The organism is Agrobacterium sp. ST15.16.055 (genome assembly GCF_027956555.1).
GTDB classification, from domain to species: Bacteria; Pseudomonadota; Alphaproteobacteria; order Rhizobiales; family Rhizobiaceae; genus Agrobacterium; species Agrobacterium salinitolerans.
In genome coordinates, this window is record NZ_JAQKGN010000002.1 from 451,468 (window position 1) to 566,404 (window position 114,937).

The following is a 114,937-nucleotide window of genomic DNA, read 5'->3' on the forward strand; positions in this document are numbered from 1 at the left end:
GTGACCCGCGCTCCGGCCCTGCGGCGTCTCTCAGCCGGGCAACCGATGCTTGCCGTTATCACCAGCACCCATGAAAAGGCCCCCACGAAAGACCGTGGGGGCCAATGACTGACAGGCATCTGGATATCGATCAATGTTCCTTGTTGGCGTAGACCGATTTCTTGGTGAGATAGATCAGCGCCGTAAAGATGAACAGGAACACCATGACCATGAAGCCGGTGCGCTTGCGCTCTTCCAGATGCGGTTCTGCGGTCCACATCAGGAACGCCGCCACATCCTTGGAATATTGATCCACGGTCTGCGGCGCGCCGTCGTCGTACGTCACCTGATCGGCGCTGATTGGCGGCGCCATCTTCAAGGAGGTGGCGCCGACGAAATAAGGGTTAAAGTGGGTGCCTTCAGGCACGGTGTAGTCCGAACCATCCGTGTTTTTAATGCCGGCCGGCGCGTCCTGATAACCAGTCAGCAGCGCGTGGATGTAGTCCGGCCCGCCTTCCTGATAACCGCCGATGATCGGGATCATGTCGATGATAAATTGCGGGAAACCGCGCTCTACGCCGCGCGCCTTGGCGAGCAGCGACATGTCCGGCGGGGCCGCCCCGCCATTTGCAGCGGCTGCCGCCTCATGGTTCGGGAAAGGCGAAGGGAAATGATCGGAAGGTACGGCCTTGCGATTATACATTTCACCATCGGCGTTCGGCCCGTCCTGCACTTCGTACTCAGCCGCGAAAGCCTTCACCTGGTCGTCCGAATAGCCGAGGTCACCCAGTGTGCGGAAGGAAACCAGGTTCATGGAATGGCAGGCGGAGCAGACTTCCTTGTAGACCTTCAGACCGCGCTGCAGCTGGCCCTTGTCATATTTCCCGAAGGGACCGGCAAAAGACCAGTTCTGTTCCTCGGGCTTAATGATCGGGAAGTGGTTGCCGGCGATAGCATGCGTGGCCTGTGCGGCGAGATCATGGCTCTCTTCCGCCGCCGAAACGACGGTGACGGAACAGCCGATGGCGGCGAAAAGCGCGATGCTTGTTACAAGCTTCTTCATTGTCGTCATCCTTCCTTCGCGCTCAGACTTCGGCAGCCGCAGATGCGGCACCCGTCTTGGCGGCGTTCTTTTCGAGAACGGCCTCGGTAATCGAATTCGGAATACGCCGGGGCGTTTCGACCAGACCGAGGATCGGCATGATGACGAGGAAGAAACCGAAGTAATAAAGCGTGCCGAGCTGAGAATAGCCGACATAATTGCCTTTCAGATCGCCGGTGAGAAGACCAATCAGGCCCGTTCCTTCCGCCGGGCGCGAACCCAGCCAGCCGAGCATGATGGCATTCACCACGAAGACCCAGAAGAACATCTTGTACCAGGGACGATAAACGGCGGAGCGAACCTTCGACGTATCGAGCCAGGGCAGGAAGAACAGCACGACGATCGCGCCGAACATCACGAGAACGCCCCCAAGCTTGGAATCGATGACCCAGATGTTGAAGGTGATGGCGCGCAGCATGGCGTAGAACGGCAGGAAGTACCATTCCGGAACGATATGCGCCGGCGTCTTCAGCGGATCTGCCATGATGTAGTTGTCGGGGTGGCCGAGGAAGTTCGGCATATAGAAGACGAACCAGGCATAACCGATCAGGAACACGGAAACGCCGAGCGCATCCTTCAGCGTCGCATAGGGCGTGAAGGGAACCGTGTCGGTCTTGCTCTTGACTTCAACGCCGGTCGGGTTGGTCTGACCGGTGACGTGCAGAGCCCAGATGTGCAGGATAACGACGCCTGCGATCATGAAGGGCAGCAGATAATGAAGCGCGAAGAAGCGGTTCAGCGTCGGCTGGTCAACGGCAAAGCCGCCGAGCAGGAACTGCTGGATCCATTCACCGATGGCGGGGAATGCCGTGAAGAAGCCGGTGATGACGGTCGCGCCCCAGAAGGACATCTGGCCCCAGGGCAGAACGTAGCCCATGAAACCCGTCGCCATCATCAGCAGGAAGATCACGCAACCGAGAATCCAGAGGATTTCGCGCGGCGCCTTGTAGGAGCCGTAATAAAGGCCACGGGCAATGTGCAGGTAAACCGCGATGAAGAAGAACGACGCACCGTTGGCATGCATGTAGCGCAGCAGCCAGCCATGGTTGACGTCACGCATGATCTTTTCGACGGAATTGAACGCGACCGTCGTTTCGGCCGCGTAATGCATGGCCAGCACGACGCCGGTGAGGATCTGCACGATGAGCATGACGGAAAGCATCGCGCCGAACGTATAGGCGTAGTTCAGGTTACGCGGGACAGGGTAGGCAACGAAGCTGTCATAGATCATGCGCGGCAAGGGAAGCCGCGAATCGATCCACCTCTCGATGCCGGTGGACGGCTGATAACTGGAATGACCACTCATGAATATCTGTCCCCTTATCCGATCTTGATCACGGTATCGGATGTGAATGCAAATGTCGGGATGGCGAGGTTCTGCGGCGCCGGACCCTTACGTATGCGGCCCGCCGTATCGTAGTGCGAGCCATGGCAGGGACAGAACCATCCGCCGAAATCGCCGGCCTGGCCAAGCGGAACGCAACCGAGATGGGTACAGGAACCGACCATGACGATCCAGTTTTCCTTGCCCTGGCCGGCGGAGCGGTCGATATCCGTCGCCTGCGCGTCAGCGGCGATGTTGGCGTTGCGCGCCACGGGATCCTTCAGATCGCCGAGAGCGACGGCCTTGGCTTCCTCGATTTCCTTCTCCGTGCGGTTGCGGATGAAAATCGGCTTGCCGCGCCACTTCACGGTGAGCGACATGCCCGGCTCGACGGCCGCGACATCCACTTCGATCGAGGCAAGCGCCAGTGTCGATGCATCGGGACGCATCTGGTCAATAAAAGGCCATGCTACTGCGGCGGCACCAACGGCGCCCGCCATTCCCGTCACTAGATAAAGAAAATCGCGACGGGTCGGTTCACCCGAAGCGTCGTGATTGGTTACGTGCTCGCTCACCGCTACACCATCCTCTGCGCTGTTTTTGCCGTAAATCGCATGAGTCCTCCCGCTAAGATTTGATCCAGGACAAACTCCGTCCCACCGTCCTGGACACAACTGCGGCATCAAGAAACCGCGTCACTCTGTGTGATCGCAAAATATTGACCGACTTGGCAAGAGCAAAGCACACAAAGCTGCCGTAATTCTGCCGGAGGGGGCCAATTTGGCTCTCATTTTTTCGCCGTACTCGGCAGGCGGGCAACATTGTGCGCATCCGTGCACCATGTTAGGAGACTTCAAGGGAGAGCACGGAAAGCAGGGATTCGGATGACGGCGAAGCTCTCTTGCATGGTCTCCACGGCAGTGGCTGCCGTTCTTTTCGTCGCCAGCCTGCGCTACCTCACCGATTTCTGGCTTCTCGCCTTCGTCACCAGCTTTCAGCTCCATATCGCCATCGTCTGCATCCTGCTGTCATGCCTCGTCTTCTGGCTGACGCGCGATGCGGTTTCGGCGCTCCTCGTGGTTTGGTCGCTTGCGCTCGCCATCCACGCCATTGCCATGCTCCTGGAATTTCCCACATCCGCCGCCCCCGCGCCGGGCGCCAAACCTTTCCGGCTGCTGTCCTTCAACGTGCTGATGGACAATGCCGCCAATGCCGATGCAATTGCCGACAAAATTCTCGAATCGGGCGCGGATGCGGTCTATCTCTTCGAAGCGGCGGCGCTTGAATCGGCCCTGCCGCGACTGCAGCAAACCTATCCGCACAGGCTTGGCTGTTACGCCGGCACGCCCGGATGCGATCTGGTCATCCTGTCAAAAAGACCATTGCTGGAAGGCCGTTTCCACAGCCTCAGCGATCTTCGGCGGGATCGGTTCGCCATAGCCCATATCGATCTTGACGGCACGGAACTGACGCTCGCCGCCGGGCATATCACCAAGCCCTATTTCGACGATTATCATCGCGACGAACTCGACGAAGTGAGCGAAATTCTCTTTCGTGTCACCGGGCCGCTCATTCTGGCCGGAGATTTCAATTCGGCCAGCATCGCGCCTGACATGCGCGCTTTCCTCGCCGCCAACGATCTGAAGAAGGCGACCTTCGAACCCGCCACGTGGCCGACGGAGGCCGGTCGCTTCGGCATCGCCATCGACCACATCTTCGCCCGCGAACCGGCGACGCTGATGAAAACCACCCGCCTGCCCGACAGCCTCGGCTCCAATCACTTTGGACTGATGGCGGATTTCATGATCGGGAAATAGCCGAAGGCCCTATTGCGCCGCTTCGTCCGCGGCAAGAAAACCGCCCGACTGCCGCGCCCAGAGTTCCGAATAAAGACCGCCCTGCATGACCAGATCGGAATGGCTGCCCTCCTCCACGATGCGCCCCTGATCCATCACGATCAGCCGGTCGAGAGCAGCAATCGTCGACAGGCGGTGGGCAATGGCCAGCACCGTCTTGCCCTGCATCAGCTCATCCAGATTGCTCTGGATCGCCGCCTCCACCTCCGAATCGAGCGCCGACGTCGCCTCATCGAGCACGAGGATCGGTGCGTCCTTCAGCATCACGCGGGCGATTGCGATGCGCTGGCGCTGGCCGCCGGACAATTTCACGCCGCGTTCGCCCACATGTGCATCGAACCCCTTGCGACCGCGCTGATCCTCAAGCCTGGCAATGAAATCATCCGCCTTGGCGCGCCGCGTCGCCTCCTGCAATTGTGCTTCGGTGGCGTCGGTGCGGCCGAACAGGATGTTGTCGCGAATGGAGCGATGCAGCAGCGACGTATCCTGCGTGACCATGCCGATATGGGCGCGCAGCGATTCCTGCGTCACCCTGGCGATATCCTGCCCGTCGATCAGGATACGGCCTTTTTCGACATCGTAAAAACGCAAAAGCAGATTGACGAGGGTGGATTTTCCCGCCCCGGAGCGTCCGACGATGCCCACCTTCTCGCCCGCCCGGATATCGAGATTGAGATGGTCGATGACGCCGTTCGCGCGCCCGTAGTGGAAACTGACATTTTCGAAACGGATGCCCGGCTTCTTCACCTCCAGCACCGTCGCCTCCGGGGCGTCGACGAGACCGATCGGCTGCGAAATCAACTCGGCGGCATTCTGCACCGTGCCGAAATTGCGCATGATGCCGTTGAACTGCGTCATCAACCGGCCGAGCAGGAAGTTGAGGCGCAGCACCAGCGCCAGCGTGAAGGCGACCGCGCCGGAACTGATCTTGCCGGACAGCCACAGATCGGTGCAGAGCGCGGCCATGGATGTGATCATCACGCCCGACAGAAGCGCCATGGAGGCGCGCACGCCAGTGATGAACCGCGTAAACGTCATGGTCGCGGTCTGGAAGATATCGAAGCCCTGACGCATGTAGCGATCATTGGCGTCGTCGCGCCCGAACAGCCGCAGCGTCTGGATATTGCTATAGGCATCCACCATGCGGCCGGAGAGCATCGAGGCGGCTTCCGCCGTCTCCTTTGAATGATAGCGGATGCGCGGCACGAAATAGCGCGCCAGCAGCGAGAAGATCCCCACCCAGACGACGACCACCACGGCCAGCCGCCAGTCCAGCCCGCCGATCAGGAACAGCATGGAAACCGAATAGATACCGACGAACCACACGCTTTCCATCAGCGATGTAACGAGATCGCCCGCCGCCTGCCCGCCGGACCAGACCTTGGTCACGATGCGGCCGGAAAAATCGTTCTGGAAGAAGGTCAGCGATTGCCGCGCCACATGCATGTAGGATTGCCAGCGCACCAGATTGTAAAAACCGGGAGTAATGATCTGCTGATCCACCAGCGCGGTCACCATGGTGACGACAAAACGCACGATGCCGATCAGCACCAGCATGCCCACCAGTTCGCCGCCATGGGCCGCAAGCAGCCCCGCCCAGCCCTCTTCCGGCTTTACCGTCGAGAGAATATCAACGAGCCGCCCGACGAACCAGAACAGCGCCGCCTCGATGGCCGCCGTCAAACCGCCGAGCACCAGCATCGCGAAAAACGGCGCCTTGGCCTGCGAGATATAAAACCAGATGAAGGCGAACGTGCTCTCAGGCGGACGCACATCGTCCTTGCGGGCGAAGGGCTTTATCCAGTTCTCGAAAAACTCGAAGATGCGGGTAATAACCATGGTTCGGATATAGGCGGATTCCCGGAACGGGAACAGCCGCGAAGGCTTCGGGAAGAGATTATATTTCGGTAACATTCGAGGAATGAAAAAGGGCGAGGAATGTTCCTCGCCCTTTCGCTTTTGCTTACTCCGCGGCCACTTCCGCCTCGTGGTCGGCGATAAAGCCGCCGGACTGGCGACGCCACAGGTCGGCATAAATGCCGCCCATCGCCGCCAGCTCCGCGTGGCTGCCCGCTTCCACGATCCGGCCCTTGTCGAGGATGATGAGCCGGTCCATTTCCGTCAGCGTCGAAAGGCGGTGGGCAATCGCGATCACCGTCTTGCCTTCCATCAGCGCGAACAGGTTCTCCTGGATCGCCGCCTCGACTTCCGAATCGAGCGCCGAAGTCGCCTCATCAAGCACCAGGATAGGCGCGTTCTTCAGGAAGACGCGGGCAATCGCAATACGCTGGCGCTGGCCGCCGGACAGCTTGACACCACGTTCGCCCACCTGGGCATCGAGACCCTGTCGGCCATGCATGTCGACAAGCGTTTCGACGAAGTCCCAGGCATTCGCCCGCTTCGCCGCCGCGATCACCTGCTCGTCCGTGGCCTCGGGATGGCCATAGGCAATGTTGTCGCGGATCGAACGGTGCAGCAGGGAGGTATCCTGTGTCACCACGCCGATCAGCTCGCGCAGGCTGTCCTGCGAGACCTTGGAGATGTCCTGCCCGTCGATGGTGATCCGGCCGCCTTCGAGATCATAAAAGCGCAGCAACAGGTTCATCAGCGTGGTCTTGCCCGCACCCGAGCGCCCGACCAGACCGACCTTTTCGCCCGGTTTGATATCCAGCGTCAGCCCGTCGATCACGCCCTTGTTCTTGCCATAGTGGAAGCGGACGTTGTCATAACGGATGGCGCCCTGCGGTGCGGCAAGCTCAGGCGCCTTCGGGACATCGACAATATCATGAGGCTTCGTCATCATCGACATGCCGTCATAGACAGTGCCGATATTTTCGAATAGCGACGTGACTTCCCACATGATCCACTGCGACATGCCGTTGACGCGCATGGCAAGGCTGATCGCAATGGCGACCGAACCAGCCGTGACCGAACCCTGCATCCAGAAATAAAGACCGAGCGCCGCCGTGGAAAACAGCACCACGGCATTGTTGAGGTCGATCAGGATGTTGAAGCCGGAAATCTTGCGCATCTGGCGGTGAACGGTTCCAAGAAACACGTTCATGCCCTCACGCGCATATCTTTCCTCGCGGCCGGCATGGGAAAACAGCTTGATCGTCGAGATATTGGTGTAACTGTCGACGATCCGGCCCGTCATCATCGAGCGCGCATCGGCCTGTTCCTGCGCCAGCCGGCCGAGTTTCGGCACGAAATAGGTAAGTATACCCATATAGATACCGAGCCAGACCAGCAGCGGAATGACCAGCCGCCAGTCCGCCGCAGCCACCATGAACAGCATCGAAACCACGAAGCTGATGGCATAAACGAACACGTCGATCACCTTCAGCGCCACTTCGCGGATCGCCAGCGCCGTCTGCATCACCTTGGTCGAAACCCGGCCGGCAAACTCGTTGGCAAAAAAGTTCATGGAGTGGCGCAGCAGGAAACGGTGCATTTTCCAGCGCGCAATCATGCCGAAATTGCCGGCAAGCGTCTGGTGCATCGTCATGGTGTGGACAGCACCCATCAGCGGCAGCACGATAAGCACCAGCCCTGCCATGCCGATCAGATGCCAGCCCTCATCGGCAAAAAAAGTCTCGCGATTGGCCGTGGACAACCAGTCGACGATGTTGCCGAGGAATTTGTAGAGCATGGCTTCCGCGATGGCGATGCCCATGGACATCAGGCCGAGCAGCAGCAACCACGGCCAGGCGGGCTTCACATAGTGCCACAGGAACGGCAAAAGCTTCTGTGGCGCCACTGACGGCGCCGAAGCGGGAAAAGGATCGAGGCGTTTTTCAAACCAGCCAAACATAGGCCAAGCTCCGGCAATCAATCGCTCCATCGTCACAGGGTGAGCAGACACAAATATGGCTCACGACGGAACGGAAAAGTCTTTGAACATGGCCGCAACAGCCACATGGTGAATCAAAAAAGGGGAACGCGGCAGCGCCGCGGGATACCACCTAAGCCAGCAGGCGAACCACTGGGGCCGGGAGGCGAATGCGAATGTCATTTGGCATGAGAACCTCCTTTGGCTGGTGTTGAAGACGCCGATCTTTTATCGCAAAAGAAGACGAAACACCAGCCGCCTGCCTCAAAAAAGTGCAACCGTATATCGGCACGGATTTGCCCGTTCGATTTTCCCGGCAGTGCGATCTGGATTTGCCCGCAAAACATGGATCAGGAGACCATGCAGACAATCAGGATCGCCCTCTACCAGCCCGATATTCCAGGCAATACCGGCACCATCCTGCGGCTGGCCGCCTGTCTTGGCCTTGGCGTCGACATCATCGAGCCGGCGGGTTTCGATATTTCCGACCGCAATCTCAAACGGGCAGGAATGGATTACATCGCGGCGGCGGCGCTGACGCGCCATGTCAGCTGGGACCGTTTCGAGGAATGGCGGGCAACCACCGGCCGCCGCCTCGTTCTCGCCTCCACCAAGGCCGCCTTGCCCTATACGGATATCACCTATCGCGCCAACGATATCCTGCTGTTTGGCCGGGAAAGTGCCGGTGTGCCTGATCATGTGCATGACAAGGCGGATGAGCGAATCATCATCCCGATGATGGCCGGACAGCGCTCCATCAACGTCGCCATGTCGGCGGCGATGGTCGCCGGCGAGGCTTTGCGCCAGGTGGCATGGTCCTGACCCGCCATCTTTACAGCCAATTTTTCAGGCAAATATGAAAATTGAACGTTTTTACCGCGGAACTGTCGCAACCCGGCCTGTACCGAAGGCGTTCACGCTCCTATACTGATTAGCCGGACAACAAAAATCGTGCTCGCCGGAACCATCTGCCGGCGGGTGTGAGGAGACGTCGCATGCAATCCACCATTGTCATCGTCAACCTTCTCGGCGCCGTCGCGTTGCTGCTCTTCGGCCTTGCCCAGGTGAAGGACGGCGTAACCCGCGCTTTCGGCATGAAACTGCGAAGCGTGCTGGCCACAGGCACCCAGAACGGTCCGCGCTCCTTCTGTTCCGGCTTCTTCGCCACCGTCGCCCTGCAAAGCTCGACCGCGACGGCACTGACAGTCGCTTCTTTCGCGGAACGGGATCTCATCAAGCCACGCATGGCACAGGTCGTGCTGCTTGGCGCCAATGTCGGCACCGCCGTTACCGCATGGATCGTCGCCGCCGGCGTCGAGTGGCTTTCGCCGCTGCTGATCCTTGCCGGCATTATCCTGAAAAAAGGCAGTTCCAATGCCAGACAGGGCGGCGGAACCGCCGTCATCGGTATCGGCCTGATGCTTCTGTCGCTGCATCTCTTAAGCGGCGCCACCGAACCCATGCGCGCCTCTCCGGCGCTCGGCGTCTTCATCGGCCTGCTGGATGGCGCATGGCCAGTCGCGCTGATCTTTTCCGCCGTGCTCGCCTTCGTCTCCTCCTCCAGCCTCGCCGTCGTGGTGCTGATCCTGTCACTGGCCGCCACCGGCACCCTGTCCACGGGACTCATCATCGTTCTCATCCTCGGCGCCAATCTCGGCGGTGCCATTCCGCCCGTCATCGCCACGCTGTCCGGCCCGGCATCTGCGCGGCGCATCACCATCGGCAATCTTGTCGTTCGCACCATCGGCTGCCTGGTTGCCATGCCGCTCGCCTCCTATGGCGCAACGTATCTACAGCAATTGCCGCTTTCGCCCGCCAAATTGCCCGTCGACGCCCACCTGATCTTCAATGTCATCCTCGCGGCGCTGGCCTGGCCCTTCTCCGGCCTGATTTCCGACCTGATGACAAAGCTGGTGCCGGGTGATCCGAAAGCCGAAGACGGGCCGAATTTCCTCGACCAGCAGGCGCTGGATATGCCGGTCGTTGCGCTTGCCAACGCCACCCGCGAGGTCTTAAGCGTCGGCGACAGCATCGAGCGGATGCTGATCCGCGCCGAAAACGCCTTCAAGCACAATGATCTGGCACCGCTTCAGGAAGTGTCCCTGCTCGAAAAGAAGGTCGACCGCCGCCAGCAGGAGGTGAAGGTCTATCTCTCGCAACTGGGCCGCAAAGGGTTGACCGACGAGGAAGCGCGTCGTTCGATCGCCATCATCGATTATGCCATCAACCTCGAACATATCGGCGATATCATCGAAAAGGGCATCTGCGAGCAGATCCGCAAGAAGGTGCTGAACAGCTTCAAATTTTCCGATGACGGTTATGAGGAGCTGAAGACCCTGTTCGACATGACCATCGAGAACCTGCGCGCCGCCCAGAGCATTCTGGTAACCGGCGATTTCGAGCTCGCCCGCCGGCTGATGGAAAGCAAGGTGGATATACGCCGCCTCGAAAAACAATCCTCCAACCGCCATCTGGAGCGGCTGCGCGACGGGCTGGCGGAAAGCATGCAGACCAGTTCGCTGCATCTGGACATGCTGCGGGATTTGAAGCGCATCAACGCCCATATCGTGACGGTGGCGCATCCCATTCTCGATGAAAGCGGCGTGCTGATCGAAAGCCGCCTGCGTTACGCGGAGCCACGCGCCTAGAGCATTTCCAGGAAAAGTGGCCCCGGTTTTCCGTCCGGAAATGCGACAAACAAAAAAATTAGAGCGTTTTCGCGATTCGAAGAAAAGCGAAGACGCTCCAAAATTCAATCGGCAGAGGGCAGACGCCGCATGGTGAATTCGATGCGGTCGCCTTCCAGCTGCCGCCAGCTTTCCACTTCCGTCCAATAGGCCGCTTTGGGAAAGCTGTCGAACCATTCGCGCGCCTTGGCGCGGGCTTCCTCGCGGCCAAGACAGAAGGTCTGGCGCACGAACATGCCGTCGCGCTTTTGTTCACCGCCGGCGCTTTCACGTTCCCTGCGATGATTGGTGATCCTGCGCTTCAGCCCGTCGAGCGGCGGCGGTCCGGTAAATTTCGTCATGATATTCACCTCTGGCACCTACATCGATAAAGATAGTGCCCGCATGTGAACTTGGCGAGTCGAATTTGTGCGCGGGGCCTGCACCTGCTAGACGCGACAGGGAATCGACGTCACCAAAGGAGAATACGCATGGAACGGCCAATCTTGCCGAAGGGCTTGCCCGACGACATCGAGGACAAGAAGGCCCTTGCCCAAGCCTGGTTCCAGCATCTTCGCGACACCATCGTCGCCTCCTTCGAGACCCTCGAAAGCGACCTGACGGGCCCTCTTTCCGATCAGGAGCCCGGCCGTTTCGTGCAGAAGGACTGGCTGCGTGACAATGGCGAGGGCGGCGGCGGGAAGATGTCGATGATGGAAGGTCGCGTCTTCGAAAAGGTCGGCGTCCACACCTCCACCGTCTATGGCGAATTCTCGCCGGAATTCCGCAAGCAGATACCGGGTGCGGAAGAAGACCCGCAGTTCTGGGCGTCGGGTATTTCGCTCATCGCCCATCCGGTCAACCCTCATGTGCCGGCAGTGCACATGAACACCCGCATGGTCGTCACCACCAGCCACTGGTTCGGCGGCGGCGCGGATCTGACGCCGGTGCTGGGACGCAGACGGACGCAGGAAGACCCGGACAGCCAGCTTTTCCACCGCGCCTTCGAAATTACCTGCAACCGCCATCCGGTCGCCGATTATCCGCGCTACAAGACGTGGTGCGACGAGTATTTTTTCCTGAAGCACCGCAACGAAGCCCGCGGCATCGGCGGCATCTTTTTCGACTGGCTGCACCCACAGGAGGAAAATGGCGGCTGGGACGCCAATTTCGCCTTCGTGCAGGATGTCGGCCGCGCCTTCAATCTGGTCTATCCGAAAATCGTCCGCGCCAATTTCAACCAGAACTGGACGGAAGCGGACCGCGACGAGCAGCTTATCCGTCGTGGCCGTTACGTGGAATTCAACCTGCTTTACGATCGCGGCACGATCTTTGGCCTCAAGACCGGAGGCAACGTCGAATCGATCCTGTCCTCCCTGCCGCCGGTGGTGCGCTGGCCCTAAAGAACCTCACATAAATTTGACGCTTATCAGCCATTTCGTCGCAAATAGCGCAAATTAGGACTTATGGAAAAATCAAGGCAATGATAGTCTCCTCCTCGCAGACGTACTGGAGGAGCTATCGTCATGATTACTTCGAACAGCATGCCTATCTCTGCTTCCCCCGAGGGAGCACAGCAATCCATCGATACCCCGGAATTGATCGACCGCCTGGCAGCGGAAATGCGCGCCACGGGTGATCGCGAACTGCCGCATTCCTTTTATGTCGAACAGGTAAAACGCTCCCTTGCCGGACAAAAGACGGCGCGGCGGGCGGACAATGACGAAATGCCTCGTACAAAAATTCCGGCAGCCGGCACATCCTCTGTTTTCCAGTGCTGGGCGATGCCCGAATAGGGGCTTGAATAAGGTCGAGGGACGCCGCTGTGGAACATAAGCGGTGAACTTTCGTTTTTTGTTGGAGGGACAGCAGGCAAGTGGATTGCTGTCCCTCAATCAAAACAGGGAGGCAAGACCATGAGACTGTTTGAATGTGGAACGCTCGTGCCCGGCTGCGCCTGGCACACCCGCGCAGACGACGATGCCGAAGTCGTGCGCCGAACCGTTGAACATATGCGCTCGGCCCATGGCGAAACCGTCATCCGCGAAAATATGATCGAAAACATCAAGGCGCGCATCCGCGACGAAGCGAATGCGGCGTAAGCCGAAACGCCGCCACTATTGCGGCTTCAATTCTCCAGCATATCTTTCAGCCGGGCGGTCAACGCTGCCCGGTCCAGCGAGAAATTGACGTCGATCCACTTTTCCTCGAGGCTTTTCAGCACTTCGCCCACCTTCGGGCCGGCCTCGACGCCAGCGGCCATCACATCCGCGCCGCTCAGAGGAAAGCCCGGTTTGTGGAATTTTTCCGCCCGCGCCAGCAATGTCGAAAGCCGCGCCACTTTCCGCATGGCAGTGTCGCCAGCCGAAAGATCGGCGCGGGCCGAAGCAAGCGCCAGTTTCAGCCGCGTCTTCACGCCCTCCACACCCTGGCGATATAGCAGCCGGTCGAGCGCCGTCTCCTTCAACTCAGGGTCAGCCGCCGGAGCCGAGGCCCAGTGGTTAAGATAAGCCGCTTCGGCTTTCGACAGCCGGAGGCGCGCGGCAAGGGCAGCCAGCCTGTCCCTGTCCGGCGGCACGATGGCGGCAAGCCGCAGCATCGGGTCCACCGCCCAGCCGAGAGTTTGCTCCGTCGCCACCAGTCCATGAATGGCGTCGATGCCCCATTTTTCCGTTTCGGGAAGAATTTCCGCCAGAACGCCCGATTGCCGCATCCACAAAAGGGCGCGCGAAGGATCGCGGGCGGAAAGCAGCTTTTTCAATTCGCTCCACACCCGCTCGGCCGAAAGGGTGCCCAGCTTGTCCTTGGCCCGCGCGCTTGCCCGCAAGCCGTCCGCATCCGGGCGGCCGGAACCGTAATGGGCAAAAAAGCGGAAAAACCGGAGAATCCGCAGATAATCTTCCGAAATCCGCATCGCCGCATCGCCGATGAAACGCACCGTGCCGGTCTCGATATCGGGAAGACCATCGACAAGATCGATGATCTCGCCCTTTTCATCGGCATAGAGGGCATTGATGGTGAGGTCACGCCGCTCGGCGTCGGTCTGCCAGTCGGTGCCGAAGGCCACCTGTGCGTGGCGGCCATTGGTTTCGACATCGCGGCGCAGCGTCGTTACCTCGAAACCTTCGTCATCGATTACCAGCGTTACAGTGCCGTGCTCGATGCCGGTCGGCACCGCCTTGATGCCCACAGCCTTCGCCCGCTCCACCACCACGTCCGGAGTGAGCGTCGTCGCCATGTCGACATCGACGACCGGCAGGTCCATCAGCGCATTGCGCACCGCGCCGCCGACGATCCGCACCTCGCCGCCATCGGCATTCAGAAGCGTAAAGATGCGCTTCAGCGCCGGTTTTTGAAACCAGTCCCGCCCGGCAAGGCTGCTCATGAATAAAACCTCTCGTAAATCGTCCTGACGATGCCCGCCGTAATGCCCCAAATGTAGCGTTCGCCATAGGGCATTTCGTAGAAAAACCGCTCCTTCCCCTGAAAGATGCGGCTGCCGCGCCCGTGATTGGCCGGGTCCATCAGGAAGGACAACGGCACCTCGAAAACCTCGTCCACTTCAGTGGGATTAAGCGTCAAATCAAAGCCGGGGCGAACGACCGATAGCACCGGCTTGATGCGAAATCCCGTCCCGGAAATGTAGTCCGGCAGACGCCCGACCGTCTCCACGAAAGACCGCGAAAGGCCGATTTCTTCTTCCGTCTCCCGCAACGCTGCCTCTTCCGGCGTGCGGTCCTCGGCATCAATGCCGCCGCCGGGAAAGGAAATCTGGCCGGAATGTTTGCGCAGGGTTGCCGTACGCTGAGTGAAGATCACCCGCGCATCGTTGCCATCGTCGATGACAGGTATCAGCACGGCGGCATCCTTCAGCCGGATGCCGTTGCCAGAAAGCACCACGCCCGGATTGAGCACATGGTCGCCATTTTCCCGCTCGGCCACGCCCTCGCCTTCCTGCAGCACCCGGCGGCGGAAATCGCTGGCGGTAAAACCTTTGAATGTCGTCATTGTCATTGCGAAAGCCGTTCTAGTTCCTTGGCGGGCATCACGGGAAAGATCACCCCGCCCGAGCGCAGGGCAAATATCTCAACGCCATCCACGTCGATCACCTCGCCAAGGGCGACGAGATCATACATCACGGCCCGCGAGACGAGCGCTTCCAGCCTACCGCGCACCAGAAGATAGGGCTTCAATTCCCGGTTCTCACCGAAAACCTCGAACCGCAGCGGGTGCTCCGGCCCCGCCTCCACCACGTCGCCGACATTGGTGCGGAAGGTCAGCAGCGGCTCGCCATCATCCTCACCCGCCGTCACCTTCATTTCCACGGCGACGAAAGGCGCGTCCACCACGCGGATGCCAACTTTTTCCACAGGAGTTACGAGATAGGTCTTCCCGTCCTCATCCTTGCGCAGAACGGTGGAAAACAGCCGCACCAAGGGCGCTCTGCCAATCGGCGTGCCGAGATAGAACCAGGTGCCGTCGGCGCGGATTTCCATGTCCAGATCACCACAATAAGGTGGATTCCAGCGTTCCACCGGCGCCGGCCCGCGCTTCGCATCGCCGGTCTGTTCCGCGGCGCGGGAAATCATCGCCGCAAGCCCGGCCGCATCGCCTGCCGAATTTATCGTCTCCGCTGCCATATTCGAGTCTCGCTTTGCCGATAAGGAAATACTAAGTCACGACATAGTCATTCGAATGGCGCTTGTCAGCGGCCAAGAGAGCAATAAGCTGTAAGCGGGGCGATATAGGCCCGGTGGCGAAGGTATGAGGAGAGCGACATGGGCGTGATGAATACCGGCGAAACCCTTGATGAAAAGGCCATCGTCGCTGCGGCCGAAAAGGCGCTTTCCGACATTGCGGCCATCCGCACGGAAGTCTCCAAGGTCATTTTCGGCCAGGAAAAAGTGGTGCAGAACACGCTTCTTGCCATCCTCTCGGGCGGCCACGCGCTGCTCGTCGGCGTTCCCGGCCTCGCCAAGACCAAGCTCGTCACCACGCTCGGCACCGTAATCGGCCTCGATGCCAATCGCATCCAGTTCACACCGGACCTGATGCCGTCAGATATTCTCGGCTCCGAAGTCATGGATCAGGACGAGAACGGTCGCCGTTCCTTCCGCTTCATCAAGGGTCCGATTTTCGGCCAGTTGCTGATGGCCGACGAAATCAACCGCGCCAGCCCGCGCACGCAGTCCGCCCTTTTGCAGGCCATGCAGGAATATCACATCACCATGGCCGGCCAGACCTACGAGCTGCCGAAGCCGTTCCACGTTCTGGCCACACAGAACCCGCTGGAACAGGAAGGCACCTATCCGCTGCCCGAAGCCCAGCTCGACCGCTTCCTGCTTCAGGTCGATGTCGGTTATCCCGAACTTGCCGCCGAGCGACAGATCCTTCTCGACACGACAGGCGCCGCCTCGGGCGAAGCGCGCGGCGTGATCGATGCCGGGCGTCTGATGGAAATCCAGTCCCTGATCCGCCAGATGCCGGTCAGCGACAAGGTGGTGGATGCGATCCTTTCGCTCGTCCGCTCCGCCCGCCCCGGCCATGGCAACAAATTGACCGACAAGCACGTTGCCTGGGGACCGGGTCCGCGCGCCGGCCAGTCGCTGATGCTGACGGCCCGCGCCCGTGCTCTTTACGAAGGCCGGCTCGCTCCGTCGCTGGACGATGTCCATGCGCTGGCCGAACCGGTGCTGGAACACCGCATGGCGCTGACCTTTGCGGCCCGCGCCGAAGGCATGTCGGTGCGCGATGTCATCGCAGCGCTTGTGGAGCAGGCGAAGAACTGAACGCATCCCAGGCCTAAATTTTCGCGAAAGGACGGCATGTGGCATCCATCGGCCAGATCGTAGACAAGACGCCGGGTAGTGAAGTTCTGGCGCGTGCACGACAGCGCGCCGCCCTGGTGCCGGACTGCATGGTCGAGGCAAAGCGCATCGCCAACACCGTTATCGCCGGCTGGCACGGCCGCCGCAAGCGCGGCATCGGCGAAAATTTCTGGCAGTTCCGCCCCTATGCCGAAGGTGAGAGCCTGTCACGCATCGACTGGCGGCGCTCGGCCCGCGACGACCACACCTATGTGCGAGACCGGGAATGGGAAGCGGCCCACACCATCTGGCTTTGGGCCGACATGTCGCCGTCTATGATGTTCAAATCCACCCTTGGCTCTGTTTCAAAGGAAAGCCGGGCGCTGGTGCTGATGCTGGCGCTTGCGGAAATCCTCGCGCGCTCGGGTGAGCGCATCGGTTGCCCCGGCATCATGGAGCCTGTGTCGGCCAGAAACGCCGCCGAACGACTGGCCACCGCCATCATGCACGCGCCGCTGACCACTGGCATGCCGGAAACGGGCATGATCCGCGGCGCGAGCGACATCGTGCTGATCGGTGATTTTCTCGATGATGCACAGACCGTGATGGAGCGCATTTCGCCGCTCGCGCGGCGCGGCCTGCGCGGTCATGTGGTGGAAATTGCCGATCCGGCCGAAGAGACTTTTCCCTATTCCGGCCGCACCGAATTCACCGATCCGGAAACCGGTGAAAAACTGGTGTCGGGCCGTGCCGAAACCATTCGCGAGGATTACACCCGCGCCTATCTCGCAAGGCGTGAGGCTCTGTCCTCCTCGTTGCGCCGTCTCGGCTGGAACTTCGTGTTCCACCGCACCGACCATCTCGCCTCCGAGGCGCTCGTCGCCGTTCACATGTATCTTTCCGGCGCGCCGGCACAGGGCGGCGGGCAAGGCGGTGGCCGTCGATGAGCGCATTGCCTTTCGTCTTCACCAGTCCCTATATCCTCTTCGGCCTGCTGGCGCTGCCCGCCATCTGGTGGCTGCTGCGACTAACGCCGCCGCGCCCCAAGGCGGAAGTGTTTCCGCCGCTGAAGATATTGGCGACGGTGCTGAAACGCGAGGAAACGCCCTCGAAAAGCCCATGGTGGCTGACCCTCCTGCGCATGGCGCTCGCCGCCGCCGTGATTTTCGCGCTCGCCGATCCGGTGGTGAACCCGCGCAACAACAGCATTGCCGGCAGTGGCCCGCTGGTGCTGGTGGTTGACAATAGCTGGGCCTCCGCGCCAGACTGGGAAAGACGCGTTGCAACCGCTGAGGCCCTGATCGGCGATGCGGAACGGGCCGACCGCCCCGTCTCCATCAGCTTCACCGCCGATGCAGAACATGACGCTGTACCGGGAACGGCAGGCGTTGCACTGGAAAAGCTCGCCGCAGCAAAGCCGAAGCCGCTCGTGCCGGACCGCGTGCGCACGGCAGAAGCCATCACAGAGGCGCTGAACGGCACGCCCCCCGGCACGCTCGCTTATATCGCCGATGGCGTTCAAACCGCGCAGGATGAAAGCGCACTGAGGACGCTCGCCAGCCTCTCACCCGCCGAATTCCGCATTGTGAAAGGCGACGGCAAGGCGATCAACGCCATTACCGGCGCCAGCAACAATGCCGATGCCATGAGCGTCACACTGTCACGGCTCGACACGGCCGAAGCCGCCCGGCTGACCGTCAATGCGCAGGACAGCCAGGGCCGTATCCTCGCCAACGGCATCGCAAACTTCGCGCCCGGCGCGGCCGAAACCACGGCGACGGTGGAAGCGCCCTTCGAACTGCGAAACGATTTCGCCCGTCTCTCCCTCGAAGGTGTTTCGACGGCAGGCGCGGTGCATCTTCTCGACGACGGCTTCCGCCGGCGTCGCGTGGCGCTGCTGGCCGGCGAAACCGGCAATGATTTCCAGCCGCTGCTACAACCGCTTTATTATATCAGCCGTGCACTTCAGCCCTTCGTTGATCTCATTCCGCAGCGGCAGGCCGATCTCGCGCAGGCGATCCCGGAAATCCTGCAATCCAATCCTTCGGTCATCGTCATGGCCGATATCGGCCGCCTGCCGCAGGAAACCTATGAGCCGATGCAAAAATGGCTTGCGGGCGGCGGCACGCTCATCCGTTTTGCCGGACCGCGCCTTGCCGCAGCCCCGGCCGACGATCCGCTGGTGCCTGTAACACTCAGACAGGGCGAACGCGCGCTTGGTGGCGCGCTCTCCTGGGCCGAGCCGCAGCCGCTGGCCGATTTCCCGAATTTCGGCGCTTTCGCCGGCATGCCGAAGGCCGATGGCGTCCTCGTCAAACGCCAGGTTCTGGCCGAGCCGACACCCGATCTGGCTGAACGCACATGGGCTAGCCTTGCAGACGGCACGCCGCTCGTCACCACCCGCAATGTCGAGGCAGGCCGCATCGTGCTCTTCCATGTCAGCGCCGAAGCGAATTGGTCTGACCTGCCGATCTCAGGCCATTTCGTCGATATGCTGCGCCGTATCGTGCAATTGTCGAAGGCGGGCGGCGCTTCTGCCAACGCAAACGCCCCGGCCGCTGCCCTGCCCCCCTTCCGGCTGCTGACGGCCGAAGGCGCGCTTTCCGCCGAAATCGGCACTGCCCGGCCGCTGGAAATGCGCGCCGGCCAACCGCCCCGCTCCGGTTTCGACAATCCCCCCGGCCTCTATGGCACAGAGGATGGTTTCGTGGCTCTCAATCTTCTGCCGGCTGGCGCCACGCTTCGCCCGCTCGATACCTCGGTCGCCGGTGTCAACACCACCAGCGAAGCACTGATCGGCGAAACGGCGAAATCGCTGCGCCCGGCCTTGTTCATCGCTGCCTTCCTGATGCTGATTGCCGACAGTCTCATCGTGCTCTTCATGAACGGCGCCTTCGCACGCCTGCCGAAAGCCCGCAGCGCGACCGCCGCCACCGTGCTTCTGGCGCTCGGCGCCTTTGCCGCCATGTCTCCAACGGACGCCCGCGCCGACGACCCCAAACCCGGTGACGAGCAGATTTTCGAGCGGCTGGACACGACGCATCTCGCCTATGTCCGCACAGGTGAAGACGATGTCGACCGCATTTCCGAGCAGGGTCTCCAAGGTCTCAGCGAATTCCTGACCTGGCGCACGACGCTGGAACCCGGCCAGCCTGTCGGACTCGATATTTCCAAGGATGAATTGTCCTTTTATCCCATCATCTACTGGCCGGTTTCGGCCTCCGCCCCGATGCCGTCTAGCGCCGCTATATCGCGCATCGATGCGTATATGCGTGCCGGTGGCACCGTTCTGTTCGATACGCGCGACCAGTTTTCTTCGCTCGACACCGGCGCGACCAGCCCTAACGGCGAACGCCTGCAGGCGATCCTTGCCAATATCGACATTCCGCCGCTGGAACCTGTGCCGGAAGACCATGTTCTGACGCGCTCCTTCTACCTGCTCACCAATTTCCCCGGCCGTTACAACGGCTCACCGCTATGGGTGGAATCGCGACAGGGAGCGGCGAAGACCACCTCCGGTCTCTCCTCCTCCGGCGATGGCGTGACGCCGATCATGATAACGGGCAATGATTTCGCCGGTGCCTGGGCCGTCGACGCGCAGGGCGCTCCGGTTCTGCCCACTGTGCCGCCAGACGAATTGCAGCGCGAACACGCTTTCCGCTCCGGCGTCAACATCATGATGTATATGCTGACCGGCAACTACAAGGCCGATCAGGTCCATGTTCCGGCACTTCTCGAACGGTTGGGGCAGTGACATGACATTGACCTTCGCCCCGTTCCTGCCGTGGATCGTGATTGCCGTTCTGGCTGTCGCCGCCCTTGTCCTCTCCTTCATCGGCCTGTGGCGCGGTGTCCGCGGCGCATGGCTGCGCGGGCTGGCGCTCGCCGCTTTGCTTGCCGCCATCGCCAATCCGCTTTTGACGCAGGAGGAGCGCGAACCGCTTTCCACCATCGTTCCCGTCATCGTCGACCGCTCGCAGAGTCAGGATGTGCAGGACCGGCCGCAAATGACCGACACCGCCCTGAATGCGCTGCAAGACCGGCTGTCCCGCTTCCCGCGCATCGAGCCGCGCATCGTGGAAGTGCGTGACAATGGTGAGAGCGATTCACCCTCGACGCAGCTTTTCTCGGCCCTTTCCTCCGCCGTTTCGGATGTCTCGCCATCCCGCGTCGGCGGCGCGATCTTCCTCAGCGACGGCCAGATTCACGATATCCCGAATGCCCTGCCCAATGCCGAACAGGTGCTGGGCTTCCGCGCCCCCGTCCACGGACTGATCACCGGCAAGGCCGATGAATTCGACCGCCGTATCGAGATCGTCCGCGCCCCGCGCTTCGGCATCGTCAACGAGGAACAACAGCTGACCTTGCGCATCTTCGATGACGGTCGCCCCGCCGGCGGCGGTGCTGCGGAAGTGACGGTGAAGATGAACGGTGAGGAAATCGCGACGCTTCAGGCGACACCCGGCCAGCCGACACCATTCAGTTTCAAGGTTCCGCGCGGCGGCAACAATGTCATGGAATTTTCCGTCGCCGAGCTTCCCGGTGAAGTGACGGCTGCCAATAACCGCGCCGTTCACCTGATCGAAGGCATTCGCCAGAACCTGCGCGTGCTGCTCGTCTCCGGCGAACCCCACGCCGGGGAACGGGCGTGGCGTAACCTCCTGAAATCCGATGCCTCGGTCGATCTGGTGCATTTCACCATTTTGCGCCCGCCGGAAAAGCAGGACGGCACCCCAATCAACGAACTCTCGCTGATCGCCTTCCCCACCCGCGAGCTGTTCGTCGAAAAAATCGAGGATTTCGATCTCATCATTTTCGACCGTTACCAGCATCGCGGTGTGCTGCCGATCCTCTATTACGATTACATCGCCCAATATGTCGAAAAGGGCGGCGCGCTGCTGATCGCCGCCGGTCCGGAACATGCCGGGCAGGATTCGATCGCAATGACACCGCTCGCCTCCGTGCTGCCGGCGCAGCCGACCGGGCAGGTGCATCAGGCCGCTTTCTACCCGCGCCTTTCGGAAGCGGGCAAAAAACACCCTGTCACCCGTGGGCTGGATGGATCTGGCGCCGAGCCGCCGCAATGGGGCCGCTGGTTCCGCACCATCAGCGTCGACCCGCCGCAGGGCCAGACGGTGATGCTGGGCGACGGGCAGGACCCGCTTCTGGTGCTGAACCGCCAGGGCGAAGGCCGTGTTGCCATGCTGCTGTCGGATCAGGGCTGGCTCTGGGCGCGTGGTTATGAAGGCGGCGGCCCGCATGTGGCGCTTTACCGCCGTATCGCCCACTGGCTGATGAAGGAGCCCGAGCTTGAGGAAGAGGCTCTGACGGCGCGTGCCAATGGCCGTACCCTGCAGATCACCCGCCAGACTATCGGCGACGATCCCGGTCAGGCAAGCGTGCGTTTCCCTTCGGGCAAGACGGAGAACATGGCCTTCACCAGCACCGAGCCCGGTCTTTACAAAATCGAGCGCCGCATGGATGAAACCGGCCTGTTCGAGATCAAGAACGGCGATTTCACCACTCTCGTTCATGTCGGCGCGGTGGATGCGCCGGAATTCAAGGCGATGATCTCGACGACCGAAACGCTGAAACCGCTGGCCGATGCCACCAGGGGCAGCGTGCACCGGGTGGCCGATAGTTCCGGCCGCATCGCTCTTCCCGATATATTGCCGGTGCGCGGAGATATCAGGGTTGCCGATGAGGATCGCATGCTGATACGCATGACCGACGAGACGGTGCTGAAAGGCGTCAACACCCTGCCGCTCTTTGCCGGTTTTGCCGGGCTTGGCGCGTTGCTGCTTGCCTTTTCCGCGCTTTGGTGGCGTGAGGGCCGGTAAGGGCGTTTCCAGCGCAGAGCTTAAGACGATTCACGTCTCGGAACGGAAAACGGGAAACGGCTGCCGCCCGGCGGCCCGGGAAGATGAACATGAATTTCGTTTTGAGCGATGTTGCGGATGCAGAGGCTGAAAAGGCCATTCGCGATCCGCTGGTGGCCTATAATCTCGCCCGTTTCGGTGAAAGCGACAAACGTGAACTCAACATCACCATCCGCGACGACGAAAACATCGTCACCGGCGGCCTGGTGGGCCACACCGCTCGCGGCTGGCTTTACGTCCAGCTTCTTTTCGTGCCGGAAACCATGCGCGGTCAGGGCATAGGCCCGAAGCTGCTTGCCATGGCGGAGGCGGAAGCCAGAAAACGCGGCTGCATGGGCGCCTATATCGATACGATGAACCCGGATGCCCTGAGAACCTACGAACGCTACGGTTTTATCAGGATCGGCTCGCTCGGCCCCCTCTCCAGCGGCCATTCGATCACCTGGCTGGAGAAGCGCTTCTAGAGCATCCGCTAAGCGCCTCTAAGCGGCGATCCCCGATACCCCACCGTCGACCGTTCGGCCCATGGCCTCGCGGATTTGCTGGCGAAGCCACACGGCTCCGGCATCCGCGTCAGTCTGCAATGTCCAGACCATGGCGACGGGCGGGAAACTGAGCGTCACCGGCACGGGGCTTATTTCCAGCCCCAGCATTGGCGCGTAACGAAGGGCGATGCGTGAGGACACGGTCGCCAGCACCGCTGAGGATCGCGCCGTCGCCAGAACCGAAAGGAAATCCGGAGCAGCCGCAACGACATCGATTTCCAAGCCGCTCAGTTCCAGTGCATCCTTGATGCAGCCATGCAGGCTGTCCGTCTGCGATATGACCGCATGTTTGGCCTCGATATAGGCGTCCAGTCCCACGGGATTGGGCAGATCGAGCAAAGCCGGGTTGAAGCAGCACAGCACGCTGGAGGAATAAAGCGGTTCACAACGGTGGCGCTGCTCCTTCGAATAGGTGCATCCAACAGCCATGTCGATCACGCCCGTATCCAGCATCGCCGTGATCTCCTGCTCCTGCCCGCTGCGGGCCAGAATGCGGATGCCGGGCGCGATTTCGCGCAGCCGCGCCGTCAGATCCGGCAAAAGCAACAGCTCCACCTCGCTAGACATGCCCAGCCGGAACGTGCGGCGCTCGGTGGCCGGATCGAACACATCCGCCGTCAAAACCGCCGCCTGCGCCTGCCGGAGCGCCTGCCGCACCGGGCCAGCCAGATGGAGCGCTCGCGCCGTCGGCTTCATCTCCTGCCCCACGCGGATAAAAAGCTCGTCCTGAAACAGCGTCCGCAGGGTGGAGAGATTATGGCTCATCGCCGGCTGCTGGATTTTCAGCCGCCGCGCGGCGCGCGTAACGTTCATCTCCTCCATCATCGCATCGAAAGCGATGAGAAGATTGAGGTCGAAGGAACGGAGATTGAAATGATCGATAGTTTGCATAAGTCACATCGATTTGATTGCTGACCTGTCTACACTTAGCTGGAGTGCGGAAAGTTTCAAGACATTCCTTCAACCCAGGAGTCCCCCAATGCCGTCACGTCGCTCACTTCTAAAAGGCGCCGCCAGCGCCATCTTCGCCGCGCCTTTTGTTGCACCCGCCGTCGCATTCGCCAAGGCGCCCCTTGCCGCCACACAGGCCCCCGGCTTTCATCGGCTGATGGTCGGCAAGGCGGAAGTCACCGCCCTCTCGGACGGAGTCATCGCGCTGCCACTCGCCAAGATTTACACCAACACCACACCGGAACACGCCTCGAAGGTCTTACAGGACGCCTTCCTGCCGGAAGAGACGCCCACCTCAGTCAATGCATTTCTCGTCAACACAGGAGACAGGCTGGTGCTGATCGACGCCGGCACCGGCGCCTATCTCGGCCCGTCCCTCGGAAGGCTCGTCGCCAATATTGAGGCCTCCGGTTATAAAAGCGCTGAAATAGATGACGTTGTCCTCACCCATATCCATACCGACCACTCCGGCGGGCTATCGGCCGATGGCAAACGTGTCTTTGCCAATGCGACCCTGCACGTCAACGAGCGCGAAGCCGCCTTCTGGCTCGATGCGGCAAAGGCCAAGGCGGCCCCCGAAGCGCTGAAGAAGGGTTATGCCGAAGCGAAGGAGAGCATCCAGCCCTATATCGATGCCGGCAAATTCGAGACATTCGGCGATAATGCCGCGCCGGTTGCCGGTCTCGGCTCTGTCCTTTACGCCGGCCACACGCCCGGCCACAGCGCTATTGTTCTCGAAAGCGACGGCCAGAAAATCGTCTTCTGGGGCGATATCACCCATGGCGATATCCTCCAGTTCGATGAGCCGGATGTGGCGATCGAATTCGACGTCGACCATAAGGCCGCCGTCGTGGCGCGTGATCTGGCGTTCCGGCAGGCGGTGGAAGGCAGATATCTGGTGGCTGGCGCACATATAGCCTTCCCCGGTATCGGCCATGTGCGCACCGACAGCACCAATTACGATTGGCTGCCGGTCAATTATACGGCGCTCTAAGGGGCGAAACAGCCTGGCCTGATCCTCAACGGGTCAGGCCTTTGCGCGGGAACGACGCGTCAGGTCAGCGCCACCTGCCGCGTTTCCGCATTGATCATCGTCGCGGCAATGGCGGCAAGCACCAGCAGACCGGCGAAAATGCCGATTGCGACGCCAAAACCCTGCGCTATGGCATAGCCAAGCAGAGACGGCGCCAGCAGGCCGCCCAGCCTTGCCATGGCGCCCGCAGCCCCCATGCCGGTTGCGCGCGATTCGGTCGGGTAAAGCTCCGGCGTAAAGGCGTAGAGCGCGCCCCAGGTGCCGAGAAGGGCAAAACTCATGATCAGCAGCGAAGCGGCAATCATGACGCCGCCGACCGCGAGTGTGAACAGCAGGCAACCGAGCGCCGAGAGCAGGCAAAAACCGATCAGCGTCGGCTTGCGACCCCATTTTTCAACGCCATAAGCGGCAAGCGCATAACCGGGGATCTGCGCCAGCGCCACCAGCACCAGAAACCCGTAACCGCGCACGAAACCGAAACCGTCACCCGCCAGTTTCGCCGGCATCCAGGTGAAGACGCCGTAATAGGAAACAGAGACGAGGAACCAGATCGCAAGGATCATGAGGCTCCGCTGCCTGAGCGCCGGTGAAAATATCCCCTGGCCCTTAGCCACATCAGGCTGGAAAAGCGCCGTCCCGGCATCGAGCGGCGCGCGCCCATTCGTCACCAGCATGCGGTTGACGACGGCCTTGGCTTCCTCCAATCGCCCGCTGCGCAGCAGGTAAAGCGGCGATTCCGGCACCAGAAAACGTAAGCCCAGACCCAGAACGGCCGGGAACGCCGTCACGGCAAAAATGTAACGCCAGGCGTCGGCGACACCGGCAAGGCTCGCGCCCCAGGCCGCCAGCGCCACGATCAGCGTGCCGACAGCCCAGAAACCCTCCAGAAAGACCAGCCAGCGGCCACGATTTTTGGCGGGCAGGAACTCGGCCATCATCGCATAATCCACCGGCAGCGTGCCGCCCACGGCGGCACCGGTGAGAAAGCGCAGAACAAGCAGGATGGTAAAATCGGGAGCGAACACCGAAAGCACACCGAACAGCGCATCGCAGGCCACGGTGACGATCAGCACACGGCGACGCCCGTAACGATCCGCCAGCCGCCCGAAGCCGGCAGCACCAAGCAGCATGCCGAAAAAGAACGCCGTGCCGGTCTGCAGCGCCTGCGGCACCGTCAGCCCGAAGGTTGCGGCAATCGAGGCGGCGGTGAAGCCGACGGCGAGAACCTGCATGGCATCCGCGGCCCAGACGAGGCCGAATATGCCCATCAGCCGCCGCTGATAGGCGCCTGCGCCCGCGCGCTCCAGCGCATCGTTCATGGTGATAGCCGTCATGCCCCGCCCCTTTGCAGAAATCGACTTTGACTTGCTATCGTATAGGGGAAGGAAACGGAATTGAATTCTGTGGAGGGTTTGCACGGTTGGAACGAAATGCACGCCGCAACGATAGACGAACCCCTCAGCCGTAAACCCTGAGCGGCTCCTCAAAACCCTCATCTGCCGCCATGGCGGCCGGCATGACGGCCTGGCAATTGCGCCAGCCGATCTTGCCCTTCAGCCGCTGATGCACGTCGTCTCCAATTGGCACCACCAGCACCCGGCTCGGGTCCACCGGACCCGGAAAATCGAGCGCCGCATAAGCGACCTTCTCGAAACCGAGCGGCATGTAATAGGGCGGATCGCCAATCAGGATCACGGCTTCCGAGCCGTTGCGCCGGGCGGCGGCAATGGCGATCCGGACGAGTTCCCGGCCGATGCCCTTGTTCTTGTGCGAGGGCCGAACGGCAAGGGGCCCGAGCATATGGCCCTTCACCCCGCCGGCCAGAACCGGCGTCATGCGCACCGAAGCGATCGTCTCGCCATCATCGGCGCAGACGAAGGACAGCGACCGGTCATGCGGCCCCTGCTCGCGGATGCGCGCGGCCGCACGGGTATGCCGGCCGGGACCGAATGCTTCTTCGTTGATGACGTCGATGATGGCGTCGTGCGACGCGTCCTCGGTGAGGTAGACAAGATCGTGCTTGGACATGAAGAGACCGAAACTTCCAGAATACGGATGCGACAATAGATGACGGCTGCGCCGGTAAGGGCGTTCAGGAGCGTCAGCGTCGTCGGAGCATCCGTGGTTCGATCATAATCAAAAATTTCCTCAGAATTGTGAAAATCGCAATTATCAGGAAAATAGCGGCCCGTCCAGAACAAATCGCTACGCCGTGCCATTCCCGCTATGCGAGGCGGAAACGCATTGTTCAATACCTGGCGGGTTCGCGCCTGACCGTGAAACGGGTAGGATCGGCCACAAGGAAACAACCAAGGAGATCATCATGGGTATGCTCGTGGAAGGCGTATGGAAAGACGTCTGGTACGACACCAAGGAAACCAAGGGGCACTTTAAGCGCAGTGCCTCGCAATTCCGCAACTGGATTACAGCGGACGGCGCACCCGGCCCTTCCGGAGAAGGCGGGTTCGAGGCGGGGAAGGACCGTTACCACCTCTACGTCTCCCTCGCCTGCCCCTGGGCGCACCGCACCCTGATCTTCCGCAAGCTGAAGAAGCTGGAAGACCTGATTTCCGTCTCCGTCGTCGATCCGCTGATGCTGGAAAACGGCTGGGAATTCAAGCCTGAGGGCGAGCGCACACCGGGCGCGACCGAGGATCACCTCTTCGGCTCCTCGGCGCTCTGGCAGGTCTACACCAAAGCAGACCCCAAATATTCGGGGCGTGTCACCGTGCCAGTGCTGTGGGATAAAAAACGCGGCACCATCGTCTCCAATGAATCGGCGGAAATCATCCGCATGTTCAACGTGGCCTTCAACGATCTCACCGGCTCGCAGGCCGATTATTATCCTGAAGCACTGCGCTCGGAAATCGACGCACTGAACGAGGTAATCTACGACACCGTCAATAACGGTGTTTACAAAGCCGGTTTCGCCACCACGCAGGATGCCTACCAGCAGAACGCCGTAAAGGTATTCGAAACGCTGGATATGCTGGAGGACCGCCTGAAGGATCGACGTTTCCTGTTCGGCGCGGAGCAGACGGAAGCGGACTGGCGGCTATTCACCACGCTGGTGCGGTTCGATCCTGTCTATGTCGGCCATTTCAAGTGCAACATCCGCCGCATCCACGACTATCCGCACCTGACAGCTTATCTGCGCGATCTCTACCAGACGCCGGGCGTACCTGAAACGGTCGATATGCGCCACATCAAGGAACATTATTACCGCAGCCACCGCACCATCAATCCGACCGGCATCGTGCCCGTTGGCCCGGAACTGGACCTGACCATGGCCCATGGCCGCGAGGCCCTTGCCTGACGGCAGAAATGCCGCCGCTACCAGTAGTCGGCAATCGCCGCTTTGCCGGAAAGTTCGGCAAGGCGGCGGCGGGTGGCGGGCGTCACATTTTCCGGCAGGTCTGAGAGATCGAAAAAACCGCTTTCGGTGATTTCATGATCCGGTTTTTTCGGCGTGGTCTGGGTGACCTGAAGCCGGTAGAGCGCCACATGATCGCGATTGCTGCCTTCCAGATTGAGGTAGACATGCAAAAGCTCCGGCTTCGAGGAAGCCTCAAGATTGCCTTCCTCGCGAATTTCCTTGTGTAATGCCGCGAGCAGGGTTTCGCCGCGTTCCACCCCGCCGCCCGGCAGATACCAGCCGGGCAGATAGGTGTGCCGCACGAGAAAAATCCTGCCCTGTTCATCGTAGCAAGCGGCGCGCACGCCAAGGGTTGCACCGCGCGTGAACAGGAAAACGAAATGCAGAATGCGGATCAGCAGGCGCGTGTGGAACGGGCGGGCGTCCCGCCGCATTGTCTCATCACTCACTCTGGTTTCTCCCCGTCGGCAGGCTTTTGTTGGACGTGTGGCATATCATAGGTTATCTCTCCCGCCATGTTCAAACTTGCGCATATTTCAGACGTCCATTTGGGGCCTTTGCCGAAACTCACTTTCCGGGAACTTGCATCGAAACGGATCACCGGTTTCGTCAACTGGCATCGCAACCGCCGCAAGCATCTCTTCACCGATACGCTTGAAAAGCTGCTCGACGATCTCGAGACAAAATCGCCGGATCATCTGGCTATCACCGGCGATCTCGTCAATCTTGCGACCGGCATCGAAATCCGCGCCGCCGCCGACTGGCTGGAGGAGGTGGGCGATCCCGAAAGGACCTCCGTCGTTCCCGGCAATCACGACGCCTATGTGTCCGGCGCGCACGACAAGGCCATGCAGGCCTGGTATCCTTACGTGCGCGGTGATGGCGACCCTGCGGAATGGGATGATGACCGCAAGATTTTCCCCTATATGCGCGTGCGCGGCCCCGTCGCACTGATTGGCTGCTCCACCTCCATTGCCACACCGCCCTTCTCCGCAACGGGATATTTCGGTAACCGGCAGGCCCGCGCCACGGCGGAACTCTTAAAAAAAGCCGGTGAACAGGGCTTGTTCCGCGTGGTGATGATCCATCATCCGCCGATCCGGGGTGCCACTGCCGCCCACAAGCGCATGTTCGGCGTTCGCCGTTTTGCAGCGGCACTGGGCGTCGGCGGTGCGGAACTGGTGCTGCATGGGCATACGCATTTGAATACGGTTTATTGGCTGAATACGCATCACGGGGAAGACCATATCCCCGTCGTCGGCATTTCCTCCGCCAGCCAGGGGCCGGGCGGCGAAAAACCGCGGGCGGCCTATAATCTCTTCAACATTTCCGGCGGTCCCGGCACCTGGAACGTTGCCTGCGAACGGCATAGCCTCAATGAGGCCGGCACGGGTGTGGCGCTTGAGGATATCAGGGTGTTTTATGAGAATGGTAGGCCGCTTGGGTTTTCGCGTCCTGCGGAGCAGAGTCCGGAGGAGTAAAGCGACGGAGGGTGGGGGTAAACCCACCCTCCAAGCAAGCTCACTTCGCCCGCTCTTCCAACACCCGGTTGGCCGCCGAAACGATTGCCTCCAGCGAAGCCGCCACGATATTCGTGTTGATCCCCGCGCCGAACAACTTACCACCCGGATGCTCCATCTCGACATAGGCAATGGCCGAAGCATTCGAACCATGCTGCAGCGAATGCTCCGAATAATCGTTCACCGACAGATCGATGCCGAGATAGACCGACAGTGCATTGATGAACCCGTCGATCGGACCGGTTCCCTTGCCCTCGATGCGCTTCACCTCGCCATTGTCGGTGATCTCGGCGGCGACGATGCGCACGCCCTTGAAATCGCCGGCCGGATAGGTGTGGTGATCCACGAACTTGATGCGCGCATTCGGCTGTGTCACGTAGCGCTCGATAAAACGCTCGTAGATGCGCTTGGCCGGCAGCTCGACACCCTCTTCATCGGTGATGCGCTGGATGTCCTCACGGAACTCCACCTGCAAATTGCGCGGCAGGTTGATGCCGTAATCCTGCTGGAGAATATAGGCGATGCCGCCCTTGCCGGATTGTGAGTTGATGCGAATGATCGCCTCATAGGAGCGGCCGACATCCTTCGGATCGATCGGCAGATAGGGCACTTCCCAAACGGGGTGGTTGGCGACCTTGATCGCCTTCATGCCCTTGTTGATCGCATCCTGATGCGAGCCGGAGAAGGCCGTATAGACCAGTTCGCCCACGTAAGGGTGGCGCTCCGGGATCGTCATCTCGTTGGAATATTCGTAGACATCCTTGATGCGCTCGATATCGCGGCAATCCAGTTCGGGATCCACACCCTGCGTATACATGTTCAGCGCCAGCGTCACGACGTCGACATTGCCGGTGCGCTCGCCATTGCCGAACAGCGTGCCTTCGACGCGATCCGCACCCGCCATCAGACCCAGTTCGGTCGCGGCAATGCCGGTACCACGGTCATTATGCGGATGCAGGGAGATGATGACGTTTTCGCGGTTATCGATATTGCGGCACATCCATTCGATCTGGTCGGCATAGATGTTCGGCGTCGCCATTTCGACGGTCGAGGGCAGGTTCAGGATCAGCTTGTTGTCCGCCGTCGGCTTCACCACCTCGACCACGGCATTGCAGATTTCCAGCGCCACTTCCAGCTCTGTGCCGGTAAAGCTCTCGGGCGAATATTCGAAACGATAACCGCCGCCAGCCTTCGCCGCCATATCGGTGATCATCTTGGCGGCATCGACGGCGATCTGCTTGATGCCATGCACATCCTTGCCGAACACCACGCGGCGCTGCAATTCCGACGTGGAATTGTAGAAATGGATGATCGGCTTGTTGGCGCCTTCCAACGCCTCGAACGTGCGGCTAATCAGCTCCGGGCGGCACTGCACCAGCACCTGCAGGGAGACATCGTCGGGCACGTTGCCCTCTTCCACGCACCAGCGGGCGAAATCGAAATCCGTCTGCGAGGCGGAAGGGAAACCGATCTCGATTTCCTTGAAACCCATTTCGAGCAGCAGCTTGAACATGCGTGCCTTGCGGTCGTGACCCATGGGGTTGACCAGCGACTGGTTGCCGTCGCGCAGGTCCACCGAACACCAGATCGGCGCCTTGTCGATGGTCTTGCCCGGCCATGTACGGTCGGGGATATTGATGGTCGGGTAAGGGCGATACTTCACGCTCGCGTCAGCCATGCCCTTGGAAATATTGGTGATCTTGCCGTCCATTTCGCTTCCTCCTTGCACAGTCCGCGGGCGTCTTTCGCCATCGGCGGATGCGCGGCCCTTCAGAGCCTAAATCCAGTATAAAATGAGATTTCGAGATGAGGAGCGTTTGCGCCAGCGGGCTTTCGGCCGCCGGGCGCTCCTCACTGGACCCGGCAACCGCGTGTAAGGTCGAGGCTAAGAAGCGAGAGTGCACCGCACGGAGAGGCCTTCGCAGAAATCTGCGCGCTCATGCCAAAAATGGTTGCGATGCTGTTGCTCATGGCGATGTGTATAAACAGCGGCTGGCGGTCTGACAAGTGATCTTGTGATGCGCAGGCTTATTTTGCTTGACGGCCAGTCTCCAGCCTTTCAGCGATCCACAATTTGACAAGCGATTGACGGGTCACACCGAGACGACGTGCTTCGTTGTCGAGATCGTTGACGACCCACGTCGGAAAATCGATGTTCACGCGCTTGGGTTCGATGTTCAGATGGCGCGCCGTCGACCAGTCGAGATATTCGCTGATGTCTTCGCCGTCATCGGCCATCCTGTCGAATTCTTCTGCGCTTATTGTCTTCATAATGATACCTCTCTAATTCTCGGACACGTCGCACGGAAATGATGCGAATACGGCCACCCCGCACTGTATGGACAGCCAACCACAACTTCTCCCCGAGAAGTGCGATGAGGGCGAACCGCTCTTCTCCAATATTCTGCGCTGTAACCGTCAAACCGTATTTATCGTGCCACAATGCCTGTGCATCGACAAAATCGATGCCGTGTTTGTCTTTATTGCCAGCGCTCTTTATCGGATCAAATTCGAATACCATAGGAATATAATATAAAAACTATACCATTTCCACCATCTAACCACGCTTCACCACCCGCTGCAACGCCATCATCAGCCCGCCACCGATCAGCCCCCAGAAGGCTCCGGAAATGCCGCCGAAGGAAAGGCCGGATGCGGTGATGAGAAAGGTAATGGCCGCCGCCTCGCGGGTTTCCGGCTCCCTGAAGGCTGCGACTGCGGAGCCGGAAAAGGCGCCGACCAGCGCCAGCCCCGCCACCGCCTGGATGAGGATGGGCGGCGCCAGCGCCACGAAGGCGGTGACCACGCCCGCCAAAAGACCGAAAATAATATAGCCGACACCGCCGATGATCGCCGCCCAGTAACGCCGCGTTGGATCGGGATGGGCGTCCTCGCCCGCGCACATGGCCGCCGTAATCGCCGCGAGATTGACCGCATGCCCGCCAAACGGCGCAGAGAGCAGCGAGAAAAAGCCGGTCGAGGCGAAAAGCGGTCCGGGCTGCGGATTGTAATGATTGACCTTGAGCACCGCGATACCGGGAATATTCTGCGAGGCCATGGTGACGATGAAGAGCGGCAGCGCGATGGAAACAACCGCGTGGAGACTGAAGACAGGCGTTACCCACTCCATCGGCGGCGTCAGCGATTGCGCCACGCTGTCCAGCGCACCCGCCGGAATGTCGACGCCGAAAATCATCACCAGCACGAAGGCGGCAAGGGCGGCGGGCACAGCGAACAGCCGTTTGAAGGCTCCCACCACGATCCAGGCAAGGATGATGGGCAATCCAAGCGCCGGGTTGAAACCGATCGCCTTGATGGGCGCGAAACACAGGCCGATGATGACGCCCGAAAGCATGGCGTTGGCAAGCGGCGCAGGAATGGAGGCGACAGCCTTTCCCAGCGGCCTGAATAGGCCCGCGATGATGATCAGGATGGCGCAGATGATGAAACCGCCGACGGCCGCCGGAAAGCTGCCCTCAATGACGCCGGTGGTCGCAAGCAGCGCAGCGCCCGGCGTCGACCAGGCGATGCTGATGGGAAGCCGGGTGGCGGCGGAAAGGATAATGGCGCAAAGCCCCATTGCTACCGAAAGCGCCATCAGCCCCGAAGCCGCCTCGAAATCCGTCGCACCGACAGCTTTCAGGCCCTGCAGCACGACGGCGAAGGAGCTGGCGAAACCGACAAAGGCGGTGAGGCAGCCCATGAACAGGCTCTGGACGGAAAAATCTTTCAGCATGAAGCACTCTGCGGCCTGCTGCCTGTCGCAAACAACCGCAACGGTCCACATTGGCGACAGGCAGAAACAAAACTGAAGCGTGACGCGCGAATCCGGGGATGGCGACACGCTCTGGATGAAGCGTGATTATATTCAGGATCAAAAAAGACGCCGCTTGGCAAGATGAGCCGCCAGACTTCAGGTACGGCGGAGCGGAAAACGTCATCAAAGTTTAGCGGCGCGGCGCTAATCCTGCCTGCATCACGACCGATCATGCACAACAAGAGGGACCCTTGCCATGCTCCGCACCGTCACCATCGTCGCCTGCTGTTTTGCAGCTCTGCCGGCCGTAGCCCAGACCCCGCCGCCACCGGCGTTTCTGGGCCAGATCGTCGTTCCATCGGGTCTTTCCATCGATGGCGTTACCTTCGGCGGCATTTCCGATCTCGCCTTTGACAGCGAAACCGGACGTTATCTCGCAATTTCCGATGACCGCGTGGAAAAAGGGCCGGCCCGTTATTACGAGCTGGAACTGGCCGTGACGGAAGGCGCCGCCACGCTCAACATCGCCGCCACGCGCGAACTGAAGGATGAGACTGGCGCCGCTTTTGCGCCGAAGGGCATCGATGCGGAGGGCGTCGCGCTCGACCGCAAGGGCGGCAAGCTCTACTGGTCGTCCGAACGCGACCTGAAGAACCAGCCGGCTCTCTACGTCGCGGACCTCGACGGCAGCAATGTGAAGCGGCTGGAGCTGCCGGACGCCTATCTCGTCGACGACGCAAAGACCAATGGCGTTCAGAACAACCTCGCTTTTGAAGGCCTGACCCTGATGCCCGGCCGGCTGATCGCCGCCACCGAAAATGCTCTCATCCAGGACGGCCCCAAGGCGACGCCGCAGGCGGGCAGCCCGGCCCGCATCCTCGTCATCGACACGGCGACGCTGAAGCCGGTCGCCGAGCACGTCTATGTCACCGAGGCAATCTCGAAGACGCCGGCGGCCGCCGAGCCGAAATATAACGACAACGGCCTTTCCGCCATCGCCGCACTGCCGGATGGTCGTTTTGTCGCCGTCGAGCGCAATTTTGCCTCCGGCGTCGGCAACCACATCCGATTTTTCATCGCCGACATGTCCCGCGCCGACAATATTCTCGGCAAGGACAAGGTCGATCCGGCATCCGTGGCCGCCGTATCCAAATCACCCTGGTTCGAAATCAACGAAGGCGATTTCGGCCTCGATATCGACAATATCGAAAGCTTCGCCTTCGGCCCGGTGGTGGATGGCAAGCAGCTCTTCGTCATCGCCTCCGATGACAATTTCAACACGGGCAAGCAGTTCACCCAGTTTGCAGCTTTCGCAATTCCCGCCAACCTCAGTCAGTGAAATCCGCCAGAAGCGGAATGCCGGCTCTGAATCAGCTCAGGGCCGGCATCGGCAATTATTCCGAGAGGCGTCTTCACCAGCGAAGCAGACGTGAGCCGGCAAAAGCGCCAGCGATGCCGGTCACCAAGATGCCCAGCGAATACCAGATCAACACGAAAGCCATGCCGTTTTCGGTGCAGAACCACGAATAGACCCAAGCTCCGGCCGCACCCGCGGCAATGCCTGCGGCAAATCCCGCAAGCGTGGGATCAGCGGGAGCCGAACGCTTGAGAACCGCAAAATTCGCCATAAACAGCGGCAGTGCAAAAGCAACGATGAAAAACGGGCAATGCAGCGCCGACGACCCGATAATAAGGGTGCTGTAGGTGCCGGGCACGGCAAATCCGAGTTGAACGAGCGCGATAAGCGCCATGGCGACAAAAATCAGCGCAAGCCACACAAACAGGAAACCCCGCTCGCCTTCCGGCCGCGCAAGCCGCATGACGGCGAAAAAGGCAACCGTGGCAAGAACGGCGTTATAGGCGGATTTGACCCAGAAACCCGGTTCGGTCATGGCGTCACTCATGTCGACGCGAAGCCCCAGAATGGCCAGCATCAGCACCAGCGAAAAGCCGAGCGCAGGCAAGACGGCGAACGCCAACCTCCGCTCCAGCGCGAAAGCGGCAACAGGTTTCAGATCGTCCGCCAGTTGTTCGATGATGTCTTCCGTCTTCTTCACGTGTCCCCCCGCAACTTTGCCGCCAGGACTTTCAGCGTTCTGTGAATACCGACCCTCGCCGCAAGCTCGGTCTGGCCGGACTGTTGCGCCGCTTCGGCAATTGAGTGACCTTCTAGCTTCACCCTTCGAATGAGATCCCGTTGCCGTTCCGGCAGTTCATCGAGCAGCCGCTCCACATCCATGCGGGCTGTGACCGCGTCAACAGACGGTTCCGCCTCCAGCGTTTCATCAAGTTCGACTTCCGCCAACAGGCGCGCACCCCGGCCCCGATAGTGATCGATGAGCTTGTAGCGCGCTATCGAAAAGAACCACGCCGTGAAAGGTCGCGCACGATCATAGGTCTCTCGTTTGGCGTGAAGCGACAACAGGGTTTCCTGCACAATATCTTCGACATCGCCTCTGGCGGCGGCGGCCATGCGCCTGCCGTAATAGGCGATCAGCAGCCGTCTCAGGGCATGAAGCAAATGCCTGTAGGCACCTTCGTCCCCATCGAGGGAACGCAGCATCAGCATTTTCAGTGTCTCTTCCGAAGGGCTGCCTGTCATCGTCACTATCGGGTTATTCGCGCTCAGGAGGATATTGTTACATGGTGACTCAAAAAAAATCTCGCTCGAACTTGCCCTCACAAGCACGTGAAGATGTAACGGCCGGCCCAAGGCCTGCGACATGATGAAATAACACCGACCTTAAACGAAAAGCCCGCACCGGCTTCCACCGATACGGGCTTTCTCAACTGAAAAATCGAAAGCTCAGAGTTCCGACTGGCTCTCGACGATCTTGCCGACGAGGCCGTAATCCCTGGCCTCTTCCGCGCCGAGCCAATAATCGCGATCGATATCCTTGGCGATCTTTTCTTCGCTCTGGCCGGTGGCCTTGGAGAAGATCTTGATCAGGCGCTGGTTCATCTTGATGATTTCGCGGGCCTGGATTTCGATGTCGGAGGCCATGCCGCGCGTACCGCCGGAGGGTTGGTGCAGCAGGAAGCGGGTGTTCGGCAGGCACAGGCGCCGTTCCTTCGGCACCGAAACGTAAATCAGCGCGCCGGCGGAAGCGACCCAGCCAGTGCCGATGATATAGACCTTCGGCTTGATGAACTTGATCATGTCATGGATGGAATCACCCGATTCGACATGGCCGCCCGGCGAATTGACATATACGCGAATGTCGTCGTCGCTGGCGGCGGCAAGGGCCACGAGCTGCGTGCAAACCTTCTGCGCCAGTTCCTGCGTGATGCCACCATAGATGAAGATCGAACGCGACTTGAAAAGATTCGCTTCCGTTTCCTTGCCGATCGGCAGTTCCTTGCTCTTGTCGTCTTCGTCTTCGTTCATCAACGGCTCTCTCCAGCAAAATTCGTGCATGCCCTTCGGACATAGTGCGACTTGTTACGTAAGGCAATGAGCGAAAAAGGCAAGGTTTGCCCTCCAACAATAAACAGCACCACCGGCAGATGACGCATGGACAGCCTGTCTGCCTTCGCGATATCGTTGACGCCTCATTACAGCGCCGCCGGCTGCGGGAAGCCCAAGATCCCGTTGCGGGCGGTCATAATCTCAAGAGGGAACCATGCTGAAAAGACTAAGCCTCGCAGCCGCCGCGCTGGGCGTTACCGCCCTGCCCGCTTTCGCCCATTTGAACCCGGAAGAACACGGCTCCTTCATGGCCGGCGTCTCCCACCCCTTCTTTGGTGCGGATCACATTCTGGCGATGGTGGCCGTCGGCATCTGGGCCTCGCAGATCGCCGTGGCGCAGAACGACCGCAAGGCGCTGTGGATAGTGCCTTCCGCCTTCGTCGGCACCATGGCCGTCGGCTTCCTGATGGCGGTTTACGGCATCGGGCTTCCCTTCGTCGAACCGGCCATTCTCGCCTCCGTCATCGGTCTCGGCCTGCTCGTCGCCATGGCCACAAGGCTTCCCACGGCAGCGGCGGCGGCCGTCGTCGGCGCTTTCGCGCTTTTCCATGGCCATGCCCATGGCGGTGAACTCGGCAGCGCCGGCGCGCTTCAATTCGGCATCGGCTTCATGATCGCCACCGCCATCCTGCATGCGGCCGGCATTGCGCTCGGCCTCGGCATTGCCCGTTTCGGCTCAGTAGCCAGCCGCACCGTCGGCGCCTTGACAGCGATTGCGGGTCTCTCGCTCGCCTTCGGCGGCTGACGATCATTACCGAAATTTAAAATTCGGGCCGCTTTGAAAAGCCGGAATTGAGGCCTACCTCCTTATCGTGGATTTTCGCTTCACGGTAAGGAGGCAGCATATGTCACCGGAAGAAAGTCAGCTTCTCAAGGGCCTGTTCGAAAGAACCAGGGCCGCATCCGCCACCCCGCGTGACCGCGAGGCGGAAACATTGATCGCAGACGCCGTGCGCGATCAGCCCGCAGCCCCCTATTACCTCGCCCAGGCGGTCATCGTTCAGGAAAAGGGACTGGAAGCGGCCGCAGCCCATATCAAGCAGCTCGAAGACCGAATCCACGCGCTGGAAAGCGGCAATAGCGCCCCACAGGCCGCATCGCAGGGCGGCTTTCTGAGTTCCATCTTCGGAACCGGCCAGTCACAGCCGCCAGCACCGACACCCGTCCCTGCCCCGCAAGCCTCATGGCGCAACGATACCGCCGGCCAGACGGCGGGTCCCTGGGGATCGCCCGCAGGCCAGCAACCCGGCGGCCCCTGGAGCCAGCAGCCCGCCGCATTCGGGCGCACATCAGGCGGTGGTTTTCTACAGGGGGCGCTCGGAACCGCCGCGGGCGTCGCCGGCGGCATGCTGCTCGCCAATTCGTTGAGCGGCATTTTCGGCGGCCACATGTCGTCGCTCGGCCTTGGCTCTCCCTTCGGCGGCAATAGCGGCATCGGCAACGCGCCAGTCGAGGAAACCGTCATCAACAATTATTATGGCGACAGCGCCAGCCCGCAAAACAACGACGATGACGATATCCAGCAGGCCGATTACGACGACAACGCCGACGATGCGGATTTCGATTCAGGCGACGACGGTTCGTTCGCCTGAATCATCGATCCCGACAAAGCCGGATCAGCCGCGACCGCGATAGGTGGGAACGCCCTGATCCGGCAGCCACACACCTTCAGGCGCCGGTCCGGTCTGCCAGAAGACGTCGATCGGAATGCCGCCACGCGGATACCAGTAAGCGCCGATGCGCAGCCATTTCGGCTGCAGCAGCTCCACCAGCCGCTTGGCAATATAGACCGAGCAATCCTCATGGAATGCGCCGTGGTTGCGGAAGGACTGCAAAAACAACTTCAGCGACTTGGATTCCACCAGGAAATCACCCGGAATATAGTCGATGACGATATGGGCGAAATCCGGCTGGCCGGTCATCGGGCAAAGCGATGTGAATTCGGGCGCAGTGAAGCGCACGACATAATCGGTGCCGGCATTGCCGTTCGGCACTTTTTCGAGCACGGCCTTTTCCGGGCTCTCAGGCGTATCGACCTTCGTGCCCAGCTGCGACAGGCCGGAAACATCCGTCACGGACATGGAAAACTCCTGTTTTTCAAACAATCACTTTGACGCCATGCGCCTTTTCGCCCTCAGGCTCGACGTGAATGGCAAGGCTGGCGCCGGGTATGACGTCCCTTATGGCATCTTCGAGGCGGTCGCAAATATCATGCGCCTCGCGCACCGTCATGACAGCAGGGACCACGACGTGAAAATCGATGAAGGCGGCCGAGCCGGCGCGACGTGTCCGCAGATCGTGTACGCCAATCACACCGCCGGAATGTTCGGCGATGGCCTTCTTGATCGCCTCGTCCTCTTCCGGCTCCACGGCCCGATCCATCAGCCCGCCAAGCGAATGCAGAATGACCTTCGATCCCTGGAACAGGATGTTTATGGCCACCAGAATGGCAAGCAGCGGATCGAGAATGGCGTAGCCCGTCAGCAATGCAAGGACAAGGCCGACGAGAACACCCGCCGAGGTAACGACATCCGACATGATGTGGTGGCCATCGGCCGCAAGCGCGGGTGAGGAATGTTTTTTGCCGACGCGAATCAGGATTATCGCCCAGACAGCATTAACGATACCGGCCACGGCATTGATCGCAAGGCCAAGCACCGGCGCTTCCGGCAATCTCGGATTGAACAGAGCGCCCCAGGCCTCCTGCACGATCAGGAGCGCGGCAACGACGATGAGTACACCCTCCACGACCGCGGAAATATATTCCGCTTTATGGTGGCCGAACTGGTGGTCGTCATCGGCCGGCTTCTGCGCATAGCGAATGACGAAATAGGCGATGAAGGCCGCGACCACGTTCACGGTCGATTCCAGACCGTCCGATAAAAGCGCGACCGAGCCCGTGACCCACCAGGCCACGAGCTTCAGGCCAAGGACGCCGAAAGAAAGCGGGATGCCCCAGAATGCGAGCTTACGGACCAGCGCCCCGGCCGGCATATTGCCTTCATTGTTCATTTTCTGCCCCCGTGCGGATGCGAACGAATTGCATCATCAAGTGCCAAAACGCACGAACCGCGCGCACGGGGTCTCCGTACGCGCGGTTCGCTATTTGCGCGTTCTATCCTTCAAACGGAGAACAAGGTCAAGGGCCTTGAGCCCTCGTCCAAAACGTCATGCTTCGCTTTTTTGCTCGCAGAAACGAATGCGGTTGCCAAACGGATCGGTCACTTCCATCACATCGCCCCATGGCAGTTCTTCAACGCCCGGCTTCATGAAGCGATAGTCCTTCGCCGCCAGTTCCTGTTGATAGGCGTGAACGCCGTGCATGGTGACGAAGATGTTGGAACCCGGCGTCGCATCCCCATGATGGCCGCTGAGGTGAAGCCCCATTCCGGCTCGTGAAACCTGCATATAGAGCGGGAAATTATCGCCGAATCGGTGTTCCCAATCGACCCCGAAACCGAGAAACTCGACATAGAACTCCCGCGCCTTGGCCTCGTCGAAGATCCGGACAATCGGGAACGTCCGTCCGAAGCCGATGTCTCCAAAAATCTGTTTCCCGGCGTCGCCCATGCTGCCTTGACCCATTTTCGGCCGCAAAAATGAAACCGGCCGCACAGGTGCGGCCGGTAGGATCAGCTTATTCGGCTGCGACGATCTTGCCGTCCTGCCACTTGAAAAGCGAGAAGGCCTGCGAGGTCAGGTCGCCGTTTTCGCCGTAGGTCACCTTGCCGATTGCGGTCGGGAAAGCATCACCGCTTTTCAGGGCCGTGGCGACGGCTTCGGAATCCTTGGCGCTTCCGGCCTTCTCGATGCCGGCCTTCAGCACTTCAACAGCGGCATAGGCGTTGAGCGTGAAGGCTTCCGCCGGAATGTTGGCGGCCTTCAGCGCTTCGGCAGCGGCCTTGGAATCGTCGTTCTTCAGCGCGTCGGAAGCGTTGGTGAAGATCGTGCCTTCGCCAGCCTGCGAGCCGATGTTCCAGAACTCGCTGTTCGACAAGCCGTCACCGCCGATAACGGCAGCCTTGGAGCCGATATCCTTCAGCTGACGCACCAGAAGACCCGCTTCCGGATGGTAACCGCCGAAATAGACGATGTCGACATTGTCGGACTTCAGACGGGCCGTCAGCGCGCCGAGATCCTTTTCGCCGGGCGTCAGCGCGTCGTAGAGCACTTCGGTCACGCCGCCGGCGTTCAGCGTGGTCTTGAAGGCGTCTGCCAGACCTTTGCCGTAAGCGCCCTTGTCGTGAATGATGGCGATCTTCTTGTCCTTGAGGTTGGCGAGAACATATTTCGCCGCAACCTCGGCCTGCTGGTCGTCACGACCGCAGGTGCGGAAAACGTTGGAAAGGCTGCGGTTGGTCAGGCCCGGCGCGGTCGCCGTCGGCGTCACCATCAGCACGCCGTTTTCGGCAAAGACATCCGATGCCGGAATGGCGACGCCGGACGTCACAGGACCGACGACGAAGTGGATGCCCTCGGCAACAAGCTGGTTGGCCGCGGAAACGCCCTGCTTCGGCTCACCGCCGTCATCGGCAAGCTTCAGCACGACCTGTTCGCCGAGGATGCCGCCCTTCTTGTTGATTTCATTGACTGCCGTCTGGGCGCCGTTCTTAACCTGGTCGCCATAGGCGGCGACAGGACCGGTGAGCGGCGCAATCAGGCCGATGACGATCTCGGCATGAGCAAGGGGTGCGAATGCGAAGGACGCTGCAAGCGTCACGCTGGTCAATGTCTTCAGTTTCATCCTGGTGTCTCCTTAAAGGGGGTCGCGGGACCCGGTGAGCGCCATGGGCGCCGACCGAATGAAACTATCGGACGCCTCCCGGCGAAAACTCGTTCCATTTTTGAATTCCGAGCCTTCCACTCAACTCATACGGAAGGTTTGATGATTTATGCAAGTCACCTTTGCTGGATTAGCTCTATTAGCGGTAAATCAATCGCCGGATCGACCGTGATTGCGCCATCGGAAAGGACGCATCGGCTTTCCGTAAACGCTTGGCGTTTGGTCGCCGCTGGAGGATAATACGCCATGATCGCAGCAGATGAAGAATTTCTGACGGGCCTGCCCGTCTTCCGGCATTTTGAAGATGTGGCCGACCCGACGCTTTATCGCGCCCTGCCGCCGGGATGGGGGCTGGCCATCGCCGATATCGTCGATTCGACTTCGGCCATCGGCACCGGCCGCTACAAGGCCGTCAATATGGCGGGTGCGGCGGTCATATCAGGCGTATCGAACAGTCTCGGGCGTCACGACCTGCCTTTCGTTTTCGGCGGCGATGGCGCCGCCGTCACGGTGCCGCCCCAGGGGCTGCCTGTCGCACGAACGGCACTTTCGAATGTGCAGCGTTGGGTAAAGGACGATCTCGATCTTGCCATGCGCGTGGCGCTGGTTCCCATCGAGGATATTCGTGAGAATGGCTTCGATATTCGCGTCGCGCGCTTTCAGGCAAGCGAGGATGTTTCCTACGCCATGTTCTCAGGTGGCGGCAACAGCTGGGCGGAAGCGCGGATGAAGGACGGGCAATATGCCCTGCCCGCCGCAGAAACGGGCGAACGCCCCGATCTCACCGGTCTTTCCTGCCGCTGGAACCCCATTCCGGCAACCCACGGCAAGGTGGTGTCGATTATCGCCGTGCCGGGACCGTCGCGGGACATGCCGGCATTCCGTCAGCTGGTCATCGATCTCGTTGATCTCGCCGAGCAGGATGCAAGACACGGCCACCCCGTGCCGGAGGATGGGCCGAAACTCGGTTTCGTGCGCGAGGGTCTTAGCCTCGAAGCCCGGGCCGGCGCTGCCTATCACGATGCCTGGGGCAGGATGCGCCGCTCGTTTCGCATCCTGGGTGAAAGCTTCCTCGTCAATCTCCTCGGTTTGACCAAACTGTCGCTTGGACGATTTAATGCGGATCGTTACAGACGCTCGGTCGCCAGCAACACCGATTTCAGGAAATTCGACGACGGTCTGAAGATGACCGTTGATATCGACGCCGCCCGACTCGAAAATATCCGCGCGCGGCTGGAACAGGGGCGCCTGTCGGGAAGCTGTTATTACGGCCTGCACGAACAGGATGCCGCATTGATGACCTGTATTGTTCCATCTCCGCTTTCGAGAGACCACATGCATTTCGTGGATGGCGCCGACGGCGGATATGCCGCTGCAGCAACCCGCCTCAAACAACAGATACAAACGGCTGCGCCGGTATGAAAACCGCGCTAATATGCAGCCCCGATCCCTGTGCCGGATGCAGCCGCGGGAAGGCCGCTGAAAAGAAAAACCGGCGTCGTGCGCCGGTTTCAATTGGGTGATGCTGCCGGGCCTTAACAGGACCTTGGGATCAAGCCGCAGTCTTGCTGCTTTTCTGCGCCTGGCAGTAGATGTCCTCGAGTGAAGCAAGGATCTTCTTCACGGATTCGGAGTTGCTGGAGTAATAGATGGTCTGCGCATCCCGTCGTGTCTTCACCAGTCGCTGCGCACGCAATTTCGACAAATGCTGCGAGAGAGCGGACTGACTGAGGCCAACCTGAGAAGCGAGAACACCAACAGGCACTTCCGTATCCACCAGCGTGCACAAGATCATCAGGCGCTTTGGGTTCGCCATCGCTGAGAGCAAGTCTGCAGCGGCGATGCTGTGTTCCGACAGAGATTGATTATCCATACGCTCAAGTCTCCTGATGACAGTCCGAGAGACGGTCATGGTGGCAATAATAGGTGTTCTAAAGGTGTTTTTATAATTCGGTCGATACGTTGTATATACCTAAATCTTGCTTATATCGCGCCCCTTCCAAAGACTATTCTTGACCGATTATTTACTTAATAAATTGTGATTAATTTATCGGCGTTTCGCCTGATTTTATGAAAAATATAATAAAATTATGTATTAGAAATAGCATCCATAAGAAATAAGAGATTAAAAATTGAGCACTTCAATACCAACGCTCGATGCCGGATTTTGACGCCACAATCTATTACCACCTTAAATTTGATAGCGAACCAAAGAATCTAGATTAACATTGCGCAATTTTCGCCGAATTTGCAATATGATTTTTATTAGTAATTATTTTAATGCATAACTTGTGAGGTCAAAAAATATTCTTTGCTGCCGTGGGAAGGTATAATTTGCGCCGCAGAGACCTCGCCGGAAAAGACGAAGGGCCCTCCACGACGGAAGACCCTTTCTTTTTTGGGGGAGAGGCGAATCGCTATTTCTTGCGGTGACGCGTCAGCCCCGCCACAACTTCATCGGCGGAAATCGTGCCGACGATCGCACCATTGTCGACAACGCCGATCGCGCCGGAATGTTTTGACAGCGCATCGAGAATATCGATCAGCGGCGATGACGGACGGGCGGTGGCGGCGACTGCCATCTGTCCATTGCGTTCGTCCACGCCCCTTTTCATCACATCGGCGGCGGTCAGCATGGAGATCGGGTTCATGTTCTGCACAAAATCCGCGACATAGGGCGTGGCCGGCTGCTTGACGATCTGCTGCGGCGTTCCGCACTGGATGATGCGTCCGCCTTCCATCATGGCGATACGGTTACCGATGCGGAAGGCCTCGTCCAGATCGTGGCTGACGAAGAGAATCGTTTTCTTCAGCCGGCTCTGGAATTCCAGAAGTTCGTCCTGCAGGCGGCTTCTGATGAGGGGATCGAGCGCCGAGAACGGCTCGTCCATCAACAGGATCGGCGCGCCGGTGGCGAAGGCTCTGGCCAGCCCCACGCGCTGCTGCATGCCGCCGGAAAGCTCGCCCACCTTGCGGTCGGCCCAGGCGGAAAGATTGACCAGTTCGAGCTGCTCGGCGACCATGCGCTTGCGCTCGGCTTCCGGCACGCCGGAAAGCTCAAGCCCGAAGCCGACATTGTCGGCCACATTGCGCCAGGGCAGCAGGCCGAATTGCTGGAAGACCATGGAGACCGTGTGCATGCGCAGGTCACGCAACGTTTTCGCAGGGCAGCGATAGGGATCGACATAACCCGAACTGGTCTTCACGCCGACATTGCCGCGCACCACGGGCGCAAGCCCGTTGACGGCCCGGAGCAGCGTCGATTTGCCGGATCCGGAAAGCCCCATGAGGACGAGAATCTCGCCTTCCTTGACGGACAGCGAGGCATTGGCGACACCGAGCACCAGCCCGGTTTCGGCATTGATCTCCTCACGCGTACTGCCCTTGTCGATCAGCGGCAAAGCAGCATCGGGCCGGTTGCCGAAAACGATATCGACATTTCCGAAGATGATAGCATCACTCATAGATCATCCTCCGCGCCGGGAAGTCGGAAAAGTCGGTCGAGAACGATCGCCAGTATGACGATGCACAATCCCGCTTCGAAGCCCATGGCTATATTGACGGTATTGAGCGCGCGCACCACCGGCACCCCCAGGCCATTGGCGCCCACAAGCGCGGAAATGACCACCATCGACAGCGACAGCATGATCGTCTGGGTGAGACCGGCCATGATCTGCGGCGCGGCGAAGGGAAGCTCCACCTTGCGCAGAACCTGCGATGGCGTGGCGCCAAAGGCGACGGCCGCCTCCACCAGCGCCGGCGGGGTCGAGACGATACCGAGACGGGTCAGCCGCACGGGAGCTGGAATGGCGAAGATGACGGTGGCGATGAGCCCCGGAACCATGCCGAGACCGAACAGCACCAGCGCCGGAATGAGATAAACGAAGGTGGGGATGGTCTGCATCAGGTCCAGCACCGGGCGCATACCGGCATAAATCCATTTGCGCCTTGCCGCCAATATGCCGAGCGGTATGCCGATGATCATGCACACGGTGCTGGCGGCGATGACAAGCGCCAGCGTCTCCGTCGTCGCCTTCCAGTAGCCAAGATTGATGATGAGCAGCAGGCCGAGCGCGGTGAAGACGGGCATGCCGACTGAGCGGCGCGTCCAGGCCGAAAGCGCCGTCAGGATCGCCACGATGATAAGCGGATGCGGCGCCTGCAACACATAAAGCAGGGCGTTGATGACACCTTGGAAAATGAAGGAAAGCCAATCGAAGAAAAAAGCGAGATTGCCGGTCAGCCAGTCGATGGCCTCCTTGGCATATCGGCCGACGGGCAGGCGGTTTTCAGAAGCGCTGAGCCATTCCACGGTAAGAAAAGACCTTTCGTGAACTAAAACAATTCCGGCAAAACTGCAGAGCGGTTTTGCCTCCGGAATTGCGCAGACAACAAAGAAATAGAGCATCGTCATCCCGTTTCACCGGGATTGCTCCAATGCAAAAATGACGGCCGGCAACAAAACTGCCGGACGCGGTGCTGGCGCATGACCTTCAATGTCTGAAAATTCACAGGCAAGGTCATGCATGGGCATCGTTATTTCCCGCTGATCCGGCCTGCCGCGCAGGCCGGATACAGTCATGCATCGTCTTGCGGCTTAGAGGCCGAGAGCTTTCTTGGCGGCAGGCAGGGCATCAGCGCTGCCGTCCTTGGTCTTGACATTGGCGAGCCAGGGCTCGATCGCCGTCGGATTGGCCTTCAGCCAGGCGGTTGCAGCCGCCTCGCCCTCAAGGCCGTCATTCAGGATCTTGCCCATGATCTCGTTTTCCATGGGCAGGGAAAATTGCAGGTTCTTGAGGAAGGCGCCCACATTCGGGCATTCCTCGACGTAGCCCTTGCGGACATTGGTATGGATCGTCGCGCCACCGAGATTGGGGCCGAAGACATCGTCGCCGCCGGTCAGATAGGTCAGTTTGAAATTCGCATTCATGGGATGCGGTTCCCAGCCGAGGAAGACGATGGGCTCGCCGGATTTTTCAGCGCGGGCCACCTGGGAGAGCATACCCTGTTCGGACGACTCGACCACCTCGAACGACTTCAGACCGAAACTGTCCTTGGCCACCATGTCGAGAATCAGGCGATTGCCGTCATTGCCCGGCTCGATGCCATAGATCTTGCCGCCGAGTTCGGCGCTGTGGGTGGCGATGTCCTTGAAGTCCTTGATACCGAGTTCGGCGCCCTTGGCGTTGGTCGCCAGCGTGTATTTCGCGCCGGTCAGGTTTTCCCGTAGCGTCTCGACGGATTTGTCTTCGCGGTAAGGCGCGATATCGCCTTCCATGGTCGGCATCCAGTTGCCGAGGAAGACGTCGATGTCCTTGTTTTTCAGGGATGTGTAGGTGACGGGTACGGAGAGAAGCTTGACGTCGGTTTCATAGCCAAGGCTTTTCAGAAGCACGGTGGCGGTCGCCGTTGTGGCGGTGATGTCGGTCCAGCCGACATCGGAAAAGCGCACTGTGCCACAGCTTGCCGGTTCCGCAGCACCGGCCGCACTGAACGTCATGGAGGAGATTGCTGCGGCCAGGGCCAGACAGCGGCTTCTATTTGCAAACATATGGCTTGCTCCCTGTTTTTCGTTCCCTTGCCATTATCAATATCTGCCGGACACAATCAACTCGCGCGCATTTGCGTGCTTTGGCGCACCGTTTGCGACAAAATCGTGAAAATGTCGGTATTCAGCGGAGCAATGTCGAAAAAGGACAGACCGTAGAAATCTGTGTTTTTCACATAGCCATACTTTTCAACCCGCCTCTTCGCCGTCAAAAGACGCTGAATGCAGCATCGGCTGGAAATCCGGGACCGATTGTGAAACACGGTGTGCCGATTGATGAGGCCGGAGCATTCAAACGCACGTCGGAATGATGAAACGGTGCTCCTGGAGTGGATAATGGCAAAACTCTATTTCAATTATTCGACGATGAATGCCGGCAAATCGACCATGCTGCTGCAGGCCTCCTATAATTATCAGGAGCGCGGCATGCGCACGCTGATTTTCACCGCTGCCTTTGACGACCGGGCCGGCGTCGGCCGTGTTGCTTCGCGCATCGGTCTGTCCTCCGACGCCCTGACCTTCGATGACAAAACCGACCTGTTCGCCGAGGTATCGGCCCTCACCGCCGAAGCGCCGGTCGCCTGCGTTTTTGTCGATGAAGCCAACTTTCTCTCCGAACACCATGTCTGGCAGCTTGCCGACATTGTCGACAGGCTGAACATCCCGGTCATGACCTACGGCCTGCGCACGGACTTTCAGGGCAAGCTCTTCCCCGCCTCGAAAGAACTGCTCGCCATTGCCGACGAGCTTCGCGAAATCCGCACCATCTGCCATTGCGGCCGCAAGGCGACGATGGTGGCCCGCTTCGACAGTGAAGGAAAGGTCGTGACGGAAGGCGCGCAGATCGATGTCGGCGGCAACGAGAAATATGTTTCCTTCTGCCGCCGCCACTGGGTGGAGACGTTTAAGGGCGAGTGAACATCTGCGTCCGGTTGCCGCATTTGATTTTCCGCAAAGATGGCCGCCCTGCTCCCGGGCTAAGACGACGGCGACACATTCGCGTGGATGTGCTTTCTCTCAGGAGCAAAACTATGCAGAACAGAACTGCCAAATTCGCCGGCCTCGCCATTCTCGCAGGTCTTTTCGCCTTTCCCGCCCTTGCTGCCGAAATCGAAGTGAAGATGCTCAACAAGGGCAGCGACGGCCAGGCGATGGTCTTCGAACCCGCAACCGTCAAGGCCGCCGTCGGCGACGTCATCACTTTCGTACCGGTCGACAAGGGCCATGACGCGGCAGCCGTGAAGGACATGATCCCCGAGGGGGTCGCCGAGTTCAAGGGCAAGATGAACGAGGCGGTGAAGGTCACGGTCGAGAAGGAAGGCGCCTACGTCGTCAAATGCACACCGCATCTCGGCATGGGCATGATCGCCCTTGTCGTCGTCGGCGATGCGGCGCCGGCCAATCTTGACGCCGTCAAGAACGGCAAACTGCCGAAAAAGGCGCGCGACCGCCTGAATGACGAGATCGCCAAGCTCGGCCTCTAACCACATATGCCTTGGGTTCCGCGGCGGCTGTTCCACAATCCGTGTGAAAAGCCATGACGGCCGGCGCGGACCGCAGGTTGAGAAAAGTTTCGCAATCATGTTGTATCCCGGTTGACCGGGACATATCTGGAAGACAGTAAATGACCGCGGCTTATACCAAGCGCCGAAGGGTGCGGGCGGACCGAGGTCTTTCTTCCGGCGTCCAGCCCCACGGGCAGAGGAGACTATGACGACATGATCGACCGGATCACCGCCTGGATTCAGGCAGCCTTCAGCGCCATCGGCAGGGCCGCCGGTCTTCTCGTCGCCTGGCTTCTGTGGCCCTTCATGGCCGCCCACGGCTGGTACAGCGGCCGCAACTGGCTCATCAAGGGCCCGATTGCTCTGATCGTCATCCTGCTGGCCGGTTTCTACGGATATTTTGTCTGGCAGACGCAGGTCTGGACGAATTTCGATCCGGATTACATTTCCCGTTACAAACTTGCCGAACGCACCGTGCCCCCCGGACAGGAATTGCCGGCCGTAACCCCTGCTGCCGCCGCCGGCGCAACCGGTGTAGCCGCAAACACATCCGCGCCGGTCTGCCAGCGTTCGGCCATCGTTGACGCGGCCGCCGACCTTACCGATTTCAACGTCAACCAGAACGCATGGATTTCCTCCATGCTGCTCTATCGCCTCGGCCTCTTCGGCATGGACTGGGACAGCACGCCGTTTCTGGACAACAAGGCGTCTTTCCAGCGCGGCGTAAACCAGGCCGTGCGCCGCACCTCGGTGGAACTGGTGGATACGCTCGGCCGCGTGCGCGGAACCTCCGGCATCAACAACAATCTCCAGGAAGCACGCGGGAACATGCAGTTCAGCGAATATTCCTGGTATTTCGGCCTCGATCCCTTCGGCCCGAAGACGCCGACCCCCAGCTATTACCGCGCCGCCATCCGCAGCTTCCAGGCCTTCAACGGCGAACTCACGGCCTGCAAGGCGGTTTTTGACACCCGCGCCGACAACCTGATCCAGTTCATCGACCGTATCGCCGGCGACATCGGTTCGACTTCGGCGATCCTTCGCGAACGTTCGGAAAACTATAATGGCGGCTGGTTCGATACCCGCGCCGATGACCGCTTCTGGTTCGCCTATGGCCAGCTTTACGGTTATTACGGCGTGCTTTCCGCGGCCGGATCGGACTTCGCGCAGGTCATCCGCGAGCGCAACCTGACCAACCTATGGAACGACACGCTGTCGCAGACCCGCGCAGCTCTGCGCATACAGCCGGCGATCATTTCCAATGGTGAGGAAAGCGGCTGGATCATGCCCTCGCACCTCGCCACCATGGGATTTTACGTTTTACGGGTGCGCTCGAATCTCGTCGAGCTTCGCTCGGTTCTCGACCGGTAAGGCGAGGCCTGCCGGGAACGACAGGATCGATCAGTCTATCAGGCCAAGGCGTATGGTCTTGGCCACCAGCTGGGTGCGGTTGACGCAGTCGAGCTTGCGGATGGCGTTGTTCATATAGGCATTGACGGTATGTTCCGAGATGGACAGAAGCTCGGCTATCTCCACGGAGGTCTTTCCCTGCGCCGTCCAGCGCACCACATCGAGTTCACGCTTCGTCAGCGGTGATGGACCTTTTGAGTTGGTGCGGCAAAGCCGGTCATAAACCTCCAGCGCATGCAGCACGATCATGCCCAGCTCGTTGAGCGCGGCTTGCGGCAGGAGATCGCGATCGCCCGCGAAATTCATCAGATGCCGGTTGCCGTACATGCCATGCACCGGCACCATCAGACCGGACGTAATGCCCATGCTGCTCAGCGAGGCCGCCGCATCCACCAGCGGTCCGCAGGCAATATCCGGATCCTGCAGCGACCAATATTGCGGCATCATCGACGACGCGCCGCGCTTGATGACGGGACAGTCCCCAAGCGCGCCATCCCTGGTCATTGCATTCACGACCCAGATGGGCAGGCTGCTTTCGACAACCGTCGGCAGGGCATAGGCATTCTGGCCGTCGGGCAACCGCAACAGGGTCACATAGGCGTAACCGAAGGCGCGCATCACTTCCCGCAGCGCCTCCAGCCATTGGGATTTGTCGGCGGCAGCCGACAGATCGCTGCAAAGCCTGGCCTGACGCTCCGTCTTCACCATTCACACACCCCCGCCACCCCGGGACGCAGCGCCCGGAGCGAGAAACATGCGGCATGGCCAGAACGGGGTTGCGACCTTCATATCGGCTGGACCACCCTGATCAAAGCACCGGCTTTTCGGATTTGCCTTTCGGCTTGGCCATCAGTTTTTCCAGGAAACCGAGCATGACCGCCGAGACGACAAAAGCCAGATGAATGATGGTGAACCACATCAACTTGCTGTCCGAATATTGACTGGCGTTGAGGAAGATTTGCAGCAGGTGGATCGACGAGATCGCCACGATCGACGACGCGACCTTGATCTTCAGGCTGCCGGAATCGAGCTTGCCCAGAAAGGAAACCTCGGCATCGGCATCGTCGAAGCGGCTGACGAAGTTCTCGTAACCGGAAATCATCACCATGACGATCAGGCTGGCAACCAGCGCCGCATCGATCAGACCCAGCATGGCGAGGATCATGTCCGCTTCGTCATAGGTGAAAACGTTCTTGGCAACTTTCAGAAACTTGAGCGCGAAGGAAAACGCATAAACCGCCAGCGCCGCGACGAGCCCGAGATAAAAAACGACGAGCAACCAGCGGCTGGAGAGGATGATCCGCTCAACGAGCAGTTCAAGAGACTTCATTTCCGTATCCGATTAATAGTCCATTTATTGTACCGCCATGTAAACTGGCTGCGAATATCCTAGCAAGCCGCCATGTCCGGACTTTGACCATACCGTGGCGTTTTCCCACCTATTCACCGATCAGGTCCGAGAACGGATAAGCGTCATATTTTTGCAACATGCCGTTATGCTTTAAAACATGATTAGAAAAGTCATATATAATATGTTGACAGTTATCATCATGTTTTTTAGTCCTCGCTTATCGGCTCGCCCGTAACAATCAAAACAGTTTCAGCCGCAGCGGCAAGCGCGGCGTGCCTTCGCACGCCGCGGCCCGTTCGCGCGCCTACCTGGGGGTAATTAATGTCCATTTCGCGCACGCATTCCGCGCTGCTTTTGTGCACTGCCATCTCTCTTCTGCCGCTTGCCGGCCCCGCCCTGGCACAGAATGCCGCGTCACAGGCGGACGGCGCCACCACGCTTGAAAGGATCGTCGTCAAGGGCAAGCGTGTCAAAAGCGCCGATGCCGCCGCTGACACGCCGCTGGCGAGCCAGACGACAGCGGAAGACATCCGCAAAAAAGACATCGGCAGCATCAAGGACCTCGGCAACAGCACGGAACCGGGCGTCGATTACGTCGATGCCAAGCCCGGCCGGCCCGGCGGCCTGTTCATTCGCGGCCTCGGCGGCGCGCGTGTCGTCACCTTGATCGACAATATTCCCGTTCCCTTCTTCGAAAACTTCGCCCGGCAGGGTCAGGCCACGACCACCCTCAGCAATACGAGTTCGAGCTTCGATTTTTCCTCGCTCTCGACGGTCGATGTGGTGCGTGGCGCAGATTCCAGCCGTATCGGCTCCGGTGCTCTCGGCGGCGCGCTGGTGCTGCGCACGCTCGAGCCGGAAGACCTGATCGGCGAAGGCAAGGACTGGGGCGGTGTGGCAAAGACCACCTATGACAGCGAAGACAGAAGCGTGGGCGGATCGCTCGCTGTCGCCAAGAAGATCGAGAATACGTCAGTTCTGTTCCAGGGCTCCTACAAGCGCGGCAACGAGACAGACAACAAGGGCACGGCCGATATCTACGGAACACGCCGCACCAAGCCAAACCCCGCCGACACCTACGAAAGCAACCTGATGTTCAAGATCCGGCAGGATCTGGAGGGCGGTCACAGCATCGGGCTGACGGCCGAGCGTTATTCGCTGAGAAACCGTAGCGACATGAAGACCCTGCAGGGCGTGAGCGTTTCAGGCTCGACCTACCGGATCGGCGATTACCGGGGCTACGAGGATACGGAGCGTGATCGCGTATCGCTCGATTACGAATACGAAGCGCCCTCGACCGACGGCGTGATCGATGCCGCCAATCTTTCGCTCTACTGGACGCGTCTTTCCAAGGAGTCCGGCGCCGGTGACCGCCTGACCAATAATTCGCTCTATATTCGCGAAGACAGCATGCGCAACAGCGCCTTCGGCATCGTCGGCGGCCTTGAATCCGGCTTCGAGCTTGGCGGCGTGCAGCACACGGTCCGTTTCGGTGGCAACGCCATGACGACCGATTTCAGCCAGGAGCTTTTCGCCAACACGGCCGGCGTGACCTCTTCGTCCCAGTCCGACATGCCTGACGTGAGCGGCAAGAGCCTCGGCCTTTATCTCGATGACGAAATTGCCTTCGGCAACGGCTTCCGCCTGACCCCCGGCCTGCGCTTCGATTCCTATGACTACGACCCGGACGGCTCGGTTTCGAGCAACAGCGGCTACAGAACGTTTGGCCTGCCGACCGGCAATAGCGGTTCGCGCTTCTCGCCGAAGCTTCTCGCGACCTATGACGTCACGCCGGAACTGCAACTCTTCGCCCAATGGTCGATGGCCTATCGCGCCCCAACGATTAACGAACTCTACCTGAACTTCTCCAACGTCAGCTCCGGTTACGCGGTGGTCGGCAATTCCGCCCTCAATCCCGAGACCAGCAACGGTTTCGAAATCGGCGCGAACTACGCCTCCGGCGACCTGACGGGAAGCCTGACGCTATTCCACAACAAGTACAAAAACTTCATCGAGCAGTACACGACCTCGACGACGCTCTTCCCCGGCTTCGGTGGCAGGGGCAACGGCTCGCTCTTCACCTATCGCAACCGTAACAACGTCGAAATATCAGGTGTCGAAGCCAAGGTCCGCAAGGATCTCGCAAACGGCTTCTTCGCCCATGCTTCGCTCGCTTACGCCTATGGCAAGGACACCGACACCAACGAATTCATTCGCACGGTCGCGCCCTTCAAATCCGTCGTCGGCATCGGCTACGAGCAGGACGTCTGGGGCACGGAACTGACCGGTGTCTTCTCCTCCGGCATGCGTGACGACAGGGTGGCCAACACCTTCGACGCCCCCGGCTACGGCGTCTTCAACCTGACCGGCTGGTGGGAACCGGAACAGACCAAGGGCCTGCGTATCCAGGCCGGCATCTACAATCTGTTCGACAGGAAATACTGGAATGCCGTCGGTGTTCGCGACGTGAACCCGAATTCCGTCAGCACCGTCAACCAGCCGGCCGACTTCTATACGGAAGCCGGACGCACCTTCAAAATTTCTCTGACCCAGAAATTCTAAAACCGGGCAGAAACATCATCTCCAGTCGGGGCGGCCTTCGGGTCGCCCCTTTTTTGTCAGCGGCAATAGAGATAGCCGCCTTTTCGCTCCAGCACGTCGAGATGCAGGTGATCCTGATGGGTGGCGTCGCTGCCGGGCGAAAGAACCGTGCGGAAGAATAGGCAGGCGGCGGCGGTAATCGTGCGCTGGAAAGCGCCTTCCGGCGTCCCGTCCTCGCCGCGCGGCTTCATCACCAGCGGCTCGCCCTTGTCAAAGGCGATGGTGGAGATATCTACCGCATTGCCCTTGGCATGTTCGGAAATCTTGCCGTTTTCCGCGCTGTTGCGGTTGCGGCAGATATAGGTCGAGGCATTGGCGATAGACCTCACCTTTTTTTCCGGCATTGCCAGAGCCGCCGCCGGTAGCATCATCTCCTTTGTCCAGCGGGAAAGCGCGAGCGCGGTTTCGCAGCGCATGGTCCCCGATGGCTCCAGCTTGATACCGGGCAAAACCACGGAAAGCTCGACAGGCGCTTCGATGCCGCAGCCCTGCTCCACATCGCGGATCGGCTCAAGCTGTTTGAATTCAGCGCCGATCTCCTTCAACGCGCCAAGGCATGCCTGAAGCGCGGCCGGGTCTTCCGGCCTCACCGGCTCCGGCGGCTTCTCTTCCGGTTTTGCAGCGTCAACATCCGGTTTCGGTTGTTCACCCTCCTCTTTGCCCTCACCCGCCTTGTTCTCCACGCCTTTCTTGCTGTCATCGGGCCCCTTGTCTTCCGGCGTCATGCCGTCATCCGGTTTCCGCTCTTCCGGGACCTGCGGCTTCGGGGCCGGTTTCGGCGCTTCCGCCGGGCTTTGCGGCGGCTCGTCCGATGGCTTTTCCGAGGGAGTGGCAGGTTGCCCCTCACCCGGTTTCGGTTGCGGCACCGGCACCTGCGCCGGCGGTTCAGAGGCGGAAATGAATGCGAGGGTGGTTACCAGAAGACAGACGCGATGAAGCATTTTATGGGGCACTCCTGACCGTTTCGGCAGAAGTGCAACGCGGCGGCGACGGGTAAGGTTCATTCCGCCTCTAAATCCGCTTGCCAAGGCGGATCGTGCACGCTAACAATTTTCCCATGAACATCGTGTCTAAGAACATTGCTAACTGGTGGTGGAGCAGCTTTTTGCGGCCTTGACCAGTCATGTCTTCAGACAAAGTCCAAGCCGCCCGAATTTTCAGGCGGCTTTTTTGTTATTTTGCCGCCTGTCATCGGGCTTGAACAACAGACAGCATGCGCGCAAAAGTGCCTGGCGGTTTTGCGACAACGACATGCGACAAAATGAGTGCGAGAGAAATGGTAACGATCATTCAGGATGACGGAGCGGAAACCTACGAGACGAAAGGCGGCATCAAGGTCAGCCGAAAGCGTCGGCCCGCCGATTACGCCAGCGCCATCGATAATTATATCGAAAAGCTCGATTCCCATCGCGGCGCGGTTTTTTCGTCCAACTATGAATATCCAGGCCGTTACACCCGCTGGGATACAGCCATTATCGATCCGCCGCTCGGCATTTCCTGTTTCGGCCGCAAGATGTGGATCGAGGCCTATAATGGCCGCGGCGAAGTGCTGCTCGATTTCATCACGGAAAAGCTGAAGACAACGCCCGACCTTACCCTCGGCGCCGCCTCGACCCGCCGCCTTGATCTCACCGTCAACGAACCGGACCGCGTTTTCACCGAAGAAGAACGCTCGAAAATCCCGACCGTCTTCACCGCACTGCGCGCCATCGTCGATCTCTTCTATTCGAATGCGGATTCGGCCATCGGCCTGTTCGGCGCCTTCGGTTACGACCTCGCCTTCCAGTTCGACGCGATCAAGCTGTCGCTGGCGCGGCCGGAAGACCAGCGCGACATGGTGCTGTTCCTGCCGGACGAAATCCTCGTCGTTGACCACTATTCCGCCAAGGCCTGGATCGACCGCTACGATTTCGAAAAAGGCGGCGTGACGACGGACGGCAAGTCCTCCGACATCACACCCGATCCGTTCAAGACCACCGATACCATCCCGCCCAAGGGCGATCACCGTCCGGGCGAATATTCCGAACTGGTGGTGAAGGCCAAGGAAAGCTTCCGCCGCGGCGACCTGTTCGAGGTCGTGCCCGGACAGAAGTTCATGGAGCGCTGCGAAAGCAATCCGTCGGCGATTTCTCGTCGTCTGAAGGCGATCAACCCCTCGCCTTATTCCTTCTTCATCAATCTCGGCCATCAGGAATATCTGGTCGGCGCTTCGCCGGAAATGTTTGTGCGCGTCTCCGGTCGCCGCATCGAGACCTGCCCGATATCAGGCACCATCAAGCGCGGTGACGACCCGATTGCCGACAGCGAGCAGATCCTGAAGCTGCTCAATTCGAAGAAGGACGAATCCGAACTCACCATGTGCTCGGATGTTGACCGTAACGACAAGAGCCGCGTCTGCGAGCCGGGCTCGGTGAAGGTCATCGGCCGCCGCCAGATCGAGATGTATTCGCGCCTCATCCACACGGTGGACCACATTGAAGGCCGCCTGCGTGACGATATGGACGCCTTTGACGGCTTCCTCAGCCACGCCTGGGCCGTCACCGTCACCGGTGCGCCGAAACTCTGGGCCATGCGCTTCATCGAAGGCCATGAAAAGAGCCCGCGCGCCTGGTATGGCGGCGCAATCGGCATGGTCGGCTTCAACGGCGACATGAATACGGGGCTCACGCTGCGCACCATCCGCATCAAGGACGGCATCGCCGAGGTGCGCGCCGGCGCGACGCTGCTCAACGATTCCAATCCGCAGGAAGAAGAAGCCGAAACCGAACTGAAGGCGTCGGCCATGATATCGGCCATTCGCGATGCAAAAGGCGCCAACTCCGCCGCCACCAAGCGCGACGCCGCCAAGGTGGGCACCGGTGTGAAGATCCTGCTCGTCGACCACGAAGACAGTTTCGTGCATACGCTGGCGAATTATTTCCGCCAGACGGGTGCCACGGTCTCGACCGTCAGATCACCGGTCGCAGCCGACGTGTTCGATCGCTTCCAGCCCGATCTCGTCGTGCTCTCTCCCGGACCGGGCAGCCCGACGGATTTCGACTGCAAGGCGACGATCAAGGCCGCCCGCGCCCGTGACCTGCCGATCTTCGGCGTCTGCCTGGGTCTTCAGGCACTGGCGGAAGCCTATGGCGGCGAGCTGCGCCAGCTGGCCGTGCCGATGCACGGCAAGCCCTCACGCATCCGTGTACTTGAGCCCGGCCTCGTCTTCTCCGGTCTCGGCAAGGAAGTGACCGTCGGCCGTTATCACTCGATCTTCGCCGACCCCTCCACCCTTCCGCGTGATTTCATCATCACCGCGGAAAGCGAGGATGGCACGATCATGGGCATAGAACACGCCAAGGAGCCGGTGGCCGCCGTTCAGTTCCACCCGGAATCGATCATGACGCTCGGCCAGGACGCCGGCATGCGCATGATCGAAAACGTCGTGGTGCATCTGACCCGCAAGGCGAAGACCAAGGCTGCATGATGCCGGCTGCCGACGCCATCAGCATCGAACCCATCCGGACAGAGCACGTTGAAAGCTTTCACCGTGCTCTCGATGCGGTATCGCGCGAGCGGAAATATCTGAGCTTTCTGGAGGCGCCGCCGCTCGAAGCGGTCCGCGCCTTCGTTCTCGACATGATCGAAAACGACCATCCGCAATTCGTGGCGATTGCGGATGGCGAAGTGATTGGCTGGTGCGATATCCGCCGCCAGGACAGAGCGACCCGCGCCCATTGCGGCACGCTCGGCATGGGTATCCTGCCTGCCTATCGGGGCAAGGGACTGGGTGGACGACTGATGCGGCGGACGCTCGATGCCGCCCGCGAATTCGGGCTGCATCGTGTCGAACTGAGCGTGCATGCGGACAACGCGAGAGCCATTGCACTTTATGAAAAGATCGGCTTTGTGCATGAAGGCCGGGCCCGCGATGCCGTTCTGATCGACGGGCGTTACATCGACAGCCTCAATATGGCGATCATCTTCGGCAACTAACCCCTCGGCAGCGAGGCGGAAATGCACAGCGCGAATTTCTTCAGCAGCTGCATGTCGAAATGCCCTTCCCGCCGCAGCATCCAAGTTAACGCATCATTCGCAGTCCACGGCTTCTTGTAGGGCCTGACCGAGGTGATGGCGTCATAGACGTCGCAAATCGCCGCGATACGCGCATAGAGGCTGATCTGGCTGCCCGCACGTCCGCTCGGATAACCGCCGCCATCCATCCGCTCATGATGATTGAAACAGACATCGAGCAGCATCTCCGGCATCTGCGCGTTGCGCGACAATATATCTCGGCCGAATGCGGGGTGGAGATTGATGATTTGCCGCTCGCTGGCGCTCAACCCTTCCGCCTTGTTGAGGATCGATGAAGGAATTTCCACCTTGCCGATATCATGTAGCAACCCGCTGATACCGAGCAGATTGACAGTTGCCCTGTCGAGCCCGAGATAATTACCGAAAAGGATCATCAGCCCGCTGACGGAGACGGAGTGCACAAACGTCGTTTCGTCTTTGGATTTCAATCGGGTGACCCCGATGAAAATCGCCGGGTTCGACTGCACGGCGTCGGAAATCCTACCCGCTGCCGTCGCCATGCTTGTCAACGAGACACCGCCACCGGTTTCCGCAACCGCAAAGGTTTCCGCAACCGCATCGGCTGCCAAACGCACGGCATGGCTGATCACAGCGGTGGTCTCTGGGGAACTGTCCGTTTTCATTGTCGCCGGTCCGCCAACACCCAAACTTGCTTCGACATCGTTTCCCCTGGCGGTATTGATGACGATGCTTTCCGCGCCGCTCGCTTTCAGCTGGCGCACCCCATCCTCATGCCGCAGGAGAAAGCGATGTCGTTGCATAATCTGCCGGTTCGACGCCGTTCCCTCGACCGCCTCGATAAACATGCCAACAGTTAATTGCCGGGTGGAAATTCGCTTCAACATCAGACGCTTTTATTTTCCTCCCCGGGAATGTTAACGTGGCCCGCTATTGATAAAGGCCGACATAAACCAGCCTCCAGATGGACAAATATAAGCCCGTTAAAATATTCAAGTATGCAACACTAAACACAACATAGCACAAATATGAAAATTATTTACTCAGGATATATTTAAAATACGAAGAATCAATACGAAGACACCAAGAAACAACCCACGAATGTAAATACTGAAAATTCTCGCATATGACGCAAACCAGAAGTCGAAGAAGAGCCGCATGAATTCGAAACTTGAAACGCGCATCGATCAGGGTACGGGCCGCGAACCGGCAGATATGGTTCTCAAAGGCGGGCGATTCTTCGACCTGGTGACCGGGGAACTTGTTGCTTCGGACATTGCCATTTGCGGCGATACTGTCGTTGGCACATGTGGAGACTACAAGGGTCGGCGGGAAATCGACATTTCCGGCAAAATCGTCGTTCCCGGCTTCATCGATACGCATCTCCATATCGAATCGTCGCTCGTTACACCGCATGAATTCGACCGCTGCGTTTTACACTATGGCGTTACCACCGCCATTTGCGACCCGCATGAGATTGCCAATGTTCTGGGCGTTGAGGGGCTTCAGTTCTTCCTCGACAGCGCCATGGAAACCATCATGGACATCCGGGTGCAGCTCTCCTCCTGCGTGCCCGCCACCCACCTTGAAACCGCTGGCGCCGATCTGCCCATCGAAAAACTGCTACCGTTCCGAAATCATCCGAAGGTCATCGGGCTTGCCGAATTCATGAATTTTCCGGGCGTCATCCACAAGGACCCGGTGTGCATGGCAAAGCTGGAGGCCTTTCAGGGCCAGCATATCGATGGGCATGCGCCGCTTCTCTCCGGCACGGCGCTGAACGGCTATCTTGCCGCCGGCATCCGCACTGAACATGAATGCACGAGCGCGGCTGAGGCGTTGGAGAAAATCCGCAAGGGCATGCATATTCTGGTGCGCGAAGGCTCGGTCTCGAAGGACCTGCACGCCCTCATGCCGATCATCACCGAGCGCCTCTCGCCCTATCTGGCGCTCTGCACAGATGACCGCAACCCGCTCGATATCGCCGAACAGGGCCATCTCGACTATATGATCCGCACGGCGATCGCCAGCGGGGTGGAACCGCTCGCCATCTACCGCGCCGCCTCGATTTCCGCCGCAAAAGCCTTTGGCCTGCGCGACCGCGGCCTTGTCGCACCGGGGTGGCGGGCCGATCTCGTGGTCATCGACAGCCTGCAGAACTGCAAGGCCAGCATGGTGCTTTCCGGCGGCAGGATCGTCGATGACGCGCTGTTTGCCACCCGCAAACCGGTCGCACCCGTCGGCCTTGACAGCGTCAAGGCAAGACCCGTGCTCGCCTCGCATTTCGGCGTGCCGGTCACAGAGGGCGAAAGCCCCGTCATGGGCGTGCTTCCCGGCAAGATCATTACCGAACACCGCCGCTACAAGCTGCCAACGGACGGCAACCAGACCACCGTCGATCTTGAAAACGACATCATCAAGGTCGCCGTCATCGAACGCCACGGCAAGAACGGCAATCACGCCAATGGCTTCGTTCAGGGCTTCGGCCTGAAAAAGGGCGCCATCGCCTCCACCGTCGGCCATGACAGCCACAATATCTGCGTTGTCGGCGTCAGCGAAGACGACATGGCGCTGGCCGCCAACCGGCTCGGCGAAATCAAGGGCGGCTTCGTGGTGGTGGAAGACGGCCGGGTGACGGGCGAGATCGCTTTGCCCGTCGCCGGGTTGATGAGCCTAGAACCCTACGAGACCGTTCGAGATACGCTGCACACGCTCAGAAAAGCAGCCTATGCGCTCGGCACGACACTGGAAGAACCTTTCCTGCAGGTCGCCTTCCTGCCCCTGCCCGTCATCCCGCATCTGAAGATTTCCGATATGGGTATGGTGGATGTGGACAGGTTTGCGCTGATCTGACGGAGGCTTGCCGACCGGAGCAGCGGAAAACGCTCAATTCGCGCTTTGAGGCTGCTAGAGCGGCCTCATGCTTTCGCTTCCGAAGGCCAGGTGACGTAATAATATTTGCCCGCGACCCTGCCAAAATAGGCGTGTTTTCCTGTCGCATTGTCGACATAGCTGCCGCTTCCATCCCTGGAAAGCGCGCCGTCTTCGCTGCGCTTCAGCTGCGTATTGAGAAAATCCACCCAGTTGGTCTTGGCAATGTCAGTGGCTGTCGTCGGCTTGGCGTTTTTCTGGTTCGGGTCCCACGCATTGATCGTTTTGCCCTGAGTGGGGTTCGAAACCTGCAAGGCCCCACGCTCGAGAGCACTCATCATCGACCGGGCGCGCAGATATTGCGCCGGATCGTCCCCCGCCAGGGAAAGCTTGGCCCTCAGATTCCGCATGAAGTCGGGCGATGCGATATAGTCGGCTGACGAGGTTTTGGGGGCTGGTTTCGGTGTTGATGCGCGGGCTGCCGATTGTCCGGAGAGAAAGACCTCTCGGATGGATGGAGGCGCGGCCTTAGCTTTGGCGCGCGACGAGGTGGAATTCGCGGTATTGGGCTGATTGAAATTCTTGATTGAAACGGACATGACAATCCCTGCTTCACTTTATGGGTGGAGACCGAAAAATCTGTAGGCTTCAACGATTAATACTGGAAGCTTGCATAAGGCTCGCCAAAAGCGAAGTAAATCTGAAAAAATTTCCACTCAATAGCTATCATCGCGAATATAAATAATTTTTAATTATGAGATAATTAAAATTGAAGAGATTTTAAAATTCACAAATACTTAAATATTACTATTAACCGCCCCAAGACGCGATCATGGCGCCACATTTGATCGTCAGAACGCACCCGCAATGTCTGATATTATTCCATCGCCGAACAGTGCCGGGAGGTTATGAACCCAAAGGCAGGGACTTGCGAAAATAAACCACCCGCTGCGTTTCCTCAAATCCCAGCGCCGCATGCATGCGGTGTGAATCGACATTGGAAATGTCGGCATCGGAAGCAAGTTCGCTCACACCCTTGCTGGTCGCCCAACGGGTTACTTCGGCAATCAAAGCAGCCGCAACGCCCCGTTTGCGAAAGGCCTCCTCCACATAAACGCCTTCGAGAAACGCCACGGGTGAGGTGTCGCATCCGTTGACATAATCATGCCGCAGGCTGGCTTCGGCAAAACCGATGGCCATGCCCGCCGGATCATAGGCAATAAATCCAACTTCATTGTCGGAGACGTCCTGCAACTCCGCCCGGTGTTCGGTGGGTGAAGCATCCGGCCACAAACGGTGCCGCAGAAGCGACCACTCATCGAGCGATGCTTCGCCAGCCGCCTCGATGGCAAATTGCCCGCTCATGCAACGACCCCGCAAAATACATCCAGCCCCTCGAGCGTCACGATCCCCGCATCGAATAACGGTGCGAAACCCGGCATCGGCAGTATATCGGTGACCCGCATGGCCTTCGGTATTGGGAACTCCACCGGTTCGCGGGTGAGGTTGAAAACGAAGAGCAGTTTTTCATCGCCCTTCTGGCGCGTGAAGGCCAGCACGTCGAGATTGGTCTTGATAAAGTGCATATCGCCATCGCGCAGTGCGCCGTGACCTTTGCGGAAGGACAAAACCGCGCGGTAATGGTTCAGAACCGAGTCCGGCTTGCGCTCCTGCGCATCCACAGCTTGCATGGCATGAACATAGGGCACCGGCAGCCACGGCTTTTCAGCGCTGGAAAAACCGGCATTCGGCTTGCCTGTCTCCCACACCATCGGCGTGCGGCATCCGTCCCGCCCCTTAAAGGCGGGCCAGAAGCGGATGCCGTAGGGATCGCGCAGATCCTCAAAAGCAAGTTCCGCCTCGGTCAGACCCAGCTCCTCTCCCTGATAGAGACATATGGAACCGCGCAGGCTGGCGAGAACGCAGATGGCAAGCTTCGCGACCCGCACCTGCTCCTCCGCACTTTCGGAAAAACGGCTGAGGTGACGCACCACATCATGGTTGGAAAAGGCCCAGCACACCCAGCCATCCGTCACCACCTTGCCGAAGGTCTCGACCGAGGCGCGCAGATGCTTCGCGCTGAAATCCGGCCCCAGCAGGTCGAAAGTGTAGCACATGTTGAGCTTGTCATTGCCGGACGTATAGGCCGCCACCGTCTTCAGCGACCGCGCCCCGTCTCCCACCTCACCCACCGTGGCGCGGCCCTCATAGTCGTCGAGCAGCGCGCGAAAACGCTTGAGGAAGGCCACGTTTTCCGGCCGCGTCTTGTCGTACAGATGGTCCTGCATGCCATAGGGATTGACGTCGGAAGCATCGAGACCGAAACTTTCCTCGTCGAAAAGCGGCGGGTTGTCGCGCAAAAGCCTGTCATGGAAATAATGGTTGACGGTATCGAGCCGGAACCCGTCAACGCCGCGATCCAGCCAGAAACGCACGGTTTCGAGAAGCGCATCCTGCACATCCGGATTATGGAAATTGAGATCCGGCTGCGACGCGAGGAAGCTGTGCATGTAATATTGCTTGCGCACGCCGTCCCACTCCCATGCCGGGCCGCCGAAGACGGAAAGCCAGTTGGTGGGTGCGGTGCCATCCGGCTTGGGATTGGCCCAGACATACCAGTCGGCCTTGCTGTTGGTGCGGCTCGCTCGGCTGTCCACGAACCAGGGATGCTGGTCCGACGTGTGCGAGATGACCTGATCGATGATGACCTTCAGCCCCAGCCGGTGCGCCTCGGCCATCAGCGCGTCGAAATCGGCAAGCGTGCCGAACATCGGATCGACATTGCAATAATCGGAAACGTCATAGCCCATATCGGCCATGGGCGAGGTGAAGAAGGGCGAGAGCCAGATGCCATCGACGCCGAGCGAGGCGATATAGGGCAGACGTTTCGTCACTCCGTCAAGATCGCCATAGCCATCGCCGGTCGTATCCTGAAACGAGCGCGGATAGACCTGATAGATCACCGCTCCCTTCCACCAGTCCGATTGTGCTTGAGATTTGTGGACCGGGGCATGGGGCAGTGTCATCGGCGATCTCCTGAGGGTGTCACGCCGGGAGAATATAAAGCCCTTGCGCCCGCGTAAACCGGAACTTCGCACATGCACAAACGGCCACAACCGCCCTTGTCAGCGGCGCGCACTCGTCGTAAGCCGCATGGCTGGAAAAAACGGGAGGATGACGGCGTGGGCGGACGGTTTCTGTCGATTGGCGAATGCATGGTGGAACTGTCGCAGGCCGGCAACGGGCTGCTGCGCAAGGGTTTTGCCGGCGATACGTTCAATACCGCCTGGTATGCCCGGGCTTGCCTGCCGCAAGACTGGTCCGTCGATTATTTTACCGCGCTCGGCGACGATCCTCTCTCTGAAGACATGCTCACCTTCATCGCGGATGCCGGCATCGGCACGGAAAAAATCCGCCGCATCAAGGGTGGAACGCCCGGCCTCTATCTCATCAACCTGAAGGATGGCGAACGCACCTTCAGCTACTGGCGCAATGCCGCCGCCGCAAGGCAGCTTGCCACTGACGCGGACCACCTGCGCAAAACGGTCGAGAGTGCCGATGTGGTCTATTTCTCCGGTATCACGCTCGCCGTTCTCGCCTCCGCCCATGATGTCGATACGTTCCTCGCCGAACTGCGCCGCGCCAAGGCGGCGGGCAAGCTGGTGGTCTTCGATCCCAACATTCGCCCGCGCCTGTGGGCGGACAGGGATACGATGCTCGAAACCATCTCCAACGGTGCGCGCACCGCAACGCTTGTCATGCCGAGCTTCGATGACGAGGCCAGCCATTTCGGCGATGTGTCCGTGGAAGCGACCATCGACCGCTACCGTTCACTTGGCGTTGAAAACATCGTCGTGAAGGACGGCGCCAAGGGCGCGACGCTCGATTTCGGCGGCAGTCGCACTCACGCCCCGGCGGTGAAAGCCGTGGACGTGGTGGATACGACAAGCGCCGGCGACAGCTTCAACGGCGCCTTCCTCGCCCGTTACGTGACCGGCAGTTCTCCCGAAGAGGCCGCCACCTTCGCGGCAAGGGCTGCGGCGACCGTCATCGGCCACCATGGCGCGCTGATCAGCCCCGAGTTGCTTCCACTGGTGGGATAGGGCTCGCTACACTGCGCGAACGTGGATTTTCGCATGCAGCCACCTCGGGTTCCCTCATTCCTGTTCCCCGGAACAAGTCCGAGGCACAGGGATAAGGACAGAAGGCAGCGCCGCCGACAACAGCAAAATTTTGAGCGCAACCACGATTCCCCACCGCCATACACCCTGACATGATCCTGTAACACGCACGCCGCATATACGGGCAGAAGCCGGGCAATGGGGATTCGCCCGCGCGCAGATGAGCAGGATCAGTGTTTCATGACGAGAATCACGATTGTCACAGATGCCTGGCACCCGCAGGTCAACGGCGTGGTTCGCTCCATTGAAAACACCAATACCGAACTCGCGCGGCTCGGCGTCGATGTGCACATGGTCACACCACAGAGTTTTTACAGCATCCCCTGCCCCACCTATCCGGAAATCCGCCTGTCGGTCGCCGGTTATCGTCGTGTGGCGGCGGAGATCGAAAAAAGCCAGCCCTCCTTTGTGCATATTGCCACGGAAGGGCCGCTGGGCTTCATGGCCCGGCGCTGGTGCGTGAAGAACCGTATGCGTTTTTCCACCAGCTACCACACCCGCTTTCCCGAATATGTAGCCGCCCGTTTCCCCGTCCCGGAAAGTTGGCTCTACGCCTTCGTGCGCTGGTTCCACAATGGCGGCAACACCTGCATGGTGGCCACGCCGAGCCTTGAGACCGAACTGGAAGCCCGCGGCGTGCGCAATCTGAAACGCTGGAGCCGCGGCATCGACGCCGAGCTTTTCCATCCCCGCCCGAAAACTAAGCTGCCTTTCGATCTGCCGAGACCGATCTTCATGACGGTGGGACGTGTGGCGGTGGAAAAGAACCTGCCGGAATTCCTGGAACTCGACCTGCCGGGATCGAAGATCGTCGTTGGCGACGGTCCCGCCCGCCATGAATTGCAGGAAAAATACCCTGATGTTCTGTTCACCGGCATCAAGACCGGTGAGGAGCTGGCCGATGCCTATGCGCAGGCCGATGTCTTCGTTTTCCCCTCGAAGACCGACACCTTCGGCAACACCATTCTCGAAGCGCTGGCCAGCGGCGTTCCAGTTGCCGCCTTCCCCGTGACCGGACCGATCGACATTCTCGGCGGAAACCCCGCCGCCGGTGCGCTGGACAATAATCTGCGCGATGCCTGTCTGGCGGCGCTTCACTGCTCACCACAGGCAGCGCTTGCCCTTTCCAAAAGCTACAGCTGGGAAAAGGCCTCGCGACAATTCCTCGACAATGTCATCCATGCCGCCGGAAAATCACTGCCGCTTCTGTCGCGCTCGCGGCTTGCATGAGGCAATCCCCGAGATTTGTGCGGGAATGAGTGGACGAAACGGTACGGGAGTGTCACAAGGCGATCAGGACGCGACTGCCGTTATCTTTAGAACGGGGTCGGGCTGCTGATTGACGTCAGGCGGCTGCCGCGAGATTACGCTGGCCGTCCTTTTATCAGATCGCCCCCGCCATCAAACAACCTCACCAGTTACCAGTGAGAGACTGGCCCGTCAGCGGCACTGTCCGCGCCTTGCCGTCGCTGTCGGTCACCGAAAGCGATGCCGCCATCTGCTTGGGGGATTTGCGGAACCAGTTGGCGGCAACGCTCGCCATATCGCCGATCATGGCCTGTTTGTGCCAGTCGGCAAAACGTCTGGCCGACGCTTCCGGCTCGGAACGGTAGAAGAAATCGCCGGATTGGCCGAGATCATTGATGGACGCCGCCATGGCCGACAGCGGCCGCTGGAACATCTTTGCCGGCACCGCAAGCGCATCGGCACCTTCAGAAAAGGCGGGCGCCATGAAGTCGATCGCCCAGCCGTCGGCATCGACCCAACAATGGAAATTCTCGCCCGCACCCGTCACATAACCGTCTTCGCGATGGTCTGCGAACAGGAGAACCGTTCCGCCGAGATTATAGGCGGCAAGCCCGCCCCTCGGCACCGCTTTCACCTTGTAGTGCTGCTGCAGAATGAAGGCGCCGAAGGTGCTGAAATACATGGAGGCCGAGGCAGGATCGGCATTCTGGCTGATGAGCAGGCTGTTGATGACGCGGTAAATCCTGAAATAGTCGGTCTGCTTGATCAACATAGTCTTTTACTCTTCAAAGCCGGACAGTGAAATTGGAACGAGCGAATGCCGCTTGTTTCTTCTCCCCGCCGGGGAGAAGTCCGCGGCAGCGGGATGAGGGGGCGAGAGTATAGATATTCGGAGAGCGAGCCCCCTCATCCGACCCTTCGGGCCACCTTCTCCCCGGCGGGGAGAAGAAACAGGCCGCGACCCTTCACGTCAAAATCACCGCCGCTTCTTCGCCTTGCTCTCGAACGGATTGTCCGAACCCCGGTAATGCACCCGGATCGGCACACCCGGCATGTCGAAATCCTTGCGCAGGCCGTTGACCAGATACCGCGTATAGCTTTCCGGAATGGCTTCCGGCCGGGTGCAGGAAATCATGAAGGCCGGCGGGCGGGCCTTAACCTGGGTCATATATTTCAGTTTCAGGCGGCGGCCGGAGACGGCCGGCGGCGGATGCTGCGTGGTTTGCGCATCCAGCCAGCGGTTGAGACGGGCCGTGGAAATGCGGCGGTTCCAGACCTTGTCGGTATCGATGATGTTCTGCATCAACCGGTCGAGGCCATAACCCGTCTGGCCGGAAATCGGCACGGCGCGAATGCCGCGCGCCTGCGGCAGAAGCCGCTCGGTCTTTTCGCGCAGATCGGCCAGATAGGCCTGCGGGTCTTCGACCAGATCCCACTTGTTGAAGGCAAGCACGGCGGCGCGGCCTTCACGGATGACGAGGTCAACCAGCTGCAGATCCTGCTTTTCGAAGGGGATGGTGCTGTCGAACACGATGACGACGGTTTCCGCAAAGCGGATGGAACGCAGCGAATCTGCGACCGAAAGCTTTTCCAGCTTCTCCGTCACCTTGGCCTTGCGGCGCATGCCGGCCGTGTCGAACATCTTGATGGTGCGGCCGCGCCAGTCCCATTCGACCGAGATGCTGTCGCGGGTAATGCCGGCTTCCGGGCCGGTCAACAGGCGGTCTTCACCGAGGAAACGGTTGATCAGCGTCGACTTGCCCGCATTCGGCCGGCCAATGATGGCGACGCGCAGCGGCTTGGTCTCATCGTAAACCGGCTCTTCGTCTTCTTCGTCCTCGCTGCCCGGTTCGCTGCGCGGCAGAACGATATCCGTCTCCGCCTCATCCACTTCCGGCGGGAAAGCCACGTCCTCGCCGATTGCCTCAACAATGGCGTCGCGCAGGTCGATCATGCCCTGACCGTGTTCGGCCGAGATCGGGCAAGGGTCGCCGAGGCCGAGCGTGAAGGCGTCGTAGAAACCGGCATCGGAACCGCGCGCTTCGGACTTGTTGGCCACCAGTACCACCGGCTTGCCGCGACGGCGCAGCATTTCGGCCAGCGTCTCGTCGGCCGGCGTCAGGCCCGCCTTGGCGTCCACAACGAACAGCGTCACATCGGCATCGTCAATCGCCGCTTCGGTCTGCGCCCACATGCGGCCCTGAAGCGTTTCCGGACCGGATTGCTCCAGACCGGCGGTATCGATGATGGTGAAACGCAGGTCGACCAGCTTCGCCTCGCCGGGGCGACGATCACGGGTCACGCCCGGCGTATCGTCCACCAGCGCCAGCTTCTTTCCAACCAGACGGTTGAAAAGCGTGGACTTGCCGACATTGGGGCGCCCGACTATGGCGACGGTGAAGCTCATTGATCCTGGTTCCTTAAAGCACGTCTGCCCAAAACACTACCTGTTTTGGGCAAAGGACATGCGTAAAATAATGAGTTGGATCGCTTTGGCAATGCGGAGAATGCCGGCGCGATCTCGCGTGGCGAAGCGACCTTAAGCAGCCTTGCCTGAAGCGGTGATATTGTCGAGCATGATCTGCGCCCGGTTCGTCACGTTGCGCGGCGCCTGCGCGTCGCTCACGATCTGCTCGAACCATTGTTTGGCCTTGGCGAAATCGCCGGCCTTGTAGGCGGCGAGACCCAAAGCCTCGCGGGCGGAAGCCTTCATGGTCTGGCCTTCGCCGCTGAGCGGCTCCACCAGTGCGGCAACCTGATCGTAGGTGCCATTATCCACCAGCAGCCAGGCCGCGCGCACCTTGGCGGTATCGCGGAAGACCTGCGGTGCGGAGGTGTCGTTGCCGATGGCGGTGAAGGCGGCGATGGCGCCGGCCGCGTCGCCCTTCTGCGAAAGCAGCGTGGCCGAGCGGAACTTCGCCAGAACCGGATAATTGCCGTGACCGGAGGTTTCCAGATCGGCAAGGGCCTTCAGCGCATCATCCGTCTTGTTTTCCGAAGCGAGTTTCAGCGCCGCAAGGAACTGATCGCCCGAATTGGAAGCGCGGCTGGTGTTCCAGTATTCGTAGATACCGGCACCGGCGGCGCCGAGAACCACCAGAACGGCCGCACCCACAACCACGATACCGTACCGGCCCCAGAAGCGCGACAGCTGCTCGGAACGGATCTGCTCGTTCACTTCGCGGATAAAGGTATCATTTTCGTTTGCCATCAAATTCTCCGTTACCCGCGCGGAGATCGTCACCGATCCATCCGTCCGCGGACATACCAAGCCGCTTACCCGGGTCAGCGAAAGTCAGGCCAACCGGGTCTTGGTCGGCCTTCTAGCCTATTTTGCCTGATATGTAAGGGGGAAACGTTGATTTCCTACATGGCGATAGGCTGAACGCCGATCAACGATTCGTGCAGTTTCAGGATGAATGCGCCCCACAGAACGATGCCGCCGACAACGGCCACCAGATCGTAGCGGCTTGAAACGAAGTCCCGGACCACTTTGTCACCCGCTCGCTCCCGGCGCTTCAACGAGATCCGCATCACCACACCCCAGGCGAGGAACGATGCGAAAAGAAGAATGGACGACGTCTCGCCATTGGCCAGAAGATGCGCCAGCGCCCAGATTTTGACCGAGAGGATGAGCGGATGTTTCGTCTTCGTTGCGATATGGCCAGCCGGGATGAGGCTGGCGACAAGACAGATCATCGCGAGCAGCATCAGGGTGACGGCGATATGGCTCATCCAGACCGGCGGATACCACAACATGCCGGTCTCCTGCCGTGCTTCACCGAAGGCATAGATGACGAGGCCGAGCGTGACGAGGCTGACAACGGAATAGACGCCCTTGAAAGGCCCTTCGCCCATCGTCGCGATCATGCGGGCGCGAAATTGCGGCGCGACCACCTTCAAAAGATGCGTCAGCAGGAACAAGGCAAGACAGAGTGCGAGAAAAAGCATGGAATACGGTCCCCCGGGTGGAACGAAGCGGCCCTATCACCGCGGTTGATAACAGGAATTAGGCCGAAAGCCATGAAAACGCCAGCCACTTCAAAGCTTCGCCTTATTCCACCCGCAAAAGGCCACGGTGTTTCATATGACGGATGACTGATGTTTCGCCCCTTTGCCGCTTTTTCCCTGTCGCTTCTCGCCGCCCTTCCCGCTTTTGCGCAAGAGGCTGAGAAGCCGAAGCAGCTCGTGATCGTCTCCTTCGACGGCGCGGGCGACAATATGCTGTGGGAAAGAAGCCGGGCGACGAGCAAGCAGGTCGGCGCTCATTTCACCTATTTTCTCGCCTGCACGCTTGTCATGGACCGCAAGACCAGCGCCAAGACCTATCAGGGACCGGGCCAGAAGGCCGGCCGTTCCAATGTCGGTTTCGGCCAGTCACCGGAAGAGGTGGAGACAAGGCTCAGAAATATCTGGGCCGCCTATCGCGAAGGCCACGAGATCGCCAACCACACCTGCGGCCATTTCGATGGCGGGCAGTGGACCGCCGAACAATGGGACGGCGAATTCACCACTTTCACCAGCACGCTGGAAAATGCCTGGCAGATGATCGGCAAGAAGGGCGAGGAGCCCGAAGGTTGGCGCGATATGGTGAAAAACATCAACGGTTTCCGTGCACCCTATCTGTCGCAGGGATCGGCGCTGACCGCCGCGCAGAAAAAGCACCGTTTCGTTTACGACGCCACCAGCATCACCAAGGGGCCGGAATGGCCGGTGGAGCGCGACGGCATAGAGCATTTCGGCCTGCCGCTCATTCCGGAAGGTCCGGGCAACCGCCCGATCATCGCCATGGACTACAATCTCTTCATCCGCCACTCCATCGGCGTCGAGACGCCGGATCGTTCGAAGGAATTCGAGGAGCGCGCCTATACGGCCTTCCGCAATGCATTCGACAGGCAATATAATGGCGAGCGCATTCCGCTACAGATGGGCTTTCACTTCGTGAAGATGAATGGCGGCGCCTATTGGAACGCCTATGAGCGGCTGCTGCGCGAAGTCTGCGGCAGGCAGGATGTCGCCTGTGTGAGCTATGCCGAGGCGATGCCGATGATCGAGGCGCGCAGGAAGCAGAAGACCGAGGGTTAAAATCTCTGAACTTATGAAAAAGGCGGCCAATTGGCCGCCTTCTTGTTTGCTCAGGGGCGGTTGGCATTCAACTCGCCGCCTTTGGCTTCTCGCAGTAGATATCGCTGGTCAATTTCGGGAAGCTCCTGCCCCTCGATCGCCGCTTCGAAGGCTTTCAGACGTTTGTAGATCGACAGGAGTTCGACAATGGTCGTCCAAGAGTTCACGAGATACTGGAACGAGCCGCGCACCTGTTCGAAAACATTCAGGACCTGGTTCATAAGTCCGAGCGTGACCTTGCCGGCGACGATCGACGGGATGAGAACCAGCGTGCCAAAGATGTTGTCCGCCTGCAGATAAAAAATGCGGGCGACGTTGAAGTACAGATAGTGGAAATAGAGGCGGAAATAATTCTTCCGCACATTGGCAAACAACTCGCCGATCGTCAGAGGATCCGCGCGCTCTTCATGGTCTTCGCCATAGACCAGCTCCTTACGATAGGCAGCCTCCACGCGCTGATTGCGGAACTCCAGCCCGGGCAGCTTGATACCCACGAGCGCGAGAAAAACCGTGCCGAACACTGACCAGACGATGGCGGCCCACACGAGAGCATGGGGCACGGCTCTGAAAAGCGGCAGGTCCGTAATCGTTTCCGAGAATGTGAACAGCACCGGCAGGAACGCGATCAGCGTCATGATCGCCCGCACAAACCCCACACCCAGTCCTTCGACGGTGGAAGAGAAACGCATGGTGTCTTCCTGCACACGCTGCGAGGCGCCCTCGATGTGGCGAAGCCGATCCCAGTTCGACATATAAAATTCGTTCATCGCCGTGCGCCAGCGGAAGATATAATGGCTGACGAAAAACAGATTGAGCACACCGACGAAGATGGCGACGAAGGCGATACCCGCAAAACCGAGCGACCCCATGTAGAGTTGTTCGGCCGTCACAGGCGCCGTCCGCGCCAGAGCCTGCTGGATAAGGTCATAAAACGGCCCATACCAGGCATTCACTGCAACACTCACCTGCACGGAAAAATAGGTCGCGAAGATGATCAGCGCCGATCCAAGAACCGACCAGTTCTGCCAGCGATGCGGATGATACCAGAACCAGAACGCGGAAAAGATCAGCGCGGCAACGGCATAATAAATATAGAACCACAAGAACGGGGTGGACCAGAAAACCGAAACGCCGATGACCGGCTCTTGTCCGGCAGGCAGAGGCGGCAGACCAATTATGGCACCCCAATTGCGGCCGCCGGCGTACCACACGCCGATCATGGCCATCGCCCAGACGAAGGCCGACGTGAAGAACAATTTCGGTTTGGGAAAGAAGCAATGAAACACGTTTCGAACTCACGCGCGTTTGAAATCAGCCATTATTGGCGAAGCACTAGATGGCCCGAACCTAGGGCAGAAATTTGTGCACAGCAATGAAGAAGCACTGACCTTAACAAGATGTAAGGCGCAGACGGCGGGCGACGCCCCCGGAAACAGCGAATGAAAGGCGGAAGAGACGGTCAGCGGCCTAGCGCCGCCGCTCCGTGGCGAGCACCGGCAACATCAGCAGAATGCTGACAACGAGCACGGCGGAAGCGAGAATGCTGGGCGCGGTAAAACTTCCCGTCACCTCGGCAATCCAGCCGGCGGCAAGCGGCCCGACGATCTGGCCCGTGCCGAAAGCGGCCGTCATCAGCGCAAAGGCGCGACGTGGGCTCGGGCCTGCAAATTCCCGGCCGAGTTGCAGGCCATAAGCGGTGATGACCATGAAGGTCAGCCCGAGAAGCAGGCCGCCGGCGAGAACGCCCGGCACCGGCGGCAGCATCACCGAAGCGAAGACACCGACAGCTTCCAGCGCCAGCACGATAACGAAAGCGCGCTTTAGCCCCTGCGATTTCAACACCGGTTTCCACAGGAACAGCGAAATGGCAGCTGCGCAGCCGGTGATGAACCAAGCCAGAAACTCCACGAAAGCACCGGCAGCGGCCATCCGGGCAATCGCCACGATAAAAGTGGCGGTGATGACGTAACCGAAGCCGAAAAGCCCATAAGCGAGCGTCGTCAGAAACAGGGGCCTTGTCCAGACAAGCGGCGGTTCCGCCGCCGAAGATGCATGCCGCGGCGGGCCAGCGGGAAGCACGCGAAAGACAAGGAGAAAGGTGAGAAAGGAAAAGACCGCACCGGCAATCCATTCCTCTCTCCACGAGGAGCCGCCGCCGTCAAAAACGACGCCAATCAGATAGACCGCAAGCGAGGAGATCGCGATACCGGCCCCGACACCGCCATAATGCAGCGCCTGAACGCTGTCCCTGCCCGCCTTGACGGCATGGCCGATAACGATCTGCGAGGTGAAGATCATGGTCATCGCACTGGCGACGCCGGCCAGAAACCGGATGACGGTGAAGGCCGCGACGGAATTGAAAGCCGCCATGGCAAGCAACAATGCCCCGGTGGAAAACAGGCCGCAAAGCGCCACCAGCCGTTCCCGCCCCGATCCCCACGAATAGGCCGCCAGAACCGCCCCGGCCAGATAACCGGCGAAATTCCCGGCCGCCACGATCCCCGCATCCCCCGCCGAAAGCGGAACGTCGGCCATCATGCCAGGCAGGATGGGCGTGAAGGAAAAACGGCCGAAACCCATGGCGGAGGCCATCATCAGCGCCCCGGAAAATCCGAGTGCAGTCAGATGTCTGACGGAAAGTGGCTTGTCGATGCTCATGCATGGCTTATCGCAACCGGGCGGATAGGCGACAAGCGAGTTATTTTGATCGGCGTTATAAGCGGTCGTTATCGGTCACGCGGTGAGCGGCGATGCGTTCCGAGGGTGCCGTGTATTCTTCTCCCCGAGGGGGAGAAGGTGGCCCGAAGGGTCGGATGAGGGGGAACGTTGCCGGACTTCGGAGAGCTTGCCCCCTCATCCCGCTGCCGCGGACTTCTCCCCCTCGGGGAGAAGAAACAAGCCGCACGCGCTCGCTCCGACCTTAAAAGTGAGGGTGACGGAGGCAGATGTAGCCGTCACTCCGCAAGCGTCAGCACCAGCGGCCCGTTTTTCGTCGCCACCACGGTATGCTCATATTGCACCGTCGGCGCGCTCGGGTCACTATAGAGCGTCCATGGATCATCGTCGCCGTCCTCGGCCCAATAGGCCCCCGTCGAAAGAAACGGCTCGACAGTGAATACCATGCCTTCTTGCATGATGCGGCGCTCGTCCTTGTCCGGCCAGGTCGCCAGTTCCTTCGGCTCCTCATGCAGGGAACGGCCAATGCCGTGGCTGGCGAGATTGGTGATCAGCGTGTAGCGGTTCTTTTTGGCAAAGGCACCGATGGCATTGCCAATATCGGCGAAGGGCCGACCGGTTTTCACCTGCTGCAGGCCCGTCCACATGGCGCGTTTGCCATCGCGGCACAGCCGCTCGATTTCCTTTTTGACAGGCGGCACGGCGAAGGACGACCCCGTATCACCGAAAAAGCCGTTCTTCACCGCCGAGACATCGATATTGACGAGATCGCCCGCCTTGATGATGCGCGGGCCGGGAATGCCATGGGCCACTTCCTCGTTGACGCTGATGCAGGTCGCGCCGGGAAACTTGTAGCAGAATTCCGGCGCCGATTGCGCACCGTTATCTTCCAGCACCTTACGGCCGATGGCGTCCAGCTCGGCCGTGGTGATGCCCGGTTCCAGCGCGTCAGCCATTGTCTGCATGGCAACGGCGCACAAGCGGCCGATATCCTTCAGCAGATCCAGTTCTTCTTCGGTGGAAATGACCATGTCTCTGTCCGTTATTGTGTATGGCGGGTCTCGAAACGCCCACCTTAGTAATCATCAGGCCGTGGCTTTCACCGGATCGGCGCTCCCCGTCAATTCTTTTCTGACGAGTGGGGCGACTTTCGTACCATAAAGCTCGATGCCGCGCATGATCTGGTCATGCGGCATCAGACCGATGGCCATCTGCAACAGAAAGCGATCATTCCTGAACACGCCATGCGCCTTGATGATCTTTTCCGCCACCAGCTCCGGCTCACCGAGGAAGAGATTGCCCTCCGGCCCGCGTGCCGCATCGAAATGCGCGCGGTTCGTCGGCCCCCAGCCGCGTTCGCGGCCGATGCGGTTCATCACCTCCGCCTGCGGTCCGTAAAATTGGTCCGCCGCCTTGTCGGTGGTGTCGGCAATGAAGCCGTGCACATTGATGCTGGTGCGCAGCTTGGTCTTTTCCTGGCCCGCCCGGCGCGCGGCCTCGTGGTAAAGATCGAACAGCGGTGCGAAACGGCGATATTCACCGCCGATAATGGCAAGCGCCACCGGCAGGCCCATGGCGCCCGCCCGCGCCACCGATTGCGGCGTGCCGCCAACCGCGATCCAGACCGGCAGACGCTCCTGCAACGGACGCGGATAAACACCGCGACCATTGATGGCGGGATGCTTGGTGCCGGACCAGGTGACGATTTCCTGCTCCCGCAGCGCCAGAAGCAGATCGAGCTTTTCGGCGAAGAGCACGTCGTAATCTTCGAGATCGTAACCGAAAAGCGGGTAGGATTCGATGAAAGAACCGCGCCCGGCCATGATCTCGGCACGGCCGTTCGAGAGGAGATCGACGGTCGAGAACTGCTGGAACACGCGAATGGGGTCATCTGAACTCAGCACCGAAACGGCGCTCGTCAGGCGAATATTCTTCGTCTTTACCGCCGCCGCCGCAAGCACGGTGGAGGGTGAGGAGACGACATAATCCGGACGATGATGCTCACCCAGGCCAAAAACATCGAGCCCGACCTGGTCGGCAAGCTCGATTTCCTCAAGCAGTTCCCGCAGCCGTCGCGCACCTTCTGGCCCACGGCCATCGGCGGGGTTGGGATTGACATCCGCGAATGTGTAAAGACCGAGTTCCATAAACGATACCTCTGTTTGATTGTCTGAGAGATAGGCATGGAAAGCCCCGCAGGCAAACGCAAAATCTGCCGCAAAATCTGGATGCTTGGCGTCGAAAAAATCGATGGTAGCACCCACACGAACCGCCTTGCGCGCTCAATCCTAAATGGCGATTGCCAGCCTGCCCCCTTTGGGCATAGGCTGCTTAAATATGTGCGAAGTAATGCAAAAAGGGGAAAGCATGCATCGGACAGTTATCGTGACAGGCTCCACAAGCGGCATCGGCCTTGGCATTGCCCAGCGATTTGCGCGCGACGGCGCCAATATCGTGCTGAACGGCTTCGGCGATGAGGACGAAATTGAGAAGTTGCGTCTGCTGCTGGAGGCCGAAAGCGGCGGGCGCGTGCTTTATCACCCTGCCGATATGACGAAACCGGACGAGATCGCCGATCTCATTCAATCCTCGCACGAAAAGCTCGGCTCGGTGGATGTGCTCGTCAACAATGCCGGTATCCAGCACATCGCGCCCATCGAAGAATTCCCGACGGAAAAATGGGACTGGATCATCGCCATCAATCTGACCAGTTCCTTCCATAGCATGCGCGCTGCGATACCACTGATGAAGAAGGCCGGAAAAGGCCGTATCATCAACATCGCATCCGCCCACGGCCTTGTCGCCTCGCCGTTCAAATCGGCCTATGTGGCGGCCAAACACGGCATCATGGGCCTGACGAAAACGGCGGCGCTGGAGCTTGCCCAGACCGGCGTCACCGTCAACGCCATCTGTCCCGGTTACGTGCTGACGCCGCTGGTGGAAAAGCAGATACCTGAGATGGCCAAGGTGCGTGGCATCAGCGAAGAGGCGGTGAAGAACGATGTGATGCTGGAGTTGCAGGCAACCAAGCAATTCGTCACCGTCGACGATGTGGCCGCCGCGGCCGTATTTCTGGCAAGCGATGCCGCAAGCAACATTACCGGCACGCATATTTCCGTGGATGGCGGCTGGACGGCGCAATAATTACCGAACTTTCTTTCCGTTTTGGAAATAATGAATTGCCAAAACGGAAATCGATATGCGCGCGGCGGCGTGCATATGATGCGCAGGGATAATGACAAGAAACCGGCTCGGCAGCCGGTCAAAAAAAGCAGGGCATTGCATGAACGACGCGATCAGTTTCATCCTCAACAGCGAAACCATCTCGCTGAAGGGTTTCGGACCGACAGACACGCTTCTCGATTATCTCCGCATCAACAAGCGGTTGACCGGGACCAAGGAAGGCTGCGCCGAAGGCGACTGCGGCGCCTGCACGGTGCTGGTCGGGCGGCTGCTGGACGGTTCTCTGCGATATGAAAGCGTCAATGCCTGCATCCGCTTTTTAGGTTCGCTGCACGGCGCCCATATCGTCACGGTGGAGCATCTGGCCGCGCGCGACGGCACGCTGCACCCCGTACAGCAGGCGATGGTGGATTTCCACGGCTCGCAATGCGGTTTCTGCACGCCGGGCTTCATCATGTCGCTCTACGGCCTGTGGCTATCAAGCGAAAACCCCGGCGGCGCCGACATCGAAAAGGCGCTGCAAGGCAATCTCTGTCGATGCACGGGCTATGAGCCGATAGTCCGCGCCGCCGAAAAGATCGCCGCCGCGCGCCCGAGCGCCCTCTTCGACCCGCTGCAACGCGACCGCACCGATATCATGGCAAGGCTCTGGGCGATCCGCGCCAATGAAACGATCACCGTCACCCACGGCGAGGGCCGCACCATCATTCCAGCGACGCTGGCCGAGCTGACCGAGATTTACGCTGCCGAACCGAAGGCGACCATCGTCGCCGGCTCCACCGATGTCGGCCTGTGGGTAACAAAGCAGATGCGGGCGCTGAACCCTGTCATCTTCATCAACAATCTCGGGGATCTGCAAACCATCACCGTGGGTGAAGACGGCGTGACACTGGGCGCTGGCGTCACCTACAGCCAGGCCTTCAAGACCATCGCGGAGTACTTCCCGCCGATTGCCCGGTTGTTCGATCGGCTCGGCGGCGAACAGGTGCGCAATATGGGCACCATCGGCGGCAACATCGCCAACGGCTCGCCCATCGGCGACACGCCGCCAGCGCTGATCGCCCTCGGGGCCACGCTCACCCTGCGCTCGTCCTCCGGCAGCCGCACCGTGCCGCTGGAAAGCTACTTCATCGATTACGGCAAACAGGACCGGCTGAGCGGCGAATTCGTCGAGAAGCTTTTCATTCCGTTCCAGACGCCGGAAAGTCACTACGCTGTCTACAAGATTTCCAAACGCCGCGACGAAGATATTTCCGCGCTCTGCGCCGCCTTCAATCTGACGCTCGATGCCGATGGCGCAGTCGACGACATCCGCATCGCCTTCGGCGGCATGGCCGGCACGCCGAAACGCGCTGCACATCTGGAGGCCGCGCTTCTCGGGAAAGAGTGGTCGCAGGAAACGATCGACGCGGCGCGCGATACGCTGGATGAGGATTTCACCCCGCTCACGGATTGGCGCGCGACCGCCGAATATCGCCAACTGACGGCGAAGAACCTGCTGATACGATTCTTCCTGGAGACATCAGGCGAAAAGCAGGAACTTGCGCGTTTCACGCTGGAGGAGGCTTGAACCATGGACACCACAAGCTTCGACAAGACCAAGACCGAAATCGACGGCCCGATGCACACCTCGCTCCGGCATGATTCCGCCCACAAGCATGTGACCGGCAGCGCCGAATATATCGATGACATTCCCGAACCCGCCGGCCTCGTCCACGGCGCACTCGGCCTTGCCGACCGTGCTCACGCGGAAATCATCGCGATGGACCTCGCCGAAGTGGAGGCCACACCGGGCGTACTTTGGGTGATGACGGGCAAGGACGTGCCCGGCGAAAACGACATCTCCTCCGGCGGTCGTCACGATGAGCCGCTGCTGGCGGAGACAAAGGTCGAATTCCACGGCCAGCCGGTCTTCGCCGTCTTTGCCGAAACCCGCGATATCGCCCGCAAGGCCGCACGCAAGGCAAAGATCACCTATAAGGACCTACCGCATTTCACCGATATCGATACCGCAATCGAAAATGGCGGCGCGCTCGTCATCGACCCGATGACGCTGAAACGTGGCGATGCGAAGCTGGAGATGGATGTCGCGCCGCGCCGCCTCACCGGCACGATGCGTATCGGCGGGCAGGAGCATTTTTATCTCGAAAGCCATATCGCCATGGCCGTGCCGGGTGAGGATGACGAGGTGACGCTGTGGAGTTCCACCCAGCATCCGAGCGAAATCCAGCATATCGTCAGCCACATCCTGCAGGTGCCGTCCAATGCCGTCACGGTGCAGGTGCGCCGCATGGGTGGCGGTTTCGGCGGCAAGGAAACGCAGGGCAACCAGTTCGCAGCCCTTTGCGCCATCGCCGCCAAGAAGCTGAACCGGGCCGTCAAAATCCGCCCGGACCGCGACGAGGACATGACGGCGACAGGCAAACGCCACGATTTCCGCGTCGATTACGAACTGGGCTTCGATGAGGAAGGCCGCATCCACGCTGTCGATGCCACCTATGCCGCACGCTGCGGTTTTTCCTCCGATCTGTCCGGGCCGGTCACCGACCGTGCGCTGTTCCATGCCGATTCAAGCTATTTCTACCCGAATGTGCATCTGACCTCCCGGCCCCTGAAAACCCACACAGTCTCAAACACCGCCTTTCGCGGTTTTGGCGGCCCGCAGGGCATGCTGGGGGCGGAACGGTTTATCGAGGAAATCGCCTATGCGGTGGGCAAGGACCCGCTCGATATCCGCAAGCTGAATTTCTACGGCGAGACCGGCTCCGGCCGCACCACAACGCCCTATCATCAGGAAGTCGAAGACAACATCATCGCCCGCGTCGTCGAGGAGCTGGAGGCGTCAAGCGACTATCGTGCGCGCCGGCAGGCAATCGTGGATTTCAACAGGACAAGCCCGATCATCCGCAAGGGCATCGCGCTTACCCCGGTCAAATTCGGCATCTCCTTCACCATGACCGCCTTCAATCAGGCGGGCGCGCTGGTGCATATCTATAATGACGGCTCCATCCACCTGAACCATGGCGGCACCGAAATGGGTCAGGGCCTTTACACCAAGGTGGCGCAGGTGGTGGCAGATGCCTTCCAGGTGGATATCAACAGGGTGAAAATCACCGCCACGACGACGGGCAAGGTGCCGAACACGTCGGCCACCGCCGCCTCCTCCGGTACGGACCTGAACGGCATGGCCGCTTATGACGCCGCCCGCCAGATTCGCGAGCGCCTCGTCAAATTCGCCGCCGAGAACTGGAACGTGCCGGAAGACGAAGTCGTCTTCCTGCCGAACCGCGTGCGCATCGGGCTTGAAGAAATCGCCTTCAACGATTTCATCAAAAAAGCATATTTCGCACGCGTGCAGCTTTCCGCCGCCGGTTTTTACAAGACGCCAAAAATCCACTGGGATCGCGCCGCCGGCCGTGGCACACCGTTTTATTATTTCGCCTATGGCGCGGCCTGTTCCGAAGTGTCGATCGACACGCTGACTGGCGAATACCTGATGGAACGCACCGATATCCTCCACGATGTCGGCAAGTCGCTGAACCCGGCCATCGATATCGGCCAGATCGAAGGCGCTTTCGTGCAGGGCATGGGCTGGCTGACCACGGAGGAACTGTGGTGGGACGGCAAGGGGCGGCTACGCACCCATGCACCTTCCACCTACAAGATCCCGCTTGCCTCCGACCGGCCGAAGAGCTTCAACGTCAGGCTGGCGGAATGGGCGGAAAATGCCGAACCCACCATCGGCCGCTCGAAGGCCGTGGGCGAGCCGCCCTTCATGCTGGCGATCTCGGTTCTCGAAGCGCTCTCCATGGCCGTCGCCTCCGTCGCCGACTACAAGGTCTGCCCACGCCTCGATGCCCCGGCAACGCCGGAGCGCGTTTTGATGGCGGTGGAACGGTTGAAGAAGGTGTGAGGGGGAAGTGTCCATGCGGCCGAGCCCCCTCATCCGTCCCTTCGGGCCACCTTCTCCCCGGCGGGGAGAAGAAACGAGCCGCGCCGTCGCAAATTTCCGCAAAGTGGGTGAGGTAAGCGAAAACATCGCTCCGGGTTTCTTCTACCCGCCGGGGAGAAGGTGGCGCGTAGCGCCGGATGAGGGGGCCAGCGCCAATGCCTGACGCCTCCCTCTCCGCCTTCCTCGCCCGCCCTGCCCCCACCATCCTCGTGGAAATCGAGGCAGTGAAAGGCTCATCCCCACGCGAGGCTGGCACCTTCATGCTGGTCAGCCAGGAAGCCTTGTGGGAAACCATCGGCGGCGGACAGTTCGAATATATGGCGATAGACCACGCCCGCGCCATGCTGCGAACAGGGACGGCCGAAGACCGCATGGATATTCCGCTTGGGCCGGAAATCGGCCAATGCTGCGGCGGTCGCACCCTCATCCGCTTCCGGCGGATAACGGCAGAGATTGCCGCCGGGCTTGAGGCGCGGCTGAAGGGCGAAGCCGAACAGCAGCCCGCCGTCTTCATTTTCGGCGCGGGTCACGTCGGCAAGGCGCTGGCAGATGCCCTGTCGCTGCTGCCCCTGAGCCTGACGGTGGTGGAAACCCGTGAAAGCGAGTTACGCGATCTTCCATCGACGGTGGGGTCCATCCTCACCCCCATGCCGGAAGCGTTCGTTCCGAAAATCCCGGCAAACGGCGCGGCGATCATCGTCACCCACGACCATGCACTCGATTTCCTGATTGCGAAGGAAGCGCTTGCCCGCGACGATCTCGCTTATGTCGGCATGATCGGCTCGAAGACCAAACGCGCCACCTTCGCCCATTGGCTGGAGCGGGAGGGAGAGCCCGCTTCCCGCCTTGCAAAGCTCACCCTGCCCGTCGGCGGCAATAGCGTCAGGGACAAACGGCCTGCGATCATAGCGGCCCTTGTGGCAGCCGAGTTACTGCAAGCATTTTCCGCTGCCGAAATCCGTCGCAACGAAAATCGACACGGCCATCCTCAAGGCCAAGATCACGCCTGAGCCCATCCGGCAGGCTTTCATCCGCCAGATTGTCGGGTTGAAGGCTTTCAAGGGTAAACCGTTCCACTGTCCGCAGACCCGCACACAGGCGGGACCACGCGCGCAAGAGTGCTGTGCGCATGTTCGTCTCCATTCAAAAATGTCAGAAGCTCAGTTGATGAATTGAGCTAAAAATGCTCTGTTTTCCGGAGAAAAACCAATGAAACCTTCGGCAATTGGCATAAAGAGAACTTATCCATGAAAATGTCGCGCCAGTTCCCGCTGAACGCCCTGCGGGTGTTCGAAGCCGCCGCAAGGCATCTCAGTTTCACCAAGGCCGGTGAGGAACTGGGCATGACGCAGACGGCGGTGAGCTATCAGGTGAAACTGCTGGAAGAGAATATCGGCGAGCCGCTCTTCATCAGAAGGGCGCGGCAGGTTTCGCTGACCGAGGCCGGGCAGAAACTCGCGCCGAAAGTCGCCGAAGCTTTCAATACGTTACAGGAGGCCGTAGATAGTGTGCGTGACACGCCTGACGCCACCTTGACCATCCATTCCACGGCCACCTTTGCGTCGCGCTGGCTCTCGCGGCATCTGGGAGCTTTCCAGCTCGAACATCCTTCCATCGCCGTGCGGTTGGAAACGTCGGGGACATTGATCGATTTTTCCCAATCAGATTGCGATGTCGCCATTCGCTGGAGCAAAGATAACGGCAAAGGGCTTATCTATCATCAATTGCTGCGCGGCGTTTATACGCCGATGCTGCATCCGAGCCTTGCCGAAAGCATCGGCGGATTGCACAAACCGGAAGACCTGCTGCGCCTGCGCATCATCGATCCCGGCGATATCTGGTGGAGCCAATGGTTCCAGGAAGTCGGCGTCGAAAATCCCGGCCTAAATCGTTATCCCCGCAGCCGCCTCAATGTACAGGCCTTCGAAGCCGCCGCCGCGATCGCCAGCCAAGGGGTGGCCATGCTCACCCCTGAACTCTATGCCGATGAGATTGCCCTCGGCCGCCTTTACCAGCCCTTCGAACACCTCAGCAGCGAAGGCAAGAACTATTGGCTGGTTTACCCCGAAAACCGCAGGAACATCCGCAAGATCAAACTGTTTCGCGACTGGATATTGAAGCGGATCGAAGAAAGCCATCCGCAGCAACCGCCTCAAAACCCCATGTCCGGCGCGTAAAAACAGCGCGGCGTATCCTCATCCGGAAACAAGCAGAGATGATATTCGCCATCTTCGGATCGTCTTGCCTCGCGCTGCGACCAGTTGAAGACGTGGCGTCGCGTGACCATGCGGTGATCGCCGGGCGCGAGCGAGACCTCGTAACCGTCGGACGTGACACGAACACTGCGCGTGGGGATCATCTGGCAGTCGCCGGTTTCGGCGTCGCCATTGCAGCAATAGCTTTCATATTTAAACCCCTTGTGGGATTCATGGGCAAGCGCGGTGGCGCTGAACGCCAGAGATAGGAAGAGGACCGTCAGAACAAGGCGCATCGGCATGGTCTCCGTTGAAACAACGGCGGCAGCCGGAAGATCATTGCGTCCCTTTATTCAAATTTCACATCAACACTTACCCGGACACAACGGCGCCGGGAACTGCGATACCTGCCCCCTGACCTGCCCCCACCCAGGGTTCGCAGCGCCCGCTTCCGGAAGAACCGCCAGCGAAACATGTCATGGAAGCCCTGCGTATCGCGCATAAAACCGGAATGGATTTCCGGCAAGACGCCCCACAGGACTCCGCAGCCTTATATTTTAGCACATCAGCAGACTGCACAAAGGATAATAGCTGAGTCGCGTTAGCCAGCTAAGCACAAACGATGCGACAGGAATGAGCTAGTGCAACTTTACCGGGCCAACCCACGCTAAAGGATACAACAAACTGATATTGCAGACACAAAAGCATCGGATTGTGAACAATCGCGCCCCAAGCTTTGCTTTCCCCTTCCCTAAAGGCCAAATTTCTCGCAAGGTGCGCTGCACAAGGATCAGGGGAACCGCATGTACGAATACGCCATTGCGTGGGAATGGATGGCCTTTGCCGTCCGCTGGCTCCACGTCATCACCGCCATCGCCTGGATCGGCTCATCCTTCTATTTCATCGCGCTCGATCTCGGGCTGGTCAAACGCCCGGATATGCCGCCGGGTGCCTATGGCGAGGAATGGCAGGTGCATGGCGGCGGCTTTTACCACATCCAGAAATATCTGGTCGCCCCTGCCCGCATGCCCGAGCACCTGACATGGTTCAAATGGGAAAGCTACGTCACCTGGCTTTCCGGCTTCGCCATGCTCTGCATCGTTTATTATGGCGGCGCCGATCTCTTCCTCATCGATCATTCGGTGCTGGCGCTCACCCAGTTCCAGGCCATCGGCCTGTCGCTTGCATCGCTTGCCATTGGCTGGCTGTTTTACGATTTCCTCTGCAAATCGCCGCTCGGCAACAACACATGGGGCTTGATGATTGTCCTTTATGTCGCGCTGGTGGCGATGGCATGGGGTTACACGCAGGTCTTCACCGGCCGTGCCGCCTTCCTGCATCTCGGCGCGTTTACCGCCACCATCATGTCGGCGAATGTGTTCTTCATCATCATCCCCAACCAGAAGATCGTCGTCGCTGACCTGATCGCCGGGCGCACGCCGGACCCGAAATATGGCCGCATCGCCAAGCAGCGCTCGCTACACAACAACTATCTGACGTTGCCCGTGATCTTCTTCATGCTGTCGAACCATTATCCGCTGGCCTTTGCGACCCAGTTCAACTGGATCATCGCAGCGCTGGTGTTCCTGATGGGCGTCACCATCCGCCACTGGTTCAACACCACCCACGCCCGCAAGGGCAAGCCGACTTGGACCTGGCTCGCGACCGCGCTCATCTTCATCGTCATCATGTGGCTTTCCACGGTGCCGAAGGTGCTGACCGGCGAAGAAGAACAGAAGGCAGCGACGCTTTCGCCGATGCAGCAGCAATTCGTCACCGACACCCATTTCGCCAAGGCCCGCGATGTGGTTCAGGGCCGCTGTTCCATGTGCCATGCGGCCGAGCCGGTGTGGGAAGGCGTGCCCTTCACACCGAAATCGGTGAAGCTCGAAACCGACGAACAGATCGCCGCCCATGCGCGCGAAATCTATTTGCAAGCCGGCCGCAGCCATGCCATGCCTCCCGGCAACATCACCGCCATCACCCCGGATGAGCGCAAGCTGCTGACCGCATGGTATGAAAGTGCGGTTTCCGGGGCTGGAACAGCGGAAGGAAAAACCGAATGAGCATGGTTCTGCTGCGTGGCCGTCTGCTGAGCTTCCGCCGCGCGCCGCTCGCAATCGACGATACGCAAAGCTATGTCTATATCGAAGACGGTGGCCTGCTGATCGAAGACGGCAGGATCGCTGCCATTGGCGACTACGCCGATATCCGTGAGACAGCCCCCGAAAACGTCGAGGAAAAGGACCACCGCCCGCATCTCATCGTGCCCGGCCTCATCGACATGCACCTGCATTTCCCGCAGATGCAGGTCATCGGCTCCTATGCCGCCAATCTCTTGGAATGGCTGAACACCTATACCTTCCCGGAAGAATGCCGTTTCGTCGAAACTGCCCACGCCCAGCGCATCGCCACGCATTTTTACGACGAGCTTCTGCGCCACGGCACCACCACCGCCGTTGCCTATTGCTCCGTGCACAAGACCTCCGCCGACGCCTTTTTCGCGGAAGCTCTGAAGCGCAACATGCTGATGGTCGGCGGCAAGGTGATGATGGACCGCAACGCCCCGCAAGGCCTGCTCGACACGCCGGAAACCTCCTATGACGAGACCCGGCAAGTGATCGCCGACTGGCACGGCAAGGGTCGCAACCACGTCGCCATCACCCCCCGCTTCGCCATTACATCCACGCCGAAGCAGATGGAAGCCGCCCAGGCGCTGGCGCAGGAATTCCCCGATCTGTTCATCCAGACGCATCTTTCCGAAAATCTGGATGAGATCAAATATACCTGCGAGCTTTACCCTGAGGCGACCGACTATACGGATATCTATGTGCGCTACGGCCTGATGGGCGAAAAGACCCTGCTCGGCCACGCCATCCACCTCTCTGACCGCGAGGCAGATGTACTCTCGGAAACCGGCGCGGTAGCCGTACATTGCCCCACCTCGAACCTCTTCATCGGCTCCGGCCTGTTCCCGATGAAAAAGCTGCAACGGCGCGAAAAGCCTGTTCGTATCGCGGTTGCCACCGATATCGGCGGCGGATCGAGCTATTCCATGCTGCGCACCATGGACGAGGCCTACAAGATCCAGCAATTGCTGGGCGAACGTCTCAACCCGCTGGAAAGCTGGTATCTGATGACGCGAGGCAACGCCGAAGCCCTCTCCATGGTCGATCGCATCGGCACGCTGGAGGCCGGCACGGACGCCGACATCACCGTGCTGAACGCCTCCTCGACACCCGCCATGGCGCTGAAGATGGAAGTGGTGAACAGCCTGACGGAAGAACTGTTCCTGATGCTGACCATGGGTGACGACCGCACCGTCGTCGAAACCTACGTGGCCGGTAAGGCGATGAAAAGCACGCTTGCATAGTTCGGGCGGGGCCGAAACATCCGGTCACGATCTCGTTTAAACCAATATCTATCGAGCGAGCGGATGCCCCTTGTTTCTTCTCCCCGCCGGGGAGAAGTCCGCGGCAGCGGGATGAGGGGGCAACGTCGGCGATATTCGGAGAGCTTGCCCCCTCATCCGACCCTTCGGGCCACCTTCTCCCCGGCGGGGAGAAGAAACCGTGCCGCACCCGCTCGCTTCATATGACTGGCTGGCGTCACCGGCCGAAATGCGAATGACCTCTGGAGTGCCCCATGCCGGATCTAGACCCAACCACCCTGCTCATGATCCTCGCGACCTTCATCGTTGCCGGCATCGTCAAGGGGGTGACCGGCATGGGACTGCCCACCGTCGCCATGGGCGTGCTCGGCCTCTTCATGCCGCCGGTCATCGCCGCCGGCCTGCTCATCCTGCCCTCCTTCATCACAAATATCTGGCAATTGCTGGCTGGGCCTGATTTCCGGGCCATCGTGAAGCGGCTGTGGCCGATGATGATAGCCATTGTGCTTGGCACCCTCATCGGCATCCGGCTGATGACGGCGGGCACCGGCGTCTGGACCACCTCGGCGCTCGGCCTGTGCCTTGCGGTTTACGCGACGTATAGCCTGCTTGCCAGACCGGTCTCGTTTCCGGCAAGACTGGAACCAAAACTCTCACCCGTCATGGGGCTGGCGACGGGCCTTCTGACCGGCGGCACCGGAATTTTCGTCGTGCCCGCCGTCCCCTATGTTCAGTCACTCGGATTTAACCGCGACGATCTCGTGCAGGCGCTCGGCCTTTCCTTCACCGTTTCAACCATTGCACTGGCTACCGGGCTTGCCTCGCAGAATGCCTTTCACGTCGAGCATCTGTCACTTTCCGCGCTGGCCGTCCTGCCGGCCCTTGCCGGCATGTGGCTCGGTCAGAAGGTTCGGCGCATCGTCAGCCCGGCGACGTTCCGGCGTTGGTTTCTCATCTGCCTGCTTCTGCTCGGCTGCGAACTGTTCCTGCGCGCATTTTGGTAACAGTACGGCGACGATTTTGATGTCGCCACCACGCCATCCATGCTATGTGAAGCCTTCATTCAAATGTGAAGGCTTTATCCATGGGCAAAATCCTGACCATAGCGGACCTGAAGCAACAGGCTCAGCGCCGTGTGCCGAAAATGTTTTTCGACTACGCCGACAGCGGCGCATGGACGGAAGGCACCTACCGCGCCAATGAGGAGGATTTTTCCAAGATAAAGCTGCGCCAGCGCGTGCTGGTCGACATGACCGACCGGTCGCTTGCCACCGAAATGATCGGTGAGAAGGTTTCGATGCCAGTGGCTCTTTCCCCCACCGGCCTGACCGGCATGCAGCACGCCGATGGCGAGATGCTGGCGGCACAAGCAGCCGAAGAATTCGGCGTACCCTTCACGCTTTCCACCATGAGCATCTGCTCCATCGAGGATGTCGCCTCGGTCACCTCGAAACCCTTCTGGTTCCAGCTCTATGTGATGAAGGACCGCGACTTCGTCAACAATCTGATTGACCGGGCGAAGGCCGCCGGGTGCTCGGCACTGGTGCTGACGCTCGATCTGCAAATTCTCGGCCAGCGCCACAAGGATCTGCGCAACGGCCTCTCGGCCCCGCCAAAATTCACCCCGAAACACATCTGGCAGATGGCGACCCGGCCGAAATGGTGCCTGGACATGGCGCGCACCAAGCGGCGCAGCTTCGGCAACATCGTCGGCCACGCCAAAAACGTCTCCGACCTCTCCTCGCTCTCCTCCTGGACGGCGGAACAGTTCGATCCGCGCCTGTCGTGGAAAGACGTCGAATGGATCAAGCAGCGTTGGGGCGGCAAGCTTATCCTCAAGGGCATCCTTGACGAGGAGGATGCGCGCGCCTCGCTCGATACCGGCGCCGACGCCATCATCGTTTCCAACCATGGCGGCCGCCAGCTTGATGGCGCGCATTCCTCCATCGCCATGCTGCCGAAGATCGTCGACGCCGTCGGCGACAGGGTCGAGGTGCATATGGATGGCGGCGTCCGCTCCGGTCAGGATGTGCTGAAAGCCGTGGCGCTCGGCGCCAAAGGCACCTATATCGGCCGCCCCTTCCTCTATGGCCTCGGCGCCGATGGCAAGCGGGGCGTAACCACGGCGCTGGAGATCATCCGCAAGGAGATGGATGTCAGCATGGCGCTTTGCGGCAAGCGGCTGATTACGGATGTGGATCGCAGCATTCTGGCGTGATGGTGATAACTCAGAGCCAGTGTCTCAGAACGCCCCGTCGTACTTTGCCTCCCTCATCCCTGTGACGAGCACAGGGAGCCAGCCCAAGTCCTTGGGCCGAAAGGACTCTCCCCGTCGCGCAGACGCGCGCCGGCTGGATTCCTGTGACGGGCGCAGGAATGAGGAAGGGTGCAGGAGTGCCGTTAATGCCCCACCGTCTTCGAAAAAACATTCACAATCACCACCCCCGTCACGATAAACCCGAGGCCGATGACGGCGGCGATATCCAGCGTCTGGCGGAAAACGAAATAACCGATCCCGGAAATCAGCACGATGCCCAGCCCGCTCCAGATCGCATAGGCCACGCCGACCGGCATGGCCCGCAGTGTGAACGACAGCAGATAAAAAGCCGCACCGTAAAACAGCGCCATCAGCACCGTCGGCAAAAACCGGGAGAATTGCTGCGACTGCTGCAGAAAGGAGGTCGCGATGACTTCGCAGACGATGGCGGCGACGAGCGCTCCATAGGTCAAGACAGCTGCATTCATCACCCTGCATCCTTCTTCGTCTGCGCGATCATGCGCGCTCTGAGAGCCGCCCTGTCGCCACCTGCCCTGCCATCATCGGCCAGAAGATCGGCGAACCAGATGCCGTCAGCGGCAAGCCGTACCAGCTCCAGTACCACCCCACTATCCGTTTCCTTATGACGGGCAAGCCGCCCCTCGATCCAGCTGTTCCACATGCGTCGAAGCGACGGTTCACCGACCATGGAAACCGAAATCGCGGCCCACTGTTTCCCCGAATCCCTGCCCCGATCCGAGAAAACTGCATTCACATAGGCCCTCGTGAAGCGTCCGAAAGCTTCACAATCCTGTGAGAGGAGGTCATCGATTTCACAGTCCAGAGCCGCCAGAAGGTCCGCCATGACCGCTTCCAGCAGCGCCTGCTTGGATGGGAAATGATGGAACAACCCGCCTTTCGTCACCCCGGCCGCGTCCGCAACCGCCTGCACCGAGAGCGCCGCAACACCCTGTTCAGCAGCGAGTCTGGCCGCGCAATCGAGAAGATTGCGGCGCACGAGTTCGGGTTGCTTCTTGCGTTCATATGCATTTGTCATGACACTAAACATACCGGATGGTTGGTTTCTTTTCAAGGAAATAGCAGGGCCGCCCGCCAGCTTGAAATTCATACTTAATTAAGCATGAAAGCGATCTCTAAAGTTTTAGCGGTTTTGTTGCCGGAAAGTGTCAGTAAAACTTCGCCCATCGCGGCGATCGAACAAAAGGGGTGAATTATGTCGGGAACGGTCAAACGGGGAATGGCGGGTGCATGGGTCTTCGCGCTCGCCTTCTTTTGCGCGATCCTCTCATTGCAGGCGTCGCCTGCGCAGGCGGGTTATGCCCATTTCATCATGGACGCCAATACCGGCAAGGTTCTGGCCGCTCGCAACGCCGATGTGCTCAACCACCCCGCATCGCTCACCAAGATGATGACGCTTTACATGACCTTCGAGGCCCTGCATTCCGGGAAACTGCGCTGGGACCAGAAGATAAAGATGTCAAAGAACGGCGCGTCGGTCATCCCCTCGAAGCTCTATGTACGCCAGGGCCAGACCTTCACCGTGCGCGAGGCCGTCTATGGCATGATCGTCAAATCCGCCAACGACATGGCGGAAGGCATGGGCGACCATCTCGGCGGCTCGGAGGCGCGCTTTGCCCAAATGATGACCCGCAAGGCCCGCCAGCTAGGCATGACGAAAACGGTGTTCCGCAACGCCTCCGGCCTGCCCAGCAAATCACAGGTGACGACAGCGCGCGACATGGCGAAACTCGGCCTGGCGCTGCAGCGTGACTTTCCCAAGGAATACCGCCTCTTCGCCATGGAATCCTTCAGCTTTCGGGGAAAACGCATCCGCGGCCACAACAATCTGATGTATCGCTACAAGGGCATGGACGGCATCAAGACCGGTTACACCAATGCCTCCGGCTTCAACCTCGTCAGCGCCGTCAATCATAATGGCCGCCGTGTCGTTGGCGTCGTGCTAGGCGGCAAGACCGCCCGCAGCCGCGATGCCCAGATGGCCGCCCTTCTCGACAAGGCCGTGCCGCAGGCATCGAGAAGCCGCAATACCGAACAGCTCGTCGCCAGCGCGAGTGTCAGCCGTACCTTCGATGTGCCGCCCGCAGCCGTGCCGCTGCCCATGTTTGCCGAACGCCGCCGCGCAGATCCGGTCGCCATGCAGATCGCCACAGCGAACGATCAGGTGGCCGACATGATGCAGGTTTCAGCCATTCCGCGGCCGGCACCCGCTGCAGCCTCCGTCGGCCAGCGCAGCCGCTGGGAAGTGCAGATCGCCGCCACCGACAGCGAAGCCGCCGCCCGCTCGCTGCTCGCCAATGCCCGCTCCAACATCGCCAGAAACCATGCCGGGATCGCTCCCTATACCGAAGCGGTGCAAAGCGGATCGGCAACGCTTTACCGCGCCCGGTTCACCGGCTTCGAAGACCAGTCTTCGGCGGTTGCCGCCTGCAAGGCGCTGAAGGCGCAGTCCTATGCATGCGTGGTGATGACCAGTGAGGGGTGATCCTTACCGCTTCAGCCAGCCGTTCTCCAATGCATCAGCCAGATAGGGAATGCCGTTGACCCTCGCCATTTCCGACATGGCCAGATTGTCGTAGCGGATATTCCGGAAATAGACCTGCCAGCCGCGCCCGGTCTCTTCCAGCACGGCATAGGTGGCGAGCGCATGGCCCGCCTCGACATGATGATCGAAAGGCGTGTCGTCCTTCCAGCCGGGGCAACCGACGCTACCGGGATTGACGATCAACCGGCCGTTGGAAAGCTGTACCGCACGGGGAATATGCGTGTGCCCGCACAGCATCAGCGGCTGGGAGATACCTTCCGCCCGCTCCTCTATTTCGGTCAGCGGCCGCAGTTTCAGCACGCCTTCCGGCGACAGCGTTTCCAGCCAGTAGTCGAGATCACCAAGCGGCGAGCCATGGCAGCAATAGGCGATATCCTTGAACACCATGCTGAAGGGTAAGGTTTGCAACCAGTCCAGATGGGCGGCGCTCAGCTGCGCATGCGCCGGTCTTTCCCAGCTTCCCATCTCCTCCGGCGCGCGCTCGATCAGTTCCCGGTCATGATTGCCGCGAATGCTGGGAATCCAGTTGCTAACAAGCACGTCGCCGGTAAAACCCGCTTCCAGCGGGCCGCTGAAACAATCGCCGAGATTGACGATGTCCTTGATGCCAAGACGGGCGATATCCTCCAGCACGGCTTCAAGTGCTGCGCAGTTTCCGTGAATATCGGCAATAGCGGCAAAGATCATGGCAATCAGCTTCCTCGATAGGTGGAATAGCTATAGGGCGAAAGCAGAAGCGGCACGTGGTAGTGGCCGCTCTCGTCGGCAATGCCGAAACGGATCGGGATAATGTCGAGAAAGGCCGGCTCCGCCAGCACCACGCCCTTGCCGCGCAGGTAATCGCCGGCATGGAAAACCAGCTCGTATTCGCCGGCCTTGAAACTGTCGCCGACGAGCAGCGGTCCCCCATCGACACGGCCGTCGCTATTGGTCTGCACCGTCTTCAGCTTTTCGCGGCGATCGCCGGAGAGCCGGTAAAGCTCGATCGTCAGCCCTTGCGCGGGCGTGCCATGGGCGGCATCGAGGACATGGGTGGTCAAACCGGTCATGGCTTGGGCTCCGCGATCATATAGGGCTCATCGAAAAAATACTCTTCCAGATTGTTACCCGGCCCATCGCGGTCGGCAACCAGAAAATCCGAAACCGCCTGCAACGGCATCAGCGGATAGTGCCAGACATTGCGGCGATAGTTCACGCCCTGATCGCCCCTCGCCAGAAACACCTGCGGCCGGCCGGGCCGGCCGCCATCGTCATCGGCGACGACCACGAGGAAAGGCCGGCCGGAGAGCGGCGAAAAACTCTGGCTGCCGAGCGGATGCCGCTCCATCATTTCAATCTCGTGCGGAAAGACCCGCGGCTGCCCGCGGAAAATATTGAGGATGACACGCGCACCCTCGCCCGCAGCCTCCGGCGCTGCAAGCGCATGGTGCCGCTCGGTCTGGCCGCCATTGATGTGCCGCATGGAAGAGGGTGTCGTTTCGATCACATCGCCAAAGGATGCGAAAGCCTCTTTGGTGAGAGGTTTTATGTCGAGAAAATCAGTCAAATGTCATTCACCTTGGGCATGCCAGTTTCGGAGAAGGGAGAGACGCGCCTGCAAATCCGGAATGCTCTGCGTTATCGTTTTCCAGACGACCGAGAGTTCCGCCCGGAAATAATCATGCACGATTAGATTGCGCATACCCTTCATCTTGATCCAGGGGATCTCCGGGTGCTGCTGTAAAAACGCGGGGTATTGCTTATCCAGCTTGGCGACCGCCTCGCCAATCACGGCAAGACCCATCATGACCGCCATCTGCGTCCGCGTGTCGGAAGAAAAAGCGGCCTCATCCATATCGTGAACGAAATCACGTATTCTGGAGGCGGCAACATCCATCTCCTTCAGATAGAGCAGAAGCCGATCCGTACTCATACCGCTTTGGCTTCCTTCAGAACCCGCGCCCGTATGTCCGAATGCAGGCCGCCTGAGGTGACGACGTCGACCTCCACACCAAGCAGCGCCTTCAATTCCTCCAGCAAGCCGCCAAGGTCGAACAATGTCGTGCCCGGCAGCGCATCCACCAGAATATCGAGGTCGCTATCCGGCCGGTCCTCGCCGCGGGCGACGGAGCCGAACACGCGCGGGTTCGCCGCGTTGAAGCGTTTCGTCGCTTCGCGGATCGCTTCCCTGTTCTTTTCCAGCACCTCGGAGGGTCTCATGATCTTCATCTCCAGACGGCACGATTCTAGCAGAACGGCCACCGCTCGCCAATTCAGCCTTCCGGCAGCATCGAGGAAAGGCGCAGCCAGGCGATCTTCTCCACCTGCGCCATCGCCGTCTCAAATTCTTCGGCCGCGCCGTTGCCGATGCGCGTCTCGAAGGCGGAAAGAATATCGTGCCTGTTCAGCCCCTTGACCGCGATGATGAAGGGAAAGCCGAATTTTTTGGTATAGGCGCCGTTCAACGTGGTAAAGCGGGCGTGCTCTTCGGGGGTAAGCCGATCCAGCCCGGCGCCGGCCTGTTCGTTGCGGCTGTCGGCCGTCAACTCGCCCGCAATCGCCAGCTTGCCGGCCAGATCGGGATGCGCCCGCAATACGCCGAGCCTCTCCGCCTCCGAAGCCGCGCGAAACTGAGCGCTGAGCACGGCGTGAACAGCCTTGGCCGTTAGCTCCAAACCCGCTCCGCCGGCGTCATAGGCCCGTTCGGCTATGAAGGGCGAATGTTCGAACACGCCCCCGAATCGGGTGACAAAGTCCTCGCGCGTCACCATCAAAACACCTCCGGCCTGTGATGTTCATGCCAGTGACGGGCGATCTCGATGCGCTGCGGGATCCACACTTTCTCATGACCGAGCACATATTCGATGAAACGGCGAAGTGCCGCCGCGCGCCCGGGACGGCCGACAAGACGGCAATGCAGGCCGACGCTCATCATCTTCGGCGCGCCCTCGACACCTTCCTGATAAAGCACGTCGAATGCATCCTTCAGATAGGTGAAGAACTGGTCGCCGGAATTGAAGCCCTGCGGCGTGGCGAACCGCATATCGTTGGTTTCAAGCGTATAGGGAATGATGAGGAAAGGCTCTTCCTTCGGACCTTTCACCCAATAGGGCAGATCGTCGGCATAGGAATCCGACGAATAAAGGAAACCGCCCTCTTCCATGACGAGGCGCAGCGTATTGTCGGAAGGCTTACCCTGATACATGCCGTAAGGGCGCTCGCCGGTAACCTCCGTGTGCAGACGCACGGCCTCAACGATGTGCTTGCGCTCTTCCTCTTCGGAAAAATCCTTATATTCCAGCCAGCGATAGCCATGGCTGGCGATTTCCCAGCCCGCTTCCTTCATCGCCGCTACGGCCTCGGGGTTACGGGCCATGGCAGCGGTCACGCCGTAAACGGTGGTGGTGACGCCAAGCCCGGTGAACATGCGCCACAGCCGCCAGAAACCGGCGCGCGAGCCATATTCGTAGATCGATTCCATGTTCAGGTTGCGCTGGCCCGGCCACGGCTGCGCGCCGACGATTTCCGAAAGCAGCGATTCCGACGCCTTGTCATTGTCGAGAATGCAGCTCTCGCCGCCCTCCTCGTAATTGATGACGAATTGCACGGCGATGCGCGCGCCGCCCGGCCATTTCGGATCGGGAACATTGCGGCCATAGCCCACCAGATTGCGGGAGTAATTTTCGGAAATCATTCAGCCACCCAGACCATCTCTCCCAAGGCGGAAACCGATTTCGGGAGACATAAAACAGACCTCCGAAGCGCGATGACCCGCAACGGGCACAACATACGCTTCAGATATGCGATATCCGAACGGTAGCATCCGCTTCCGGAATGTCGAGATCAATTTTGCTGACATTCCGATGCTTTTTTGTATACGATTGTGCCGTTGCGCTCTTCAGGCGATCTTTCGGGCGGAAACACGGCCCATGGGGTGAAGCGAGTGCACCCGGAAAGGCGCGCCCGGCTCATCCTCAATGAAAAGCGCAAGGCTGGAAAACTGCAGGGATCGGGTGAGCAGCGGCTCGAAAACCTTGCGCACGGCCCGCTCTATCCTCTGGCTGCTGGAAGCTTCCACACCGCCCGTCAGCGACATCTGAAACCGGAACTCGTCCATCACATGCGGACTACCCCAGCGATGCAGATTGGTGAGCTGCGAAGCCGAAAGCCGGTCCGGATCCGCGCGCTCGATTTCCGCGTCGGAGAGCGGCGCCCGATAACGGTCGAATTCCTGCACCACGCGGGCGGCGAAAAAATGCAGCATTTCACAGGGACGCTCGGGAACGAGACTGAAGACATTCTCCTGCCTTGCCACCACAAGTTGCGGCAACATGAAAGGCTCATGCTTGCCGGAAAAATACATCAGGTCGCGCAAAAGCGCGGCCTCGGAATGGCCTTCGGCAAGGCGGAAGGGAGCCTTGATCGTGCCATGGAAACCATACCTGCGCGGCAGGGCCGTATGGTAGGAAATCTCCTGCATGCCGAGGTCGATCGTGCCGGGAGGTTCCACAGCCTGACCTGAATAGACATCGCGCCCCAACCACGCGGCCGCCGCCTGCGTCAGGGGGTCATTGGGGGAAGGCGTGAAATGAATGGCGTATCGCATGCACTGTCACCTCGCCGCAAATGCGGACAAACCGGCCTCTTTGCAGGCCAGCAAATAAGTGATTTGCGTGACAGATTAACGACGTGGGCGGCCTGGTCAGAACTTTCTAAAGGCCGCGACGGCAATACTCACGTGTTGTTGAAGGTGAAAGCCCGAGGGGATGACAGGCGTGTGACCGCACACGGTTTGCAACGCCGCATCGGCAAGAAAATGCGCCAGCCCGAAGCTGACCTTGAAGCCGCCGGTCAGCGCAACGAGCCTCGGATGGCCGGGGATCGCGCCCACCATCGGGTCCCTCCCCACCGCTTTCGGGCGCAGCCCCGCCCAGCGTTCCAGCACCGGCGCGCGGACAAGCGAGGGAACAACGGCAGACGCATCCGCAAGCAGTTTTTCAAGTTTTTCATCGGTACTTAAGGGATCGGAAAAACAATCTTCGCTGGTACTGCCGATCGCAACAGTGCCGTCTTCATGCGGCACGATATAAAGACCGTTCAGAAACACCACCGGCATCGCCGCGTCGGCCGCCGCATCGAGAAGCGCCGCCTGCCCCTTCACCGCCTGCCCGAGCGTCACACCGGCATCCACACCGAGGGCGTCGCGGATAAGGGGAAAAGAACCATGGCCGTTGGCGACAATGACATGGCCGAAAGAAACCTCCTCGCCCGACGACAGCACCGCCCGCCCGGCATCCGCATCGAGCAAAAGAACGCCACGACCTTCCGCCAGCCGCACATGCCGCGCCTTGCCGAGAAAAGCCGAAAGAAGGGCGATCAGCGCACGCGGCGAAACCCGCGCCGCCAGCGTATCGAACACGAAACCCGCCTCACCCGCCGCATCATCCACCCAGCCCGCGACCGAAGGGCTGTCGACGACATGCCAATGGAACCGGCGCTCACCCGAAACCCAGTTCTCCAGCGCATCCCGTTCGTGTCGCTCGGCAATGGCGCGCAGATGCGGCTTCGGCAGCGGAATGATCCGGCCTGAGCGACGGTAGCCGGCGGAAAGCCCGGTCTCCGCCTCCAGCCCGGCAATCTCTTTTTCCAGGGCAACGAGAGCGTCGAACTGGAACTGCTTCTTGTCCGACCAGCGGTCCGGCATATGCGGCATCAGTGCGCCCAGCAGCCCGCCGCTGGCGCCGCCGCCGGTGCGATCCGCCTCCACCAGCAATGTCTCGATGCCGAGCCGTTCCGCCTTGACGGCGGCCCACAGCCCCATGATGCCGCCGCCGACGACGAGGAGCGGCACGGAAGCCGGTAATCTTGGAGATTGACCGTTTTCGAAAGCAGGATTATCGGCTTTAGCCATGAAACATTCCAACGAAAATATCACAGAGACCGGCGCAGCGGCCGGTTCATCGGTCGGGGAAGCCTCAACCGCGCTCGACTGGCGTGAAGGGGATATGCCCTATTCACTGGCCTTTGACGACCATTTTTATTGCCAGACGGATGGCCGGCTGGAATGCGGCCATGTCTTCCTCTCCGGAAACGGCCTGCCGGAGCGCTGGCTCGAACGCGAGGGCGTCTTCCGCATTGGCGAACTGGGCTTCGGCACCGGGCTTAACCTCTGCGAGACATGGCGCCAATGGAAAGAGATGCGCAACGGCCGCTCCACGCTGCATTTCATCTCCTTCGAACTCTACCCGATGAAGGCGGAGGAAATCGACCGGGCGCTTTCCCGCTGGCCGGAAGTGGATGCCGAACGCAAGGCGCTCACCGCCCTCTGGCCCGCCGAGCCGAAAGGACGGGTCGAAATCCAGCTCGATGACGAAACGCGCCTGACAGTGGTTTGCGGCGAAGCGCTCACCGGCATTTCCGCAAGCGAGGAAAATTTCGACGCCTGGTTTCTCGATGGATTCGCACCCGCGCGCAATCCGGACATGTGGTCGCTGGAAATCATGCAGGCGCTTTTCGCAAAGACGGCGCCCGGTGGCACATTCGCCACCTATGCCGCCGCCGGCTTCGTTCGCCGCAACCTCATCGCCACCGGTTTTGAGCTGGAGCGTCGGAAAGGATTTGCCGGAAAGCGGGAGATGCTCTGCGGCATAAAACCATTCGGCTGACAGCAGCACAGCGCTGTTCTGGTCGAAAAGTCAGACGCGCGGCGCATCGCGGCGCGGCATGTTTTCGCCCAGCCATTGCGCGATCTTGTCTTCCAGCGTTTCGGGGCTAATGGGCTTCGACAGATAGTCATCCATACCCGCCTCCAGGCATAGTTCACGGTCCGCCTCCTGCGTATGGGCGGTTACGCCGATGATCGGCACATGTCGGCCGTCGGCGGCGGTCCGTTCCGCGGCACGTATGGCCTGCGTCGCCTGATGCCCGTTCATGACCGGCATCGAGACATCCATCAGGATAAGTGCGGGATTATTCTCCTGCCACGCCTGCACGGCTTTCTTGCCATTGCCGACAATCAGAAAGCGCAGACCCGCCTGCTGCAGTATCTGGCTGAAGACTATCTGGTTGACGTCATTGTCTTCCGCCACCAGCACATCGACCAGATTGGACCGATGCCGTAAAGGCACTGCCGTGGCTGTGTCAGCCCGCTGTTTCCTCACCACGGGGCCGTTTTCCGGCCGGACGGCGCGCGCATCGTGGCCTGCCTCAAGCAGCGCCGGAGCCTGGCGAGCGCGTTTCAGGCGCACATCCCGCACCACATCGAACAGGGTGGAACGGAGCAGCCGCGCCCGTGCCGGCTTCATCAGATGCGCCTGCACGTTGAGATCGGTGAACAGCGTCTCGTCACCGACGACATCCATGGAGGTCAGGAAAACAATGGCGATATCGTCAAAACGCGCATCCGCCCGGATCCGCTCCACCACATCCAGCCCGTTCATGACGGGCATGTGATAGTCGAGAATGACGGCGTCAATGGCAAATCCAAGCGCCACCGCCTCCTCCAGCACCGCAATGCCAGTAGGTCCGTCACCCACCGCGTGGCCGTCTATGCCCCAGCTTCTCAACTGCTCCGTCAAAATACGGCGGTTGACGTCGTTATCGTCAATGACGAGCACGCGAATATCGTCGATCGCCACGGAAAGAAACGGGAGATCGCGCTGTCTCTCGGTCACCTGAAACGGAATATTGACCTCGAAAGTCGATCCCTTTCCAACGTCGCTGACGACATTGATCGCGCCATCGAACAAACCGACGAGCCCGACCGTAATCGCCAGCCCCAGCCCGGTTCCCTCGTGCCGGCGCGTGGCGGAACCATCGACCTGGCTGAACTTGTCGAAGATGGTTTCAAGCTTGTCGGCCGGAATGCCGATCCCGCTGTCTTCGACGCGCAATGACAGAATGGCCTCGGACGTTTCCGCCGACCGCGCCGAAAGCTCGACCAGCACATGCCCCGTTTCCGTAAACTTGACGGCGTTTCCAACGATATTGGTGACGATCTGCCGAAAGCGGCCGGCATCGCCGATAACCTTGCCGAAGACAGAAGCATCGATCCGGACGATCAGCTCAATGTCCTTTTCAAGCGCCGCCGAGGACAGGAGCGACACCACATCCTCGACCGCCTCCGCCGGATCGAAGGGCACGCTGCGCAGCCTCATCTGCCCGGCCTCGATCTTCGAAAAATCGAGAATGTCGTTGATGATCGTCAGAAGCGCATTGCCGGATTTGACGATGATATCGGTAAAGGTCTTCTGCCGCGTATCGAGATTGGATTTGGCCAGAAGCTCCGCCATGCCGAGAACGCCATTCATGGGCGTGCGGATTTCGTGGCTCATATTGGCCAGGAATTCCGATTTGGCCCGATCCGCCGCTTCCGCGCGTGACAGAAGCCGCTGCAATTCCTCTTCACGCAGCTTCATCTCGGTCACATCGGTGACGATGATGAGCCAGTAATTGCCGGAACTGTTGGTGGCTTCCAGATTGAGCCAGCTTTTGCCAGCGACATGGATGAGCCACGAAAACGGCCGGTTGGCGGCAATATTCTCCCTCCAGGCGCGCAGCGTCTCGGCAGCCTCCTCGGCCGTGCCGAAATCGCCGCGGCCGGCGCAATGGGCGAAGAAACCCGACCAGTTGCAGCCCTTTTCCAGGAGATGCGGCGGAACGTCGAACATGCGCGCCATCGCCTCGTTGGACATGATGATCGTGCCCTGCTCGACCAGCACCAGCCCCTGCGCCATGGCGCGCGTGGCTCCCTGCATATATTCGCCGACCCGCTCCAGTTCGGCCTTCGCCTTGCTGATCTCGACATCGCGCATGCGCACATCGGTGACATCGGCATAGGTGCTGAGGATTTTCCCGCCTTCGAGCCGGGTTTTCGAAATGACCGTGACCTTGCCGCTTTTGCTTCGCACCTCACGGGGCGCAAAGACCTCCTCCTTTAAAAGCCGCTGCACCCGCTCGCCATAGACCTCATCGAAAGGCCTGTCGCCATAGTCATAAAGGCCGCTGTCGAAATTCATCTCCATGAATTCGCGATAAGTTTTGCCGACAAGCGACTTTTCGCCGCCGATCTCTCCCCAGACCTCATAAAAGAACGGATTGACATATTCGATGACGAGATCGGCGTCGAGCAGCAGCACGCCCACCGGCAGGGCATGAAGAACCGCTTCAAGCTGGCGGTGCAGCTTCTCGGCTTCGGCCTGGGCGGCGATCAGCGCCTTTTCCCGCTCCTGCAAAAGGCTGACATCGGTAACGGAACCCACCAGATAATATTCGTCATCCGGCGTCGCAACCCGGCCGAGCCGGGTGATGACGGGAATGGCCTGTCCGTTGCGCTGAGGCATGTTTCCCGTGCGTTCGAGCGCCTCTCCGGTCTGCAAAATCCGTTCGTTTTCCTGCTGGAACTGGGAGCCGTTCTGCGGGAACATTTCGGATTCGGTCTTGCCCATATAGTCGGCGAGATTACCGCCCAGGAACGTATCGTAGGCGGCATTGGCGTAGGTCAGCCGCCTGTCCTGATCCCTCAGGAACACGCCGACCGGCAATTGTTCAAGCGCAGCGCGCAGCAGCCATGTCTCGCGGATTTGTGTGCTCAGAAGAGTCTCATGCGCCTTGAACTCGGTCACATCTACCCTGAGCCCGACAAGCATGCCGTTGTCCAGCCGCTTGTTGATCATGCGCACCCAGCGGCCGTCGGCAAACTGTTCGACCCTTTCGAGATAGGAGAGGGAAAAATCACGCAGCTGCTTCTGCATCCAGTCTTCGAAAGACGGCGCGTCACCCTCCAGAAAACGATATCCGCTCGAAAAATAGAGCGTTTTCATCAATGCTTCGAGCCGGATGCCGGGTTTCAGCTCGATGTCGAGATCACCGTAAAACTCTGCGAAGCGCGCGTTACAATAGACCAGCCGATTATCCCGGTCATAAACGACGATGCCGGCATCGATGAAATCCATGACGCCGCTGCTGAACAAAATATCCGACGCACCGCCCACGGCCGCGGACTTGCGCGAAACAGCCGACGGCGTCTCCTCGAACATTTCGAACAGGAAAAGATTGCCGTCTTCACCCACGAAGCGTTCGCAGCGAAGCAAGGACGATTCCACGCTGGTCGGGACATGACAGGCTATCGTCTCGTCAGTCGCAAAGACCAGCGAACGACGCTCACGATCCTCCCGCTCTGCATCGCGAATGTCGGCGGAGAGGGAAAGAGTGGTATGACCTTCAAATCCTGAAGGCTCTTGCCCCATGACCCGGGCATAGGCGGCATTGACCACGACATAGCGCAGCTCGCTGTCCTTGATGCACGCGGGCAGGTCGAGGGCGGCAACAGCCTTGCAAGCCTTTTCCAGCAACCCGCAGCCTTCGGTCAATCGATACTCCACACCTTGCAGTCCATCCCTGTCGAATCAAATATTTCCGGACGCCGTCTCAGAAAACGTTATGTGAGAAAATCGATCTTTGCTATGTATTCGAGGGTGTCGTTACCCTTTTTTAACCATAATTCTTCGGCTGCACCCGCGTCGTTGCGGCAATCGCCGGCCACCGATGCGCATGGCTGCCATGCGCCCGCCTGCGGCCATGTTACAAAACTATCGCTTGACTTTGATGCGCAAAACGCCCACATCCCCGTCAAGCTTTCACCTTCGGCAGCCGCGTGAGCTGCAGCGTATGACCGGAAAACACCCTTAAGGTATCCGGCCCGCATGAAGGAAAAGCGCAGAGAAGACAGAAGACGGCATGTGCCGCACTGATGCGCAGAAAGTTATTCCAACCCACAAGTTCCCAATTCACGCGGGGTTCTTGACGCCGAAACCGCCGGACAGCAGCTCTGCTCCGGACGAATGGTTTTTGGCGCCCCGAAAGGCATTATATTGACCAGTTTTAGCGAACTCGGCCTCTCCGAAAAGATCGTGGCCAGCGTTACCCAGCTTGGCTATACCGCTCCCACCCCTATTCAGGCAAAGGCCATTCCGCTGCTGCTTGAAGGCCGCGACCTGATCGGCCTCGCACAGACCGGCACCGGCAAGACCGCCGCTTTCGGCCTGCCGATCATCGAAATGCTGATGAAGCAAGCCGACCGCCCGGCAAACCGCACCTGCCGCACCCTCATCCTCGCCCCCACCCGCGAGCTGGTGAACCAGATCGGCGAAAACCTGCGCTCTTTCGTGAAGAAGACGCCGCTGCGCATCAACCAGGTTGTCGGTGGCGCATCGATCAACAAGCAGCAGCTCCAGCTCGAAAAGGGCACGGACATTCTGGTGGCCACCCCCGGCCGTCTGCTGGACCTCATCGCCCGCAACGCCATCTCGCTCTCCAAGGTTACCTATCTGGTGCTCGATGAAGCGGACCAGATGCTGGATCTCGGCTTCATCCACGATCTGCGCAAGATTTCCAGAATGGTTCCGGCCAAGCGCCAGACGCTTTTGTTCTCGGCCACCATGCCGAAGGCGATTGCCGATCTGTCGCACAGCTACCTGACCGATCCGGTCAAGGTCGAAGTCACGCCTCCGGGCAAGGCTGCCGACAAGGTCGAGCAATATGTGCATTTCGTTGCCGGAAAGAACGACAAGACCGATCTCCTGAAAAAGTCGCTGAACGAAAACCCGGATGGCCGCGCCATCGTTTTCCTGCGCACCAAGCATGGCGCGGAAAAGCTCTACAAGCATCTCGAACATATCGGCTTCAAGGTCGCTTCCATCCATGGCAACAAGAGCCAGGGCCAGCGGGAGCGGGCACTGAAGGGCTTCAAGGACGGTGATATCAAGGTTCTGGTTGCAACCGACGTTGCCGCCCGCGGCATCGACATTCCGGCTGTGACGCACGTCTTCAACTACGACCTGCCGGAAGTGCCTGACGCCTATGTTCACCGCATCGGTCGTACCGCCCGCGCCGGCCGTGACGGCATCGCCATCGCTTTCTGCGCACCGGACGAAACCCGCCTGCTGCACGACATCGAAAAGCTGATGAAGATCGATATTCCGGTTGCCTCGGGCGAACGCCCGTCCGTGCTTGCCAGCCCGACGCGCCCCAACAACAACCGTGGCGGCCGCAACAACAATGGCGGCCAGCAGCGCGGCCCGCGTGAAGGCGGCCGTCACAACGGCGAATCCCGCCCGTCCCGCCACCATGCGCCGCGCGATGCCGACAACGATCTGGAAGTCACCTCCGACTTCAAACGCGTGAAGCAGGCAGAAGGCGATGCAGGCCGTCCGGCCGGCCCGCGCAAGCACCGCCGCCCGGCCCGCAAGCCCGGCGGCAGCGGCGCCAACCGCCACGCCCCTCCTGGCGGCAACGGCCAGGAAAAGCGCGCTTCCGGCAACGGCAATCGCGGCCGCAACCGCTAAGTCGCTCTGAGGCGCTCGGCGCTGCCGCGCCTTTCTTCTCCCCGCCGGGGAGAAGGTGGCCCGAAGGGTCGGATGAGGGGGCAAGCTCTCCGAAATCCGGCGAGGGGCGCCCCCTCATCCCGCTGCCGCGGACTTCTCCCCCTCGGGGAGAAGAAACAAGCGGCACCCGCTCGGTCTACATGCGGTTGTCGTGCACCCAGGCGCTTTTAAATTTCACCCCGCAAGCCCAGGCTTTGCGGGGCTTTTCTTTGCCTCAACCGCCCTGCCCAACCGCCCGGCGTCGTGACGGCAAGGTCATGGCCAGCACGCCGGCGATGACGCAGACGAGCCCCACCCACATGACCGGGGTCGGCACCTCGCCGAGAAATGCCATACCGATGGCGACGCCGACCGGGACCCGCAGATACGCCTGCGACGTGGTGCCGACCGAACCGAGCGTCTGCATCAGCCGGAAATAGATCATGAAGGCGAGCGCGGTGGAAAAGACGCCGAGGCACACAAGTGCCATCAGTGAAGCCGCCGAAGGTGACAATGTCCAGGGTCGGTCAACGATCAGGCTCACGGGCAACAGCAGGACAGCACCGCAGATGAGTGAGCCGGCGGCCGGCATGATCGGATCGAGCCCTTTGAAATTTTTACTGAAAATGGCCGCGCAGGCATAGGAAAACGCCGCCGTCAGCACGGCGAGCTGGCTCCATATCGCCTCGCCCGCTCCATCAAGCGCTTCCATACCGATGATGAGGCAAACGCCCGTCATGCCGGCAATGGTGCCGAACAGCTTGCGCCCGCTGACCGCCTCGTGCCGGATGACCAGCGCGGTGAGAAGAAAGGTGAAGATCGGCGTCGTTGCATTGAGAATGACGGCAAGCCCGGCATCGATGCTCTGTTCCGCCCAGGCGATTAATGTGAAGGGCAGAACGCTGTTGATGCAGGCCTGAATGAAAAACAGCCGCCACGTCGCCAAATCCGTGGGCAGACGCAGCCCGCGCAGGCGGATCACTGCAAAAAGCAGCAGACCGGCTATCATCGTACGCGACGCGATGAAGGTGATCGGCGGTATCGTCTCCACCCCGATCTTGATGAAAGTATAGGATGCGGCCCACAGCGTGGACAGCAAGGCGAGAAACAGCAATTCACGGGCTATGGTGTTCTGAGGGGTCACGGATCGATCTTCCAACGTCGTTCAGGATGAACCGTTGCTAACCCGAAAACACGCACCAATGCTTCGGCGACGGCCGAAGTTTCTGCCACTTCAAGACACAAGGCCCCGCATGGCTTCAGCCATGCGGGGCCTCGATAAAGATCAGTGACCATCTCGGCCAATCAGGCGCGGCGCTCATCCACAGAGAAAGCGCCTGGACCGGCAACGAACAGATAGAGGAAGATGAAGCAGAACAGAACGGCGGCGTCGCCACCGTTCAGGGCCGGGAAGAAGCTCTTCGGTCCATGCGCGATGAAATAGGCAACGGCCATCTGACCGGACAGGATAAAGGCGACCGGACGCGTGAACAGGCCGATCAGCACGAGAACGCCGCCGACGAATTCCAGAAGCGCCGCCACGAGCAGCATTGTCGGCAGGGAGCCTTCCATCTGCGATGCCGGAAAACCGAACAGCTTCTGCGTTCCATGCGAAATGAAAAGTAGCGCCGTCATGATGCGCAGCGCCCCGAGCGCCTGCGGGCGATAGCGGGAGAGAGAGTCGAAAGTTGCCATGGTCATGTGTCCCCGTTGAAGTGGTGCCGCGCTCGATACAGTGCATTTACGCCTTTATGGATACACGTCTCTGACACCGGAAATCACGTTTCCGATATAGCAGAACTCCCTTAAATACAGAAAGGGAGGCATTCCACACATGGTTGATTTTCAAGCGCAAAATTGACCTTTTGCCGAAAAAATCAACTCAAGGATACAGGCATTTTCTGGCGAGCCAAAGGCGGAAAAATCCGCCTCTTCCTCATGCCTGCAAGACAACAACCTTCGAACCCACCGGCACGCGGCTGTAAAGATCGATGATGTCGTGGTTCAGCATGCGAATGCAGCCGCTCGACATGGCGTGGCCGATGGATTGCGGCTGGTTGGTGCCGTGCAGACGGAACATGGTGTCGTTGCCGCCGCGATAGAGATAGAGCGCGCGTGCGCCGAGCGGATTATTCGGGCCGCCCGCCATACCGCCGGCGAATTTCAGATTGCGCGGATCACGGCGCATCATGTTCGCAGTCGGCGTCCAGGACGGCCATTCCGCCTTGCGGCCGATATAGGCATCGCCCTTCAGTGCAAGACCCTGCCGGCCGACACCGACGCCATAACGCATGGCGCGACCATCGCCCATAACGTAATAAAGCCGCCGCGCCGGCGTATCCACGACAACCGTTCCTGCCGGGTGTCTGGTGTCGTAGCTGACTTCCTGCCGACGAAGCTCCGGCTTGACCTTGTCGAGATGCATGGCGGGAAGCGGGAATTTCTCCTCCGGCTTTGCCGCATAATTCAGCCTCTGCTGGCCAATACCGGTATTCGCGCAGCCAGCCAGAAACAACGGCAATCCGAACAGAACACCACGACGTGAAATAGACATGTAACCCCCGCCAAATCTTTGGATTAACGAGAGGTATAATTTTATGGTTAACAAACCCCTAATATGCGGTTGTAGTAATTAACGCGTCGCAACCGCTGCGGCAGGCCTGCGATTGGCGAGATAAACCCCCGTTACCGCCAGAACGGTGCCGGCAATCATGGCGGGTGTCAGCGTTTCGCCGAAAAGCAGCGCGGCTTCCACGGCGGCAAGCGGCGGCACGAGATAGATCAGCGAGGCGGCCCGCGAGACCTGCCCGCGCCGGATCAGATAAAGAAGCAACGCCACGGCGCCGATGGAGATCGCACCCACGGACCAGGCAAGCGTGGCGGCAAGGCCAAGGCTCCAGTCCACATGCCCATCCTCCAGCAGAAGCGCGAAGGGAACGGTGACCAGCAACGCACCGACATATTGCAGCGTGGCTACCGCCATGATGTTTCCGCCATGGACATATTTCTTCTGGTAGAGCGTGCCATAGGTCACCGACGTCATGCCCAGCACATTGACCGCCACGGCGTAGAGCGGCACCGACAGGCCGACAGCACCGGTGGCCATGACCTTCGGCAGCACGGCAATGGCGATGCCGGCAAAGCCGATAAGCAGGCCGGCGCGCTGCAGGGGCGAGATTTTCTCACCGATCATGAAACGGGCGGCCACCGCCGTCATCAGCGGCTGCAGACCGGCGATGATACCGCCGATCGCCGCCGGCACGCCCTGCCCGATCGCCCACCAGATCATGCCGAGATAAAGACCGTGCAGGAAGACGCCGGACAGGATCGCCCGGAAGACATCGGCACGTCGCTGAGGCCACTGGATGGAGGAAACGCGGCAGATCACCCACAGCAGCGCCCCCGCCAGCAGATAGCGCAGACAGAGAAAGGTGAGCGGTCCGGTATAATAGACCGCATATTTGGCGGTGACCCAGCCGGTCGACCAGAGAAAGACGAAGATGGCCGGAGCCAGACGGTCGAGCGACATGGGAACATCCCCTGTGCCGCACGATGCCCGTAACCGAACGCGGTGTTAGGACAGGCGGCGAATTGACACTTCTTCGACTTGACGCAAAACCCGCGCGTGATCGAGCTGAGTATTCAGCAAGGCGGTATCCGCATCCGAAAAAAAGGTCAAAGGTGTTTTGGTGATCACATCTTTCAGATTTTCTGATGCAACGTCCGACATTCTTCAATCGAAAGCGATCGACTAAAATTTATGCATTCGCCCAGGGCGTACACAGCACGGCCACCTCATTACACCCCTCGCCACCGCGCAACCAATTTGCCAATGCCGCATTTATAGGCTGAAACCCAAAAAACGCTTCTTTTTTAAAACTCTAAGGCGACAAAAAATCTTCTCGGGGAGGCCTGCATAGTTCTTGCATTGCATTTCTCGTTGTATTCAAATGGCAAAAAAGGGGACATCGAAGTTGGCATTTGACGAAATGATAAATGCGGACGACACGCCGCGAAGCCCATATGAAAACTATAACGAGTGGTACAGCCGACAGGACAGGGCGCACCTGATCCAGAAATCAAAAGACGCGGAAAACATCTTTCGAAAAACCGGTATTACTTTCGCAGTCTATGGCCATGCCGACAGTTCAGAAAAACTGATCCCCTTCGATATCATCCCGCGCATCATCTCCGGCCGCGAGTGGCGCAAACTGGCCCAGGGCATCGAACAACGCGTCCTCGCCCTCAATGCTTTCCTCGACGATATCTATCACAAACAGGAAATCATCCGCGCCGGGCGCATTCCCCGCGAAATCATCGAGAAGAACGAAGCGTTCCTGCCGGAAATGATCGGCTTCACCCCGCCCGGCGGTGTCTATACCCACATTGTCGGCACTGACATTGTCCGCACCGGCGAAGACCAGTTCTACGTTCTGGAAGACAATGCCCGCACGCCTTCCGGTGTCAGCTATATGCTGGAAAACCGCGAGACGATGATGCAGATGTTCCCGGAACTCTTCCATGAAAACCGCGTGCGGCGGGTGGAGGATTACCCCTATCTGCTGCGCCAGTCGCTCGCCTCGCTCGCCCCGCCTGGCTGCACCGGCAAGCCGCGCGTCGCGGTGCTGACCCCCGGCATCTACAATTCCGCCTATTACGAACATTCCTTCCTCGCCGACATGATGGGCGTGGAGCTGGTGGAAGGATCCGACCTGCGTGTCATGGACGGCAAGGTCAAGATGCGCACCACCCGCGGTTATGAAGCAATCGACGTTCTCTATCGTCGCGTCGACGACGACTTCCTCGATCCGCTGACCTTCCGGCCGGATTCGGCGCTCGGCGTGCCCGGCATCATGGATGTCTACCGCGCCGGCAACATCACCATCGCCAATGCCCCCGGCACCGGCATTTCCGACGACAAGGCGATCTATTCCTACATGCCCGAGATCGTCGAGTTCTATACCGGCCGCAAGCCGCTCCTGGAAAATGTGCCGACCTGGCGCTGTTCCGAGCCCGACAGCCTGAAATATGTGCTCGACAACCTCGCCGAACTGGTTGTCAAGGAAGTCCACGGTTCGGGCGGTTACGGCATGCTGGTCGGCCCCACGGCGACGAAACGCGAACGCGCACTGTTTGCCGATAAGCTGCGGGCGCGCCCCTCGAATTACATCGCGCAGCCGACGCTGTCGCTCTCCACCGTGCCTATCATGGTGAAAAACGGCATCGCGCCGCGCCATGTCGATCTGCGCCCCTACGTGCTCGTCTCGGACAAGGTGCAGATCATTCCCGGCGGCCTGACCCGCGTGGCGCTGAAAAAGGGCTCGCTGGTGGTCAATTCCAGCCAGGGCGGCGGCACCAAGGATACCTGGGTACTGGAGGATTAAGCCATGCTGGGCAGAACGGCAAACGGGCTCTACTGGATGTTCCGGTACATCGAGCGCGCTGAAAACATCGCCCGGCTGATCGATGCGGGCCTGCGCGTTTCATTGACGCGCAGCGGCAGCGGCGATGAGGACTGGGATGGCGTGCTACAAAGTGCGGGCGTGCGCGAAGCCTTTCTCGAAAAGCAAGAGAAGGTGACGACGGCGGATGCGATCGATTATCTGCTTCGGGAAAAATCGAACCCTTCCAGCGTCATGTCCTGCATAGAGGCGGGCCGCAACAACGCCCGCATGGTGCGCACGGCGCTGACGCGCGAGACATGGGAAGCCACCAATGAATTCTGGATCGAGCTGAAGAATATCCTCGGCCGTAAGCTCAACCACGCGGAACTGCCGCAGACAATCGATGTCATCAAACATCGCGCCGGTCTGGTGCGTGGCGCCTTCCACGGCTCGATGCTGCGCAACGATCTTTACAATTTCTCCCGCATTGGCACGTTCATCGAGCGGGCGGACAACACGGCCCGCATTCTCGACGTCAAATATTACGTGCTGCTGCCGGCGGTCGCCCATGTGGGGTCGTCGCTGGACAATGCGCAGTGGGAATCCATCCTGCGTTCGGTCTCGGCGCACCGTTCCTATGGCTGGGTCTACGATGCGGAATACAAGCCGGCCAATATTGCCGACTTCCTCATTCTCAATGGCCGCATGCCGCGCTCGCTGGCCTATTGTTATGAAAAGATCGCCAGCAACCTCAACCATATAGCCGAGGATTACAGCGAGAGGCACAAGGCGCATGACACGGCGGAAAGCATTCGCGACAGCCTGCGCGCGACCACCATCGCCCGGGTCATGGACGAGGGCCTGCACGAATTTCTGGAGAGGTTCGTCAACCGCAACGGCCAACTGGGACAGGAAATCACGGAAGGCTACCGCTTCTATCAATAAGCGCGTGGACGGGGACAGCTTATGCGTCTGAAAATCACCCATACGACGGAATATGTCTATGACGAGCCGATGCCCTATGCGTTGCAGCGGCTGCGCCTGACGCCGCGGACCGGCCCGGGCCAGACGGTGGAAAACTGGGATGTCTCGGTCGATGGCGCCACCGTCGAAGTGGCCTATGACGACCATTTCGGCAACCGCGTTGCGCTGGTGGAAACCGAAGGCCCGCAAAAGCGGGTGAAGGTCGTGGCAAGCGGCACGGTGAGCACGCAGGACAAGGCGGGCGTGTTCGGACACCACATCGGCAACGCACCGCTCTGGCTTTTCCTGCGAGAGACGCCGCTTACCAAACCGGGAAAGCTGGTGCGCGAACTGGTGAAGGTGAGCGCCGGCGACAGCGAGCTGGCCCGCCTGCACGACCTCATGGAAAATATTCACCGCAAGGTGGAGTATATGCCCGGCGCGACCGATATCGAAACCACGGCGGAAGCGGCGCTGGAAGCGGGCAAGGGCGTCTGCCAGGACCATGCCCATATCCTGATTTCCGCAGCCCGGCTGATGGGCCTGCCCGCGCGTTATGTTTCCGGTTATCTGATGATGGAAGAGGTGGAGGAACAGACCGCCACCCACGCCTGGGCCGAGGTTCATCTTCAGGGGCTGGGCTGGGTGGGCTTCGACGCTGCCAACAATATCTGCCCCGATGACCGTTACGTCCGCATCGCATCCGGCCTCTGCTACCGCGATTGCGCGCCTATATCCGGTATGCGCGTCGGCCCTGCCGGTGAGACCCTGAATGTGTCGGTCACCGTGCAGCAATCGCAGGGCCAGAGCCAGTCGCAAAGCTGAGACCATGGTTGCCAAGGACGACGATACAATCGGCTTTTATACGGGTAACGCCGCAGCCTATACCTCGCGCGGGCAGGCGGCAGATCGCCCGCATCTGGAAACATTCCTGGCGCGGCTTCACGAGGGTGCAAGCATTCTAGAACTGGGATGCGGCGGCGGGCAGGACAGCGAATTCATGCTGGCCGCCGGTTACGATGTCCACCCCACCGATGGAACGCCTGAAATCGCCAAAGCGGCGCAGGCCCGGCTCGGCATTCCTGTCCGGACATTGCTGTTCGAGGATATGGACGAGCGTGAGCGATATGACGGCGTCTGGGCCAATGCCTGCCTGCTGCATGTGCCCCGCCCTGCCCTGCCGGGCATTATCGGTCGCATCCACATCGCGCTGAAACGGGGCGGCGTTTTTTACGCCAGCTTCAAGGCGGGAGAAGCGGAAGGCCGCGACATGTTCGGCCGTTATTACAATTACCCTTCGAAGCCCTGGCTTGAAGACGTTTACGGCCAGTTTGGCTGGGCGACGGTGGAGATCGAGGCAAGGCAGGGCAGCGGTTACGACCAGCTCCCGACCGCATGGCTGCATGTGACGGCAACGAAACTCTGATCCGACGCGACAAGTTGGCGGTTGCGAAACGCCGTCCCACCCGGTTTAATCCCCGCATCGATTTGAAAGCATGATCCGGCTTCCACCCGCGGGAGGAAAGTCGGCCGGGAGACGGCATTGTACAGCATTTCCGACTATCGCGACTGCCAGTCGCATGGACCCATCATAGCAGAAAGGGTCTGGACGGCCTGGTGGCAGGATAGCGGCCTTCAGGTGGGCAACGTCGCCGAGCACCTGAAGGACATGACCAACCCCCATGCGCTGCCCACCGGCTTTGTCGCCCATGACGGCGGCGATTATGTCGGCTCCTCCTTCCTCATTCATTGCGACCTGGAAGAGCGTCCGCAATATCTGCCCTGGGTCGCAGCCCTGTGGGTGGAAGAAGACCGTCGGCGCTCGGGCGTGGCGCGAGCCTTGTTGCAGGCCGCGACGCAAAGGGCGGCCAAACTTGGCCACGAGACCAGCTATCTCTGCTGCCAGCGGGGACTCGAAGACTATTATGTCAACTGCGGCTGGACCGTTCTGGAACGTGGCGTCGGCAAACACGATCTGACGGTGCTGACCTACAAGACGTGACGCCGCCTGCCATTTGTCCATCATTCGCCACCGCGTCTGAACCATCGGAGGGACCATGCGACCGCCAGCAGCCATCATGGAAACCGCAATTTATGTGGACGATCTCGATGCCGCCGAAGCCTTTTACCGGGATGTCTTCGAGCTGGAGATCGTCCGCAAACTGCCCGGGCAATTTGTGTTTTTCAGATGTGGGCAGCAGATGTTGCTGGTTTTCGATCCCGAGAAGTCGCGCAAGGCTGATCCAGAAAATCCCATTCCCCGCCATGGCGCGGCAGGCGAAGGCCACTTCTGCTTTTATGCGAAAGACAAACAGGACGTGGATGCCTGGAAGACGCGTTTTGAAGCATTCGGAATCCCCATCGAACATTACCACCGCTGGCCGAATGACAGCTATTCCGTTTATATCCGCGACCCTGCGGGCAACTCCGTGGAAGTTGGCGAAGGCAAGCTATGGGGAATTGAACAGGCCTGACGACAACAGGAGACAATCGTGAAGAACATTTTTGTGGTGACGCACCCGCAATCCTTTCACCACATCGAAAACAAGGTTGGCGGCTGGTATGATACCGAACTGACGCCGCTCGGCAGAGCCGGTGCGGCAGCGGCGGCCGCCAGGCTGGCGACGCTGGTTGGCGGCGAGCCCGTGGAAATCTTCAGCTCCGACCTGCTTCGGGCCTCACAGACGGCCGAGATCATCGCCGAAGGCTTTGGTCAGCCGATCGAATTCACGCGGGACTTGCGGGAAATGAGCTACGGCGAAGCCGAGGGTATGCCGCAGCAATGGCTGGACGACCGCCAAATCCCGGCACCGCACCATAATCGTCTAGATCACCGCGGCGGCATAGCCGATGGCGAGACCCGGCGCGAATTCGCCGAAAGGGTATATCGGGCCGTAGACATGATCATCGCGCGGCCATGCGCCACGCAGATCATCGTGACCCATGGCTTCGCTCTAACATTCGTCATCGCGGCATGGATCAAGATGCCGATCGACAGCGCCGGTTATGTCAGCTTTCCGGCGCGCCCCGGAAGCATCACGCATTTGAAGGAAGACGATTACTGGCAGAACCGCGCCGTTGTCTCATTGGCGGATGTTTCGCATCTGGAGGATTTTGCCTCACGGTAACCTGACGCAGACAATATGACTTGCGTCATTCCGGCCTTGTGTGGACGAATGGAGGGAGCAATAGCTCCCCCCATCATTCGCAAAGATGGCCTGCAGATCATATCTGCCGAACGCTGATCTCTTCTTCCGCGTCAACGGCCAGCGGATTCTTCAGAGGCAGGCCGAAACCGGCGGCTTCGATTTCGAAGACGTCGCCCGCTTCCGGTTTGATGCCGTCTGCGAAGGAAAGCGTCGCGGTGCCGAACATATGCACATGAACGTCACCGGGGGCGCGGAACAGGCCGTATTTGAAGTGGTGATATTCGAGGTTCGCGAAGGTGTGGGACATGTTGTCCTCACCCGAAACGAAGGGCTTTTCGAAGATGACCTTGTCGCCGCGACGGATGCGCGAAGTGCCGCGAATATCCGACGGCGGGGCGCCGACGCGGATTTCCGGGCCGAAGCTTGCCGGACGCAGCTTGGAATGGGCGAGGTACAGATAGTTGATCCGCTCGGTAACGTGATCGGAAAACTCGTTCGACACGGCAAAACCGATGCGCACCGCTTCACCCTTGTCGGAAATCACGTAGATGCCGGCCATCTCAGGCTCTTCGCCACCATCGAGCGCGAAGGATGGAGAGGTAAGCGCCGCACCCGGTGCTGCCGCCACGTGGCCGTTGCCCTTATAGAACCACTCGGGCTGAACGCCCTTTTCGCCAGCCTTGGGCTTGCCGTTTTCCAGACCCATGCGGAACATCTTCATGGAATCCGTCAGGCTTTCTTCTGCCGCTTCCGTGGTCTTCTTGTGCATGCTGTCGCGGGTCGCGGCCGACCCCAGATGGGTAAGGCCGGTGCCGGTCAGATGCAGATGCGCCGGATCGGGATGGGTGATCGGCGGCAGGAAACGACCTTCGGCATAAGCCTTTTCAAGATCGACGGCATCGCCGAGACCATGGGCGGAAATGACGTCGGCAAGGCTCTTGCCGCCATTGGCGGCTTCCATGGCAAGCGCGTAAACCGACGCCGCACCCTTGACGGCGTGCGCCTGCCCGCCTTCTTCGCGAACCGCTACGGTGATGTTGCCGCTGGCATCTTTGATCTGTGAAATGAGCACGGGATTTCCTTCCTCCGGCGCTAGGCGCCTTTATCTCTTC

The 114,937-nt window shown here is 60.0% G+C and carries 110 protein-coding genes; 48 read left to right on the forward strand and 62 right to left on the reverse strand.

Features of this window, described 5'->3' with window-relative positions; all coding sequences use genetic code 11:
* Positions 1-130 precede the first annotated feature (130 nt).
* From PL599_RS05410 to petA, 3 genes are read right to left on the reverse strand one after another with little or no spacing between them, the layout of a single operon-like run.
* Positions 131-1,042, reverse strand: a complete 912-nt coding sequence (locus tag PL599_RS05410; protein ID WP_077981634.1) for a cytochrome c1 — start codon at positions 1,040-1,042, stop codon at positions 131-133.
* 22 nt (positions 1,043-1,064) lie between these two features.
* A complete protein-coding gene (locus PL599_RS05415; RefSeq protein WP_077981576.1) occupies positions 1,065-2,387 on the reverse strand; it encodes a cytochrome b in 1,323 nt (440 codons plus the stop codon).
* A gap of 14 nt (positions 2,388-2,401) precedes the next feature.
* Entirely contained in the window at positions 2,402-2,980 is a 579-nt protein-coding gene (petA, locus tag PL599_RS05420) for a ubiquinol-cytochrome c reductase iron-sulfur subunit (RefSeq protein ID WP_035220195.1), read from the reverse strand.
* Between the two features lie 309 nt (positions 2,981-3,289).
* Here petA and PL599_RS05425 point away from each other — a divergent pair, with 309 nt between their 5' ends.
* Positions 3,290-4,222, forward strand: a complete 933-nt coding sequence (locus tag PL599_RS05425; protein WP_142911733.1) for an endonuclease/exonuclease/phosphatase family protein — start codon at positions 3,290-3,292, stop codon at positions 4,220-4,222.
* Between the two features lie 9 nt (positions 4,223-4,231).
* Here the strand turns inward: PL599_RS05425 and PL599_RS05430 are convergent, their stop codons facing one another.
* Complete coding sequence (locus PL599_RS05430; RefSeq protein ID WP_269823779.1) at positions 4,232-6,100, reverse strand: ABC transporter ATP-binding protein; 1,869 nt, start codon at positions 6,098-6,100, stop codon at positions 4,232-4,234.
* Positions 6,101-6,224: 124 nt separating this feature from the next.
* A complete protein-coding gene (locus PL599_RS05435) occupies positions 6,225-8,075 on the reverse strand; it encodes an ABC transporter ATP-binding protein (RefSeq protein WP_142911734.1) in 1,851 nt (616 codons plus the stop codon).
* A gap of 378 nt (positions 8,076-8,453) precedes the next feature.
* Here PL599_RS05435 and PL599_RS05440 point away from each other — a divergent pair, with 378 nt between their 5' ends.
* Together PL599_RS05440 and PL599_RS05445 are read left to right on the forward strand one after the other, a co-directional pair.
* Positions 8,454-8,915 (forward strand): tRNA (cytidine(34)-2'-O)-methyltransferase, encoded by a 462-nt coding sequence (locus tag PL599_RS05440; RefSeq protein ID WP_077981632.1) that lies wholly within the window; start codon positions 8,454-8,456, stop codon positions 8,913-8,915.
* A gap of 173 nt (positions 8,916-9,088) precedes the next feature.
* Positions 9,089-10,741, forward strand: coding sequence for a Na/Pi cotransporter family protein (locus PL599_RS05445; RefSeq protein ID WP_077981573.1), 1,653 nt, complete (start codon positions 9,089-9,091; stop codon positions 10,739-10,741).
* Positions 10,742-10,845: 104 nt separating this feature from the next.
* Here the strand turns inward: PL599_RS05445 and PL599_RS05450 are convergent, their stop codons facing one another.
* A complete protein-coding gene (locus PL599_RS05450) occupies positions 10,846-11,121 on the reverse strand; it encodes a hypothetical protein (RefSeq protein ID WP_077981631.1) in 276 nt (91 codons plus the stop codon).
* 129 nt (positions 11,122-11,250) lie between these two features.
* Here PL599_RS05450 and hemF point away from each other — a divergent pair, with 129 nt between their 5' ends.
* From hemF to PL599_RS05465, 3 genes are all read left to right on the forward strand, one after another.
* Entirely contained in the window at positions 11,251-12,162 is a 912-nt protein-coding gene (gene hemF / locus PL599_RS05455) for an oxygen-dependent coproporphyrinogen oxidase (RefSeq protein ID WP_142911736.1), read from the forward strand.
* Between the two features lie 123 nt (positions 12,163-12,285).
* Positions 12,286-12,555 carry a hypothetical protein gene (locus PL599_RS05460; RefSeq protein ID WP_142911737.1) on the forward strand — a complete coding sequence of 90 codons (270 nt, stop codon included), beginning with the start codon at positions 12,286-12,288 and terminating at the stop codon, positions 12,553-12,555.
* 120 nt (positions 12,556-12,675) lie between these two features.
* A complete protein-coding gene (locus tag PL599_RS05465; RefSeq protein ID WP_004442982.1) occupies positions 12,676-12,861 on the forward strand; it encodes a DUF1059 domain-containing protein in 186 nt (61 codons plus the stop codon).
* 26 nt (positions 12,862-12,887) lie between these two features.
* Here PL599_RS05465 and PL599_RS05470 read toward each other — a convergent pair whose 3' ends face one another.
* From PL599_RS05470 to PL599_RS05480, 3 genes are read right to left on the reverse strand one after another with little or no spacing between them, the layout of a single operon-like run.
* Positions 12,888-14,144, reverse strand: coding sequence for a CCA tRNA nucleotidyltransferase (locus PL599_RS05470; protein ID WP_269823768.1), 1,257 nt, complete (start codon positions 14,142-14,144; stop codon positions 12,888-12,890).
* The gene (locus PL599_RS05475) at positions 14,141-14,773 is read right to left on the reverse strand and encodes an NUDIX hydrolase (protein WP_142911739.1); all 633 of its coding nucleotides are present in this window, start codon (positions 14,771-14,773) and stop codon (positions 14,141-14,143) included. The genes PL599_RS05470 and PL599_RS05475 overlap by 4 nt, the downstream gene beginning before the upstream one ends.
* Entirely contained in the window at positions 14,770-15,399 is a 630-nt protein-coding gene (locus tag PL599_RS05480; RefSeq protein ID WP_269823769.1) for a DUF1285 domain-containing protein, read from the reverse strand. The genes PL599_RS05475 and PL599_RS05480 overlap by 4 nt, the downstream gene beginning before the upstream one ends.
* Positions 15,400-15,537: 138 nt before the next feature.
* On the opposite strand from PL599_RS05480, the gene PL599_RS05485 reads away from it, so the two are divergent.
* The 5 genes from PL599_RS05485 to PL599_RS05505 all read left to right on the forward strand — a co-directional run bounded on the left by PL599_RS05485 (position 15,538) and on the right by PL599_RS05505 (position 22,909).
* Entirely contained in the window at positions 15,538-16,548 is a 1,011-nt protein-coding gene (locus PL599_RS05485; protein ID WP_077981567.1) for an AAA family ATPase, read from the forward strand.
* Positions 16,549-16,586: 38 nt separating this feature from the next.
* The gene (locus tag PL599_RS05490; RefSeq protein ID WP_137410768.1) at positions 16,587-17,513 is read left to right on the forward strand and encodes a DUF58 domain-containing protein; all 927 of its coding nucleotides are present in this window, start codon (positions 16,587-16,589) and stop codon (positions 17,511-17,513) included.
* On the forward strand, positions 17,510-20,320 hold the full coding sequence (locus tag PL599_RS05495; RefSeq protein ID WP_271358931.1) for a DUF4159 domain-containing protein: 2,811 nt from the start codon (positions 17,510-17,512) through the stop codon (positions 20,318-20,320). Before PL599_RS05490 ends, PL599_RS05495 begins: the two co-directional genes overlap by 4 nt.
* Position 20,321: 1 nt before the next feature.
* Positions 20,322-22,406, forward strand: a complete 2,085-nt coding sequence (locus tag PL599_RS05500) for a hypothetical protein (RefSeq protein ID WP_269823770.1) — start codon at positions 20,322-20,324, stop codon at positions 22,404-22,406.
* A gap of 89 nt (positions 22,407-22,495) precedes the next feature.
* Positions 22,496-22,909 (forward strand): GNAT family N-acetyltransferase, encoded by a 414-nt coding sequence (locus PL599_RS05505; protein WP_271358932.1) that lies wholly within the window; start codon positions 22,496-22,498, stop codon positions 22,907-22,909.
* An 18-nt stretch (positions 22,910-22,927) separates the two neighbouring features.
* Here the strand turns inward: PL599_RS05505 and PL599_RS05510 are convergent, their stop codons facing one another.
* Positions 22,928-23,881: a LysR substrate-binding domain-containing protein gene (locus PL599_RS05510; RefSeq protein ID WP_142911742.1), complete on the reverse strand. Its 954-nt coding sequence runs from the start codon at positions 23,879-23,881 to the stop codon at positions 22,928-22,930.
* Positions 23,882-23,969: 88 nt separating this feature from the next.
* Between PL599_RS05510 and PL599_RS05515 the strand changes: the two genes are divergently transcribed.
* Positions 23,970-24,935, forward strand: coding sequence for an MBL fold metallo-hydrolase (locus tag PL599_RS05515; RefSeq protein WP_269823771.1), 966 nt, complete (start codon positions 23,970-23,972; stop codon positions 24,933-24,935).
* A 59-nt stretch (positions 24,936-24,994) separates the two neighbouring features.
* Here PL599_RS05515 and PL599_RS05520 read toward each other — a convergent pair whose 3' ends face one another.
* The gene (locus tag PL599_RS05520; protein WP_137410774.1) at positions 24,995-26,308 is read right to left on the reverse strand and encodes an MFS transporter; all 1,314 of its coding nucleotides are present in this window, start codon (positions 26,306-26,308) and stop codon (positions 24,995-24,997) included.
* A 124-nt stretch (positions 26,309-26,432) separates the two neighbouring features.
* Positions 26,433-27,002: a GNAT family N-acetyltransferase gene (locus PL599_RS05525; RefSeq protein WP_077981559.1), complete on the reverse strand. Its 570-nt coding sequence runs from the start codon at positions 27,000-27,002 to the stop codon at positions 26,433-26,435.
* Between the two features lie 295 nt (positions 27,003-27,297).
* Between PL599_RS05525 and PL599_RS05530 the strand changes: the two genes are divergently transcribed.
* Positions 27,298-28,290 (forward strand): glutathione S-transferase family protein, encoded by a 993-nt coding sequence (locus PL599_RS05530; protein ID WP_077981558.1) that lies wholly within the window; start codon positions 27,298-27,300, stop codon positions 28,288-28,290.
* Positions 28,291-28,307: 17 nt separating this feature from the next.
* Here PL599_RS05530 and PL599_RS05535 read toward each other — a convergent pair whose 3' ends face one another.
* Positions 28,308-28,784: an NUDIX domain-containing protein gene (locus PL599_RS05535; RefSeq protein WP_202048244.1), complete on the reverse strand. Its 477-nt coding sequence runs from the start codon at positions 28,782-28,784 to the stop codon at positions 28,308-28,310.
* Positions 28,785-28,865: 81 nt separating this feature from the next.
* Between PL599_RS05535 and PL599_RS05540 the strand changes: the two genes are divergently transcribed.
* A complete protein-coding gene (locus PL599_RS05540) occupies positions 28,866-29,831 on the forward strand; it encodes a metallophosphoesterase family protein (protein ID WP_269825209.1) in 966 nt (321 codons plus the stop codon).
* A 40-nt stretch (positions 29,832-29,871) separates the two neighbouring features.
* Here the strand turns inward: PL599_RS05540 and leuA are convergent, their stop codons facing one another.
* The 4 genes from leuA to PL599_RS05560 form a co-directional block, all read right to left on the reverse strand.
* Entirely contained in the window at positions 29,872-31,581 is a 1,710-nt protein-coding gene (gene leuA / locus PL599_RS05545) for a 2-isopropylmalate synthase (protein ID WP_269825208.1), read from the reverse strand.
* Between the two features lie 317 nt (positions 31,582-31,898).
* Positions 31,899-32,141, reverse strand: a complete 243-nt coding sequence (brnA, locus tag PL599_RS05550; protein WP_020808480.1) for a type II toxin-antitoxin system BrnA family antitoxin — start codon at positions 32,139-32,141, stop codon at positions 31,899-31,901.
* A complete protein-coding gene (locus PL599_RS05555) occupies positions 32,098-32,391 on the reverse strand; it encodes a BrnT family toxin (protein ID WP_142911745.1) in 294 nt (97 codons plus the stop codon). Before PL599_RS05555 ends, brnA begins: the two co-directional genes overlap by 44 nt.
* Before the next feature lie 36 nt (positions 32,392-32,427).
* Positions 32,428-33,606: a benzoate/H(+) symporter BenE family transporter gene (locus PL599_RS05560; protein WP_269825207.1), complete on the reverse strand. Its 1,179-nt coding sequence runs from the start codon at positions 33,604-33,606 to the stop codon at positions 32,428-32,430.
* Between the two features lie 277 nt (positions 33,607-33,883).
* On the opposite strand from PL599_RS05560, the gene PL599_RS05565 reads away from it, so the two are divergent.
* Positions 33,884-34,966 (forward strand): esterase-like activity of phytase family protein, encoded by a 1,083-nt coding sequence (locus PL599_RS05565; protein WP_269825206.1) that lies wholly within the window; start codon positions 33,884-33,886, stop codon positions 34,964-34,966.
* A gap of 73 nt (positions 34,967-35,039) precedes the next feature.
* Here the strand turns inward: PL599_RS05565 and PL599_RS05570 are convergent, their stop codons facing one another.
* From PL599_RS05570 to PL599_RS05580, 3 genes are all read right to left on the reverse strand, one after another.
* The gene (locus PL599_RS05570) at positions 35,040-35,684 is read right to left on the reverse strand and encodes an NrsF family protein (RefSeq protein ID WP_269825205.1); all 645 of its coding nucleotides are present in this window, start codon (positions 35,682-35,684) and stop codon (positions 35,040-35,042) included.
* Positions 35,681-36,196: a sigma-70 family RNA polymerase sigma factor gene (locus PL599_RS05575; protein ID WP_162520318.1), complete on the reverse strand. Its 516-nt coding sequence runs from the start codon at positions 36,194-36,196 to the stop codon at positions 35,681-35,683. Before PL599_RS05575 ends, PL599_RS05570 begins: the two co-directional genes overlap by 4 nt.
* Positions 36,197-36,433: 237 nt before the next feature.
* Positions 36,434-37,015, reverse strand: a complete 582-nt coding sequence (locus PL599_RS05580; protein ID WP_077981551.1) for an ATP-dependent Clp protease proteolytic subunit — start codon at positions 37,013-37,015, stop codon at positions 36,434-36,436.
* Between the two features lie 235 nt (positions 37,016-37,250).
* Here PL599_RS05580 and PL599_RS05585 point away from each other — a divergent pair, with 235 nt between their 5' ends.
* Positions 37,251-37,841, forward strand: coding sequence for a HupE/UreJ family protein (locus PL599_RS05585; protein ID WP_077981550.1), 591 nt, complete (start codon positions 37,251-37,253; stop codon positions 37,839-37,841).
* A gap of 100 nt (positions 37,842-37,941) precedes the next feature.
* Entirely contained in the window at positions 37,942-38,688 is a 747-nt protein-coding gene (locus tag PL599_RS05590; RefSeq protein ID WP_269825204.1) for a DUF2076 domain-containing protein, read from the forward strand.
* A gap of 24 nt (positions 38,689-38,712) precedes the next feature.
* On the opposite strand, the gene queF is transcribed toward PL599_RS05590, so the two are convergent.
* From queF to PL599_RS05610, 4 genes are all read right to left on the reverse strand, one after another.
* Positions 38,713-39,177 (reverse strand): preQ(1) synthase, encoded by a 465-nt coding sequence (gene queF / locus PL599_RS05595; protein ID WP_137410785.1) that lies wholly within the window; start codon positions 39,175-39,177, stop codon positions 38,713-38,715.
* Positions 39,178-39,193: 16 nt separating this feature from the next.
* Entirely contained in the window at positions 39,194-40,108 is a 915-nt protein-coding gene (locus tag PL599_RS05600; protein ID WP_142911752.1) for a cation diffusion facilitator family transporter, read from the reverse strand.
* Positions 40,109-40,264: 156 nt separating this feature from the next.
* Positions 40,265-40,666, reverse strand: coding sequence for a glyoxalase superfamily protein (locus PL599_RS05605; protein ID WP_142911753.1), 402 nt, complete (start codon positions 40,664-40,666; stop codon positions 40,265-40,267).
* Between the two features lie 67 nt (positions 40,667-40,733).
* The gene (locus tag PL599_RS05610; protein ID WP_269825203.1) at positions 40,734-41,840 is read right to left on the reverse strand and encodes a branched-chain amino acid ABC transporter substrate-binding protein; all 1,107 of its coding nucleotides are present in this window, start codon (positions 41,838-41,840) and stop codon (positions 40,734-40,736) included.
* Between the two features lie 285 nt (positions 41,841-42,125).
* Between PL599_RS05610 and PL599_RS05615 the strand changes: the two genes are divergently transcribed.
* Positions 42,126-43,301: a DUF3095 domain-containing protein gene (locus PL599_RS05615; protein WP_077981544.1), complete on the forward strand. Its 1,176-nt coding sequence runs from the start codon at positions 42,126-42,128 to the stop codon at positions 43,299-43,301.
* Between the two features lie 130 nt (positions 43,302-43,431).
* On the opposite strand, the gene PL599_RS05620 is transcribed toward PL599_RS05615, so the two are convergent.
* The 4 genes from PL599_RS05620 to PL599_RS05635 form a co-directional block, all read right to left on the reverse strand.
* Positions 43,432-43,752 carry an ArsR/SmtB family transcription factor gene (locus tag PL599_RS05620; protein WP_006314636.1) on the reverse strand — a complete coding sequence of 107 codons (321 nt, stop codon included), beginning with the start codon at positions 43,750-43,752 and terminating at the stop codon, positions 43,432-43,434.
* Between the two features lie 544 nt (positions 43,753-44,296).
* Positions 44,297-45,343, reverse strand: a complete 1,047-nt coding sequence (gene choV, locus PL599_RS05625) for a choline ABC transporter ATP-binding protein (protein ID WP_191217489.1) — start codon at positions 45,341-45,343, stop codon at positions 44,297-44,299.
* Positions 45,340-46,191, reverse strand: a complete 852-nt coding sequence (choW, locus tag PL599_RS05630) for a choline ABC transporter permease subunit (RefSeq protein WP_077981628.1) — start codon at positions 46,189-46,191, stop codon at positions 45,340-45,342. Before choW ends, choV begins: the two co-directional genes overlap by 4 nt.
* A 285-nt stretch (positions 46,192-46,476) precedes the next feature.
* On the reverse strand, positions 46,477-47,379 hold the full coding sequence (locus PL599_RS05635) for a choline ABC transporter substrate-binding protein (RefSeq protein WP_416372218.1): 903 nt from the start codon (positions 47,377-47,379) through the stop codon (positions 46,477-46,479).
* 8 nt (positions 47,380-47,387) lie between these two features.
* Here PL599_RS05635 and PL599_RS05640 point away from each other — a divergent pair, with 8 nt between their 5' ends.
* The 4 genes from PL599_RS05640 (at position 47,388) to PL599_RS05655 (ending at position 50,303) form a co-directional block, all read left to right on the forward strand.
* Complete coding sequence (locus PL599_RS05640; protein ID WP_165691079.1) at positions 47,388-47,738, forward strand: hypothetical protein; 351 nt, start codon at positions 47,388-47,390, stop codon at positions 47,736-47,738.
* A 25-nt stretch (positions 47,739-47,763) separates the two neighbouring features.
* On the forward strand, positions 47,764-48,345 hold the full coding sequence (locus PL599_RS05645) for a thymidine kinase (protein WP_077981541.1): 582 nt from the start codon (positions 47,764-47,766) through the stop codon (positions 48,343-48,345).
* Positions 48,346-48,458: 113 nt separating this feature from the next.
* The gene (locus PL599_RS05650) at positions 48,459-48,911 is read left to right on the forward strand and encodes a pseudoazurin (protein ID WP_269825201.1); all 453 of its coding nucleotides are present in this window, start codon (positions 48,459-48,461) and stop codon (positions 48,909-48,911) included.
* Between the two features lie 234 nt (positions 48,912-49,145).
* Positions 49,146-50,303: a DUF2333 family protein gene (locus PL599_RS05655; RefSeq protein WP_269825200.1), complete on the forward strand. Its 1,158-nt coding sequence runs from the start codon at positions 49,146-49,148 to the stop codon at positions 50,301-50,303.
* A 30-nt stretch (positions 50,304-50,333) separates the two neighbouring features.
* Here the strand turns inward: PL599_RS05655 and PL599_RS05660 are convergent, their stop codons facing one another.
* Positions 50,334-51,050 (reverse strand): helix-turn-helix transcriptional regulator, encoded by a 717-nt coding sequence (locus tag PL599_RS05660; RefSeq protein WP_137410790.1) that lies wholly within the window; start codon positions 51,048-51,050, stop codon positions 50,334-50,336.
* A 100-nt stretch (positions 51,051-51,150) separates the two neighbouring features.
* The gene (locus PL599_RS05665; protein WP_077981537.1) at positions 51,151-51,672 is read right to left on the reverse strand and encodes a TIGR00645 family protein; all 522 of its coding nucleotides are present in this window, start codon (positions 51,670-51,672) and stop codon (positions 51,151-51,153) included.
* Between the two features lie 342 nt (positions 51,673-52,014).
* On the opposite strand from PL599_RS05665, the gene PL599_RS05670 reads away from it, so the two are divergent.
* Complete coding sequence (locus tag PL599_RS05670; RefSeq protein ID WP_269825199.1) at positions 52,015-54,255, forward strand: TonB-dependent hemoglobin/transferrin/lactoferrin family receptor; 2,241 nt, start codon at positions 52,015-52,017, stop codon at positions 54,253-54,255.
* Positions 54,256-54,311: 56 nt separating this feature from the next.
* Here PL599_RS05670 and PL599_RS05675 read toward each other — a convergent pair whose 3' ends face one another.
* Positions 54,312-55,235: an extensin-like domain-containing protein gene (locus PL599_RS05675; protein ID WP_269825198.1), complete on the reverse strand. Its 924-nt coding sequence runs from the start codon at positions 55,233-55,235 to the stop codon at positions 54,312-54,314.
* A gap of 335 nt (positions 55,236-55,570) precedes the next feature.
* Between PL599_RS05675 and PL599_RS05680 the strand changes: the two genes are divergently transcribed.
* Both PL599_RS05680 and PL599_RS05685 read left to right on the forward strand, forming a co-directional pair.
* Positions 55,571-57,760 carry an anthranilate synthase gene (locus tag PL599_RS05680; protein WP_269825210.1) on the forward strand — a complete coding sequence of 730 codons (2,190 nt, stop codon included), beginning with the start codon at positions 55,571-55,573 and terminating at the stop codon, positions 57,758-57,760.
* Positions 57,757-58,269, forward strand: a complete 513-nt coding sequence (locus PL599_RS05685; RefSeq protein ID WP_269825197.1) for a GNAT family N-acetyltransferase — start codon at positions 57,757-57,759, stop codon at positions 58,267-58,269. Before PL599_RS05680 ends, PL599_RS05685 begins: the two co-directional genes overlap by 4 nt.
* Here the strand turns inward: PL599_RS05685 and PL599_RS05690 are convergent.
* Entirely contained in the window at positions 58,266-59,213 is a 948-nt protein-coding gene (locus PL599_RS05690) for an HD-GYP domain-containing protein (protein WP_269825196.1), read from the reverse strand. The genes PL599_RS05685 and PL599_RS05690 overlap by 4 nt on opposite strands.
* 271 nt (positions 59,214-59,484) lie before the next feature.
* Between PL599_RS05690 and ade the strand changes: the two genes are divergently transcribed.
* Positions 59,485-61,179 carry an adenine deaminase gene (gene ade / locus PL599_RS05695; protein ID WP_269825195.1) on the forward strand — a complete coding sequence of 565 codons (1,695 nt, stop codon included), beginning with the start codon at positions 59,485-59,487 and terminating at the stop codon, positions 61,177-61,179.
* A 65-nt stretch (positions 61,180-61,244) separates the two neighbouring features.
* Here ade and PL599_RS05700 read toward each other — a convergent pair whose 3' ends face one another.
* The 3 genes from PL599_RS05700 to bglA all read right to left on the reverse strand — a co-directional run bounded on the left by PL599_RS05700 (position 61,245) and on the right by bglA (position 64,223).
* Positions 61,245-61,796, reverse strand: a complete 552-nt coding sequence (locus tag PL599_RS05700; RefSeq protein ID WP_269825194.1) for a hypothetical protein — start codon at positions 61,794-61,796, stop codon at positions 61,245-61,247.
* Positions 61,797-62,103: 307 nt separating this feature from the next.
* A complete protein-coding gene (gene aac(6'), locus PL599_RS05705) occupies positions 62,104-62,562 on the reverse strand; it encodes an aminoglycoside 6'-N-acetyltransferase (RefSeq protein ID WP_269825193.1) in 459 nt (152 codons plus the stop codon).
* Positions 62,559-64,223 carry a beta-galactosidase BglA gene (gene bglA / locus PL599_RS05710; protein ID WP_269825192.1) on the reverse strand — a complete coding sequence of 555 codons (1,665 nt, stop codon included), beginning with the start codon at positions 64,221-64,223 and terminating at the stop codon, positions 62,559-62,561. The genes aac(6') and bglA overlap by 4 nt, the downstream gene beginning before the upstream one ends.
* Positions 64,224-64,379: 156 nt before the next feature.
* Between bglA and PL599_RS05715 the strand changes: the two genes are divergently transcribed.
* On the forward strand, positions 64,380-65,300 hold the full coding sequence (locus PL599_RS05715; RefSeq protein WP_269825191.1) for a sugar kinase: 921 nt from the start codon (positions 64,380-64,382) through the stop codon (positions 65,298-65,300).
* Between the two features lie 258 nt (positions 65,301-65,558).
* A complete protein-coding gene (locus PL599_RS05720; RefSeq protein ID WP_269825190.1) occupies positions 65,559-66,608 on the forward strand; it encodes a bifunctional monoglucosyl/glucuronosyl diacylglycerol synthase in 1,050 nt (349 codons plus the stop codon).
* 181 nt (positions 66,609-66,789) lie between these two features.
* Here PL599_RS05720 and PL599_RS05725 read toward each other — a convergent pair whose 3' ends face one another.
* The 4 genes from PL599_RS05725 to PL599_RS05740 form a co-directional block, all read right to left on the reverse strand.
* Entirely contained in the window at positions 66,790-67,398 is a 609-nt protein-coding gene (locus PL599_RS05725; RefSeq protein WP_269825189.1) for a DUF2026 family protein, read from the reverse strand.
* A gap of 204 nt (positions 67,399-67,602) precedes the next feature.
* Entirely contained in the window at positions 67,603-69,033 is a 1,431-nt protein-coding gene (der, locus tag PL599_RS05730) for a ribosome biogenesis GTPase Der (RefSeq protein WP_004443070.1), read from the reverse strand.
* Positions 69,034-69,165: 132 nt separating this feature from the next.
* Positions 69,166-69,837 (reverse strand): tetratricopeptide repeat protein, encoded by a 672-nt coding sequence (locus PL599_RS05735; protein WP_142911766.1) that lies wholly within the window; start codon positions 69,835-69,837, stop codon positions 69,166-69,168.
* Between the two features lie 155 nt (positions 69,838-69,992).
* The gene (locus PL599_RS05740; RefSeq protein WP_269825188.1) at positions 69,993-70,577 is read right to left on the reverse strand and encodes an NnrU family protein; all 585 of its coding nucleotides are present in this window, start codon (positions 70,575-70,577) and stop codon (positions 69,993-69,995) included.
* A gap of 150 nt (positions 70,578-70,727) precedes the next feature.
* Between PL599_RS05740 and PL599_RS05745 the strand changes: the two genes are divergently transcribed.
* Entirely contained in the window at positions 70,728-71,711 is a 984-nt protein-coding gene (locus PL599_RS05745; RefSeq protein ID WP_269825187.1) for a polysaccharide deacetylase family protein, read from the forward strand.
* Positions 71,712-71,761: 50 nt separating this feature from the next.
* Here the strand turns inward: PL599_RS05745 and bacA are convergent, their stop codons facing one another.
* The 4 genes from bacA to PL599_RS05765 form a co-directional block, all read right to left on the reverse strand.
* The gene (bacA, locus tag PL599_RS05750) at positions 71,762-73,036 is read right to left on the reverse strand and encodes a bacteroid development protein BacA (protein ID WP_271358933.1); all 1,275 of its coding nucleotides are present in this window, start codon (positions 73,034-73,036) and stop codon (positions 71,762-71,764) included.
* 181 nt (positions 73,037-73,217) lie between these two features.
* Positions 73,218-74,408 (reverse strand): MFS transporter, encoded by a 1,191-nt coding sequence (locus PL599_RS05755; RefSeq protein WP_269825186.1) that lies wholly within the window; start codon positions 74,406-74,408, stop codon positions 73,218-73,220.
* A 296-nt stretch (positions 74,409-74,704) separates the two neighbouring features.
* Positions 74,705-75,457, reverse strand: a complete 753-nt coding sequence (gene map / locus PL599_RS05760) for a type I methionyl aminopeptidase (RefSeq protein WP_077981520.1) — start codon at positions 75,455-75,457, stop codon at positions 74,705-74,707.
* 54 nt (positions 75,458-75,511) lie between these two features.
* Positions 75,512-76,573: an LLM class flavin-dependent oxidoreductase gene (locus PL599_RS05765; protein ID WP_269825185.1), complete on the reverse strand. Its 1,062-nt coding sequence runs from the start codon at positions 76,571-76,573 to the stop codon at positions 75,512-75,514.
* A 220-nt stretch (positions 76,574-76,793) separates the two neighbouring features.
* On the opposite strand from PL599_RS05765, the gene PL599_RS05770 reads away from it, so the two are divergent.
* The 5 genes from PL599_RS05770 to PL599_RS05790 all read left to right on the forward strand — a co-directional run bounded on the left by PL599_RS05770 (position 76,794) and on the right by PL599_RS05790 (position 83,738).
* On the forward strand, positions 76,794-77,570 hold the full coding sequence (locus PL599_RS05770; RefSeq protein ID WP_142911772.1) for a 3-hydroxybutyrate dehydrogenase: 777 nt from the start codon (positions 76,794-76,796) through the stop codon (positions 77,568-77,570).
* 139 nt (positions 77,571-77,709) lie between these two features.
* A complete protein-coding gene (xdhA, locus tag PL599_RS05775; RefSeq protein WP_271358934.1) occupies positions 77,710-79,179 on the forward strand; it encodes a xanthine dehydrogenase small subunit in 1,470 nt (489 codons plus the stop codon).
* A 3-nt stretch (positions 79,180-79,182) separates the two neighbouring features.
* Positions 79,183-81,522, forward strand: a complete 2,340-nt coding sequence (gene xdhB / locus PL599_RS05780; RefSeq protein WP_269825183.1) for a xanthine dehydrogenase molybdopterin binding subunit — start codon at positions 79,183-79,185, stop codon at positions 81,520-81,522.
* Positions 81,523-81,716: 194 nt separating this feature from the next.
* On the forward strand, positions 81,717-82,571 hold the full coding sequence (gene xdhC / locus PL599_RS05785) for a xanthine dehydrogenase accessory protein XdhC (RefSeq protein ID WP_269825182.1): 855 nt from the start codon (positions 81,717-81,719) through the stop codon (positions 82,569-82,571).
* A gap of 237 nt (positions 82,572-82,808) precedes the next feature.
* Entirely contained in the window at positions 82,809-83,738 is a 930-nt protein-coding gene (locus PL599_RS05790) for a LysR substrate-binding domain-containing protein (RefSeq protein WP_142911775.1), read from the forward strand.
* On the opposite strand, the gene PL599_RS05795 is transcribed toward PL599_RS05790, so the two are convergent.
* Positions 83,714-84,052, reverse strand: coding sequence for a hypothetical protein (locus PL599_RS05795; RefSeq protein WP_162520310.1), 339 nt, complete (start codon positions 84,050-84,052; stop codon positions 83,714-83,716). The genes PL599_RS05790 and PL599_RS05795 overlap by 25 nt on opposite strands.
* Before the next feature lie 507 nt (positions 84,053-84,559).
* Between PL599_RS05795 and puuD the strand changes: the two genes are divergently transcribed.
* The 4 genes from puuD to PL599_RS05815 all read left to right on the forward strand — a co-directional run bounded on the left by puuD (position 84,560) and on the right by PL599_RS05815 (position 89,365).
* Positions 84,560-85,822: a urate hydroxylase PuuD gene (gene puuD, locus PL599_RS05800; protein ID WP_269825181.1), complete on the forward strand. Its 1,263-nt coding sequence runs from the start codon at positions 84,560-84,562 to the stop codon at positions 85,820-85,822.
* Positions 85,819-87,129 carry a guanine deaminase gene (gene guaD, locus PL599_RS05805; RefSeq protein ID WP_077981512.1) on the forward strand — a complete coding sequence of 437 codons (1,311 nt, stop codon included), beginning with the start codon at positions 85,819-85,821 and terminating at the stop codon, positions 87,127-87,129. Before puuD ends, guaD begins: the two co-directional genes overlap by 4 nt.
* Before the next feature lie 272 nt (positions 87,130-87,401).
* Positions 87,402-88,151 carry a sulfite exporter TauE/SafE family protein gene (locus PL599_RS05810; protein ID WP_269825180.1) on the forward strand — a complete coding sequence of 250 codons (750 nt, stop codon included), beginning with the start codon at positions 87,402-87,404 and terminating at the stop codon, positions 88,149-88,151.
* A gap of 80 nt (positions 88,152-88,231) precedes the next feature.
* Complete coding sequence (locus tag PL599_RS05815; RefSeq protein WP_162520311.1) at positions 88,232-89,365, forward strand: alpha-hydroxy acid oxidase; 1,134 nt, start codon at positions 88,232-88,234, stop codon at positions 89,363-89,365.
* A 182-nt stretch (positions 89,366-89,547) separates the two neighbouring features.
* Here the strand turns inward: PL599_RS05815 and PL599_RS05820 are convergent, their stop codons facing one another.
* Entirely contained in the window at positions 89,548-89,892 is a 345-nt protein-coding gene (locus PL599_RS05820) for a DMT family transporter (protein WP_137410809.1), read from the reverse strand.
* Positions 89,892-90,473, reverse strand: coding sequence for a TetR/AcrR family transcriptional regulator (locus tag PL599_RS05825; RefSeq protein WP_269825179.1), 582 nt, complete (start codon positions 90,471-90,473; stop codon positions 89,892-89,894). The genes PL599_RS05820 and PL599_RS05825 overlap by 1 nt, the downstream gene beginning before the upstream one ends.
* Positions 90,474-90,662: 189 nt before the next feature.
* On the opposite strand from PL599_RS05825, the gene PL599_RS05830 reads away from it, so the two are divergent.
* The gene (locus PL599_RS05830) at positions 90,663-91,928 is read left to right on the forward strand and encodes a D-alanyl-D-alanine carboxypeptidase (RefSeq protein ID WP_162520319.1); all 1,266 of its coding nucleotides are present in this window, start codon (positions 90,663-90,665) and stop codon (positions 91,926-91,928) included.
* A 3-nt stretch (positions 91,929-91,931) separates the two neighbouring features.
* Here PL599_RS05830 and PL599_RS05835 read toward each other — a convergent pair whose 3' ends face one another.
* From PL599_RS05835 to PL599_RS05875, 9 genes are all read right to left on the reverse strand, one after another.
* Complete coding sequence (locus PL599_RS05835; RefSeq protein ID WP_077981508.1) at positions 91,932-92,675, reverse strand: metallophosphoesterase family protein; 744 nt, start codon at positions 92,673-92,675, stop codon at positions 91,932-91,934.
* 5 nt (positions 92,676-92,680) lie between these two features.
* Positions 92,681-93,037, reverse strand: coding sequence for a hydroxyisourate hydrolase (gene uraH / locus PL599_RS05840; RefSeq protein ID WP_077981507.1), 357 nt, complete (start codon positions 93,035-93,037; stop codon positions 92,681-92,683).
* A complete protein-coding gene (locus PL599_RS05845; protein ID WP_077981506.1) occupies positions 93,034-93,534 on the reverse strand; it encodes an ureidoglycolate lyase in 501 nt (166 codons plus the stop codon). Before PL599_RS05845 ends, uraH begins: the two co-directional genes overlap by 4 nt.
* Positions 93,535-93,537: 3 nt before the next feature.
* Entirely contained in the window at positions 93,538-93,900 is a 363-nt protein-coding gene (locus tag PL599_RS05850) for a HepT-like ribonuclease domain-containing protein (protein WP_077981505.1), read from the reverse strand.
* Positions 93,897-94,187 carry a nucleotidyltransferase family protein gene (locus PL599_RS05855; RefSeq protein ID WP_035220685.1) on the reverse strand — a complete coding sequence of 97 codons (291 nt, stop codon included), beginning with the start codon at positions 94,185-94,187 and terminating at the stop codon, positions 93,897-93,899. The genes PL599_RS05850 and PL599_RS05855 overlap by 4 nt, the downstream gene beginning before the upstream one ends.
* A 53-nt stretch (positions 94,188-94,240) precedes the next feature.
* Positions 94,241-94,738: a 2-oxo-4-hydroxy-4-carboxy-5-ureidoimidazoline decarboxylase gene (gene uraD, locus PL599_RS05860; RefSeq protein WP_137410812.1), complete on the reverse strand. Its 498-nt coding sequence runs from the start codon at positions 94,736-94,738 to the stop codon at positions 94,241-94,243.
* The gene (gene puuE, locus PL599_RS05865; RefSeq protein ID WP_077981503.1) at positions 94,738-95,661 is read right to left on the reverse strand and encodes an allantoinase PuuE; all 924 of its coding nucleotides are present in this window, start codon (positions 95,659-95,661) and stop codon (positions 94,738-94,740) included. Before puuE ends, uraD begins: the two co-directional genes overlap by 1 nt.
* A 204-nt stretch (positions 95,662-95,865) precedes the next feature.
* Positions 95,866-96,573, reverse strand: a complete 708-nt coding sequence (locus PL599_RS05870) for a DUF1045 domain-containing protein (RefSeq protein WP_269825178.1) — start codon at positions 96,571-96,573, stop codon at positions 95,866-95,868.
* A gap of 96 nt (positions 96,574-96,669) precedes the next feature.
* The gene (locus tag PL599_RS05875; protein ID WP_269825177.1) at positions 96,670-97,878 is read right to left on the reverse strand and encodes an NAD(P)/FAD-dependent oxidoreductase; all 1,209 of its coding nucleotides are present in this window, start codon (positions 97,876-97,878) and stop codon (positions 96,670-96,672) included.
* Here PL599_RS05875 and mnmD point away from each other — a divergent pair.
* The gene (mnmD, locus tag PL599_RS05880; protein WP_269825176.1) at positions 97,877-98,632 is read left to right on the forward strand and encodes a tRNA (5-methylaminomethyl-2-thiouridine)(34)-methyltransferase MnmD; all 756 of its coding nucleotides are present in this window, start codon (positions 97,877-97,879) and stop codon (positions 98,630-98,632) included. The genes PL599_RS05875 and mnmD overlap by 2 nt on opposite strands.
* 30 nt (positions 98,633-98,662) lie before the next feature.
* On the opposite strand, the gene PL599_RS05885 is transcribed toward mnmD, so the two are convergent.
* Entirely contained in the window at positions 98,663-102,337 is a 3,675-nt protein-coding gene (locus PL599_RS05885; protein WP_271358935.1) for a PAS domain-containing hybrid sensor histidine kinase/response regulator, read from the reverse strand.
* A 501-nt stretch (positions 102,338-102,838) separates the two neighbouring features.
* Between PL599_RS05885 and PL599_RS05890 the strand changes: the two genes are divergently transcribed.
* Positions 102,839-104,311 (forward strand): DEAD/DEAH box helicase, encoded by a 1,473-nt coding sequence (locus PL599_RS05890; RefSeq protein ID WP_077981497.1) that lies wholly within the window; start codon positions 102,839-102,841, stop codon positions 104,309-104,311.
* A 253-nt stretch (positions 104,312-104,564) separates the two neighbouring features.
* Here PL599_RS05890 and PL599_RS05895 read toward each other — a convergent pair whose 3' ends face one another.
* From PL599_RS05895 to PL599_RS05915, 5 genes are all read right to left on the reverse strand, one after another.
* Positions 104,565-105,473, reverse strand: a complete 909-nt coding sequence (locus PL599_RS05895) for a DMT family transporter (RefSeq protein WP_077981622.1) — start codon at positions 105,471-105,473, stop codon at positions 104,565-104,567.
* Between the two features lie 161 nt (positions 105,474-105,634).
* On the reverse strand, positions 105,635-106,024 hold the full coding sequence (locus PL599_RS05900) for a DoxX family protein (protein WP_162520312.1): 390 nt from the start codon (positions 106,022-106,024) through the stop codon (positions 105,635-105,637).
* Positions 106,025-106,265: 241 nt separating this feature from the next.
* Positions 106,266-106,883, reverse strand: coding sequence for a L,D-transpeptidase (locus PL599_RS05905; RefSeq protein ID WP_077981495.1), 618 nt, complete (start codon positions 106,881-106,883; stop codon positions 106,266-106,268).
* Positions 106,884-106,961: 78 nt separating this feature from the next.
* Positions 106,962-107,858, reverse strand: coding sequence for a DMT family transporter (locus PL599_RS05910; RefSeq protein WP_269825174.1), 897 nt, complete (start codon positions 107,856-107,858; stop codon positions 106,962-106,964).
* A 45-nt stretch (positions 107,859-107,903) separates the two neighbouring features.
* The gene (locus PL599_RS05915) at positions 107,904-108,059 is read right to left on the reverse strand and encodes a hypothetical protein (protein WP_269825173.1); all 156 of its coding nucleotides are present in this window, start codon (positions 108,057-108,059) and stop codon (positions 107,904-107,906) included.
* 244 nt (positions 108,060-108,303) lie between these two features.
* Here PL599_RS05915 and PL599_RS05920 point away from each other — a divergent pair, with 244 nt between their 5' ends.
* The 7 genes from PL599_RS05920 (at position 108,304) to PL599_RS05950 (ending at position 113,804) form a co-directional block, all read left to right on the forward strand.
* A complete protein-coding gene (locus tag PL599_RS05920; RefSeq protein ID WP_162520313.1) occupies positions 108,304-109,713 on the forward strand; it encodes a circularly permuted type 2 ATP-grasp protein in 1,410 nt (469 codons plus the stop codon).
* A gap of 3 nt (positions 109,714-109,716) precedes the next feature.
* Positions 109,717-110,658: an alpha-E domain-containing protein gene (locus PL599_RS05925; RefSeq protein WP_077981493.1), complete on the forward strand. Its 942-nt coding sequence runs from the start codon at positions 109,717-109,719 to the stop codon at positions 110,656-110,658.
* A gap of 21 nt (positions 110,659-110,679) precedes the next feature.
* Positions 110,680-111,501 carry a transglutaminase family protein gene (locus PL599_RS05930; protein ID WP_271358936.1) on the forward strand — a complete coding sequence of 274 codons (822 nt, stop codon included), beginning with the start codon at positions 110,680-110,682 and terminating at the stop codon, positions 111,499-111,501.
* 4 nt (positions 111,502-111,505) lie between these two features.
* Positions 111,506-112,102, forward strand: coding sequence for a class I SAM-dependent methyltransferase (locus PL599_RS05935; protein ID WP_142911789.1), 597 nt, complete (start codon positions 111,506-111,508; stop codon positions 112,100-112,102).
* Between the two features lie 117 nt (positions 112,103-112,219).
* Positions 112,220-112,678 carry a GNAT family N-acetyltransferase gene (locus PL599_RS05940; RefSeq protein ID WP_271358937.1) on the forward strand — a complete coding sequence of 153 codons (459 nt, stop codon included), beginning with the start codon at positions 112,220-112,222 and terminating at the stop codon, positions 112,676-112,678.
* Positions 112,679-112,733: 55 nt separating this feature from the next.
* Positions 112,734-113,150 carry a VOC family protein gene (locus PL599_RS05945; RefSeq protein WP_077981489.1) on the forward strand — a complete coding sequence of 139 codons (417 nt, stop codon included), beginning with the start codon at positions 112,734-112,736 and terminating at the stop codon, positions 113,148-113,150.
* An 18-nt stretch (positions 113,151-113,168) separates the two neighbouring features.
* Positions 113,169-113,804: a histidine phosphatase family protein gene (locus tag PL599_RS05950; protein WP_269825453.1), complete on the forward strand. Its 636-nt coding sequence runs from the start codon at positions 113,169-113,171 to the stop codon at positions 113,802-113,804.
* A 97-nt stretch (positions 113,805-113,901) separates the two neighbouring features.
* Here the strand turns inward: PL599_RS05950 and araD1 are convergent, their stop codons facing one another.
* Positions 113,902-114,897, reverse strand: coding sequence for a 2-keto-3-deoxy-L-arabinonate dehydratase AraD1 (gene araD1 / locus PL599_RS05955; protein WP_077981487.1), 996 nt, complete (start codon positions 114,895-114,897; stop codon positions 113,902-113,904).
* Positions 114,898-114,937 lie beyond the last annotated feature (40 nt).

Bases quoted from the DNA above. Each gene is read 5' to 3' on its own strand.
- choV (WP_191217489.1), bottom strand. From the start codon at position 45,343: ATGAGTGATGCTATCATCTTCGGAAATGTCGATATCGTTTTCGGCAAC.
- PL599_RS05930 (WP_271358936.1), top strand. From the start codon at position 110,680: ATGCGTCTGAAAATCACCCATACGACGGAATATGTCTATGACGAGCCG.
- PL599_RS05855 (WP_035220685.1), bottom strand. From the start codon at position 94,187: ATGAGACCCTCCGAGGTGCTGGAAAAGAACAGGGAAGCGATCCGCGAA.
- hemF (WP_142911736.1), top strand. From the start codon at position 11,251: ATGGAACGGCCAATCTTGCCGAAGGGCTTGCCCGACGACATCGAGGAC.
- PL599_RS05755 (WP_269825186.1), bottom strand. From the start codon at position 74,408: ATGAGCATCGACAAGCCACTTTCCGTCAGACATCTGACTGCACTCGGA.
- PL599_RS05670 (WP_269825199.1), top strand. From the start codon at position 52,015: ATGTCCATTTCGCGCACGCATTCCGCGCTGCTTTTGTGCACTGCCATC.
- PL599_RS05620 (WP_006314636.1), bottom strand. From the start codon at position 43,752: ATGGATAATCAATCTCTGTCGGAACACAGCATCGCCGCTGCAGACTTG.
- PL599_RS05795 (WP_162520310.1), bottom strand. From the start codon at position 84,052: ATGCGCCTTGTTCTGACGGTCCTCTTCCTATCTCTGGCGTTCAGCGCC.
- PL599_RS05735 (WP_142911766.1), bottom strand. From the start codon at position 69,837: ATGGCAAACGAAAATGATACCTTTATCCGCGAAGTGAACGAGCAGATC.
- PL599_RS05740 (WP_269825188.1), bottom strand. From the start codon at position 70,577: ATGCTTTTTCTCGCACTCTGTCTTGCCTTGTTCCTGCTGACGCATCTT.
- PL599_RS05450 (WP_077981631.1), bottom strand. From the start codon at position 11,121: ATGACGAAATTTACCGGACCGCCGCCGCTCGACGGGCTGAAGCGCAGG.
- leuA (WP_269825208.1), bottom strand. From the start codon at position 31,581: ATGGACGGCAAGATCACCAATATTTCCAAGGGCATGGCTGACGCGAGC.
- PL599_RS05945 (WP_077981489.1), top strand. From the start codon at position 112,734: ATGCGACCGCCAGCAGCCATCATGGAAACCGCAATTTATGTGGACGAT.
- PL599_RS05460 (WP_142911737.1), top strand. From the start codon at position 12,286: ATGATTACTTCGAACAGCATGCCTATCTCTGCTTCCCCCGAGGGAGCA.
- map (WP_077981520.1), bottom strand. From the start codon at position 75,457: ATGGTCATTTCCACCGAAGAAGAACTGGATCTGCTGAAGGATATCGGC.
- PL599_RS05575 (WP_162520318.1), bottom strand. From the start codon at position 36,196: ATGCTGATGCTGCGTTCCCTCGATGGGGACGAAGGTGCCTACAGGCAT.
- PL599_RS05605 (WP_142911753.1), bottom strand. From the start codon at position 40,666: ATGGGCGACGCCGGGAAACAGATTTTTGGAGACATCGGCTTCGGACGG.
- uraD (WP_137410812.1), bottom strand. From the start codon at position 94,738: ATGGTGACGCGCGAGGACTTTGTCACCCGATTCGGGGGCGTGTTCGAA.
- PL599_RS05820 (WP_137410809.1), bottom strand. From the start codon at position 89,892: ATGAATGCAGCTGTCTTGACCTATGGAGCGCTCGTCGCCGCCATCGTC.
- PL599_RS05425 (WP_142911733.1), top strand. From the start codon at position 3,290: ATGACGGCGAAGCTCTCTTGCATGGTCTCCACGGCAGTGGCTGCCGTT.
- PL599_RS05585 (WP_077981550.1), top strand. From the start codon at position 37,251: ATGCTGAAAAGACTAAGCCTCGCAGCCGCCGCGCTGGGCGTTACCGCC.
- PL599_RS05790 (WP_142911775.1), top strand. From the start codon at position 82,809: ATGAAAATGTCGCGCCAGTTCCCGCTGAACGCCCTGCGGGTGTTCGAA.
- PL599_RS05520 (WP_137410774.1), bottom strand. From the start codon at position 26,308: ATGACGGCTATCACCATGAACGATGCGCTGGAGCGCGCGGGCGCAGGC.
- PL599_RS05765 (WP_269825185.1), bottom strand. From the start codon at position 76,573: ATGGAACTCGGTCTTTACACATTCGCGGATGTCAATCCCAACCCCGCC.
- PL599_RS05925 (WP_077981493.1), top strand. From the start codon at position 109,717: ATGCTGGGCAGAACGGCAAACGGGCTCTACTGGATGTTCCGGTACATC.
- PL599_RS05660 (WP_137410790.1), bottom strand. From the start codon at position 51,050: ATGGTGAAGACGGAGCGTCAGGCCAGGCTTTGCAGCGATCTGTCGGCT.
- PL599_RS05500 (WP_269823770.1), top strand. From the start codon at position 20,322: ATGACATTGACCTTCGCCCCGTTCCTGCCGTGGATCGTGATTGCCGTT.
- guaD (WP_077981512.1), top strand. From the start codon at position 85,819: ATGAGCATGGTTCTGCTGCGTGGCCGTCTGCTGAGCTTCCGCCGCGCG.
- PL599_RS05650 (WP_269825201.1), top strand. From the start codon at position 48,459: ATGCAGAACAGAACTGCCAAATTCGCCGGCCTCGCCATTCTCGCAGGT.
- uraH (WP_077981507.1), bottom strand. From the start codon at position 93,037: ATGACCGGTTTGACCACCCATGTCCTCGATGCCGCCCATGGCACGCCC.
- PL599_RS05470 (WP_269823768.1), bottom strand. From the start codon at position 14,144: ATGAGCAGCCTTGCCGGGCGGGACTGGTTTCAAAAACCGGCGCTGAAG.
- PL599_RS05905 (WP_077981495.1), bottom strand. From the start codon at position 106,883: ATGTCTATTTCACGTCGTGGTGTTCTGTTCGGATTGCCGTTGTTTCTG.
- puuD (WP_269825181.1), top strand. From the start codon at position 84,560: ATGTACGAATACGCCATTGCGTGGGAATGGATGGCCTTTGCCGTCCGC.
- PL599_RS05770 (WP_142911772.1), top strand. From the start codon at position 76,794: ATGCATCGGACAGTTATCGTGACAGGCTCCACAAGCGGCATCGGCCTT.
- PL599_RS05580 (WP_077981551.1), bottom strand. From the start codon at position 37,015: ATGAACGAAGACGAAGACGACAAGAGCAAGGAACTGCCGATCGGCAAG.
- xdhB (WP_269825183.1), top strand. From the start codon at position 79,183: ATGGACACCACAAGCTTCGACAAGACCAAGACCGAAATCGACGGCCCG.
- brnA (WP_020808480.1), bottom strand. From the start codon at position 32,141: ATGAAGACAATAAGCGCAGAAGAATTCGACAGGATGGCCGATGACGGC.
- PL599_RS05675 (WP_269825198.1), bottom strand. From the start codon at position 55,235: ATGCTTCATCGCGTCTGTCTTCTGGTAACCACCCTCGCATTCATTTCC.
- PL599_RS05825 (WP_269825179.1), bottom strand. From the start codon at position 90,473: ATGTTTAGTGTCATGACAAATGCATATGAACGCAAGAAGCAACCCGAA.
- PL599_RS05815 (WP_162520311.1), top strand. From the start codon at position 88,232: ATGGGCAAAATCCTGACCATAGCGGACCTGAAGCAACAGGCTCAGCGC.
- PL599_RS05720 (WP_269825190.1), top strand. From the start codon at position 65,559: ATGACGAGAATCACGATTGTCACAGATGCCTGGCACCCGCAGGTCAAC.
- PL599_RS05440 (WP_077981632.1), top strand. From the start codon at position 8,454: ATGCAGACAATCAGGATCGCCCTCTACCAGCCCGATATTCCAGGCAAT.
- PL599_RS05685 (WP_269825197.1), top strand. From the start codon at position 57,757: ATGATGCCGGCTGCCGACGCCATCAGCATCGAACCCATCCGGACAGAG.
- PL599_RS05655 (WP_269825200.1), top strand. From the start codon at position 49,146: ATGATCGACCGGATCACCGCCTGGATTCAGGCAGCCTTCAGCGCCATC.
- PL599_RS05610 (WP_269825203.1), bottom strand. From the start codon at position 41,840: ATGAAACTGAAGACATTGACCAGCGTGACGCTTGCAGCGTCCTTCGCA.
- PL599_RS05415 (WP_077981576.1), bottom strand. From the start codon at position 2,387: ATGAGTGGTCATTCCAGTTATCAGCCGTCCACCGGCATCGAGAGGTGG.
- PL599_RS05875 (WP_269825177.1), bottom strand. From the start codon at position 97,878: ATGGCTAAAGCCGATAATCCTGCTTTCGAAAACGGTCAATCTCCAAGA.
- PL599_RS05850 (WP_077981505.1), bottom strand. From the start codon at position 93,900: ATGAGTACGGATCGGCTTCTGCTCTATCTGAAGGAGATGGATGTTGCC.
- queF (WP_137410785.1), bottom strand. From the start codon at position 39,177: ATGTCCGTGACGGATGTTTCCGGCCTGTCGCAGCTGGGCACGAAGGTC.
- mnmD (WP_269825176.1), top strand. From the start codon at position 97,877: ATGAAACATTCCAACGAAAATATCACAGAGACCGGCGCAGCGGCCGGT.
- PL599_RS05465 (WP_004442982.1), top strand. From the start codon at position 12,676: ATGAGACTGTTTGAATGTGGAACGCTCGTGCCCGGCTGCGCCTGGCAC.
- PL599_RS05665 (WP_077981537.1), bottom strand. From the start codon at position 51,672: ATGAAGTCTCTTGAACTGCTCGTTGAGCGGATCATCCTCTCCAGCCGC.
- xdhC (WP_269825182.1), top strand. From the start codon at position 81,717: ATGCCTGACGCCTCCCTCTCCGCCTTCCTCGCCCGCCCTGCCCCCACC.
- puuE (WP_077981503.1), bottom strand. From the start codon at position 95,661: ATGATTTCCGAAAATTACTCCCGCAATCTGGTGGGCTATGGCCGCAAT.
- PL599_RS05635 (WP_416372218.1), bottom strand. From the start codon at position 47,379: ATGACGTTCAGTGCGGCCGGTGCTGCGGAACCGGCAAGCTGTGGCACA.
- der (WP_004443070.1), bottom strand. From the start codon at position 69,033: ATGAGCTTCACCGTCGCCATAGTCGGGCGCCCCAATGTCGGCAAGTCC.
- PL599_RS05700 (WP_269825194.1), bottom strand. From the start codon at position 61,796: ATGTCCGTTTCAATCAAGAATTTCAATCAGCCCAATACCGCGAATTCC.
- PL599_RS05495 (WP_271358931.1), top strand. From the start codon at position 17,510: ATGAGCGCATTGCCTTTCGTCTTCACCAGTCCCTATATCCTCTTCGGC.
- PL599_RS05915 (WP_269825173.1), bottom strand. From the start codon at position 108,059: ATGTCGGACGTTGCATCAGAAAATCTGAAAGATGTGATCACCAAAACA.
- PL599_RS05535 (WP_202048244.1), bottom strand. From the start codon at position 28,784: ATGCGGCGGGACGCCCGCCCGTTCCACACGCGCCTGCTGATCCGCATT.
- PL599_RS05725 (WP_269825189.1), bottom strand. From the start codon at position 67,398: ATGTTGATCAAGCAGACCGACTATTTCAGGATTTACCGCGTCATCAAC.
- PL599_RS05645 (WP_077981541.1), top strand. From the start codon at position 47,764: ATGGCAAAACTCTATTTCAATTATTCGACGATGAATGCCGGCAAATCG.
- PL599_RS05505 (WP_271358932.1), top strand. From the start codon at position 22,496: ATGAATTTCGTTTTGAGCGATGTTGCGGATGCAGAGGCTGAAAAGGCC.
- PL599_RS05680 (WP_269825210.1), top strand. From the start codon at position 55,571: ATGGTAACGATCATTCAGGATGACGGAGCGGAAACCTACGAGACGAAA.
- PL599_RS05525 (WP_077981559.1), bottom strand. From the start codon at position 27,002: ATGTCCAAGCACGATCTTGTCTACCTCACCGAGGACGCGTCGCACGAC.
- xdhA (WP_271358934.1), top strand. From the start codon at position 77,710: ATGAACGACGCGATCAGTTTCATCCTCAACAGCGAAACCATCTCGCTG.
- PL599_RS05935 (WP_142911789.1), top strand. From the start codon at position 111,506: ATGGTTGCCAAGGACGACGATACAATCGGCTTTTATACGGGTAACGCC.
- PL599_RS05430 (WP_269823779.1), bottom strand. From the start codon at position 6,100: ATGGTTATTACCCGCATCTTCGAGTTTTTCGAGAACTGGATAAAGCCC.
- PL599_RS05830 (WP_162520319.1), top strand. From the start codon at position 90,663: ATGGCGGGTGCATGGGTCTTCGCGCTCGCCTTCTTTTGCGCGATCCTC.
- PL599_RS05690 (WP_269825196.1), bottom strand. From the start codon at position 59,213: ATGTTGAAGCGAATTTCCACCCGGCAATTAACTGTTGGCATGTTTATC.
- PL599_RS05615 (WP_077981544.1), top strand. From the start codon at position 42,126: ATGATCGCAGCAGATGAAGAATTTCTGACGGGCCTGCCCGTCTTCCGG.
- PL599_RS05445 (WP_077981573.1), top strand. From the start codon at position 9,089: ATGCAATCCACCATTGTCATCGTCAACCTTCTCGGCGCCGTCGCGTTG.
- PL599_RS05810 (WP_269825180.1), top strand. From the start codon at position 87,402: ATGCCGGATCTAGACCCAACCACCCTGCTCATGATCCTCGCGACCTTC.
- PL599_RS05530 (WP_077981558.1), top strand. From the start codon at position 27,298: ATGGGTATGCTCGTGGAAGGCGTATGGAAAGACGTCTGGTACGACACC.
- PL599_RS05600 (WP_142911752.1), bottom strand. From the start codon at position 40,108: ATGAACAATGAAGGCAATATGCCGGCCGGGGCGCTGGTCCGTAAGCTC.
- PL599_RS05560 (WP_269825207.1), bottom strand. From the start codon at position 33,606: ATGCTGAAAGATTTTTCCGTCCAGAGCCTGTTCATGGGCTGCCTCACC.
- PL599_RS05835 (WP_077981508.1), bottom strand. From the start codon at position 92,675: ATGATCTTTGCCGCTATTGCCGATATTCACGGAAACTGCGCAGCACTT.
- PL599_RS05510 (WP_142911742.1), bottom strand. From the start codon at position 23,881: ATGCAAACTATCGATCATTTCAATCTCCGTTCCTTCGACCTCAATCTT.
- PL599_RS05745 (WP_269825187.1), top strand. From the start codon at position 70,728: ATGTTTCGCCCCTTTGCCGCTTTTTCCCTGTCGCTTCTCGCCGCCCTT.
- PL599_RS05555 (WP_142911745.1), bottom strand. From the start codon at position 32,391: ATGGTATTCGAATTTGATCCGATAAAGAGCGCTGGCAATAAAGACAAA.
- PL599_RS05480 (WP_269823769.1), bottom strand. From the start codon at position 15,399: ATGGCAGCGGAGACGATAAATTCGGCAGGCGATGCGGCCGGGCTTGCG.
- PL599_RS05475 (WP_142911739.1), bottom strand. From the start codon at position 14,773: ATGACAATGACGACATTCAAAGGTTTTACCGCCAGCGATTTCCGCCGC.
- PL599_RS05565 (WP_269825206.1), top strand. From the start codon at position 33,884: ATGCTCCGCACCGTCACCATCGTCGCCTGCTGTTTTGCAGCTCTGCCG.
- PL599_RS05870 (WP_269825178.1), bottom strand. From the start codon at position 96,573: ATGCGATACGCCATTCATTTCACGCCTTCCCCCAATGACCCCCTGACG.
- PL599_RS05540 (WP_269825209.1), top strand. From the start codon at position 28,866: ATGTTCAAACTTGCGCATATTTCAGACGTCCATTTGGGGCCTTTGCCG.
- ade (WP_269825195.1), top strand. From the start codon at position 59,485: ATGAATTCGAAACTTGAAACGCGCATCGATCAGGGTACGGGCCGCGAA.
- bglA (WP_269825192.1), bottom strand. From the start codon at position 64,223: ATGACACTGCCCCATGCCCCGGTCCACAAATCTCAAGCACAATCGGAC.
- PL599_RS05410 (WP_077981634.1), bottom strand. From the start codon at position 1,042: ATGAAGAAGCTTGTAACAAGCATCGCGCTTTTCGCCGCCATCGGCTGT.
- PL599_RS05590 (WP_269825204.1), top strand. From the start codon at position 37,942: ATGTCACCGGAAGAAAGTCAGCTTCTCAAGGGCCTGTTCGAAAGAACC.
- PL599_RS05435 (WP_142911734.1), bottom strand. From the start codon at position 8,075: ATGTTTGGCTGGTTTGAAAAACGCCTCGATCCTTTTCCCGCTTCGGCG.
- PL599_RS05900 (WP_162520312.1), bottom strand. From the start codon at position 106,024: ATGGCAACTTTCGACTCTCTCTCCCGCTATCGCCCGCAGGCGCTCGGG.
- PL599_RS05485 (WP_077981567.1), top strand. From the start codon at position 15,538: ATGGGCGTGATGAATACCGGCGAAACCCTTGATGAAAAGGCCATCGTC.
- PL599_RS05910 (WP_269825174.1), bottom strand. From the start codon at position 107,858: ATGTCGCTCGACCGTCTGGCTCCGGCCATCTTCGTCTTTCTCTGGTCG.
- PL599_RS05515 (WP_269823771.1), top strand. From the start codon at position 23,970: ATGCCGTCACGTCGCTCACTTCTAAAAGGCGCCGCCAGCGCCATCTTC.